Origin of the sequence: Paenibacillus sediminis (assembly GCF_017873765.1) — a bacterium.
GTDB classification, from domain to species: domain Bacteria; phylum Bacillota; class Bacilli; order Paenibacillales; family Paenibacillaceae; genus Paenibacillus_AG; species Paenibacillus_AG sediminis.
In genome coordinates, this window is record NZ_JAGGKP010000005.1 from 115,344 (window position 1) to 216,432 (window position 101,089).

Genomic DNA, 101,089 nt, shown 5'->3' on the forward strand with positions numbered 1-101,089 from the left:
ACACGGTTCCATGCTTTTGTATAGCTTGCTTCACCTTTCCGGCTACGCTTTGCCATTAGAAGAATTGAAACGATTCCGTCAATGGGGCAGCTTAACACCGGGTCACCCTGAATTTGGTCACACAGCTGGTGTTGATGCAACAACAGGTCCACTTGGTCAAGGTATTGCTATGGCTGTAGGTATGGCAATGGCTGAAGCTCATTTGGGCGCTACTTACAACAAAGACAATTTCAAAATTGTTGACCACTACACATACGCAATTTGCGGCGACGGCGACTTGATGGAAGGCGTTTCCCACGAAGCAGCTTCCCTTGCAGCACATTTGAAACTAGGTAAATTGGTTGTTCTTTACGATTCCAATGATATTTCTTTGGATGGTAAACTAAACCTTAGCTTCTCTGAAAGTGTTCAAAAACGCTTTGAAGGTTATGGCTGGCAAGTTCTTCGCGTTGAAGACGGTAACGACCTTGCTGCAATTGAAAAAGCAATTGAAGAAGGTAAAAAAGATACAACTCGTCCAACTCTGATTGAAGTGAAAACAGTCATCGGATACGGCAGTCCTAACAAACAAGGTAAAGGCGGTCATGGCGGTACACACGGATCACCACTTGGTAAAGAAGAAGCGAAATTGACTAAAGAATTCTACGGTTGGAAGTACGAAGAAGACTTCTATGTTCCAGCTGAAGTTCGTGAACATTTCGCTGCTGTTAAAGCTCGCGGTATTGCTGCAAACAAAGCATGGGATGAACAATTTGCGAAATACAAAGCTGCTTATCCTGAGCTTGCTAAACAATTTGAACTTGCGCTTGCTGGCGATCTTCCTGAAGGTTGGGACAAAGAATTGCCTAAATACAGCGTAGAAGACAAAGCTGTTTCTACTCGCGTTGCTTCTGGTAAAGCACTTAACGGACTTGTAAACGGAGTTCCTCAATTGATCGGTGGTTCTGCTGACCTTGAAAGCTCAACAATGACTCACCTTAACGGTCAAGAAAGCTTCACGCCAGCTGACTACAGCGGCCGCAACGTATACTTCGGTGTTCGTGAATTCGGTATGGCAGCAGCAGTTAACGGTATGATGCTTCATGGCGGCGTAAAAGCATTTGGCGGTACGTTCTTCGTATTTACAGATTACTTGCGTCCAGCTGTACGTCTTGCAGCTATCATGAAAGTACCTTCTGTGTTCGTACTTACACACGACAGTATTGCAGTTGGTGAAGACGGTCCTACACATGAACCAATTGAACAACTGGCTTCCCTGCGCATTATTCCAGATCTTACTGTTATTCGTCCAGCTGACGCAAACGAAACTTCTGCAGCATGGGCATATGCAGTTGAGAACAAACAAAACCCAGTTGCACTTGTACTTACTCGTCAAAACTTGCCAATTCTCGAAGGTACTGCTGAGAAAGCTCGCGAGGGTATCAAACGCGGTGCATACGTTGTATCTGATGCGAAAAATGGCAAACCAGTTGCTCAAATCTTGGCAACAGGTTCTGAAGTACAACTTGCTGTTAGAGCACAAGCTGCGCTTGCTGAAGAAGGTATCGAAGTACGTGTCATCAGCATGCCAAGCTGGGATCTGTTCGACAAACAAGATCAAGCATACAAAGATTCTGTTATCTTGCCAGACGTTAAAGCTCGTCTAGCTGTGGAAATGGCTCATCCATTCGGTTGGGAACGTTTTGTAGGCGAAAAAGGCGATATTCTTGGCATTAACAAATTTGGTGCATCCGCTCCTGGGGATAAAGTTATGGCTGAGTATGGATTCACTGTTGAAAATGTAGTAAGCCGCGTTAAAGCTTTGCTGTAATTTAAAGTCATTTACTTGTAGATGGGAGCAGTGAGAGGCAATGGCACAGTTTCAAAATGCTACGGTTGTTAAAGAAGCAAATGTTTATTTTAACGGTAATGTGACCAGTCGAACTGTGCTGCTTGAAGATGGCAGTAAAGTGACGCTCGGTATCATGCTTCCAGGAACCTATGAATTCGGGACAGACACAAAAGAAGTCATGGAGATTCTATCCGGTGATTTGAAAGTGTTGTTGCCTGATGCGAAAGATTGGACCCACATTCAGGGCCAAGGTACTTTCAGCGTACCCGCGCAGCGTACCTTCAAGCTTGAGGTGCGGTCTGTAACGGATTACTGCTGCTCATATCAGTAAAATAAATAAAAGAGGGTAAGAGCCGAAACTTATGTTTCGGACTTACCCTCTTTTTAACCGATTACTGTAAAGTTATTGAAGCGGTTTACCATTAATCGTGTGACCGATCCATTCCTCATAGCATTTCACAACAGCGGATAGATCTTCTTCACCGTAGCCTTTCGTTTGCCCGGCTTGAAACAAGCTTTTGGCGAGATTCAGCATCGGTGTAGGAACTCCGATTCCGTCGGTCAATGATGATGCTAATTTCAAATCTTTCAGCATGAGCTGAAGTGAGAATTGATTGCTGAAATCGTGCTCAATAATTTTGCGGCCTTTTAGGTCGGCGGCTTTACTGCCTGCTGATCCAAGCTGTACGAGTTCGAGGAAAGCATCTGCTGGAATACCGGATTTGGACGCTATGGCGAAGCCTTCGGCAAGTGCAAGATTGTTGATCCCAACCATCGTGTTATGAGCAAGTTTAGCAACAGCTCCGCTGCCGTTTGGACCCATGTGAATCACTTTTTTACCAAGTGTATCGAATACGTCTTGCTGTTTGGCAATTGTTTCAGCATGACCGCCAACCATGAAGACAAGCGTACCATCGATGGCCGCAGGTTTACTGCCGGTTACTGGCGCATCAAGGAACTGACAACCTTTTGCTTCGATTTGGCCCGCTAGTTTCTTGACGAGTTCAGGCGAAATCGTACTGCAATCGATAACCGTCATTCCGGATGCAAGAGCCTTCAAAATTCCTTGCTCGCCTTCATATACTTGAGCGATCGAATCATCGTCGCTGACCATTGTAATAATGACTTCAGCACCTTCAGTCGCATCACGTGGTGCCATAGCTACGGAAGCGCCTAGTTCCGCTAACGGCGCAGTTTTGGAAACAGTGCGGTTATAGACAGTGACATCGTAACCTTGTTTGAGCAGATTGGATGCCATAGGAGCTCCCATAGTTCCTAATCCGATAAATCCGATTTTTTTCACAAAAAATCACCTTCTATGTCGTAATGGAAAACAAGAAACATTTTATCATGTAAACAGTAAGGTGTATATTAGGAAACTTGTCAGGGCAACTAAATTAAAGTATTCTATTTCTAGTTGTTTGAGACAATATAAAGATAATTAAATCAACAGGGAGGCAACCATACCATGTCTAAAAAAGTAACATTTGACTACAGCAAAGCGCTGTCGTTCGTTAGTCAACATGAAATTGATTATTTCGCAGAACCAATTAAGCTAGCTCATGAACAACTCCATAACAAAACAGGTGTAGGTTCTGACTATACTGGCTGGATTGATCTGCCAACAAATTATGACAAAGAAGAATTTGCGCGCATTAAAAAAGCGGCTGCGAAAATTCAAAGCGACTCCGATGTTCTGATCGTAATCGGTATCGGTGGTTCGTATTTAGGTGCACGCGCAGCGATTGAAATGCTATCACATTCTTTCTATAACCTGCTTCCAAAAGACAAACGCAAAACTCCGCAAGTGTTCTTTGCAGGTAACAACATCAGCTCTACATATGTGACCCATTTGCTTGAGCTTATCGATGGCAAAGATTTCTCCGTCAATGTTATCTCTAAATCAGGTACAACGACTGAGCCTGCTGTTGCTTTCCGTATTTTCAAAGCGGAACTCGAAAAGAAATATGGTAAAGAAGAAGCTCGCAAACGCATCTATGCAACAACTGACAAAGCAAGAGGCGCGCTGAAAACAATGGCTAACGCAGAAGGCTATGAGACCTTCGTCATCCCTGATGATGTAGGCGGACGTTACTCTGTGCTCACTGCTGTAGGTCTATTGCCGATCGCAGTAGCTGGCATTAACATTGATGAAATGATGCAAGGCGCAGCGGATGCAGCGAAAGAATACAGCAATCCGAACGTAGCTGAGAACCAAAGCTATCAATATGCAGCAGTTCGCAATGCCCTTTATCGCAAAGGTAAAGCAACTGAAATTCTCGTGAACTACGAGCCTTCACTGCATTTCGTATCTGAATGGTGGAAACAACTTTACGGCGAAAGCGAAGGTAAAGACCATAAAGGGATCTACCCAGCTTCTGTTGACTTCTCAACAGATCTTCACTCCATGGGTCAATTCATCCAAGAAGGTACACGTAATTTGTTTGAAACGGTTATCCAAGTTGAAGAGGTACCTGAACACATTACAATTGAAAAAGATCCTGAAGATCTAGACGGCCTAAACTTCTTGGCTGGCAAAACGATGGATTTTGTTAACAAAAAAGCATTCCAAGGAACCATGCTTGCACATACAGATGGTCAAGTTCCGAACTTGATCGTAACAATCCCTGATATGTCAGCTTATTCTTTCGGATATCTTGTTTATTTCTTTGAAAAAGCGTGCGGAATCAGCGGCTACTTGCTTGGCGTTAACCCATTTGACCAACCTGGCGTGGAAGCATATAAGAAAAATATGTTTGCACTCCTTGGCAAACCAGGTTATGAAAAAGAAAAAGCAGAGCTTGAAAAAAGACTTTCCGAATAATATAATCTTAGTTTAAATAGATATAAACCAAGAAAGCAGTTCACCCTTCGTATATTCGGGAGAGCTGCTTTCTTGGTACATAAGTAAGGACGGTAACAGTTATGTTGGAACGCTATAAAACAGTTAGACAGCCTGGAATTAAAGAAATTGTCATTCGAAAATCGAGGTTTATCGGTCATATTATGCCTGTCGAAACGGAAGAAGAAGCGATCGCATTCGTTGAAGAGATTAAGAAAAAGCATCGAACGGCTACCCATAATTGCTCCGCTTACATGGTCGGTTGGCGCGATGAGATTCAGCGGGCGTCAGATGACGGGGAGCCAAGCGGAACCGCGGGCAAGCCGATTTTGGAAGTTATTAAAAATAACGGGCTGAAAAATGTCGCTATCGTTGTGACAAGGTATTTTGGCGGTATTTTGCTTGGTGCAGGTGGACTGCTCCGCGCATATACGGATGGCGCGGTCGCTGCTATCGAAGCTGGGGAGCCGATTACGCGTGTACTTCATCAACAAATTTTTATAGAAGTGGACTACACTTGGTTAGGCAAACTTGAGAATGAGCTCCGCAATCGTGAAATGCGAATGGGCGAAACGATATTTACGGATAAAGTGATGCTGACTTGTCTGCCGCTCGTATCTGAGGCAGAAGCATTTAAAGCATGGATCACTGATTTGACACAAGGACAGGCGGCCATATCGGAAGGGGAACAGCTTTATTATATTGAAGGAGAATAATGAGTATGGCGAGAAGAGCAGTAGAGCAGGAGCTTTCACGTGAACGTATTCTGGAAGCAGCCAGGCATTTGTTCATCACAAAAGGTTATCGTGCAATATCGATGCGCAGCATCGGTCAGCATCTCGGGTATAGTCATGGATCTTTATATTATCATTTCAAAGAAAAAGCGGAACTTTTCTATGCTATCGTGGCCCAAGATTTCAAGCATGTTGCCTGCTTAATGCAGCAGGTGATGATAACTCCGCCCAGTGAAGGATTTACGAAGGTAGAACAACTTATGTTGGAGTTTATCGCATTTGGGCTCGATCATCCTCATCAATATGAAATGATGTTCATGATTCGGGATGAAGAATTGTTATCATACTGCAGAGCTGAGCAAGAACGATGTATTAAGCTTTTCTCTACTATGGTCAGGCAATTTATGAATACAGATCGTCTAACGGATTTAGAAATGCAAGCGATACCACTTACTTTGTTTTTAGGTATGAACGGCTTTATCTCTTACTATATTCACGATCGTGTAAGCTTTGAAGATGTGAGGGATGCTGCGATCACACATGTTAAAATTTTGTGCCAAAATGTATAAAAGGCCTTTTATTATCTCTCCGTACTTCATTGCTGTGCATTATTGCGACATTAAATCTTCACATCGTTATAGTGAATGTCTAATTGACGATTATAGTCAACTTTTGGTAAAGTATTGATAAGCGTTAAATTCCAAGTATTACCGTAGGATTAATAGTTGAAGCCTATATGGCTAAGCGCGCTGAGGGGATATCGGAGAGAGGAGTGTGCTCATTAATGCATGTGGAGGTACGTAATCTAAATAAGCATTTTGGTCCATTTCATGCGGTGAAAGACGTTAGTTTTAATATTGCAAAGGGACACCTTATTGGTCTGCTTGGGCCAAGCGGTGGAGGCAAGACTTCTGTTCTGCGGATGTTGGCAGGTCTTGAAGCGCCGGACTCAGGTGAAATTCGCTTTCACGGGCAATTGGTCAATCAGCTCCCTCCTCAGGAACGAGGAATCGGTTTTGTATTTCAAAATTATGCGTTATTTAAACATATGACTGTATATGATAACATTGCTTTTGGACTCAAGGTTAAGAAATCATCCAAAGCTCACATTAGAAAACGTGTTATGGATTTAATTGAATTGACTGGACTCAGTGGCTTTGAGAACCGCTATCCTCACCAGCTCTCCGGAGGACAACGCCAACGGGTCGCTTTTGCTCGCGCCTTAGCCCCTGAACCGCAGCTGTTGCTGCTTGATGAGCCTTTTGCTGCGATTGATGCGAAGATTCGTCAGGAACTTCGTTCGTGGCTCAAGGAACTGATTGAGAATGTAGGCGTCACGTCCATTTTTGTAACACATGATCAGGATGAAGCGATTGAGGTAGCAGATGAAATTATGATTATGAATCAGGGACAATTGGAGCAGAAAGGGACGCCTTGGGATATTTACAAACATCCGCAGACACCATTCGTTGCGACGTTTATCGGTGAGTCCACTTTAATTCATCAGATTGCTGACCTCCGAGGGTTCGAGGAAGCACGACGCTCGCCGAACATACAAGCGCTCATTCGCCCAGAATATATTGAAATTGGGGATGAACATGAATTTAATGTCATTTCCGCTACAGAACAGGGGATTGTCAAGCAATTGCATTTCCGCGGCAGCGAATGGCTTGTTGAGGTGGAAGTAGGTCCATATACGCTTAAAACGTACCGCTCGCTGGAGAAGGAGACACTCCGAGTCGGACAGCACGTGCGTGTACTTATACATCGTGCGTATTTATTTAATGAAGATAATAGCTGGATGATTGAAAATGGGCTGAAGACCGACCCAATGCCGATTATTATTTAGGAGACAAGACCATGCATAGAATAACGTTTCTTGGAACAGGGGACGCCATGGGTGTTCCCCGTGTTTATTGTGACTGCTCTGTCTGTAAAGAGTCCAGAGGATCTGGACTGAACAGACGCCTTCGATCATCCGTTTGGGTAGAAGGAGAAGGGCAGTCTTTTATTGTGGACTGTGGGCCAGATTGGCGAAGCCAGATGGAGATGATAGGGCTTCGCACGATTGAACATTTGCTGATCACGCATGCCCATTTCGATCATATCGGCGGTTTGCCTGAATGGGCAGACGCATGCCGCTGGCTAGGAAAGAAAGGGCAACTCTATGCACCCCAGGAAGTCATTCAGACGATCAGTGATCAATTTCCTTGGCTCCCGAGAAATATCGATATGCATCCGATTGACAGTGGTGTTCAGCTTGCAGGCTGGAACATTTCCGCTTGGAAAGTGAACCACGGGAAAAATGGTTACGCTTATGCTTACCGGTTTGCAAAGGAAGGTTATACTTGGGCGTACTGCTCAGATTCTATTGCACTCACAGAGGAGCAGAAGAATCCGCTGCATGGCTTAGATCTGCTTGTACTTGGCACAAGCTTTTATCATGAGGAAGCAGAATTCAGCACAAGATCTGTATATGATATGATCGAGGCGTTTGAACTGCTTGGAGAAGTGAAGCCAACGCAAGCAATATTTACGCATATGTCACACGATGTTGATTTGAATCGTACATATCCTTTACCTGCGCATGTTCAGCTCGCGAAGACGGGCATGAAGATTTCTTTATAAAAACTAAAGCATGCTGTATGTTGATCATACGGCATGCTTTTTGTTATTGAATACGCACTTCACCTATGTGCTCCATATGACTTTTACGGTTACCTTTATTCAGCCTTTTGCAAAATAAACTTATCAATAACGTGCTTTACACCTTCCTCGTTGTTGGTAAGTGTAACGTAATCCGCAATTTCCTTCAATGAATCGACTGCGTTGCCCATCGCTACGCCGAGTCCGGCGGCTTCAATCATTTCGTGATCGTTCCAAGAATCGCCGATTGCAATGACCTCAGACAAATGGCAATTGTAATGTTTGGCCAAGAAGGTGAGCGCATCGCCCTTCGTTCCTTCGCGGTGCATGATTTCTAAATATTGAGGCTTCGATTTGGTAATATGAACTTCGCTGCCGAGCAAATCACGCAGAATCGGAGCGATCTCATCTAGACGTTCAGGCTCGTCAATAATGAGCATTTTGTAAGTCGGCTCTTCAATTAATGCATCGAAGTCCTGATCTATAATGTATGGAATTTTTGAAGCATTAGCGTAAGCGATAAGCTTCTCATTCTCTTCAAGAGCATGCAGACGATCATTGACATAGAGTTGTACATGGAGGTTATGTTCTTTACAGTATTCAAGCAGCTTACGAGCTGCATTAATCGGCACGAAGCGTTCATACAGCACTTTCTCGTCAAGCAGATTTTTAATGAGCGCTCCTTGGTACGTAATAATAGGAACATTAAGTCCAGTCTGACGAGCTATCGCTTGAGCTGAAGCGTACATACGTCCAGTAGCGAGCGTGACTACGACTCCTTTGTCCGTTGCTTCCTGTAAAGCACGTGAAGTAGCTTCGGTCACTTCCATATGATCGTTGATGAGCGTATCATCAATGTCTATCGCAATGAGTTTATACATTAGGCTCTCTCCTCGAATTTATCTCTATTTTGTTCTCTTGTACAGCGGTATTGTTCGCAGATTTCAATTCGGCAGTGATCATTCCGATCAGAATAAGCAGACATCCGAACAAGGCTAAAGTTCCAATCTTCTCACCCGCGAAGAATACGCCGGTAAATGCAGCGAAGACAGGCTCCATCGTGAAAATAACGGCAACGCGGGATGGTGTGGTGTACTGTTGACAGGCCGTTTGAATCCAAAATGCAAAAGCGCTCGTCGGTCCAATCGAGATTAGAAGTGCGATCAAAACGTCAGGTTGAACGAGCAAATCGAGCGTTTGTGAAAGCGGGCCAACATCTTCTATGAAAAAAGAAAATATTGTACTGAGCACGCCGACTACGGCTAATTGGATGACGGATAGCGCAAGCGCAGGATAGTGCGGCGCATAAATACCCGTGAATGCAATTTGCAGCGCAAAGGCGACAGCACATAGAAGAATGAGCATATCCCCATAGTTCCATTTCATTATTCCACCTGAGAAGGTTAGCATATACAGTCCAGCGGCTGCAAGAAGAACACTGAACCAAGTATATCGGGATAATTTATGTCTCAGTAATGTTGCGGCAATCATCGGCACAAGGACGACAGATAAGCCTGTAATAAACCCAGCATTCGATGTTGTCGTGTACAATAAACCCATCGTTTGCAGCCCGTAGCCTAGAAATAAAAATATGCCAAGCAATGCGCCATGAAGCCACATTTTACGCGACATTTGTCTCCACTGATCTCTATAAAATATACTGATAATAAGTGCTAGCAGAAGCGATGCTCCAATAAATCGGAATCCGTTAAACGCGAGCGGCGGCAATACTTTCACCGCATTTTGCACGATCAGAAATGTACAGCCCCACATCATGGCGACAAACAGCAGGCTGAGATCTGCGAGGCGGGATGATTTCATATCCGTTATCCTTCTAGGAAAATCAAACCGATAAAGTCATCGAATTCGATATTGCCAAAGTAATGATTCAGATCAAAGCCTTTTAGAGCCGCGCGTACTTCCGATTCATCATAACGTTTATTCCGAAGTGCATTTTCAATATCCGAAACGTCGCCAACGCCGAAGAAATCGCCGTAAATTTTCATATTTTGAATACGGCCGTCTTTAATATTCATCCGAAGATCAACAAAGCCAGTAGAGAATTTTTTCGCATGTTTTACATTGCTCTCTGGCGATTCTCCGTAATTCCATTCCCAATTCTGATAGCGTTCTTTAGAGATTTCATGGATTCTAGCCCAGTCCTCTTCCGTAAGTACATACTGCGGAACCTGATCAGGTTCCAACCCGAAAATGTGGCGAAGAAGATTCGCCCGAAACTCTTCGATTGTAATTTTGTGATCCAAAAATTCTGAAATGTTAGCAACACGACTGCGTACCGATTTGGTGCTCTTAGATTCAAACTTCTCAGGTCTAACATGCAGTGCGGATTGAACGTTCTCCAGCTGTGAATCCAGCATGAGTGTCCCGTGGCTGAACATCCGGCCGCGAGTCGCAAACTGGGCGTTACCGGATATTTTGCGCTCGCCGACTTGAATATCATTTCGTCCTGTCAGCTCTGCATTTACACCCATTTGTTTCAGAGCTTCAATGACAGGCTGGGTGAATTTAAGAAAGTTGTTAAAAGATTGTCCATCATCTTTGGTTAAAAAGCTGAAATTGAGGTTGCCTAAATCGTGATATACAGCCCCCCCGCCTGACAAGCGGCGAACTACTTTTACATTATGTTCTTTTACATACTCGTGATTGATTTCTTCAATCGTATTTTGGTGCTTGCCGATTATGATTGAAGGCCCGTTGATGTAGAAGAGCAAATAGCTGTCATCCATCGGCAGATGCTTAAGTGCGAATTCTTCAATCGCCAAATTGATAGCTGGATCTGTGATCCCTTGATTATCAATGAACAACATGCGGTTATCCTCCATTTTTATATAAATTGGCCTAGGATTGATCCAAAGTTCCATTTTTATTGTAAACCAATTATTTGGCAGTGACAAAGGAAAAGAACATTGACGGACGATGAAATGTGCGTACATAATGAGACATTATATTTTTGGAACATAAGAAGATCGTCGGAATCATAGAAGGAGAGCTCGAACGATGAACGGGAAGGTGCGGCTTGTACTTATTCGGCATGGGAAGACACAGTGGAACGCGGAGCGGCGTTATCTGGGGTATACCGATCTGGCTCTCATACCAGGTGCATATAATGAGCTTTCTGTACTGAGGCAGCGGCTCGAAAAGGTCGATTTTCAAACTGTATATTGCAGTGATTTGACACGGTGCCGGGAGACACTAGCGTATATTCGCCCAGATTTAAAGTTAGTGGCGAACTATGACGCACGTTTACGTGAGATGAATTTCGGACAATGGGAGGGTCAGACCTATGAGATGCTGAAGAATAATCCACTATACCGCGAGTGGCTGGACCATCCTAAAGATGTAACACCGCCCGGCGGGGAATCGTGGCAGGTGTTTGAAAATCGGGTGTCTGATTTCATGAACGAGCTGCTAGAAACAGTGCGAATACGGGGAGATAAAGCGATTTATCAAGAGGAACAGAGCAATCACGTGTCTAGAGCAGATGCCCCCAACATTCTGATCATCACGCATGGCGGTGTCATCCGAATGCTATACACATTGCTAAGAGAAGATGCAGATTTCTGGGATCTCCAGCTTGAACCAGGAAGTGCAGTGACGATTGATGTTACTCTTTATACTTCATTCCAATTCCAGTTATAGCCTTGTGTCCATGATCCATCTCATCTAGTGATTCGAGTTTGTGAGAAGCGGCATCGACACGAATGGCAGTTGCCAAAGAAGACAGAAAGAAGATCCCAATAAACACTGGCAGTAAAGTATAAAAAGGCAGGTCAACTATTCGATTTACAAAATACAAAATACCAGGGTAAATGATAACAAAGAAGATGATGAGTGAAATTTTCACTTTAAGATTGAGACGGTGTTTAGGTTTAGACATAAAAAGCCCTCCTTTTTGTATTCTATTTTATATCCATCTTATCGAAATTTTTCCACTAATTATACTTCTTATTGTCAGATTTCCACTTTTCACCTATAATCTATCCTTGAGAAAGGCTTGAACAAACGAATATTTCAATGTCCATGAGGTCCCAACGTATCGATGTATACTTAGGGTTAATAGGGAAGCCGGTGCAAATCCGGCACGGTCCCGCCACTGTAAAACAGGGATAAGCTCATCGTGCCACTGTCATGTTGATGGGAAGGCGAGCTTATTATACAACCTGTAAGTCAGGAGACCTGCCCATGGATGAGACTGACGGTCCTTCGAGGAGAGGATAACGTTCTGCGCGGAAGATAATGCGGCAATACCACGATTGGCGCTCAAATTTGAGATGCTTCAAGGTATTTGCAGCAACTGATATCTAAGTAGACGTGATCCCTTATCGATTCAAGGATAAGGGGTTTTCTTGTTTTTTTGCAAAAGTCAGCAATTGAAATGTTTGTCATCTTCAAGGCGCTCAGATCATGAACGAAGAGGAGAGAGAAACATGCATAAAGTAAGTAAGTTATGGGCGCTACTGTGCCTCACACTCGTTATGTCTTTGGTTATTGCAGCGTGCGGGAGTTCAGCAGAAGAGAAGCAAGCTCCAAGCAGTCAGCAAAGTACGGGTCAATCGAGTTCCCAGAAAGAGGACATCAGCTTATTAAAAACGGTATATCCATTAAAAGTAACGGATGCTACGGGCGAGACATTTACGTTCGACAAAGCGCCAAAACGGATTGTATCCGTATCTCCGGCTGAGACAGAAGCGTTATTTGCCATTGGGCTGAAGGATGAAATCGTCGGGGTGTCTGATTACGATGATTATCCTGAAGCGGTGAAAGAAAAACCTAAAATGGGCGGTATTGAGAAACCGAACGTAGAAGCCATTATTGCTGCGGAGCCGGATATCGTATTTACAGGGATTTCAATGTCTGAGGAATCTGTTAAGAAGCTTCGCGATCTAGGTATCGTTATTTTCAAAACCAATCCGAAAACGATCGAAGACGTCATGAACAATATTCAGCTGTTCGGCCAAATTACAGATCATCAGCAGGAGGCAAAGGCTGTAGTAGACAAAATGAAACAGCAGCTAACACAAGTCACTGAAGCTGTGAAGTCTGTGCCTAACGATGAGAAGAAAAAAGTATATATCGAATTTGCTCCAGGATGGACCGTTGGTAAAGGCGAATTTATGGATGAAATTATTAAATTAGCCGGCGGTGTGAATATAGCCTCTGATCTTCAAGGCTGGAGTGAAATAAACGAGGAAAATATTATTAAAGCAAATCCTGATGTTATCCTCTATGCAAATGGTGTTATAGACACTGAAAGTAAAAAAGCGCTCGATCAAATTATTAAAGGCAGAAGCGGCTGGGATCAAATTAACGCGATTCAAAATAATCAAGTGATTGGCCTTGACCAAAATTTACTGAGTCGTCCAGGTCCCCGCGTTACGGAAGGGTTGATTGAAGTGGCAAAAGCGATCTATCCGGATTTGATGAATAAATGAGCAGAAAACTTGCCGTGTATGGCGGGGCCGGAATCATACTGCTCATCTTAACATTAACAATATGTGTCGGTATTGGATCCGTTGATTTGCCTATCGGGGATATTGCGAGTATTCTTCTTCACCATGTTCCATTCATCGGAGATGCGATATCACCGTCATGGAGTGCATCTGCAGAGCAGATCATCATGAAGGTCCGTTTGCCTCGGGTTGTACTAGGTATGCTCGTTGGTGCATCACTGGCTGCGTCTGGTGCAGCCTTCCAAGGAGTACTTCGTAATCCGTTAGCAGATCCGTTTACATTAGGTGTGTCCTCAGGGGCGTCTGTCGGTGCGGCATTGCTCATATTTTTCGGACTTCAATATTCTGTCTTCGGTTCATGGACGTTGCCAGCTGTAGCCTTTGTTACGGGAATACTGACATTGCTCGGTGTCCTTCGGCTTGCTAGGCAAGGCGGTAAAATTCCAACGCATAGTTTGATTTTAGCGGGAATTGTGATGCAGTCTTTTTTCGGCGCTGTTGTGTCTTTTCTAGCAGCGATGTCCAAACAGACAATTAATGAAATATTATTTTGGACAATGGGAAGTCTGAGCATGCGCGGGTGGTCGTATACGGCCATCCTTTTCCCGTATTTTATTGCAGGTTTCTTATTCTTATGGAGCCGTGCACGAACACTCAATATTCTCGCACTTGGGGAGCGGCAAGCGGCCCATTTAGGACTGAACGTAGAGCGGACGAAGCTGTCTGTACTTATTGTTGCAACGGTATTAACGGCTGGAGCGGTATCTGTTTCAGGTGTGATCGGGTTCGTGGGGTTAGTCGTGCCGCATATGATACGGTTAATTGCAGGACCTGATTATCGGCTTATCGTTCCACTTTCCGCGCTAGGCGGGGGCATTTTTATGATCTGGGCAGATACTGCTGCTAGATTTGTTCTTGCTCCAACGGATATTCCGTTAGGTATTGTTACTGCATTTGTAGGTGCACCGTTCTTTGCTTATTTGCTCGTTCGTCATAAACAACAGCAGAGAGGGAGGGGCGCATGATTACGGTAAAAAACGCCGCTAAAGCATATGATGGTCAGTTTGTTCTTGAAGGTGTGAACTGGCATATCAATCAAGGTGAATGGTGGGGGATTATCGGGCCAAACGGCAGCGGCAAATCGACTTTGCTGCATCTTATTTCTGGAACTGAGAAGCTGACCAACGGTGACATTTCGATTCAGGGTAAGCCTATTTCAAATTATTCACGTAAAGAGTTGTCGCGTATCGTTGCTGTACTGCAGCAGGATGGTGTGCCGCAGATTCATTTTCCAGTTCGGGATGTTATTGAGATGGGCCGGTTTCCTTATCAGGATTGGTTAGGACGCGAACAGCAAGGCTATGAAGAGAAGGATCAACTGCTGAACGAAATTATGAGCAAGCTTGAGCTGGATTCTATTGCGGATCGATCTGTCGATGAGCTAAGCGGAGGTCAGAGACAAAGGGTGGCTCTAGGCAAAGTAATGGCGCAAGAACCGCAGGTTTTGCTGCTCGATGAACCGACGACGTATTTGGATATTCGGTATCAACTGCAATTTATGGAACTCGTTCAGAAGTGGAGAATGGACAACGGACTCACGATAATTGCCGTGCTTCACGATCTCAATTTGGCGGCTCAGTTTTGTGACAAACTGCTTGTCTTGAAAGACGGCAAGGCTGTTAGCTCAGGAACGCCCGCTGAGATATTGACTCGTGACAACATTCACTCGGTATTTAAGGTAAATCCAGCGATTGTTGCTCATCCGGACAGCGGCGTACCCCAGTTATTGTTAAAGAGAAAATTGTAGCTTTAAAGAGAAAGAAGGAGATTTTTCAAAATGAATGGGAATCTATTAAATGAAACGATCGAACGAATAAAACCACTTGATGAGAAGGCTATGCAAGAAGCAGCAAATCATTTAGATCGACTGACGAAGCCTAAAGGCAGCCTTGGCAAGCTTGAGAATTTGGCGGTGCAGCTGGCAGGAATAACGGGCAAAGTGAAGCCTTCCTTTCCGAAGAGAGCCGTTATTGTTATGGCCGGTGATCATGGTGTTGTGGAGGAGGGGGTTACCGCATACCCACCGGAAGTGACTCCGCAAATGGTGCTTAACTTCTTGGCAGGCGGTGCAACCGTAAACGTGCTGTCACGTCAAGCAGGAGCGGACGTATTGTGTGTTGATATCGGAGTTAATGCAGATTTGTCCCATCCGCAGCTGATCTCTCGTAAAGTGCGTAAAGGTACTGCGAATATGGCGAAAGGACCTGCGATGACTCGTACGGAAGTGGAGCAAGCGATTCTCGTTGGAATCGAGACGGTTAAAGATTGTGCCTCTAAGGGCTATACGTTATTCGTAACAGGCGAAATGGGTATTGGGAATACAACGCCAAGCGCAGCAATCGTGAGTGCATTTACAGGACTTTCGCCTATCGAGACGGTTGGACGCGGTACAGGAATAGATGATGCGATACTGAAGCACAAAGTGGAAGTGGTTCAGCAAGCATTAGATGTGAATAAGCCCGACTTCAATGATCCGATCGATGTTCTTGCGAAGGTAGGCGGATTAGAAATTGCCGGTCTCGTTGGTGTCATCCTTGGAGCGGCTTCACGGCGCTGCCCAGTGGTCATTGACGGTTTTATATCGAGTGCTGCAGCGCTGGTTGCAAAGCATATGAGCAAAGAAGCCGTTCATTATATGATTGGTTCGCACTTCTCTCAGGAGCAAGGACATAAGCTGGTCATTGGAGAACTCGGTATATCACCGATGCTGCATATGGATATGCGAGTTGGGGAAGGAACAGGCGGCGTCCTAAGTTTGCATTTAGTCGATGCAATTTGCCGCATCATGTCAGAGATGGCCACGTTCGAGAGTGCGGGCGTATCGGATCGGGAGTAGAACGATGAGCATATTAGTGACGGGAGGAGCTCGCAGCGGTAAAAGCAGTTTCGCAGAGAAGTTATGTATGTCTAGGGCATCTTCTGCTGTGTACATTGCCACTGCTCAAGCCTTTGATGATGAGATGGGTGAGCGGATAGCGCAGCATCGTCTTCAGCGTGAACAAGCGCAGTACAACTGGCAGACGATAGAGGAGCCATTAGAGATTGCGTCACAATTAAATCGACTTGGTGAGAATGAAGATGAGGCTCCTGCCGTATTGGTGGATTGTCTTACTCTTTGGTTGTCGAATGTTATTCTTCTCTATGAGCAATTGCCAAATTTAGATAGCAAGGTGAAGACAAGAATAGAGCAGTTAACTTGCAGCATTGCTTCATATCCTGGTCAGCTAATCCTTGTGACGAACGAAGTCGGTGACGGAATTGTGCCTGAATATCCGCTTGGGCGCATATATCGGGACTTTGCAGGATGGATGAACCAAGAAGCGGCAAGGGTGTCATCTGAGGTGTATCTCGTGACTGCAGGTATACCGATTGAATTAAAGAGCAGGGAGTACAAGCTATGACGAAGTGGATACAGGCGGCCACGGCCGCTTTTCAATTTCTTTCTCGGTTCCCAGTCAAGGCTGAACTCGAATTTACACCAGAGTTGTTAAAGAGAAGTGTGAAGTTCTATCCGCTTGTCGGAGCATCGATCGGACTTGTCGTATGGCTCGTAGGATTCGGTTTTTCATTAATTATGCCGTCTCTTTCCGCTGCGGTGTTGACACTCATCTTGTGGGTGTGGCTCACAGGCGGACTTCATTTAGACGGCTTGATGGACACGGCGGATGCGCTGCTTAGCTATCGTTCCCGTGACAAAATGCTGGAAATTATGAAGGACAGCCGTGTCGGCGCTATGGGTGTTATTGCGTGTGTGTTGCTTCTGCTCATGAAAGTGTCACTTCTAGACAGCATTATAGAACAGAAATGGGGATCAGGTGCGTTCTTGCTGCCGATGATTTGGAGCCGCTCGTTTATGGGATATGCAATGAATCGCTGGCCGATGGCAAGACAGGGAGAGGGACTTGCGGGTCAATTTCGTAATTTAGGAACGAAGCAGGTGCTGCTATCGATAGGCATCGCCGTTTTTCTTTCCGTCCTATTTATTTGGATTGGGATTAGGTTAGGGTTTGGAAGCGAGAAATGGAGCGCAGAGATTGCAATTTTATGTATTATGCCTGTTATATGCTTGGGTGTTGGAACGCTATTTGCAAGTCGGATGAGTGCTAGACTGGGCGGTCTGACAGGCGATACATATGGAGCGCTTAATGAACTGTTAGAAGCTGTGCTGCTGCTGTTTTGTGTTATTACTATGCACATCATTCAAATTTATGGATAGTGGGGTTATGTTCACGGAAAGCCATACGCGAATATGAGTGATGTATTAGATAATGTGATAGAAATAAATAAATCCCTATGAACCAGAGATGATATATTAGCTCTGGTTCATAGGGATTTTTATTCGTTAATTGAAACTTAAATCTTTTTAATCAATTAAATTTTAAATTTGCCTACGGCTTCTTGCAAGGAGATCGCTTGTTTATGGAGATGCTCTACAGTTGCTTTATGTCCTTCCATTTCTTGAAGCTGAGCTTCGGAAGTGGACGCGATCTCTTGAATGCTCTCTAGAGACTTAGCCGTAATTTGAGCCGTTTCTTCTACAGAGGCACTGACTTCCTGTGCGCCAGCAGATACTTGCTGAGTTGCAGAAGATACGGACATAATTTTTTGATTTACATCTTGGATCAGCTGTACAAGCTCATTGAAGGCTTGACCTGCTTCTTGAACGATGTTCGCACCAGCATGCACCTCAGTATTTACTTGATTCATACTATTTACGTTCGCGATCGCTTCTTCTTGGATGAGTTGCAGGTATTCAGCGATTTGTTGAGTTGCTGTTCTGGATTGATCGGACAGTTTTCTAACTTCGGCGGCGACTACAGCAAATCCTTTACCGTGTTCACCAGCTCGTGTTGCTTCGATAGAAGCGTTCAGGGCAAGCATTTGGATTTGTTTCGTAATCTCGGCAATTATTTTCACAACTTCACCAATCGATTGAGCACGTTCATTCATCGCTTCAACATATTGCATCGATTGTTTAGCTGCATTCTCAACAAGGAGCATTTGATCTACTGCATTTTGAGCAAGCTTATTACCGGTAGTTGCCTCTTCAGAAGCTTTACTGATTTGTGAGGATACATCTGTTGAAGCGGAAGCAATATGTTGGATACCTTGAGTAATTTCTTCCATCGCCCGAGCATTTTCGGTTGAGGAGGATGCGATGGATGCACTTCCTTTTTCAATTTCTAATGTAGCAGCCGTTGATCCTTCGATGATTTGACCCATTGTATTCACACGGCTCATTAAGTCATCAGAGCCTTGAACAACTTCATTTGATGTCGAAAGAACTTGAGCAATCATTTGTTTGAGATTATCCGTCATTGTCTGGAAGCTGGTAGCTAGCTGAGCGACTTCATCTCTGCCTTTAATTTTTATATTTTCCGTTAAATCGCCATGCGCCATTTTCTTCGTATGTTGAGCTAGAGAGATGATTGGGCGTATAATGCGTCTGCTGTTTAAATAAGCGACTACGAGACCAAGGATGATAACTGCTAATGTAATAGCAATGCTGATGATCAGCATTTGACTTTTCTGATCAGCGATAAAGCCGGCATCTAGATCAGCAGCTATAACAAGTGAAGTGCCCGAAACACCAAAAAATGCTGTCTTATGCACTCCAAAGTCATCTGAATAAACATCCGTAATATGTATTTCTCCTTTAGCTGCTTCTTTCATCGCATTTAAAGCTTCCGGGTCTTTGACTTCATCTTTTACCTTCAGTGAAGAACCGGTATTTGTAACGACAACGACAGCTTTGTCTTGTTGTAAATCGGCGATATAGATATTAGATAAATTATGTTGCTTTAGTTTATCTGACAGAAAGTACTCTACTTTTGAAGTAGATCCATCATTTCCCTTCTGAGCTTGGACCGTGTCTGATGTGTTCAGAGTGTCATGAATGTCTTTTACACTATTTTGCAGTGTCATGTCCATCTGCGGAAGAACATATTCGCTAATAATGTTCGTAGATGTGACATAGTTGTACACGCTGAAAAGTGCTGAGGATAGAACGATGAAAATAACAAAAGTAGACATGAATTTAATGCTAATGGACCGACTGTTACGAAACATTTGTAGTTACCCTCCTCATTTAGTAGAAACAAATAATAGATATTCTTACCACAGAAACGAACACCAATATTGGTATATTTTACATGAATCGACACCTTTTTGAACAGTGGTAATTTTCATGTTATGGAAAAAAATTCAATATTCATGAAAAATTCATAAATTCACACCTGAATAATAGGGTTAAAAAGCCGTGACATAGATCTTGAATTTATGTTACATTAGTACATGTTTTGCTCTGGAACGTCGGACTTTTCGCAGCAGAACCGCGGTTCGAAAGCCATCCCGCGTTATCAAAACTAGGAGGGGATTTTTATGTTTAATTTTACTTGGGGCGTTTTATTCGTACTTGTGAACTTTACGTTCTTTCTCATTTGTTATCGTCTTTTCGGTAAAAATGGCTTATACGCTTGGATTGGCGTCGCTACGGTTATTGCCAATATTCAAGTCGCGAAAACGATTGAGATGTTCGGAATCGTTATGACGCTTGGCAATACAATGTACGTCAGCTTGTATTCAACAAGTGACCTGCTGAATGAAAAGTATGGCCGGCAGGAAGCAAGAAAGGCTGTATGGTTTGGTTTCTTCACGCTCATTATGACAACCGTTATTATGCAGATGGTTATTAAATTTCAGCCACAGCAGACAGACATCGCTCAATCGTCATTAGAGAATATTTTCGGACTCATTCCACGGCTTGCATTAGGCAGTCTGACAGCTTACTTCGTGAGTCAGTTTCTTGATGTTCGTCTCTACAGCTTAATTCGCACATATTATCCGAAGCGCCATCAATTTTTGGATACGGACAAATGGAAGTACCATGATCAGTTCGTTTGTAGATACGCTTAACACGACCAGAAAGCAATGGAACTTAAAAAAGATGACTCCGGCAGCTTACCGAAGTCATCTCATCGCTGCGTAGATAGCAGCATCTCTTTTTATTAAACTGTCTACTTTATTGAGTGCAGTTCAATTATCAGACCCTCTATCTTTTTTTAATTGTCTATACCCACAAATTGTAATGCTCTTTCATGTTTTCTTTCGTAATCTTTCTCTTTTGCAAAATACTGCTCGGAACCATATTGTTGTACTTGATTATTTTTTGATTAATATTATTTAGCTCCGTTTCAATGACGTTCTGATCATTGGTCTCTATCGATAAAAGTTTGGCTATCTGATCTCTTATTTCATGTTGTAAAGCTAACCAATTCGGTAATACATTTGCATTTTTGAGTGTGCTGTTTAGAACATCCCCGGAGCTGATGTCTATAGGTTTTCCTTTTCCAGGTAAATTGTCAAAGGCTCCTTTTTTCATTTGATCATTTAACATTTCGCCTACAATACTATCTATTGAAAAACCTTGCCAATACTGTTTTGGTTGCTCTATAGAATCATTGTTTTCGGGTTCAAGAGCAAGTTCTGTCTGAGATAAAGAGGAATTCAATGGGGTTGGAGTAATTTCGCCTTGGTTTGTAGCCGAAATCTTCTTATTTTTTCGCTTTGACCAAAAAAACATTTCATCACCCCCAATACATCCCTTTGTATTTTGTTAACCGATAACAGTTAGTTCTTTAGGATAAGAAGTTAAGACTTCAATGCCTGATTCGGTAACAAGTACATCATCCTCAATGCGTACACCGCCTCGTCCCTGTACATAAATTCCCGGTTCAATCGTGAATACCATTCCAGGTTTTAAAAGGTCACTATTTTTGCTATGGACAGAGGGATACTCATGTACGTCCATACCAAGTCCATGGCCAAGCCGGTGCATGAAATAAGGTCCGTACCCAGCATTTTCAATGAGATTTCGGGCAGCAAGGTCAATGGATGCAAAGCTTACATTTGGTTTCACAGCATGAATGGCCTGTTCATTCGCAGCTAGAACAGTATTGTAAATCGCAACTAGCTCATCATTAATGTCGCCAACTGCAAAGGTGCGTGTAATGTCGGAAGCATAGCCGTTTGCATATACCCCAATATCAAACATAATGAACTCTCCCGGCTGTACTTTACGTGTACCAGGCACACCATGCGGCAGCGCCGTTTTCTCGCCAGTCAGTACCATGGTGTCAAAGGAAGGACCGTCTGCTCCAAGTTTTTTCATTAAATACTCAATTTCAGCAACCAATTCAACTTCCGCAACACCAGTCTTCACGCGGGATACGCTTTGTCTGAGCACTTCTTCAATCAAATTCACGGCATGCTTCATCCGATTTACTTCTTCAGGAGATTTAAGAACGCGCATATCGCGAAGCCAAGGACCGATGTCTATGTAGCTGTTAACGTTCAACACTTCTTGCAGCGCTTCATAACGAACTACGGATAAATGGTCTTTTTCAATACCAAGGTTCTCAAGCACGCTCGGAAGTTGTTGCTTCAATAATTCATAAGGGTGGTCCGTATCGGTATGAGTCACAATTTTAGTCACGCTAGATGATGCATGAGCTGCTTCAGCATCCAATGCGGGAACAATGAGAACAGGTTCTTTGTCTAACTGTAACACAAGACCTAAGAAACGTTCGTGCGGGTCACTGGCAAAACCAGTTAAATAATAGACATGTTTAGGATCGGTAATTAACAGCGCTTGAACGTTGTTGTCATTCATGTATTGTGTGAGTGTTTGCAAGCGATTCATGATCAAGATCATCCTTTCTAAGGAAAGACAATTATTTAATCGATAATTTATAAAAAAGGTTCATGTTTATCGTACTAGAGATTAAATGGTGATGCAAACCGAGTGGTATATGTATGGAAGCTGGAATAATTGGGACAATAATTCAAGGAAATACGCTTAAGGCGGTGTAATAGATGGGGTTACTCGATAAACTCTTTGGCAATTCCAATGAAAAGGGGAACAAATCGATGTCTAATGTGAACTTAGCCATTATTTACTACAGCTCAACAGGAACAAACTATCAGCTTGCTGAATGGGCTGCTGAAGGTGGAAGAGAAGCTGGTGCACAAGTGAAGGTACTTAAAGTTCCAGAACTTGCTCCGCAAGCTGCTATTGATTCGAATCCGGCTTGGAAAGCGCATGTGGAGAAGACGAGAAATGTACCTGGAGCTACAAATGAAGATTTAGAGTGGGCGGATGCGATCATTTTCAGTGTCCCAACCAGGTTCGGCAACATCCCTTCTCAAATGAAGCAGTTTTTAGATACAAAAGGCGGGATGTGGGCACAAGGCAAACTTGCGAACAAGGTCGTCAGTGCCATGTCCAGCACAAGCAACCTGCACGGTGGACATGAAGCGACGATTTTGTCTTTATATACCTCAATGTATCATTGGGGCGCGATTGTTGCCGCTCCTGGTTATACGGATGCGGTTGCATTCGCAGCTGGAGGCAATCCTTACGGTACTAGTGTAACAGTAGGTGAAGATGGTAAAATGAAAGAAGATGCGCGCGGTGGAGTTATCCACCAAGCCAAACGAACCGTAACCGTTGCAAAATGGGTGAAGGCAGGACTAGGACAGCAGTAAAATGAACAAAAGGATCACTTTCCTGATCAGGGAGGTGATCCTTTCTTATTTCCTGGGAAAACTCAATTAATTATAAATAAACGTAAGCAAGGTGGAATATAAGATGAATAGAGATATCATTATATCGTTCAGAGGAGCTGAATAGGATGAGTTTATCACAAAGGCTTGGGTACAGTTCTGCCGATCGACTGCTTATTATTAATGGTGATGATTATGGGATGTGTCACGCTAATAACAGAGCTATTCAGGGACTATTATCGGAAGGAATTATCTCATCGGCTACTGTAATGATGCCCTGTACTTGGGCTAAAGAAGCTGTAACGTGGGCTGCTTCCCATCCTCAGTATGATGTAGGGGTTCATCTCACGTTCACGAGCGAATGGGAGTCCTATAAATGGGGACCTGTAACGAGAAATGGTGAAGTCTCTTCGCTCATTACTGAAGAAGGATATTTTCCACAAGATAGCAAGACATTCGAGCTCTCCGCAGATGAAGAAGAAGTGAGGGCCGAGATTATTCATCAAATTGAACTCGCGATACAAATGGGGCTGAATCCTACTCATTTGGATAACCATATGGGAAGTTTATATGGCCTCGCTACGGGCCGAGATTTTTTAGAAATCGTGTTTGATATATGCGCAAGCTATGGTCTTCCGTTTCGAATGCCTCGAAATATCGATATTGGAATCGATGTTCCTTCGGAAATGGCGGAGATTGCGAAACTGCGCGCACAGCAGGCGGATGAGAAAGGAGTAATCATTCTCGATTATTTGTTAGGTCTCCCTTTTCAAGAGGTTGAAGGCGAGACGTATGAAACGTTTAGATATAGCATGGCCTCGCTGCTGCATTCCTTAAAACCTGGTGTATCGGAAATTATTCTTCATCCTTCAGTCGTGACTGACGAACTGCAAGCAATTAACCCCCACTTTAAAAAGAGAGGAATGGAATTTGAGCTCTTCCGCGATCCATTTATTAAGCAAGTGATAAAAGAAGAAGGCATTCACATGATTCGCTGGAGAGACTTGCGAGATCTGCAGAGAGAAGGCTAGAAACCGGCTAGTTCAGAGGCAGAGTTACAACGAACTCGGTTCCGCGCCCGAGCATACTATCTACTCGAATATCTCCACCATGCATTCTGACAATTTCAGATGCAATTGACAAGCCTAAACCTGTACCACTATGTTTCGAGTCTTCCGAAGATAAAGCTGAAGCTCTATTTCGTGTTCGTGGACTTTCTACTCGATAAAATCGCTCAAATATTTTTTGATGATGAATCTCATCAATTCCAGGTCCATTGTCTACGCAGCGAAGTATCGCTTCATTACTTGTCTGTTCTGCGATGAGTTTAATTTTCCCATGAGGCTGCGTGTATGCGATAGCATTATCTAATAATATTGTCAGCAGTTGAGTTATTTTAGCTGAATCAACGTTGGCCACGATGGCTTTATTAGGAACGATTGCCTCTAAATGAAGCTGATGATTTCGCGCTAGTAAGCTGAATTTTTGTACGATTTCTTTCACCAACTCAGATAGATCAGTCTCATTTTTTTGTAGTATGTCTCCTTGGTCAGCGCGTGCTAATTGCAGCATTTGATTCACAATATAAGTCATTCTCTGAACCTCGTCTTGTAAATTATACAGCACCTGCTTCTCATAAGGCTGCATTCGCTCAGAACCTTCGGCCTGCAGAACATCTATTGCTGTTTGCATGACAGCAAGCGGACTTCTAAGCTCGTGAGATGCATCTGCGGTAAACCGTTTCTGTTTGTTCATCGCCTCTTTGATAGGTTGCATCGCCGTATCAGCCATTTTATAAGCAAGCACAGAACAGACAGCTACGAATAAAATCGACATTCCAAACGACACAAACGCCCATAAATGGAGCAGTTGCTGCGCTTCTGTAATATTCAGCGCACCAACAAGCTGCTTCCCTTCAAGATTAGACGGTGACGATAGGAACAGCCAGTAGCTTTCACGGCCTTGGATATGAAGCTCTTTAAAAACAATTTGACTAGGCTTTAGAGCTCCTATCTGATGGATGGTATTTGTATTGAAATACATGGCTGCATATTTGCTTAATTGAATCATTTTACCATTCTTATCATTGATCCACCAAATTTGATTGTCGTCATCGTCTGGTGCAGTGAGATGTTCTCTTAAATCGTGATACTTATTCATAAGATTAGTTTTAAGCACGTTTTCTTGATCGTGACGGAGCACGATGTTTAGAACACTGTATGAAAGCAAGTTAAAAGCAAATAACGCGCCGATCATGACGAAAGTAAAACGTATTGTCAATCGTTTACGAGTGCTCCGAAACATCGCGAACCTCCAATCTGTAACCGACACCCCGCACATTTGATATTTTCCAGTGAGTTGGGACGGTTTCTAATTTTCTTCTTAGTAATTTGACGATTGCCTCTACGGCATTGGGACTCACTTCAACTTCGGTACCCCAGATTCTCTCGTACAGCATGTCCCTAGTGACCACATGTCCAAATCGTTTGAGTAAAATATCCAGTAATTGAAACTCACGAATCGTAAAGGAAACCGAGTTGTCATGTACTCTTAACGTACGTGTAGCAGCATCGATTCGTACATTTCCTAAAGGGACAGAACTATAATTTGATATTCTGCGATCAAGCGAACGCAGTCTTGCAGATAATTCGGCGTAGGTTACAGGCTTAACGACATAATCGTCAGCGCCTGTATCTAGGCCATTTAATTTATCGGAAAGCTCGTCCTTCGCCGTAAGCATAAGGATTCCTCCGTCGAACCCATTGTCCCGCAGTTTACGACAAACAGTTATCCCATCAAGTCCTGGCATCATCCAATCCAGCAAAATTACATCGTAATCTCCTTGTAGTCCATAATCCAATGCATCGTCACCGCTCGCGACCCAATCGACGAGATGACCGTCTTTTTGAAGAAGATGGATTAACATATTAGCAAGACGACTGTCATCTTCAGCAAGCAGCAGCTTCATGATAAAACCTCCAAAAGAGATTAGTCTTTGTCATCCCCTACGTTTTGTTGAGGAGTATATGTCTGACCTGACATATTGTTGTGGTACACAATTTGACCTCCGAAGTGGCCTGTTAAAAAGACAAAAGTTCCTCCTGCCAGTGACAGAACGAGTGCAAGAGGGATAAACCATTTTCGGCTGTTCGCTCTTCGTTTTTCCATTGAAGGAAGCATTAGCAATAATTTGATGGCGAACAAAACTCCAAACGAAACCATTGTCAGAAAAGCCATATTTTCATGCCGATGAACCATATCTCGTGTAGCACCAAATGTATTGATAGCAAATCGGACTCCGTCGTCTCCAGTTAAATAGGCAGCAGCCCCACTCAGCAAGCCAAGACCAAGTAAACCTGTTGCTAATTTATCAAAATGAGCTGGCTTCCACAGCGCTATGATCTGACATATTGCAGCAAGAAATAACAATGCAATCGGAAAATGGACAATAATCGGATGTAATGGTGTGCTCATATAGGTTATCCTCCTATAACTATTATTTTCTACAAAACATAGTAAATCATAAAGATGAAAGAAAGCTGAAAATTGTACTGTTGTAATTATTTTAATTTAAAGATATACTAAATAAAAAGAATTGATCGCATAGGAGGTAACTGGATATGCAATTCAAAGGTATACATCACGTGTCCGCTATTACAGCTAAGGCTCCGGAAAATTTTCAGTTTTATACAAAAGTTTTGGGTTTGCGTTTGATTAAGAAAACGGTCAACCAAGATGATATCTCGGTGTATCATTTATTTTATGGAGACGAGAAGGGGAACCCAGGTACAGAGCTTACTTTCTTCGAGATTCCGATGGCTGCGCGCAATCAAGAAGGCAACAACAGCATATCTGGGCTTTCTCTGCGTGTTCCAAGTGATGAAGCATTGAATTACTGGAAAAAACGGTTTGAGGAATTCAGTGTAGAGCATGAGGAAATTATGAACAGAGCTGGACGGGCTACATTAGCTTTTAAAGATTTCGAAGGACAACGCTTGATTCTGGTGTCGGATGAACATAACAAGGGGGTTCAAGGGGGAATTCCTTGGTCTAAGAGCCCAACTCCAGCAGAGTATGCTATTCGCGGGCTGGGACCAGTAAAGCTGACTGTACCCAATGCAGAACTGACCATCAATATACTGAGAGATCTTATGGGATTTAAGCAGACAGGACAATATCCTTCTCCAGTAAATGGTCAACCCGACATCATCGTGTTTGAAACAGGTGAAGGAGGAACGGGTGCTGAAGTTCACATCGAGGAGAGAGCGGATCTTGCGCGTGAAGGACTTGGCTATGGAGGCGTGCATCATGTGGCATTTCGTGTGGAGGATGAAGAAGAATTGCACAAATGGATTAAACGTATTCGTGAAGTGAGACTCCCTAACTCTGGCTTTGTAGATCGTTTCTACTTCCGCTCCCTTTATTTCAGAGAGCCTAACGGCATTCTATTTGAAATTGCAACGGACGGACCGGGATTTGATACGGATGAAGATTTTGAGCATTTAGGAGAATCACTTGCATTGCCGCCATTCCTTGAGCCTAAACGGGCTCAAATTGAAGCGCTGTTGAAGCCGTTAAATACAAAAGCATAAATCATTGAAGTGATTGAAGAGAGGGTAAACTCCCTCTCTTTTGCTTTTACAAGAGTAAATTGTACCTGGAAATCAAATAATAAACTTTGCGGAGCAAGTGAACAGCAGGAAACAGAAACGGTGACGAATGTGACCGCTGTAGATGGCAAAAACATTGACCAAGTTGCTGAAGTCGTAGCATCTGATGATTTGGTGACAACTGCAGTAGGTGTAGGCGTACTGAAGCATATTGCCGCTGGCATCGCACAAGGGATAGCCACACGTCTCTCTACTGGTGCAAAGCCGCTGCATGTCATTGCATGCGAAAATGCGATTGGCGGGAGTGCCCAATTGAAAGAGCACGTATATGCCCTCTTGGATGAAGATGTGAAGCAACAAGCAGCTTCTTCAATTTACTTCCCGAATGCGGCAGTGGACAGAATCGTACCCATCCAGCACCATGAAGATCCGCTGCATGTGCAGGTGGAACCTTTTTACGAATGGGTTGTCGATCGTTCTCAAATGCATCCAGAGTTCAAACCGGTGGACGGCGTGCTCTATGTGGATAATCTTGAGCCATATATTGAACGCAAGCTGTTCACTGTTAACACTGGACACTGCAGTGCTGCCTATTTGGGATACACCGCGGGCTTTAAGACGATCCAAGAGGCTATGGCCGATGAACGAATCGCCGCTGACGTGCGCGGAACGTTGCAAGAAACCGGCGCTGTGCTCGTTAACAGATTTGGCTTCAACGAAGACGAACATGAGCGTTATATTACGAAAATGTTGGATCGCTTCCGAAATCCTTTCTTAACGGATGAAGTGACACGTGTAGGGCGTTCACCCCTTCGCAAATTGTCACCGAACGATCGGCTAGTGAGACCAGCATTACAGGCGTATGAATTGGGGATTGATACCGACCATCTTACGATGATTATGGCAGCTGCGCTCAAGTTTAACTACACGGAAGACCCTGAAGCTACCGAACTTCAGAAGGCAATTATGGAGCTTGGAATAAGCAAGGCGATCACGAAGTACAAGTCCATTCCTGAAGACCATCCTGTGCACCATAAAATTGTAACGCATTACAACGCAATGAAATAATCCCACGACACAACATCTTCCTAAACGTATTGCGTTTTAGCGGAGGTGTTTTTATTTTAACTCAAAAATGCACAATAACCTGGTCACACATGTCTTAACCATTATTAAAAGCCACACATATCATGTTATCATCTCTCAAATGGAAGGTGATAAAGTGGTGAATCGTAATGTTAGACTTTCTTTATTCTCAGGACGAAACTTTACGGGCCGTCGGCTTGACTTTAGACGCGCTGTTGCGGTTCGAAACCTTGGGGTGTTTGGTTTCAACAATGTACTGTCTAGTTTTAGGCTAAGTAATGTGGTGAATCCCAATCAGGTCACGTTGATATTGTTCTCCCGTACTAACTTCCGTGGAGCATTCCGTGTATTCCGAGGCAGTCAAAATGTAGCTAATTTGGGACTCTTTAAGTTCGATAATGTAACGTCATCGTTTATTTTAGTAGGCCGAAGACTTACCAATGCTCAAATCGCTCAAATTCAGAGTCGTGGTGTAGCATCACTAAATGCTCTAGAAATAAGTGAGTAATTTAAAATCATGAATATGTCCATATTAAATCCCTGACAAGTGTGCTGGTCAGGGATTTAATTTTTTATAGTGACTTTTCGCTTGAAAGTATATACACCATTGCCTAACTAATACATAAATTAGCAATAAGAAGTAATGGAGAGGTGGAGATTCAATTGTATGTTCCTGCGTATTTTCGTCCTTCGGCTGACGCAGCTCTAATTGGCAACATTGCAAAAGCAATCAATGGAGAATATAGTGCAATCGCATGCTATGAGCAATTGGCCAGAATGGCTCCAAATGAGGAAGAGAGAAATCAAATTGTTGAAATTCGAAAAGACGAGATTCGCCACTTTCAAACTTTTTCACAAATTTATACTTTACTGACAGGGAGACATCCTGCACCTCAAATTGTTGAACGATGTCCTTCGGAGTACAAGGCAGGAATCCATTTTGCATTTAGAGACGAACAAGAGACGGTTGATTTTTACTTGGATATTGCCGATCAGGCGAACGATCCGACGATTAAGCAGCATTTCAAGCGTGCATCAGCGGATGAACAGAATCATGCAGTGTGGTTTCTATATTTCATAACTAAGGCGAGGTAATCACCTCTCCAGGTCGTTTTTCTAGGCAATGATAACATGAACTCTTACTGCTCTGCTCGATTTTGTCGAAGGAGTTCAGCAACGTTATGATGACCTTGGCTGATCGCAACCGATAACGCCGTTTCGCCGCCTTCAGCCTTTGAGTTTACATCAGCTCCATGTTCGATTAATAAGCGGATAATTTCTAGATTATCGTCGTGAAAGGAGGCGGTGTGCAAGCATGTGTGGCCGTTGCTGTCGAAAATATTAGTTTGTGCCTTGTTTACAAGCAGCAGCCGAATAACATCCACATTTCGCTCTCCAGCAATGGCTGCGTGAAGTGCAGTGTTGGAAGGGATGAAGGTAATCTTGGAATGAGACACGGCATCAATATCTGCGCCATAATCAAGTAATACTTGCACAGCGTCCTTTTTACCAAAATGGGCTGCATATCCTAGAGGCGTAAGTCCGTCGCTGTTTTCTCTGTTTGCCAGCTCGGGGTGAGCTTCGAAGATGTCTCTTAGCTGTCTATATTTGTTCTGGATGAATGTATTTTTTTCCTGCGAGCAACATAAAGAAGAGAGGCATTCCTGTGCCTCTCTTCTTTTAATCGATAGAACCATGCTTCATATTTTTCCCGTAGTATATTTCGTCCATTTCCGTCTTTAATCGTTCTGTGATCTCATCTTGCTCCGCTGTATTTAATTTGTCTTTTGTATACCCAAATAAATAGTTATTCAAATCAAATTGTCTGAGCTTGCACTTCGTGTGGAATATATTGTCTTGATACACATTTACATCAATCATGTGATATAAATCTTTCACTTCTTCCGGGATGTAATTTTGAATTGAGCTTATATCGTGATCAATGAATAATTTGAGTCCGCTAATGTCTCTGGTGAACCCCCGTACTCGGTAATCGATCGTCATAATATCCGCATTAAACGAGTGAATCAAATAATTGAGTGCCTTAAGCGGTGATATTTCCCCGCAGGTAGATACATCAATATCTGCTCGAAAGGTGCTGATTCCTTCGTCGGGATGGTATTCTGGATAAGTATGAACAGAGATATGACTCTTATCGAGCTGCATGACTACCGAATCGGGCAGAGGACCAGGTGATTCCTCGAATGATTCAGTAGGCACTTCTACGACAGGGCCCTCTGATACAAGCAAGATGACGCTTGCTCCTTGAGGCACATAATCTTGTTTAGCAATGTTAAGTATATGAGCGCCTATAATATCAGACACTGTTTTCAAAATCGTTGTTAAGCGGTCTGCGTTATATTGTTCGTCTATATATTCTAGATAGGCTTCACGTTCTTGTTTGGTCTTGGTATAACAAATGTCATACATATTAAAGCTTAGTGACTTTGTCAGATTGTTAAACCCGTGAAGTGTGATACGCTGTTCCGGTGTTAGTTCCATGAATAGTATCCCCTTTGTTGCTTTAGTAAAAGGATATTATTCCCTTGTAAGATGTTCCTATTCTAGGGGAAGACATTATGCAGCCTTGAATACATCTTATTTATCTTTCTTCACAAATAAGGTGCAACACTCCACATGTGCTGTCTGCGGGAACATATCTACCGGCTGAACCCACTCGATAGAGTAACCGGCATCCAGCAACACCTTGCTATCCTTAGCGAGAGTAGACGGATTACAAGAGACGTAGACGAACCGCTTTGGCTTCGTGCGGACAACGGCATCTAGAAAACGATTGTCTAGCCCTGTGCGAGGCGGGTCGGCGATGATGACGTCAGGAGTGTAGCCCTGTTTCACCCAGCGCGGCAGCAGTTCCTCGGCTTGTCCAGTATAGAAGGTAACGTTATTACGGTTATTGCGGACCGCATTTTCTTTGGCGTCCTCTACGGCTTCGGGAATCGACTCGATGCCTCGTACTTCTTTGGCGTAAGGAGCAAGCCACAAGCCGATCGTTCCTGTTCCGCAGTAAGCATCAACAACAGTTTCCTTCCCTGTCAGTCCCGCTGCTACGCGTACCGATTCATAGAGTTTAACGGTCTGCTCGGGATTCAGCTGGAAGAAGGCGCGAGGGGAGAGATTGAACTCAAGATCGCTAAGCGACTCTTCCATAGCTTCTTCGCCCCAGAGCAGAATGGTTCGGTCCCCGAAAATAAGCGATGTGTTCTTTGGATTAATGTTCATCGAAATGCCAGTCACCTCAGGAATGCCTAGCCGAATTGCTTTGATCAACTGATCCTGCTTAGGCAATTTATCGGATACGGTGACTAGCGTTACTTGGATATGACCGGACTGGAATCCGTAACGAACGATAATCGTGCGCACGAGTCCTGTGTTTGTACGCTCTTTGTAGATCGGAATATGAAGCAGTTCAAGCGCTTCTTTTACTTTTTGAACGGCCTCATTCACCTTCGGATGCTGAATTGGACAACCCGTAATATCAACAATTTCATGTGAATTTGCCGAGTAGAGGCCTGCGATGAGCTGGCCATTTTTTTCACCTAATTGCAGCTGCGCCTTATTTCGATAGCCCCAAGGATGATCCATGCCGATCATCGGCTTCATCTTCAGATCTTCAATCCCAGCATAGCGGCTGAATGCTTCAAGAATAATATTTTCTTTACCGCGAAGTTGCCCTTCATAATTGATATGTTGAATTTGACAGCCGCCGCAAATACCGAATACAGGGCAAGGAGGTTCGATACGATGTGCAGATTTTTTTTCAATAAATTGCGGATCTGCTTTTATGAACTTAGGCTCGATATGAGTGACCTTTGCCTTCACGACTTCATCAGGAAGAACACCATCGATAAACACAGCTTTGCGCCGATAGTAACCGACACCTTCTCCGTTAATGCCAAGCCGTTTTATGGTGACTACGATTTTATCTCCGACTCGAAGCTCTTCTGCATGCTCGGGTCCTTTCATCGCAGCAGGAGCTTTTTTTCTATTCACCAGATTGTTATTTTTAGCCTCAATATTTACTTGTTTTTTATATGAGTTAGTTCCCTTAGCGGGATTATGTTTTTGTGTCATTAGGTACTTCTCCATCCTGCGTTATTTTCCAGTTAACTATACCATTTGTTGCAGTGAAATGCTATGCGGACAGCTTTGATTAGACGCATGATGGAGGCGCATCTTTAGCGCACTTTTTCATACGGTCTTTGGTTGCTGTTTTCGTAAATCCTCGTTAAACTTAAACAAGAGTAAATCTTAGTTTATCGGATCAAAGTTAGGAGATTGAGGACATGAGCTTAGATATTGTGCCTCGGCAAATGGAAGAAGCGAGAGAACTGCTTCAGAAGGTGTATGGATATCAAGACTTTCGAGAAGGGCAGAAGAAAATAGTAGCAAGTGTTCTAGAGGGACGCGACACGCTTGGCATTATGCCTACTGGTGGTGGGAAATCAATATGCTACCAAATTCCTGCACTCATGATGCAAGGACTGACCTTGGTCATATCACCGCTTATTTCCCTGATGAAGGACCAAGTGGATGCTTTGACGACGATGGGGGTAGCTGCTGCATATATCAATAGTACACTTTCGGGCAAAGAAGTAAATGAACGGATTCGCGCAGCCAAGAGGGGAGAACTTAAGCTTCTGTATGTCGCGCCAGAACGGCTGGAGCTGGATTGGTTCCGCGCAGAAATGAGCGAGCTCGGCATTTCCTGTGTAGCTGTTGATGAGGCGCACTGTGTATCGCAGTGGGGGCATGATTTTCGGACTAGTTATTTGGCGATTGCGCCTTTTGTAAGAGAGTTGCCGAATCGTCCGATTGTAGCTGCTTTTACGGCAACGGCCACACCGGAAGTGACCGAGGACATACTCAAGCTGCTTCGTCTTCAAGAGCCAGAGGTGTTCGTTACAGGGCTTGGGCGTAACAACCTGGCCATGTCCGTGCTGCGCGGCGAGAACAAGCGTGAGTTCATTATGCAGTATGCAGCCAATCATACGCACCAGTCAGGCATTATTTATGCTGCAACACGTAAAGAAGTAGATGATTTGTATGAGCGCCTCGTTCGTCAAGGATTGTCCGCGGGGCGGTATCATGCAGGGATGTCAGATCAGGAGCGGGCAGCGATGCAAGAGGCTTTCCTATACGACGATGTGCGCATTATGGTAGCTACAAATGCATTCGGCATGGGAATTGACAAGTCGAACGTGCGTTATGTCATCCATTACAATATGCCGAAAAATATGGAGGCATATGTTCAAGAAGCAGGTCGTGCAGGACGAGACGGGGAGCCGAGCGAGTGCATTTTGCTGTTCAGTCCTCAAGATATTATGACGCAGAAATTTCTTATCGAGCAGAACCCGCAGGATTCAGAGCGAAAGCATAATGAATATCGCAAGCTGCAACAGATGACGGAATATTGCTACACGAATCGCTGCTTGCGTAACGCAATGCTCGATTATTTCGGCGAGCAACATGAGGATCAGCCCTGCGGTATATGCAGCTCTTGTACAGATGAGCGAGAGCTCGTAGACATGACCGTCGATGCGCAGAAAATTTTCTCTTGTATCCATAGGCTCCGCGAACGGTTCGGTGTCGGGGTGGTGGCCTCAGTACTCAAAGGCTCAAGGAACAAAAAGGTGCTGCAGTACGGCTTCGACCGTCTGCCTACCTACGGGATGATGAGCGAGCGTACTGAGAAGGACATTTCGGAGCAGATTAATATGCTGGTGGCAGAAGGGTATTTGGCTTTGTCGGAAGGACAATATCCAGTCGTTCGCCTGCAGCAGATGGCCGCTGAAGTGTTAAAGGGCAAGCGCCAAGTAATGCAGCGTGTCGTACGCACCGTATCTCAGGCGGCTTCTGCTCGTACGAGAGATGGACACCGCAGGCAAGCTCTAGACAGCGGGCCGTCTGCTATGAATGAAACAGTCTTCGAGCAGCTGCGGCTTATACGACGTGAACTGGCAGCCAAAGAGAAGGTGCCTTCATATATTATTTTTAACGATGCGACATTAAGAGAGATGAGTGTGGTATGCCCTGTGACGGAACGAGATATGCTGAACATTAAAGGGGTTGGAGAGGTCAAATTCCGCAAGTACGGGGCACCGTTTTTGCAGTTTTTTCAGAATCAGAATATAGACAGCTTTGCCGCTGATTATGAATGAAGGATCGTGAGTTATGAAAGTCATTTTAACGACACTTAACTCGAAGTATATTCATACTTCTCTTGCACTTCGCTATTTGAAAGCATTTAGCCAACAAGATTTCGATATCGATATTGTGGAATATACGATTAAAGATCCTGTGATGAACATCGTGTCTGATCTTTATCAGCGCGGAGGCGACGTGATCGGATTCTCCTGTTATATATGGAATATCGAAGAGACGATAGAAGTCATTAACGTGCTGAAAAAAGTACGTCCCGAAGTGCAAATTGTGCTTGGCGGACCCGAAGTATCGTACGACACGGAATACTGGATGAATCGTCTCCCTAATGTTGATTTCATCGTTATGGGCGAAGGCGAAGAGACGTTTCATCATCTGCTCCAAGAGATAAGCACGACTAGAAAGTTCCATTTTGTATATGGGCTTGCCTATCGTAAAGGGGACGAAGTGATTATTACTCCTCCTCGGCCGAAAATAGATCTTAACGATATCCCAACGCCTCACCGTTTTGCCGAAGATATTCCCGATTTGGGCAAGCGAGTCGTCTATTTCGAGACAAGCCGGGGTTGTCCGTTCAATTGCCAATTTTGCCTATCCAGCATTGAAGTCGGAGTGCGCTATTTCGATATCGAACGAACGAAGCAGGATCTGCTCTATTTGATTGATCATGGAGCGAAGCTCATTAAATTCGTGGACCGAACATTTAATATTAAACGGGATTATGCGCTCGAAATGTTCAAATTTCTAATTGAGAATCACAGAGGCTGCGTGTTTCAATTTGAAATTACAGCAGATATTATGCGGCCTGAGGTGCTGGACTATCTCGCTGAGAATGCGCCGCCTGGCATATTCCGTTTTGAAATTGGTGTCCAATCGACTAACGATGAGACGAACGATCTGGTGAAGCGGCGTCAAAACTTTACGAAGCTCTCCCGCACAGTAACGAAGATTAAGCAGAGCGGTAAAATTGATCAGCACTTAGACTTAATTGCTGGACTCCCGCAAGAAGATTACAATACATTCCGGAAAACGTTCAACGATGTGTTTGCTTTGGGACCTGAAGAACTGCAGTTAGGTTTCCTTAAAATGCTTCGGGGAACAGGGATGCGAATCGATGCCCATAAATATAACTACATATACATGGATCATGCGCCTTATGAAATACTCGGCAACGACATTCTTCCATTTTCAGATATCGTTCGGTTGAAACGACTAGAGGACGTGCTGGAGAAGTATTGGAATGCGCACCGAATGGACAATACTATTCATTATTTATTGAAACACGAGTTCACATCACCGTTTGACTTTTTCCAAGAGTTCGGGGATTACTGGGAAGCTCAAGGTTGGCAAAAAATCGGTCATCAGCTAGAAGATTTGTTCACACGTCTATATTCATTTCTAGTATGGCGTAAAACAGATCGGATGGATGTCATTCTGGGACTGATGAAGCTGGACTATTTCCTCAATCACAAATATAAGCCGCGTAAAATATGGTGGGATTCTATGATGAGTAAGGACGAATGGAGCCGGCATATTAAAACGGTTGTGAAGTATCCAGAACGGGTTTCCGAGCAGTTTGCTGCTTTTGGATTAACGGAACGAGATCTGCAAAAGTATGCCGTGTTTGAAGTGCTTCCGTTTTCGCCTACCGCTCCAGAAGCTCCAGAAGAGACTTTACTGATCGTGCTGTATCAGCACAATGAACAGGCAAAACCGTTATATTATACAATGCCCCTCTCTAGGGCGGGAGCTATACACTAAAATCATAGAAACAGCTAAACCTTGATGGTTTAGCTGTTTCTTTGTATATTCAGGATGCATAATTAGGCAAATGCCGATTCAGCCAGGCAATCACATCATGCGTGACTTCATCTCGGTTAATTTCATTGAGCATTTCGTGTCGTCCGCCAGGATAGAGCTTACACTCGATATCTTGCAAACCAAGCTCACGATAAACAGTAACTAATCGTTTCACGCCTTTTCCGTTCATCCCGACAGGGTCTTGATCTCCGCTAAACACGTATATAGGTATATCCTTTTGAATTTTAGCCATATTTGCAGGTCTATGAATTTCCTCCAGCAAGCGGAAGAAATTAAGAAAGAAATCGCTGCTGCTAATTGCTCCGCAGTATGGATCATCGATGTACTTATCGACTTCATCTGGATCGCGCGACAGCCAATCGAACGCTGTTCGGGCTGGTGAGAATGCACGGTTGTATCCGCCAAAAATGAGCGTGTTGAGAAGTACACTTGGATGGCGAACACCCTGCAATTTTGACTGCAATAGAGCGATCGCTTTAGCAGCCTTCAACATACTTTGTTTGCCGTTCGTACCCGACAGAATAAATCCGGAGAATCCTTCCGGACTGTCGTACATTACTTTTTGTGTTAAAAATGAACCCATACTGTGTCCTAGCAAAAAGAGCGGAAGTCCCGGATGTTTCTGGGTGATTAATGTTTTCAACTGGATGATGTTGCGCACCATCCAATTGAACCCATCCTCACCTAGGTATCCCAAGTTGTGTATATGTCCTGCGGTCTGTCCATGTCCGCGCTGATCATGAGCGTACACGATATATCCGTGACGAACGAGCTCAGATGCAAAACGGGTATAGCGTTCCGCTGTCTCAGCCATCCCATGTGAAATGAGAACGATTCCTTTTACAGTCATATTATTGTCTTCGGGCAACCAATGATGGACAAAAATATCGACGCCTTGCGGGTCTCTCATTATAAAAGAATGATCCTTCAAGAATATCACAATCCTCTACTAGGTAATGGTAATGCATCAATCTAGTACTATGTCAACTTCTATAAAGGGAGATAAGAACGAAGGATGGCAGATTGCCCTTCTAATATGTACTCTCCTAAGTTTGCAGGGAGCAGAAAGCACTGTCCTGCTTCAAAAGGCTCTGAACCATCGCTGTACCCAATAAGTCCTTCACCCTCGCAAATGACGAGTATAGTGAAGCTGTGAGATGGTGTCGATAAACTCCAAGATCCATTAACAATTCCTTTTTCAACGATGAAGTAAGGTGAGTGAGTGAGGGGTAACCAGTAATTTGGTGCAGCATCCGTTGGCTTTATTAAAGCAGCTCCTGCTCCGTCATATGCAATAACATTTAGTGAATGTTCAATGTGGAGTTCCCTAGGCTTACCGTCAAGTCCAGGTCGGTCATAATCATAGAGGCGATAGGTAGTATCGGAGTTTTGCTGAATCTCAGCTGCAACGATGCCTGCACATAGTGCATGTACGGTTCCTGCAGGAATATAGAAGGCATCACCTGTTTGGACAGAAATGGCTTGAAGCTCATTAATGATTTTGCCATCGTCAATAGCTCTCTGAAGTGACTCTCGTGTAACGCCGTCTTTCAGACCATAAATGATTTTAGCGTCTGGTTTTGCTGCTAGAATGTACCACAATTCTGATTTGCCAAGTTCACCCTTCGGCAATCCTTCATAATAATCCGCAGGATGAACTTGAACAGACAAATCATCGTTGCAATCGAGAAGCTTGATGAGAAGCGGGAAACGGCCATTTACATCCGAAAATCCTTTGGTCCCAAACCACTCCGTACCGAATTTCTCGCGTATTTTGTTCAGACCGAGCCCAGTTAGTTCGCCGTTTACAACATGAGTAGTACCGTTCGGATGATCCGCAATCATCCATCCTTCACCTATTTGGCCTTCAGGCGGAGTTAAACGGAACATTTCTAGGGCTCTGCCGCCCCAAACACGTTCTTTGAATTCAGGTTGAAATCGTAATGGATAAGGCTTCGTCTTCATTTCACATCTCCTCTAATGTTCGAATGAATGCGTATGCCATCAAGCCATTGCTGTATATTTTATTATTTTTTCTCTAAAGCGATTAAATAAGGAGCATTAGGCCTTTGCAGCTGGCGATAGATGATCGACTGTGCGATCGTCTGAGGCAAATTTGCGGCCCATGACTCAACCGCAGAAGCTTCTTGATCACCACCCTTATGACCTGGGTACAGTACAGCAGTAATAACCCCTCTCGGGCGAAGCACATCTAGTGAGGATTCTAGTGCAGTAATTGTGCTGTCAGTAAGCGTAATTAATTTCTGGTTGGCACCGCTGACAGGCAGATAGCCGAGGTTGAACATAACAGCCCCGATCTTGCCATGCAGCTCCAGCGGCAATGCTTCTTTCATTAAGGCGTGGGATTTGAGTAGAAGCGTTACGTCAGCAATACTAGCTGGATCTTCTTTGGAGAGTCGATCCTTCGTCAACTGCAGCGCCTCTTCCTGAATATCGAATCCGAATACTTTACCTTTACGGCCAACTGTTTTTGCTAAAAATAAAGTGTCTGCGCCTGTCCCGAGTGTGGCGTCAATTGCAGCTTCTCCAGGCTGCAGACGTTCCTTGATAAGTTTCTGAGTATAGCTTAGGACAGAAAGGAACCCCATTTAGGACTCCCTCCACAATTTGCCCTGCCATGTGTCGCGCGCTTTAAGTTCGGCGTCAATTGCATTGAGCACTTCCCATTTTTTAAGACTCCACATAGGTCCGATAAGCAGATCGCGTGGCGCGTCACCGGTTAAGCGATGGACAATCATTTCTGGCGGTAAAAATTCCAACGTGTCCACAATAAGCTTCACGTATTCGTCTTTCTCTAAAAATTGCAGCAATCCTGCTTCATACTGTTTAACCATTGGTGTTTTACGCATCAGGTGAAGCAGATGGATTTTGATTCCTTGCACATCCATTTTAGAGACCGCACGGCCTGTTTCCAACATCATTTCATGCGTTTCTTGCGGCAATCCATAAATAATGTGCGCGCAGACTCGAATATTGTGCTTCCGAAGCTTCTCAACAGCATCTAGATAGCACTGTGTATCATGAGCACGGTTAATCAGGTTAGAAGTAGATTCGTGGATCGTTTGCAGTCCCATCTCAACCCACAGGTAAGTACGCTTGTTAAGCTCGGCGAGATATTCCACTACGTCATCTGGCAGACAGTCTGGACGAGTCGCAATAGACAGACCGACTACGCCTGGCTGCTCGAGAATAACTTCGAAATACTCGCGAAGAGTTTCAACAGGTGCATAGGTGTTCGTATAGGCTTGAAAATAACCGATATATTTCGCGTTCGGCCATTTCAAATGCTGACGATCACGAATCGTATTAAATTGAGTGACAAGATCGTCACGGCGACTTCCGGCGAAATCGCCTGAGCCGCGCGCACTGCAAAATGTGCAACCGCCTTTGGCGATCGATCCGTCCCGGTTAGGACATGTGAATCCGGCATCGAGCATAACTTTGAACACTTTCTCGCCGAATTGATTTTGCATTTCGTAATTCCATGTATGGAATCGTTTATCTCCCCATAGCATTGGAGGATTCAACAGTTCTTGTATCATAAGAAACTCCTTTGAAGACGTTAATATGAAATTGGTTTTGTATTTACTATTGTATCAAAAATCGTGAAAAAAAAGGAATCGTACTGCTTTGTAATACCAACATTTTGTTCGATAACAGGCGTTTTCAACTTGCAATACCTTACATGATATGTTATATTTAACTTAGCGTCAAAACTAAACCATTTAATTCAACCACATTAGAATTCATCATTTCGTGACGCTCGGAAATTATAAAACCGTGAGGTGATAAACATGAATTCTTATGTTCGGGCCGAGAATGAAGTCATTTCGGTCGATTTAACACCTGATGAAGCGTTAGCGCTTACAGGAGTGAAGTATCATGGTAACTCAGAAATAGAGGCATCTGCCCGCAGAAAAATTCGCAATGCATTTGAAAAGACATTTGATTTTTTACCTAAAAATCATGTAGACTAATAGATAATTAAAGTTGTTGGACCCCAATTCCAAATATAAAAAAGGAACTTTACCAGCCTCCTGCTCGGTAAGGTTCCTTTTTTGTTCGTTCTTTACTTTTGGGAAAAACTTAGGCACAATAGTGCAGTAGAAAACAGACAGTGGAAAGATGAAAACGGAGGAATAACATGCGTTTACGCGGTAAAAAAGGGATTCGAGAAAATTTGGAGGCACAGAAGGACTTAGTTGTTCTGGATCCTAAACAATACAAGGGACGTTGGGCAGAGCTTTTTGGCAACGATCGTCCTATTTATGTTGAACTGGGAATGGGTAAAGGACAGTTCATTAGCGGGATGAGTATTAAATATCCTAATATTAATTTTATTGGAATTGATATGTATGACGAGCTCATACGTCGTGCCAGTGAGAAGGCGAGAGCTGTATGGAATGAGCAAGAAGAAGGGGTAACTCCTCCTAATGTAAAGCTTGCGCTGACCAACATTGAACAGATTGAAGAGGTTTTTGCCCCTAATGAAATCGAGCGAATTTTCCTCAATTTCAGTGATCCATGGCCAAAGGCAAGACATGCTAGACGCAGATTAACACACCCTAGATTTTTAGCACGATACAAAGAAATATTAAATGAACGCGGCGAAATTCATTTCAAAACGGATTCACAGACGTTGTTTGAATTCTCACTGAATTCATTCGCTGATTTCGGACTGCAGATGACGAATATTAGTTTGAATTTGCACCGTGACGGTATCAATGAAGAGCATGTGATGACCGAGTATGAGAGTAAATTTGTTGGACAAGGCATGAACATCCATCGTTGTGAAGTCATTGTTGGCGAAGAGGCTCTCCGTAACTACGAAATGAGTCGTCTGAACAAATACAAATAACAAACAAAGGTGCCCTTCGTTAGAAGGGCACCTTTGTATCTTCAAGCAACTCAATAATGCTTTGGGCACTTTGCATCGGAAAATATTTGGCGATTTGCTCAAGATTCTGCTTACGCTTAAGCGTGATGTCTGGATAATGATGAATGAGCTGATCCATCCATTTCTCCACCACTTCAAGTGAACTGATCGGTTCTCCCCAGCCTTGCGCGGTAAAGTACTGACAATTCTCTTCCTCTTGTCCAGGCAACGGGTGATAGAAGAGCATCGGAATTCCTTTTGCCAGTCCTTCCGTACAAGTCATTCCGCCTGGTTTCGTAATCAGAAGATCAGACACTTCCATTAATTTATCAACTTGACGCGTGAAACCAATCTTATGAATATTAGGGTGATTGAACATCGGGTTGTCTTCCATTTTGCGCAGAGCTTTTTCGTTGTTGCCTAGACAAAAAATAATCTGCACACTTTCCCGATACCGAGTCAAGAAATCATTAACGACACTATCATCCATCAATCCCCAGCCGCCTCCCATAACGAGTACAGTAGGCATCTCTTTCAATTGAAATGTAGCGCGAATTTGCTCCTTGCTTGGATGTTCATAGAAATTAGGATGAATTGGAATACCCGTAACTTGAATCTTATGCGGATTCACCCCGCGCATCAGCAGCTTCGATTTGACCTCGCCTGTAGATACCAGATATAAATCTACTTCAGGACTAATCCAAGTTCCGTGGGCATCATAATCCGTAATAACCGTACTAAGCGGAATATTAAGCGAGCCTAGACGTTTCAGACGAGAAATGACCGCGCTTGGAATGGGGTGCGTACATACGATGACATCGGGACGAAGCTGCTTAATAATATTTTGAGTGTGTGTATAAAAGAGCCGATGCAATGCAAGCGTCGTCAACCGATTTAGCGATTTTTTATATTGATGGCGATAGACCAATCGAACAAGTCTAGGTTGTTTCGTCACCGTTTTTTTGTAAGCCGTAATAATTAAAGGAGCAACTTTGGGATTCAGAAAACTTCCAAGCTCCAGCACTCTAGTTTGCACATTTGTGGAGAGCTTACGTAGGCTGCTGGAAAGAGCGTATGCCGCTTGAGTATGTCCTGCCCCAAATCCTTCAGATAAGATTAACACTCGTTTTTTTCGCACTGCATTTCACCTATTCCTGCAATGTTCTCCATAAGTATAACCATATCGGCTTTATGTCCATAATGCAACTGTTCCAAAAGCGACTAAGGAACCAATGGTTGCTCCAGCCAATACGTCAGACGGGTAATGTAAACCCAAATATATCCGAGAAATGGCTACATTGAACGCTATAAAAATTAATATTGCAGTCAATATCGGATCTAGCCCCATAAACGGGACGGTTACAGAAAAAATCGCAGTTGTGTGTCCTGATGGAAAAGAGTGATCTTTTAATGGATTACGAAATGTGTTCGTGCCGGGAAAAGCTAAATAAGGTCTTAATCTTGGATACAATTTTTTGGCAATCACTACAGGGATATGACTTACAGACAGAGCGACCAATGCCTGAAGTCCAATTTGTTTCCAAGGCGCGGGAGCAAATAGCCAGATCAATAAACTGGCTGCAATAGTAAACGTTGCTCCTCCTAGATATGTTACGTAGTATAGCCAAAAATTTAAAAAACGATTGTGTAATCGCCCGTTGATCCATACAAAAATTTGATGTTCTAGACGTAACAGTTTCGAGAATAAACCCGGCATGTCATTCCTCCCTAAATGGGCTAGCTTAATCATATGTTGAATTTATAACCTTTTCAAGAACAATGAATCGAAATGGTATACCGTGTCTCACATCATAACAAATAAACATTAAAATTTAATAAAATTTTTTGTAAAAACTTTTTGCAAAACTTTTTCCATGTTTTCGTCGTTTAATGAATATAGATCACAAATTATAAGTTGTTTATTCACAAAAACAGAAGTTTCATGAAATAAAAATTAAGAAAATGGATGAAAATAAGAACTAACCGCCTTCAGGTTAGCGAATGAGGAAGGATAGACCTGATAAGTCGACATAACTGCCAAATACTCCATTAGAAGAACTTTTTAGAGTTTTGACAAAAGGATGAAAACTATAGAAAATCGATATGTTGTATTTGCAGTTTAGACATTGGTGACAGTAAGTAGTATACTGTAAAAATGATTTTTAATGGGGCACATTAGAAAAAGATTAGAGAAAAGACAGAAAAGAAAAAAATGTGGGGTCAAAAAAGGGGGTAACAGAGGAACATGTTAGACGCCATCGTTATATCACTACAAGTGTTCTTGGCAGTGATTGGTGTATATCAATTTGTGTTCTCTTTGTTTGGTTTGCGCAGGAATAAGAAAAAACAACATTTCCCGCCAACGAAAACGTTCGCTGTGTTAGTTGCAGCGCATAACGAAGAAAAAGTAATCGGAGCGCTGATGGAAAACCTGAAGCAGCTTAATTATCCGAAAGAAATGTATGAAGTGTTCGTTATTTGTGATAATTGCACAGATGGTACGGCAGATGTAGTAAGAAGCCACGGCATGAATGCGTGCATTCGTGTCAATTCCAATCAGCGCGGTAAAGGTTATGCGATTGAATGGATGCTTAAGGAACTTTGGAAAATGCCTCGTCAATTCGATGCGATCGTGATGTTTGACGCGGATAACTTAGCTCATCCTGATTTCTTGAAAGAAGTTAATAACGATCTTTGCTCGGGCGCGCGTGTTATTCAAGGGTACATTGATACCAAAAATCCAGAGGACTCTTGGATTACGGCAGCATACGGTATTTCTTACTGGTACTGTAACCGCCTATGGCAGCTGCCCCGCCAAAACTTGAAGATGGCGAACTTCCTTGGTGGTACAGGCATGGTGTTCGAGACTGAGCTTCTTAAAGAAATGGGCTGGGGTGCAACAAGCTTGGTCGAAGACTTGGAATTTACAATGCGCTGTGTAGAACGCGGTGTTCATCCGGTGTTCAACTATGATGCGAAGCTCTTTGATGAAAAGCCGCTTACATTTAAAGCGTCTGCTCGCCAGCGTTTACGCTGGATGCAAGGCCATTTTACAGTGGCACGCAAATATTTCTTCCCGCTGTTCTGGAAGAGCATTAAAGAGAGAAGTATTGTAAAACTGGATATGGCTTTGTATGGCTTGAACGTATACATCGTGTTTATTACGTTTTTGTTGACGGCTTTTATCTGGATTGATACTGCCTTCTTTAAGGGACCTAATGTAGCGAATTTATACAGTTATTTGCCTGCGTGGGCTGGCTTTGTAGCTATCGCTGCGAATGTCTTTACTTTTGCAGCTTCACTTATATTAGAGAAAGTTACATTTAAGAAGGTATACGCTTATTTAATCTTGTTCCCTCTGTACCTGCTTTCATGGTGGCCGATTACGTTCTATGCATTCTTCACTCAAAACAATAAAACGTGGAGTCATACGAAGCATACGCGTGTCGTCAGATTGGAAGAAGTACAAAAAGGTTAATTTAATGACTTGACTTGAATATAATCAGATGATATATTAATTAAGTATGTAATACGAATAAGGATTGTTAAGCAGAAGCCCGCTTCTCACCTGACCAATACAAATGTTGGCTGGTCCTAAATCCGATCATTAATGAATGTTACTTTCATGTAGAATGATGATCTTAGGGATGTGGGTTGATGAGACCTGCATCCCTTTTAATTTTTAAGATTACGAATGTAATCATATGCTCCTCTAACGAGAGGGGAAATTGTTTAACCATTTGGAGGTGGAGAGTTATCAGTAAGGAACATTTGATCAATGAGGAAATACGAGCTAAGGAAGTTCGTTTAGTCGGGCCGGAAGGTGAACAAATCGGCATTAAACCGATTCGTGAAGCGCTGCAAATGGCTGCTGATTTGAATTTGGATCTAGTGAATGTGGCTCCAACCGCTAAACCGCCCGTGTGCCGGATTATGGATTACGGCAAGTTCCGCTATGAACAACAGAAGAAAGAAAAAGAAGCTCGTAAAAATCAAAAAATCGTTGATATCAAAGAAGTATGGTTCCGCGCTAACATCGAAGAGCACGATTTCCAAACGAAGCTTCGCAATGTAATCAAATTTCTAAAAGACGGTGACAAAGTGAAATGCTCCGTGCGTTTCCGTGGTCGTGAGATCACTCATGCGAATATCGGCCAGAAAATTTTGGAACGCGTCAAAGATGAAGTTGCTGAGATTTCAACGGTTGAACGTGTACCTAAACTGGAAGGTCGCAGCATGATCATGATTTTGGCACCTAAAAATTAAGAGGAGGAAATACAATGCCTAAAATGAAAACACACAGCAGCCTGAAAGGCCGCTTTAAAATTACCGGAACTGGTAAGGTGACTCGCTTCAAAGCTTACAAAAACCATTTGTTGTCCCACAAATCCAAACGTGCAAAACGTGTCCTTGGATCTAACCCTGTTATGGCTCCTGGAGATGTAAGACGTTTGAAACAAGGTCTAGCTAATATCAAATAATTGAACAACTAACATACTAGGAGGTATTTTATAATGGCAAGAGTTAAAGGCGGATTCGTTGTTCGTCGTCGTCATAAAAAAGTATTGAAACTTGCTAAAGGTTACTTTGGCTCTAAACATCGCATTTTTAAAACTGCAAAAGAACAGGTCATGAAGTCCCTTGTGTACGCATACCGTGACCGTCGTCAAACAAAACGCAACTTCCGCAAATTGTGGATCGTTCGTATCAATGCAGCAGCTCGTATGAATGGACTTTCTTACAGCAAATTGATGCATGGTTTGAAACTTGCAGGTATCAACATCAACCGTAAAATGCTTGCTGATCTTGCGGTAAATGATATCAATGCATTTAACTCTATCGCTAATGCAGCGAAAGAAAAAATTAACGCTTAATAAGCTTATACTTTATACAAATAAGGTTGCCCAGTGATGGGCAGCCTTATTTTTTTGTCTTTATAGAGTAATAGGGGATTTAGTATATGATTAATAATATTATTCGCAATTATTCGGAAAGATCATTCACAATATTACTAAAATATGTTATGAATGCGGTGGATCGAAATGGCGAATTATGGTGAATTCTAATTAATTTTTTCCATTCTGTTATTTTTGAAGGATTTTCTGCGGTAGATATTGAATGATTTAAGAGGGTTACAAGTATATTTAAACAAATAAGGGGGATTAAGATGAACAAGGTATTCAAGCTTTCTTTGGTCATGGTTCTTGCTATGTCCGTAATCCTAGCAGGGTGCGGAAGCAAGAGCAGTTCTAGCAACAAATCAGGTATCAAAATTGGTATGGTAACTGACGTAGGCGGGGTAAATGACAAATCGTTTAACCAATCTGCTTGGGAAGCCTTAGAAGCACTTAATAAAGATAAAGGTATAAACATTAAATATTTGCAAAGTAAATCAGATTCAGACTACAATCCTAATCTCAATAAATTTGTTAAAGACAACTATGACTTGACATGGGGGATCGGCTTCTCACTTGGCGATGCTGTTAAACAAGTTGCTACAGAGAATCCAAATTCGAAGCTTGCAATTATCGATAGTGTAGTTGATGCTCCAAATGTTCAGTCGGTAACATTCGCTGAGAATGAAGGTTCTTTCTTAGTTGGTGTTGTTGCAGGTATGATGACGAAGACCAACAAAGTTGGTTTTATCGGCGGAGCGGAAAGCCCAGTTATTAAACGCTTCGAAGTAGGCTTTAAAGCAGGTGTTGCAGCAGTAAACCCTAATGCCGAAGTGAAAATCACTTATGCAGGTGCATTTGACAAACCCGATATCGGTAAGTCACTGGCAGCTACTCTATATAATGATGGCGCTGACATTGTGTTCCCTGCTGCAGGTTCAACAGGTAACGGTGTGTTCAACGAAGCAACATCCCGCAACAAACAAGGCGGAAGCAAAGTATGGGTTATCGGTGTAGATAAAGACCAATCCCTTGAATTTGGTGATGATGTAACACTGACATCTATGGTTAAACGCGTAGACGAGGCTGTTAAGAAAGTAACTCAAGAAGTGATCGACGGAACATTCCAAGGCGGTAAGACGGAAGTGCTTGGTTTGAAACAAAACGGTGTAGGACTTCCTGACACATCGAAGAAAAACGTTCCAGCAGATGTTCTTGCTAAAGTGGAAGAGTACAAACAAAAAATTATTAGTGGAGAAATCAAAGTACCTGCTGAATAATGCTTAAGGCAGTTTACGGTTTTTAAACACATAAATGCAGTATAGATAAGTACGAAATCAAAAACGACAAGGCTAGTTAATTAACTGGCCTTGTTCTTACGTCTAATACTTAATTACTAATAAACTAGGTGAGGGTGATCTCATGAATGCTGCGACCCCTGTCGTTGAGCTGAAGCAAATTACGAAGCGCTTTCCCGGCATCGTCGCGAACGACTCCATTAGCTTGCAATTGCACAAAGGCGAGATTCACGCTCTGCTCGGAGAAAACGGTGCAGGCAAATCGACTCTAATGAATATTGTGTTCGGACTCTATCAACCCGATGAAGGAAGCATTGAAGTGAACGGTAAACCGGTAGTCATTGATAGCCCGAATAAAGCTATAGAGCTAGGAATTGGAATGGTTCATCAACATTTCAAACTTGTAGAGCCTTTTACCGTAACAGAAAATATTATCCTTGGTATGGAGCCGAAAAAAGGATTCAATATCGACTATAAGTCGGCAGCGGAACAAGTGACAAAACTGTCAGAGCAGTACGGTTTGCAAGTGAATCCGCATGCGAAAATTCAAGATATATCCGTAGGTATGCAGCAGCGTGTTGAAATTATTAAAACGCTCTATCGCGGCGCCGACATTTTGATTTTTGACGAACCAACAGCTGTTCTAACACCGCAAGAGATTGCTGAGCTTATGGATATTATGAAACGGCTCGTTTCCGAAGGGAAGTCGATTATTCTAATTACTCATAAGCTTAAGGAAATTATGCAAATTTCAGATACAGTAACGATTATCCGCAGAGGTAAAGTGATCGATACGGTAAAAACAAGTGAGACAACGCCTAGTGATCTGGCTGAGAAAATGGTGGGCCGTAACGTAACCTTTAAAGTGGATAAGAAGGCTCCAACCATTGGTGAGACAGTCCTTAAAGTAAGCGATGTTGTGTCTAAGAACAAAGACGGTATTTCTGTGCTGAGCGGACTTAGTTTCGAAGTGAGAGCAGGAGAAATTCTAGGGATTGCCGGTGTTGATGGGAACGGACAAAGTGAATTAATTGAAGCCATTACAGGGCTTCGTAAGATTGATAAGGGCTCAATAATGATGTTGGGCAAAGAAATCAGCAATCTACCTCCACGTAAAATTACGGAACAAGGAGTTTCTCATATACCAGAAGACCGCCATAAACATGGTTTGATACTTGATTTTACTGTGAGCGAAAATTTAGTGCTCGAAACCTATTATAAGCCTCCTTACAACAAAGGCGGTTTCTTAAATGCGGAAGCGATTAATAATAATGCTCAAAAACTAATAGAGCAATTTGATGTTCGGACACCTAGTATTGAGACAAAAGCACGTTCGCTTTCAGGCGGTAATCAGCAAAAGGCGATTATTGCTCGTGAAATTGATAAGAACCCGGAACTCCTTATCGCGGCTCAGCCGACTCGCGGTCTAGATGTTGGGGCGATTGAGTTTGTGCAGAAGCAGCTAATTGCTCAGCGCGATCAAGGTAAAGCAGTCCTTCTCATTTCTTTTGAACTTGATGAAATTATGAATGTGTCTGATCGGATCGCCGTCATTTACGAAGGGAAAATCGTTGGTGAGGTATTGCCTGAAGAGACTAACGATCAAGAGCTCGGTCTAATGATGGCAGGCAGCAAGAAACGGGTAGGTGATGATCGTGGATAAATTTCGGAAAATATTTACGCTAGATAATTATATCGTTCCTGTGGCTGCGGTCATTATGGGGCTTTTCGTTGGTGCGATCGTTATGCTTGTCGGAGGTTATGACCCGATTCTTGCATATTCCTCGCTATTTACTCAAGTATTTGGGGACATGTATGACTTTGGTGAAGCAATCCGTGAAATGACGCCGTTTATTCTGACTGGTCTTGCTGTCGCTTTTGCATTCCGTGCAGGCCTATTTAATATCGGTGCTGATGGGCAGCTCCTTATTGGGATGACTGCGGCTACATTTGTAGGCATTAAGTTTACAGGGTTGCCATTTTATATTCATGCACCGCTTGCTGTGATTGCAGGTGGATTATTTGGCGGATTATGGGCTGCGATCGTCGGTTTTCTAAAAGCGAAGCGCGGCATCAACGAAGTTATTACGTCGATCATGATGAACTGGGTCGGTTTCTATGGGGCGAACTACGTCGTGAATCATTTTCTGCTAGTACCAGGAACGCAGCAGTCTGAGAATATAGCGCCTACTGCTTCGATCTCTATTCATTTCTTAACAGGAATATTCGGAAATGCTAGACTCCACTGGGGTACATTAATCGCTTTAGTAGCGGTAGTGTTCTTCTATGTTTATCTTTGGAAAACGAAGCAAGGTTATGAAGTGCGTGCAGTAGGACTCAATCCGAATGCGGCGGGGTATGCCGGTATTAATGTAGGCCGCAACATTATTAAAACGATGTTTATAAGCGGTGTTTTTGCTGGTTTAGCTGGGGCGTTTCAAGTGCTTGGCGTATTCCAATATCAAAGTGTGTTTGCATCTTCCCCAGGATACGGGTTCGACGGAATCGCTGTTGCTTTGCTTGGTATGAACAATCCGTTTGGTGTTTTATTAGCCGCTATACTGTATGGAACATTAACCTATGGTTCTGCTGGAATGAGTTTTGGTGCCGACGTTCCGCCTGAACTGGTTAAAATCGTTATTGGCGCAATCATATTCTTCATTGCAGCTCAGGGAATCGTGCGCTGGGTGCTGGGACCTTTTTATGGCAAGCGCAAGAAAGAGAAGGTGTTGTAAATGGATCTGATCACACTCGGGCAATTGCTCAATACGACGCTTGTATTTTCAACTGCGCTTATCTTTACCGCGCTGGGCGGTATTTTCTCAGAACGTTCAGGGGTTATTAATATCGGGCTTGAAGGACTGATGGTTTTCGGAGCTTTCGGTTCTGCAGTCGCAACCTATTTCGCTCAAGAGGCTGGGCTAGGCGGATTATCACCTTGGATTGGGGTCATCGCCGCAATTATTATTGGCGTATTGGGTTCGCTCATTCATGCCGTCGCTTCGATCACATTTAAAGCGGATCAGACGATCAGCGGTACCGTTATTAACTTTTTAGCAACTGGCAGTACACTCTATTTAGTTAAATTGATTTTTGACGGTTCAGGGGAGAGCCCGCTTATTACAGAAGGTTTCAATAAGTTTGCCATTCCGTTCTTGTCTAAAATTCCAGTGATCGGGGAAGGAATATTCAATTCCTATCCGACAACGTATTTAGCTTTTGTACTGGTGGCAGTTACGTATTATGTATTATACAAAACTCCGTTTGGACTTCGTCTTCGAGCAGTAGGTGAACATCCGAGTGCCGCAGATACTTTAGGCGTTAAAGTGCTGCGTATGCGTTATATCGGGGTTATGCTGAGCGGCGCGCTTGCAGGTATTGGCGGGGCGACGATTACGCTTACGACAACAAGCACATTTGCTCACAATACAATTTCCGGACAAGGCTATATTGCGATTGCTGCTATGATTTTTGGTAAATGGAATCCGCTTGGTGCGTTTGGAGCTGCTGTGTTCTTTGGATTCTCGCAGGCAATCCGGAACTATGTTCAATTGTTTGACTGGTCCCAGAATATACCGCAAGAATTTATTTTCATGATTCCTTACGTGCTTACGATCATCGTGTTGGCAGGAGCTGTTGGACGTTCTAAGGCTCCATCTTCACTCGGTGAACCATACGATCCTAGTAAACGCTAGCAAATATGATATAGAAGAACGCAAAATGCTGCAGTGTTGGTTGAATGATTTTTCGACCCATACTGCAGTTTTTTTATTGAAATCCCACATATGTGCCTTAACTTCCTTGAGTTGTGCCTTAACTTCCTTGAGTAGGACTAATATACAGACCTCCTGTTAGACTTTTGAATAGTATGAAATGAACAATTTTGGAGGAGGGATTATATGAAGAGGTTAGTTGACAAGAAACAAGCCGAAAAGCTTGTGGGCAAAACAATTTATGCGTTGAAAAAAGACGGAAGCGTTGTGACTGGCAAGCTGCTTCGCATCTCTGGTAATCGTCTTATTTTGAAAAAGAATAGTAAAAAGGCCCATACGAAAGCGATAGTACCTCTTGTTTTGTTTGATTTGCTCGCCATCGGCACTTCACCTTTTGCATACGGTTATCCAGGCTATGGCTATGGCGGTTATGGTTATGGCGGCTACGGTTATGGTTATCCAGGCTATGGTTACGGTTACGGTGGATTCTATTAATAAACAGCCTTGCGATGGAAAAGCATTTTTTCAAGCTCAAAGCATTGGGTTTGAGGGATGAAACGCACGGTGTAATATCCCATTTTTTTATAAAATGAGTGGCCCTGCTCATTACCTGCATCGACCATTACTTTGGCACGTATACACCCGCGGGAACAAGCAAAATTTTCTGCATGTGCCATCAGCATTTTGCCATGTCGCTTACCTTGTTCGGCGGGTGTGACAGCCATCAAATCAATGTATAAAAGATCACCATGCAGCATAAAATGCACAAAACCGATGGCGCCCGACTCATATTGTTTCGATGCAACGAGTGTTACACCGCCGCTTAGACGTTTAGGTAAATCTTTCTTAATCTTCATAAGCTCATCTTTCGGCAAATGAGATAACGGGACAAGTTCGGTTTCGATCAACCGAATAATAACAGGATCGTCTTGTTTCGGTCTTCGATAACGGATCATATCGCAAATTCCTCCCTTCCTGCAGGGCGTATCGACCCGCATTAATTCATCATATGAAGGAAACGGAAGAATGCTCTTATGAAGTAAAAAATTATGAAAAAAGTAATTGACTTATGATTTGGATGAGTCATATAATGTTCATAACATTTTAACGAAATATTCATCGGCAATGATGAGGACGAAGTTTTAAGGGCTCTTTTGTTCAGAGAGTGGAAGGAACTGCTGCGACTTCCATCAAAATCCCTTATATACGAGCTCACCTCGGAGCTGTTTTCCTGAAAAGACCATTTGTCCTATTAGGGAAAATCGTACGGTCTACGTTACAGACTTTGAGTAGAAGGTACATTTCTTTTACTCGCTAAGGCTTGTCACTGCAAAGTGTCTGAGCAAAATTGGGTGGTACCACGGAAGATCAAACCTTTCGTCCCTCGAAATAGGATAATCCTGTTTCTTGGGATGAAAGGTTTTTTTGTTACTTCCAGGTGTAAGCAAAATGTAATTTTTGGGAGGAGGATGAACTTATGAACGCGCAAACTCCAGAAGTGCGATCGACAGAACAATTACGTGAGAAATGGATGAAACCAGAAGTCATTACAGGCTCTGAAATATTGCTTAGAAGCCTGCTTTTGGAAGGTGTGGAATGTGTCTTTGGATATCCAGGCGGCGCCGTATTATACATTTACGATGCAATGTATGGATTTGAAGATTTTCAGCATGTGCTGACTCGTCATGAGCAAGGCGCCATTCATGCAGCTGACGGTTACGCACGAGCAAGCGGTAAAGTAGGCGTGTGTATCGCTACTTCGGGTCCTGGGGCGACCAATCTAGTGACTGGTATTGCAACAGCATATATGGACTCCGTTCCACTTGTTGTCATTACCGGTAATGTAGCGACGAGTCTTATCGGAACAGATGCGTTCCAAGAGGCGGACATTACGGGCATAACGATGCCAATTACGAAACATAGCTACTTAGTTCGGGATGTTAAAGATTTGCCGCGTATCATACACGAAGCCTTCCATATTGCTTCAACAGGACGCAAAGGGCCTGTGCTCATTGATATTCCGAAGGATGTATCTGCAGAGAAGTCGCTCTTTGAACCTGTGAAGTCTGTGAATATACGAGGATATAATCCGACGGTTGTACCTAACAAACTCCAGCTTGATAAGGTAGTTCAAGCGATTGCCGAAGCGGAGAGACCTGTTATTTTGGCAGGCGGCGGTGTCGTATATTCAGGGGCTCATGAAGCATTATATGAATTTGTTAAACGAACGGAAATTCCGATTACAACCACCCTTCTAGGATTAGGCGGTTTTCCAAGCGGTCATGACCTTTGGATGGGCATGCCAGGCATGCACGGCACTTATACAGCGAACCATGCTATTCAGCAAGCGGATCTGCTCATTAATCTAGGCGCTCGCTTTGATGACCGGGTTACAGGGAAAATTGATGGATTCGCTCCAAGAGCTAAAGTCGTTCATATCGATATTGATCCAGCAGAAATCGGTAAAAACGTCAACACGGATATTCCGATTGTCGGCGATGTGAAAGTCGTTCTTGAACTGCTGAATCAGGAAGTGAAACGATCTGATAAAGCAGATGCTTGGAGAAGTCAAATTATGAAATGGAAAGCGGAGAAGCCATACAAATATATGGACTCCGATGATAAGCTCAAACCGCAATGGGTTATCGAACTGCTTAATAAGACGACAAACGGCGAAGCGATCGTGACTACCGACGTTGGTCAGCATCAGATGTGGGTGGCGCAGTATTACAAATTTAATCAACCGCGTTCACTGATTACATCTGGAGGACTAGGTACGATGGGCTTCGGATTCCCATCTGCGATCGGTGCGCAGAAAGCTTTTCCGGATCGTCTAGTCATCTCAGTAAACGGTGATGGCGGAATGCAGATGTGCGCGCAAGAGCTGGCCATATGTGCGATCAATAACATACCGGTGAAAATTGTCATTATTAACAACCAAGTACTTGGTATGGTACGCCAGTGGCAAGAGCTTATCTATGATAATCGCTACAGCCATATCGATCTTGCTGGAAGTCCAGATTTCGTAAAACTGGCTGAAGCATATGGTGTAAAAGGATTACGAGCAACGACGAAAGAAGAAGCGAGAGACGCGTGGCAAGAAGCGCTTAATACACCAGGGCCAGTCGTGGTAGAGTTTGTGGTTGATAAAGATGCGAACGTCTATCCGATGGTAACTCAAGGTTCTACCATTGATCAAATGGTAATGGGGGATTGTGAATGATGACGACGAGACATACGATTTCCGTTCTAGTGAATGATCAGCCGGGTGTTTTGCAGCGAGTTTCGGGTCTCTTCGGCCGCCGCGGATTTAACATTGAGAGCATTACTGTTGGACAGTCGGAGGAACAAGGATTATCTCGCATGATCATCGTTACGCTGGGTGACGACAATACGCTTGAGCAAATCGAAAAACAACTGTATAAATTGATCGATGTCATTAAGGTAGTTAACCTTAGTTCCAAGCCGATGGTTGCCCGCGAACTTGCGCTCATTAAGGTGAATGCAGGGGCGTCAGAAAGACCTGAAATCATGGGCGTCGTGGAAACATTCCGCGCTTCTGTTGTTGATATCGGCAGCAATAGCTTGATGGTTCAAGTGATCGGAGATACAGAAAAAATCGACGCAATGATTGAGCTTATGAAACCTTACGGCATTCGGGAGCTTTCTCGTACTGGAGCGACTGCAATGATTCGGGGTTAACACATAACTTCAGCTAAAACGAAATGATTCAAATGCCCGCATATGAGCGGGTGTTTGAAGGGATTTTCGCTGAACTCTGATTGGAGACCGGCTGGTCCTTTGAAACACCCGCTCATTATGAAGGGTTTAACTAAAAGGAGGACTTTAAACATGGCAGTTACATTGTACTATGAACAAGATGCAGAACTAAGCGTATTAAGAGGGAAAACAATCGCAATTATCGGTTATGGAAGCCAAGGACATGCGCATGCACAAAACTTACGTGATAGTGGTCTTAATGTAGTCATCGGTCTCCGTGAGGGTAAGTCGTTCCAAAAAGCTAAAGAAGACGGGTTCGAAGTATTGTCTGTTGCAGAAGCAACACGCCGCGCAGACGTTGTACAGCTTCTTATGCCAGATGAAACACAAGCGTCAGTATACAAAAATGAAATTGAACCAAACTTGAAAAAAGGTGCTGCACTTCTGTTCGCGCACGGTTTCAACGTACACTTTGGGCAAATCGTTCCTTCCAAAGATAACGACGTATTACTCGTAGCTCCTAAATCTCCAGGTCACATGGTACGCCGCACATATGTTGAAGGCTTTGGCGTTCCTGGACTCATTGCAGTAGAACAAGATGCAACAGGCCAAGCAAAAGAAATTGGTCTAGCATATGCTAAAGGAATTGGCTGCACACGTGCAGGGGTTATCGAAACGACATTCCGTGAAGAAACAGAGACCGATCTATTCGGTGAGCAAGCGGTGCTTTGCGGCGGGGTGAGCGCTCTGATTAAAGCAGGTTTTGAAACTTTAACAGAAGCTGGCTATGCTCCAGAAATGGCGTACTTCGAATGTCTGCATGAACTGAAACTTATCGTAGATTTGATCTATGAAGGCGGTCTGGCAACCATGCGTGACTCCATTAGCAACACTGCTGAGTACGGCGATTATGTAACTGGACCTCGCATTGTGACTGAAGAAACGAAGAAAGCAATGAAAGACGTATTGTCTGATATCCAGCAAGGTAAATTTGCTCGCGACTTTATTTTGGAAAATCAATCAAACCGTGCATTCTTGACAGCTACTCGTCGTAACGAAGCGAATCATCCGATCGAAGTGGTTGGGGCTCAGCTTCGTGAATTAATGCATTGGATTAAGAAATAATAACATTCCTTTTATGAGAATAGAATGAAAGAAGTGGATTTATCTCATCCGCCCACTAACATCCTTTAAAGCGGTGTTGGGATAAAGACAATCTTAGGGAGGTGCAGCCATGCGAAAGATTTATGTCTTTGATACGACGCTTCGGGATGGAGAGCAATCACCGGGTGTCAATTTGAACACAAGGGAAAAGGTGGAGATTGCTCATCAATTGGAGAAGCTCGGTGTGGACCGTATTGAAGCAGGATTTCCTGCTGCGTCGCCGGGTGACTTGGCGGCAGTGAATGCTGTAGCGCGTGCTGTTAAGAATGCGACGATCATTGGACTTTCTCGTTCAAGACAGCAAGATATTGATGCAGTTCGTGAAGCGTTGCAAGGAGCACAAGATCCTTGCCTGCACCTATTTCTTGCAACTTCACCCATTCACAGGCAATACAAATTGCGGATGGATAAGCAGCAAGTGCTTGAAAATGCGGAAGCGGCTATCCGTTATGCGAAGAAATATTTCTCTAAGATTGAATTTTCAGCAGAAGACGCAGGACGTACTGAGCTTGATTTCCTATGTGAAGTGACAGCTATGGCGATCCGCGCAGGAGCGACAGTGATCAATATTCCGGACACGGTAGGCTATTTATCGCCTTATGAATACGGGAACATTTTCAAAACGTTGAAAGAACAAGTTCCAGGTATTGAAAATGTTCAGCTCAGCGCACATTGTCATGATGATTTAGGAATGGCTACGGTGAATGCACTTGCTGCCATTATGAACGGTGCAGATCAGATTGAGGGCACGATTAACGGGATTGGTGAGCGGGCAGGGAATACCGCGATTGAAGAAGTGGCGATGGCGCTTGAGACGCGTCAAGACTTTTTCGGAGCGAAGACTTCCTTGGTTCTCTCTGAAATTGCACGAACGAGCCGTCTTGTAAGCAAGCTGACAGGTATGGTTGTTCCAGGCAATAAAGCAATCGTTGGCGCGAATGCATTTGCGCATGAATCCGGCATTCATCAAGACGGCATGCTTAAGGAGAAAACAACCTATGAAATTATGTCGCCAGAGACGATTGGTCTTAAAGAAAGCAAGCTTGTGCTTGGCAAACATTCAGGACGTCATGCTTTCCGTGAAAAATTGATTGATCTTGGATTTGACCTTGAGGATGAGCTGCTCAATCAAACATTCGCTAAATTTAAAGTGTTGGCAGATAAGAAAAAAGATGTAACGGATGAAGACTTGCTGGCACTGCTTGAAGAGAAGCTGGTAGATACACCTGAAGTGTTCAAGCTAGAAGCGATCTATGTGTCTTATAGCAACGAATCTATTCCGTCTGCGAAAGTTCGCATCCTCACTGCTGCGGGCGATATCATCGAAGAAGAAGCGGAAGGCAACGGCTCAGTTGATGCCATCTACAATGCGATTGATAGAGCAAGCACAGAAGAAGTAACGCTTTCCGACTATTCGATTAAATCTGTCTCTCACGGTAAGGATGCGCTCGGTGAAGTACACGTCGTCCTTTCCCAAAATGACGTTGCCGTTCAAGGCCGCGGACTTAGCACCGATATTTTAGAGGCTAGTGCGAGAGCATATGTGGATGCGCTCAACCAGCTTATTGAGAAGCGGAAAACATTTAGCAAACGTGATCGCGTAAGTCTGTAATTCATACATCTATACATTATTAAAGCAAGCTGTCAGGATCATCCTGATGGCTTGTTTTTTACTGTCTTATAGACAGAACCTATTAAGGTCATAGATTCTATATCTTGGTCAAATGGTTTCTCTGTATGTTACAACTGATTTATAGAATTAGCGCGAGAAAATATTAAATTTAAGGAGTGGGGAAGCATGACGGAAGTTAAGAAAATTGCAGTTATTGCAGGCGATGGTATTGGACCAGAAGTTGTGGCGGAGGCCGAAAAAGTATTGAGACGTACGGAGGAGGTTTTCGGCTACCGGTTTAAGACAGAACACACTTTGTTCGGGGGGATCGCAATTGATCAGAAAGGAACTCCGCTGCCGGAAGAAACATTAGCCGTGTGTAAATCAGCGGATGCTGTGTTGTTAGGTGCTGTCGGCGGTCCAAAATGGGACAACAATCCAAAGGAGCTTCGTCCAGAGACAGGTCTTCTAGGTATTCGCAAGGCGCTTGGACTATTCTCCAATTTACGTCCTGCCGTTGTGTTCGATTGTTTGAAGGATGCATCCACCTTAAAACCTGAAGTGCTTGAAGGAACTGACCTAATCGTCGTCCGCGAGTTGACGGGCGGTATCTATTTCGGCGATAAATTTAGAAGAGATGGTATACAAGGACAAGAAGCGGTAGATACTTGTGTGTATAATGTAGCGGAAGTAGAGCGAATTGTGCGCCAAGCGTTCGAGATTGCACAAAAACGCCGTAAAAAATTAGCATCTGTCGATAAAGCGAACGTTCTTGAAACATCCCGTTTATGGCGTGAAGTGGTGAACCGCGTTGCTCCTGAATATCCAGACGTTGAACTTGAGCATGTGCTCGTCGACAACTGTGCGATGCAGCTTCTGCGCAGACCTTCGAGTTTCGATGTCATTGTCACTGAAAATATGTTCGGAGATATCTTAAGCGATGAAGCAGCGATGCTTACAGGTTCGATTGGGATGCTTGCTTCTGCTTCCTTAGGGGAAGGCAGCTTTGGATTATATGAGCCCGTGCACGGTTCTGCACCGGATATTGCAGGACAAGGACTTGCAAATCCAATTGCGACGATTCTGTCTACAGCTCTAATGCTGCGTATGACTTTCGGATATGCAGACGCAGCGGATGCCATTGAAGCGGCTGTAGCTGAAGTGCTTGATGCAGGCCATAGAACAAGCGATATTGCAGTCGATAAGAGTAAGGCGATCAGCACAACAGAGATGGGCAATCTCATCGTTGCAGCTATTAAAAAGCAGTAACGAAAAAAGGGATTATGTTCACTGAATTTTCTTATTTATAATTATTATAAAAAAATAACTGATATAATCTTGACTTATTATAGTCTCGATGATAACATTTCAATTGTACATTTTTTGTACAATTTTAGACACAATATTATTTTATTAGACAAGAAAAACTACAAACTTCATGTTTTTCTTACATAATAAAGGAGGATTTACGATCATGGCACAACGCTTAGTAGGAAAACCCGCTCCAGACTTCACAATGGAAGCTGTAACTGGTGACGGTAAAGAATTCAAAACTGTTAAATTGTCCGACTATCGCGGTAAATGGCTTGTATTCTTCTTCTGGCCACTTGACTGGACATTTGTATGCCCAACTGAAATCACAGCTTTGAGCGAAGCATATGAAGAGTTTAAAAAATTGGATACAGAAATTTTGGGCGCAAGCACTGATTCTGTTCACAGTCACCGTGCATGGGTTCGCACTTCACCAGCTGATAACGGTCTTGGACCTGTTAACTTCCCGCTTGCTTCCGATATCACTAGAAAAGTAGCAAGTGACTACGGCGTATTGATCGAAGAAGAAGGCGTGGCTCTTCGCGGTCTATTCATCATCGATCCAGAAGGCGAATTGAAATATCAAGTTGTCAACCATAATGATGTAGGTCGCAGCGTTGAAGAAACACTTCGTGTGCTTCAAGCACTTCAATCCGGCGGTCTTTGCGCAATGAACTGGAAACCAGGCGACAAAAATTTGGTTGCTAAATAATAGTTGCTGATTTAATGAGGTCCCCTTTTCCGCTCTCGTGCGGGTGAGGGGATTTTTTGCTAAAATTAAACTAACAAACAGGAATTTGATCACGCAAACTCGAATAGGTTATAGGAAATCATAAAGAGAACTGCTAAGGATAGTCATCATCACGCGAAATTATTTATAAAGGAGGGCGAACTGGTATGAGTTTTTGCTGCGGGGCTAGTATGATTGGAACGAAGGGAACCTTGAAGCATTATCGTACTCAAGTCCACAATGTTCCCCTGCTTTTTTGTCCGGTATGCCACCGGGTGGAGGTTCATTATAAAGTCGAAAACGAATATGAAATATTGGCGGAATACGCACATGGTGACGGAGCCTCCGAAATTGATTTTCAGGATTATGTGCTTGAGGATGAAGATACGATCTTCGAGAACTGTGTAAATCATGAGAATGAAGATCCATTCGAGATGGTTCAAAGCCAAATTGATATGGGACTTGATTTACTAAGTATCGCCAAGCAAATCCAGGATGAGAAATGGGAAGGCGAGCTTAAAAAGCGACTAGCTATGCTGAGCCAACGAAAACTAAAATTAAAACAAAAAAGCAGCAAAATAAGATAGTCTCCGATAGGGGACTATTTTTTTGTTTCTTTTTTTAACAATACTTATTAAAATTAACAAAATTCGACAGTATCTCTGATTGACTTGGATACTACCAAATGACTATCATAACAATAGACTTATATAGTAAAGAGTAGACAGCACGATTTCCCTTTCTAGGCGAAAGAAGATCCCGAAGTATCCAGAGGATTTTTGCATTCCCTACATAATGATTTGATGTTATAAACGTCGATGCATCATTAATGAATAAAGGGGGAGAAGAGCGTGCTTAATGAGTTCGAAGTATCCCTACAACCCGTAGATTCTTTTACTTCTACTCAACTCGTCAAAAATAAGTATGAAAATATTTTACAGCAGCTAGACAGCGCTATTATGTTGTTTGACAGCGAAGGCGTGCTTACGTTTATCAATATGCAAATGGCTAAACTGCTAGAGATGCCGAGAGTAGCTCTGAACGGATGCAATCTGTTGCAAATATTACAAAATCCAGATTTAAATCGGTTTAAGAAAAAGAAAATTATTAAAATTTATCGAGAAACGATTTTTCAGCGCAAAAGATACCATGAACTCATTGATGAGAGCGGTCAGCATTGGCTCATTACTGTAACGTATGGTGACCAGATGGATGGCGATTTTTTAATTAGTATGAAGGATGTTACCGATTACAAACAGATCGAGCAAACGGCATACCGCAATGATAAGCTGGCTACGTTAGGTAAAATTTCAGCCAGCATTGCTCATGAAATTCGTAATCCGCTAACTGCAATTCGTGGGTTCATTCAACTGCTTCGTCCGCATTTACTGCAGCTGGGGAAAGATGAATATGCCCGAATTATATTAACTGAAATAGACCGGGCCAATGATATCATATATGAGTTTCTTAACTCATCGAAGCCTTCGGCACCGCAGAAGAAAATCGTGTCTGTTCATTCCTTATTGAAGGAAGTTATTCTTCTCACTGAGAGCGAAGCGTTGATGACAGGCTGCCAAATCGTTCTAGTAGAGGAAAGCAGCCCTCTATATGTCTCGATTGATGTGAAACAAATAAAACAGGTTATTTTGAATATTGTTAAAAATGCGATGGACGCCATTGATGAACTAGACGGAGAGAGAAATGGCTTCATCGAAATAAAATTGAAAGCGGATAAAAAATACGTTCAAATATCAATACGTGATAACGGTCGCGGAATGGATCCGAATACACTTGCACATCTGTTCGATCCGTTCTTCACAACAAAAGAAGGGGGGACTGGACTCGGGCTTTCTGTCAGCTATCGAATCATTCGAAATCACGGCGGAGTCATTTCCGTCGACAGCACAAAAGGCATCGGTACGGAATTTATTATTTCACTTCCGCTTTGTACGGGGTGTTAATCATATCGTTATAGAAGAACCGGCCCAATATCGACCGGTTCTTTTCGTATTTATGAATATAAATGTGCTACAATGAATACAAGCAAATGTGCTTTACTTTTTCAGGTTTGTTCAAGTATGATTTAAAGATACATTTACCGGAAGGGAGACCAACTCAAAATGAAATCGAATCAATGCAAAATTGTTGACTGCACGATACGTGATGGAGGACTCGTCAACAATTGGGACTTCAGTATCGAATTTGTACAACAACTATACGCTGGTTTAAACGAAGCTGGCGTCGATTATATGGAAATCGGGTATAAAAACTCCCCTAAACTTCTAAAAGGTGCAGATAGTGCAGGACCATGGCGTTTTCTGAACGACGATTTTTTAAGAAAAGTGATTCCGCAAAAAGGAAATACGAAGCTATCGGCGCTAGTTGATGTTGGACGAGTTGATGAAAACGACATTTTACCGCGGAGTGAAAGCATGCTCGATCTCATTCGCGTGGCTTGTTACATAAAAGATGTAGACAAAGCGCTGCAGCTTGTTCAAGTGTTCCATGATCGCGGTTATGAAACAACACTTAACATTATGGCGCTCTCCAATGTCATGGATCATGAGCTCTTAGAAGCTTTTGAACTCATTAAAGACAGTGTGGTAGATGTGGTGTACATTGTTGACTCTTACGGCAGCCTTGACAACAATGACTTCCGTCATTTAATCGATAAGTTCAAGACGCATCTTCCTAACAAACGTCTCGGTGTTCATACACACAACAACATGCAGCTGGCATTCGCTAATACACTAGTAGCAGCAGAAAATGGTGTTGAACTGCTGGATGCTTCAGTTTACGGAATGGGACGAGCAGCAGGCAACTGTCCAACAGAGCTATTGGTCACTCATTTGAAAAATTCGAAATATCATCTTCGTCCAATTCTCGAAATTTTGGAGAATCTAATGATTCCGCTTCGTGAGAAAGAAGAGTGGGGATACTTAATTCCTTATATGATTACTGGAACGCTTGATGAGCATCCCCGTTCTGCAATGGCACTTCGGGCTTCAGAAGAAGACAAAGACAAGGTCGTCGATTTCTACGATAAATTGACGACACCTGAAGTTAATTTTAATAAGAAGAAGTAATTAGAAGAGCACCGTTCATTAGAACGGTGCTTTCTTTATCATTTACCAACGCGAATATATTTACGTTCACCTGTTGCAGGGTTGTAATACACTTGATATTTAATGCCGTCTTTTGAATCAATACAAATTTCGCTCGTACGGATAAAATCGCTCCCAGGAAGCTGATTGGGATCTTCCTTACTGCGATAACGACGGTCAAAGAAACGCCAGCTAATCCATAACAGGATTAAGAAACCAACGATTTGCAGACCAAAATATCCGATCACGAAGTTCATATTATCCGCGCGGCCTTGCTTTAACGACTGTTCCATAAGCAACGATTTCACTCATGTTATTGCCGATATCACCGCTGTCAAAGCGCATCATCACAATTGCGTTACCACCCATTGCATGTGCATTTTGCGTCATTCTATCGATGGCTTGTTTGCGGGCATCCTCAATCATCTGCGTATATTGCTTGACTTCCCCTCCGACTAATCCTTTCAAGGATGCCATAATGTCCCCGCCGATTCCTCTTGCTCTTACAACGACTCCAAAAGTAGTTCCTAGCACCTCGGTAATTTCATAATTTGGAAGATTTTCTGTCGTTGAAATGATCATACATTCATTCACTCTCCTAATGTTCATTTATCATTTATAAGAAAATTATACCATGAACTCCAGATTTACAGTTGAAATTGCATACCACTCCTTGTAGAATAACGTTGTAACAAACTTCCAGTTGCAAACACAAATTGTACGTGGTATATTTATTTTTGTCCTCATGAGAGGATAAAGACATTTTTAGAAATCGGGACGTAGCTCAGCTTGGTAGAGCACCTGGTTTGGGACCAGGGGGTCGCATGTTCAAATCGTGTCGTCCCGACCATTCAATTTAATGCGGGTGTAGTTCAATGGTAGAACTCCAGCCTTCCAAGCTGGTAGCGTGGGTTCGATTCCCATCACCCGCTCCATACATAAGCGTAATGAGCCTTGAGAATATTCAAGGCTCTTTTTTGTTTTGCAGTGACTTTTATCATATTTAATAAATAAGATATCTCATACAATGAATTCAGCACCAATTATTTCTTTAATATCTTCTTAATACAACTTAGGAGGGAGAAATTATGAAAGCTGTTCGTTGGCACAATGTGAGAGATTTACGAGTGGAGCAAATTGAGGAACCTGTCATTGGTAAGGGGAAAGTGAAAATTAAGGTGGAGTGGGCTGGAATATGCGGGAGCGATTTGCATGAGTATGTGGCTGGACCTATTTTCATTCCTAAAAATGAACCGCATCCACTAAGCAGAGATAAAGCGCCGATTGTGATGGGACATGAGTTTTCTGGACAAGTTGTTGAAGTTGGAGAAGGAGTTACCCGTGTAAAACCTGGGACCCGAGTTGTTGTTGAACCGATTCTCACTTGTGGTGAATGCTCTGCATGTCATAAAGGGAAGTACAATCTTTGTGAAAAAATGGGCTTCCATGGATTATCAGGCGGTGGCGGCGGATTTGCCGAATATACAGTGGTTGATGAACATATGGTGCATATTTTACCGGACGATCTGTCTTATGAACAAGGAGCTCTCGTTGAACCTGCGGCAGTGGCTCTTCATGCGGTGCGTTTAAGTAAACTGAAAGCTGGGGATAAAGCTGTAGTATTCGGCGCTGGTCCAATTGGACTTCTGCTGATCGAAGCGCTCAAAGCTGCGGGTGCCGCGGAAATTTATGCGGTAGAACTTTCGCCTGAGCGCCGAGAGAAAGCGGAAGAACTCGGAGCTGTTGTTCTGGATCCTTCCAAGGTGGACGTAGTCGCAGAGATTCATCGTCTTACGGACGGAGGAGCAGATGTCTCCTTTGAAGTGACAGGTGTTCCTGCCGTACTTCAGCAAAGTATTGATGCGACTAAATTTGAGGGCGAGACGGTCATCGTCAGCATTTGGGAGAACGAAGCTTCCGTTAAACCCAATCAAATCGTCATGAAGGAACGGTCGGTCATTGGTATTATTGGGTACCGTGACGTCTTTCCAGCTGTGCTTCAGCTTATGAAGCAAGGGTATTTTCCAGCCGATAAACTCGTAACGAAACGGATTAAACTGGATAATATTGTCCAAGAAGGATTTGAAGCGCTCCTGAAAGAGAAGAACCAAGTTAAAATCCTTGTGAAAGCTGAATAACATAAGATAATAATTGTATAATACTTCCTTTCTGGAATCGTTTCTGTTATAATGTGATTCGTTACATTCATTCCAATGATCGAGAGGTATATATCGTCCAATGAAGTAAACCATCTATTCTCTAAATAACTGCATGTAAGTGAAGCAGGCAGTCTCTGCGGCGCGTAGAGAAAGAGGATAGGTGTGTCTAAATTCGTAAATTGGGATATATGGCTGGATCGTGGGTTTTACCCAAAATCTGCTTATCTTGTTTTGCCATATCAATTTTCGTAGACATCTCATATTCTGTTTGAACAATACCCGCCGCAGGCTCCTATGCCTGCGGTTTTTTTGTTTCACAAAAGAAAGGGTGATTTCATGACGACTATTGTACGGGTTAACGATTTGGCGAAAGAATGGAATGGCAAACGAGTATTTGAAGATGTTTATTTTGAAATTAATGCAGGGGAGCGGCTTGCCGTTTTTGGAGCAAACGGTGCTGGAAAAACAACCTTGTTCGAAATATTAGTTGGTGAAACGGAGCCTTCAGACGGTTTGGTGGAACGACGTTTGCCGCTTGCAGATTGGGGATATATGCAGCAAACTTCTGATATCGAGCTAAGAGATTTTACTGTGCTTGAAGCGGCAGGACATAACAGCGGAGAACTGTGGGAGATCAAACGCAAACTTCGAGTATTAGAAGCGGAGCTAGGAAGCTCATCGTCTGAGCAAGGCGAAGAGATGCTTGAAGAATACGGAACATGGATGGATCGATACGAAGGTCTGGGAGGGTTTCAGTGGGAGTTCGAACTTGAGAAGCATTTAACAATGCTGAATATCGGACCGGACTTATGGTCTCTTCCTTTTGCGCAGCTAAGCGGCGGTCAGAAGACGCGCGTTCGTCTCGCCTCTATTCTCGTAAGGCGTCCTAAGTTTCTGCTGTTAGATGAGCCGACCAATCATTTGGACGAAGCGAGTATTCTATGGTTGGAAAAGTGGCTTACAAGCTATGACGGAACGGTGCTCTTCGTATCTCATGACCGTACTTTTCTAGACCAGGTTGCAACAGGCATCGTTGAACTGAAGGCAGATGGAGCGAAGAAATATAAAGGCGGCTATACAGACTACCGCAGGGAGAAGGAGCGGGAACTTCGCGAGCAGGAGACGCTTTACAAGAAACAGCAGCTTGCGCGAGAAGCGTTGGAGGAGTCTATAAGACGATATCAGCAGTGGTTTAATAAAGCGGATCGTAATGCATCCCAAAATAATGAAGTAAAGATTACAACCAGTTTCTATAAAGCGAAGGCGAAGAAAAATATTTCGAGGTATCACGCAAAGCAAAAAGAACTAGAGCGGCTTGAAGCGGTCAGTGTTCAAAAGCCGAGAGACGATCTTAAGCTGAAGATGCAGCTGGATGAAGGAAACTTTGCCGCTCGTACTCTGATACGGATGGAAAAGGTGACATTCGGATTTAAAGAAGCGAAGCCGCTGTTTCATCGAATGGACCTATGGCTCTCACGAGGAGATAGACTCGCTGTTAGAGGACCGAACGGAGCAGGGAAAACGACTTTCGTAAAGCTGTTTATGAAGAAATTAATACCTCAAGAAGGTAAGATATGGCACCACCCTGAATTGAAAATCGGGTACTTCTCACAAGAGCTCGAAGAGCTGGATGAAGAGACGACATTGCTGGACAGTTTGCTGAGGCTGCCTGACATGACGCAGACGCACGCAAGAACGATTCTTGGCTGTTTTTTATTTTCACGGGAAGATGTTTATAAGACCATCGGAGATTTAAGTATGGGTGAGAAGTGCAGAGCGGCGTTCCTCCAATTGTTATTCAGCGGAGCGAATCTGCTTGTGCTTGATGAGCCGACCAACTATTTGGACGTGAACACTTGTGAAGTGATTGAGGATGCGCTTGAAGCATACCCTGGAGCACTTGTCGTCATCTCTCATGACCGCACATTAGTGCGCAAACTTTCCACTCGATTGCTGACATTGGAACAGGGACAGGCGCCGCGAATATTTGAAGGTACTGTGCAGGAAGAGGAAGAGCATCTGGCTCGTCGAGGCGGCAGAGCAATACACGATGCAGATCAAGATAATAGGCGTGTTCACTTAGAATGGGAGTTATCATGTCTGCTTAGTAGGGATGACGGAACAGAAGAAGAGAATGCAGAACGTCTATTACAAATACGGAAGCTGCGCAAAGAGCTTGAGACTCTCTAACCTTAAGCGACCTAAATTCTCTTATATGCACGACTTGCCATTACGACGAACTTTGCATATAATAGCACATATCGAATATTGAACTCCAAATGCATTGACGGAGAAGAGTAAGCAGTGCTTCTTTACAGGGAGGAGATGCCATAGATTGAGAGTGTCTCTACAGAACCAGGCTGCCGAAGTTCGCTCCTGAGCAGTTCCTTGAACAATGTCGTGTTCGGCTTTAAGTAGAGGATACCGGTTACGATCCGTTACATCGAAATAAGTGAGAGTAGAGTGCTAATGCATTTGACTCTAACAAGGGTGGTACCACGGTCTTTTCGTCCCTTTCGGGAGAAAAGGCCTTTTTTGTTTGATTATAGGTTACTAAAGGGAGGCTTATATTCCATGAAAGAACGTTTGGAATCATTGAAAAGCGAGGCGCTTGCTCAGCTCAAGGATGTATCCGATCCGCAAACGCTGAACGACCTGCGTGTCAAATATTTAGGTAAAAAGGGTGCCCTCACTGAAATTTTGAGAGGGATGGGAGCTTTAAGCGCTGAAGAACGCCCGATTATCGGCCAGGTTGCCAATGAAGTGCGAAGCGCGATTGAACAAATTATTGATGAGAAGCAGCAATTCTTCCTTCAACAGGAGACGGAGAAACGTCTGCAAGCGGAAAAGGTTGACGTTACACTGCCAGGTCGTCCTCTCCGTCAAGGCGGAGTACACCCGCTGAACAAAGTCATTGGTGAAATTGAGGAGATTTTCCTCGGCATGGGATATCGTGTTGCAGAAGGCCCTGAAGTAGAAATGGACTACTACAACTTTGAGGCGCTCAATCTGCCGAAGAACCACCCAGCTCGAGATATGCAGGATTCTTTCTACATTACTGAAGAACTCCTTATGCGCACACATACTTCGCCAGTTCAAGTTCGTACAATGGAAGCAATGAAAGGCGAAGTTCCTGTCAAGGTGATTTGCCCTGGTAAAGTGTACCGCCGCGATGATGATGATGCGACGCACTCCTTCCAGTTCAATCAAATCGAAGGTCTGGTCATTGGCAAAAACATTCGGATGAGCGACCTTAAAGGGACACTGCAGCAATTTGTGCAAGAGATGTTCGGACCGAAGACACAAATTCGCCTTCGTCCAAGCTTCTTCCCGTTCACAGAGCCAAGCGCTGAAGTCGACGTTACTTGTGTACAATGCGGCGGAGATGGCTGCCGGATGTGTAAACATACGGGCTGGCTTGAAATTTTGGGCTGCGGTATGGTTCAACCGAAGGTGCTCGAAATGGGCGGTTATGATCCACAAGAATACAGCGGCTTCGCGTTCGGTATGGGCGTAGAGCGGATCGCTATTTTGAAATACGGCATTGACGATATTCGTCATTTCTATAGCAACGATATGCGTTTCCTGAAGCAATTTGCACGTCTATAATTTGGTGAAAGAAAAGGAAGTGACACTCTCATGAAAGTATCAACCCAGTGGTTGGCTGATTATATTTCTTTAGACAATGTAAAGGCAGAAGAATTGGCAGAACAAATTACTCGTGCGGGTATTGAAATCGACGTCATTGAGAACAGAAATAAAGGAGTTTCTAATGTCGTTGTTGGTTACGTGAAAAGTAAAGAAAAACACCCGGATGCGGATAAGCTGAACGTCTGCATCGTCGATGCGGGCCAAGGCGAGGACCTGCAAATTGTGTGCGGTGCAAAAAATGTGGATGCAGGACAAAAGGTTCCTGTTGCGCTCGTAGGGGCAGTGATGCCTGGCGGTCTTGAAATTAAAAAAGCTAAACTGCGCGGCGTAGCTTCCCATGGGATGATCTGCTCTGCTAAGGAGCTTGGATTAAACGAGAAGCTTCTTCCGAAAGAACAGCAAGAAGGCATTCTTGTGCTGCCAGAGGACACGCAAATTGGTACACCGATCGAGGAAGTGCTTGGACTTGATGATCAAGTGCTTGAGTTCGACTTAACACCGAACCGTTCAGATTGCTTAAGCATGATTGGTGCAGCTTATGAAGTAAGCGCAATTCTAAGACGTGACGTCAATTTGCCAAATCCAGAGAAAGATTTGGTTGAAATTACCAACTTTGCGAAAAATCACATATCGGTTAATATTGTCGATACAGACTATTGCAGCCATTATGCTGCTCGTTATATTACAGGAGTGAAGATTGCGCCTTCTCCGCTATGGATGCAAAATCGGTTAATGGCTGCAGGCGTTCGCCCGATTAATAACATTGTCGATATTACAAACTATGTCATGCTTGAATATGGGCAGCCGCTTCATGCCTTTGACGCTGATAGGCTAGCGAACGGTCATATTGAAGTAAGACTTGCTAAAGAAGGTGAAACGCTCGTCACTTTGGATGGACAAGAGCGTAAGCTTACCCCTCAAATGCTGGTTATTACAGATGGCGTGAAGCCTGTAGCACTCGCTGGTGTGATGGGCGGAGCTAACTCGGAAGTCTCTGAGAATACAGTAAACATATTGCTCGAATCAGCTAAATTCGATGGCGGCACAGTGCGTAGAACGTCACGTCAGCTTGGTCTTCGCTCTGAAGCAAGCCTTCGCTTTGAGAAAGAGGTCGATCCGCAGTCTGTTATACCTGCACTTAACCGCGCAGCAGCGCTCATTGCTAAGCTTGCTGGCGGTGCAGTTCATCAAGGTATCGTAGAATCTGTCAACGAACAAGCGAAGGATCGAGTTATAGAGCTGTCTATGGACAAATTGAACGCATACCTTGGAACTAACCTAACAACGCTTGAAGTGAAGAGTATTTTTGCTCGTCTTCATTTCAAATGCGCTGAAACTACTGATCGTGTGATAGAAGTTCGTGTACCGACACGCCGCGGTGATATTACGCAGGATGTGGATTTGATTGAAGAAATAGCTCGTTTGTACGGCTACGATAATATTCCGACGACAGCCATCGAAGGTCCTACGACACCAGGTGCTTATACGAAATCACAGTTTTTGCGCCGTGAAATTCGCACGCTGCTAACCCATGGTGGATGGCAAGAAGTGATTAGCTACTCGTTCACGCATCCGAAACAGACGGAAACGTTCACTTCATTAGCTGACGGCAGCCGTCCTGTGAAGCTCGCGATGCCGATGAGTGAAGACCGCAGTGTACTTCGTACGAGTATCATCCCGCAGCTGATTGAAATTGCATTGTACAATATCAATCGTAAGCAAGAAGACTTGGCATTGTTCGAAATTGGCAGTGTGTTCGCCACAGATGAAGAGGTACTAACCAAACAGCCTCAAGAAGTTCCTGTTCTTAGCCTTTTGCTGACAGGCAATCGTACTGAGAAGCAGTGGAATGTAACAGCTGAGAAAGTAGACTTTTTCGATCTAAAAGGTGCACTCGAAAGTGTATTCCAGTATTTAGGGCTTTCTAATCAAATTACGTATGAAGCGAATGCTCCGGCTGGATATCACCCTGGACGGTCTGCATCAATTTATTTGCACACAGCAGCAGGTAAACAGTTCATTGGTACTATTGGTCAATTGCACCCGCAATTACAGCAGGAATACAGTATTAATGACACTTATGTTGCAGAATTGAAGCTAGCTCCAATTTATGATCATACAGACAAACATATCGTATATCGTGAATTGCCTCGCTTCCCGGCAGTTGAACGTGATATTGCTGTAGTTGTCGCTCGAGATGTAGAGGCTGGTGCGCTGATGGATACGATTCGTGAAGCGGCTGGCGAATGGCTCGAGTCAGTGAAGGTGTTTGACGTTTATACTGGAAGCAAGCTGGGTGAAGATAAGAAGAGTATAGCGATTGCTCTTGTCTATCGTCATAAAGAACGTACGTTCACGGATGAGGAAATTACAGCTCTTCACGATAAGGTTGTTGCATCCCTTGAGCAAACTTTTAATGCAGAATTGAGAAAATAGCAGGAAATCCACACGGTCACATCGAATCTAGTAGTTGGATTTAGATTCGATGTGGCTTTTTTACAAATATGACACCATAGAATGAACACATCAATGAAGGAGGGCACGCATAGTGACTACGCCTGATCGTACTCGTGTCTCAGTAGAAATCTACGGCACTTCCTATAAACTTGTAGGCAGCAGTTCCGAATATATGAAACAAGTGGCTCGCTTTGTAGATGAGCGAATGCATGCCATTGCAAAAAGCCATTCGCATCTTGATATGTCTCGTATCGCTGTTCTAGCGGCTGTTCATATGGCGGAAGAAGCTATTAAAGTGAGCGATCTGCAAAATGAAATCAAGCAATTGGATCGTGAGAGAGCTGAACTTAGATCCGAACTCGGCGTGATGCAATCCCTTCAATCCAAGCAGCACGAAATGTATCAGAAATTGCAGGAAGATCAAAAGCAGCTTCAGAATGAAAACAAGGAACTGCAAACGAAGCTGTTAGCTGCTCAGAATCAGATTGGGGAGCAGTCTCTGCAAGATCAGAACAATAATCGCCGTATTGGGGAGCTGGAGAAACAACTGTCCGAGCTGCGGGCAAGCAACAATCAGTTGCAGACGAAGCTGCGGTCTACGGAACAAGAGCTTGCAAATGCGAAGCGGCAGAACAGTCAGCTCACTGAACAGCAGAAGGAGCAATTAAAACGGGAAGAAGCAGCCAAAGCTGCAGAGCGTCAGTTGAAAGAACAAGTGGCTGCACTAAATGCGGAGATCAGCAAGCTTCGTGAAGAGAATCAAGCTGCTGAGCACAAACATCGTAAGCTAGAGCAGGTGCTGCAAGAAGTTCATGACAGAGAGGACAAGCTGAAGGCTGAAATAGAGCAGCTAACGAACAACGATATCACATGGCGGGAGCTAGTCGATAAGCAGAAACAGGAGATCGGTGAGCTTGAACTGCAAATTATAGAAGCAGCAGAACAAAATGAAACGCTTGAGAACGGACTGAAAATCGCCCATGACGAGCTTAGCTTTGTGAAGGAGCAAATGGAGAATGCAAGGCAGTCATTGCTTCAAACAAGACAAGAAATCGAGTCGGCACAGCAGCAATATGATAAGCTCGAGAAACGTTATCAAGAAGCGCTTGAACGCGAAGCTGAAACATTAGAACGATTGAAGAAGATGGAGTCTGAACAGCAAGAATGGATGGAGCAGCTTGCAGAGCAGGAATCCGCTTGGCAAGCCGCAGAGCGGAAGCTTCAGGAGGAAATTGCAAGTTGGCGTCAGGAATGTGCCGTAACTGCTGAGGCGAAGGATAGTCTATTGCTTGAACAGGAACGTCTTCAGACTGAAACGGACAGGCTCAGATCAGAGCAAGAGCAAATTGCGAAGAAGTATGATGAAATTGCTGAGCAATTCGAAGTTCTCTCTCATCAGTATCGAATGCAGCAGGTGGAGCGGGAAATGGAGCTGGAGAAAGCGAAGGAAACGGAGAAAGAGCTCGTCCGACTTCAAGAGGAATATACCAAATTGCAAACGGAATATAATGAGTGGATCGAGCTTATAGAGCAGGATCAAGGTTAAGTAATAAATAAGCCTCCGGCAACGATTGCCGGAGGCTGTTATTGTTTATTCGTCTACTACAATTTTAGCAATCATGCCGGTGTGGCCGCTGCCGCAAAATACAGAGCAAGCCATCTCATATTCGCCTGCTTGTTTTGGTACGATGACTTTAGAGCTGTGCTTGGAATCCAGCTGAAGCTTTAATCCTGGAACGAGAATGCCGTGGTTTCCGCTCACATTTTCAAGTACGATTTGTACGGGAACGTCTTTCTTTATATGATATTCTTTTTTGTCAAATTCGTAGTTAGTGGCTTTGATGACCAGTTTATCCTTAGCTGTAATATTCTCTGCTTCCTGGTCTGCTGAATTTGTTCCACCTCCGCAGGCGGCAAGTATCGACATCAATAAAATAGAGATAAGGAGTGCAATACTTTTTTTCATCGTTAATCCCCCCTAGTATAAAATAAAATATGATAAAACAAGGTCACCTTTAATCATAACTCAAAAAAAAGCCCTATGGATGTTAGCGATTTGAATGATTCGTGAAATTATATGTATATAAAATAAATACCTCCCGCCTGACTTAAGGCGACGGGAGGTATAAAGTGCAAATATTGTTTTTGGTCTGTCTGTACGTCTATCTCTTGTCGGTGTCTTTTGCTGCATTGAATGGTGTAGCCACAGGGATGAACAGGTCAATAATACCGATCACCAGAGCTGCAAGCAGTGCCCCAATGAACGATGCTCTTACACCACCCACCACAAATTGGGCTAACCATATGACTAATGCGCTCGTTATAAACCCGACGATACCTCGTCCAAATGGGGTTACTCTCTTACCGAAGATGCCTTCGATAACCCATCCGAAGAGCGCAATGACAAGTGCCAGAATGAACGCGTTCCAAAATCCGCCTATGCTGAATTGAGGAACGAGCCAACCGACAACTAACAAGACTAGAGCTGAAACAATAAATCGCACGATGTGGCCAAGAAACCGCATGTTGTTACCTCCTAATCAATGGATGCAAGTGTTAGCAATGATTATTTTGTACATATCCTGTAGATCTTATGTGCGAAAATGTTCTGAAATGGCGAAATCTTTACGCTTTCGTTATAATAAAGTCATATCTGAGAGGAGTTGTGAAAGTCCTTGGACGACAAAATACTGCATACCCTTGAATATTATAAAATTTTAAATACATTATCGAACTATGCTCAGACATCACTTGGCAAACGGGCTGTAGAAAAGCTCCGTCCTGCCGCCGATTTGGAACATGTGAAATTGATGCTGCAGGCGACTGATGAAGCGTTTGCGGTAGATCGGTTAAAAGGTGCGCCGCCGTTCAGTGGAATTGTTGACATTACCGCTTCTCTGCAAAGAGCGCGAATTGGCGGACTACTAAATCCTCATGAGCTTCTCGGGATCGCAACGACCATTTCTGGAGGACGACGTCTAAAACGATTCATTGAGAATGTCCATGAAGAGCATCCTGTGAAGCAGCTGGCAGACCGCACGGAGCAGCTTAGCGACCAGAAAGCGCTTGAAGATGCGATTAAAGCTTGTATCGATGAAAATGCTGAAGTGATGGACTCTGCAAGTCCAGAGCTGGCACAAATTCGCCGTGAACTACGTACTGGAGAAGTGCGTATTCGTGAAAAACTGGAGTCGATGATTCGTTCTACCTCTGTCTCCAAAATGTTGCAAGATCAGCTGATCACCATAAGGGGCGATCGGTTTGTAATCCCAGTAAAAGCGGAGTACCGTTCCTATTTTGGCGGTATTGTGCATGATCAATCGGGTTCAGGAGCGACGCTCTTTATCGAACCTGAATCGATTGTTACGATGAACAATAAGCTGCGTGAACTTCGGATTAGAGAAGAACGTGAAATTGAAATCATTTTGCAGAAGTTAACGGCGTTAACTGGTGAACAGACTGAATTGCTGCAGTTTGATGTGGATGTGCTTGCAGATCTCGATTTTATTTTTGCAAAAGCCCGGCTTGCGCGAGAGATGAAGGCGACACTGCCTGTAATGAACGACCGAGGATTTTTGAGACTGAAAAAAGGCCGGCATCCGCTCATTCCAATGGATAAAGTCGTGCCCATTGACGTGGAGCTTGGTGATTCCTATACTTCGATTATTGTGACAGGTCCGAATACAGGCGGTAAAACCGTTACGCTGAAAACGATCGGTTTGCTCGCATTAATGGCGATGTCAGGGCTGTTTATTCCAGCAGAAGACGAAAGCCAAATGTGTGTGTTCGATTCGATATTTGCGGATATCGGAGATGAGCAAAGTATTGAACAGAACCTCAGTACGTTCTCAAGTCATATGACCAATATTATTCGCATCTTACGTGAAATGACGCCGAAGAGCTTGATCCTTCTAGACGAAGTTGGAGCCGGTACGGATCCATCAGAAGGTTCTGCGCTAGCGATTGCGATATTGGAGCATATTCATAGCCTCGGCTGCCGTATGGTAGCGACGACACATTATAGTGAGCTTAAGGCTTATGCATATGAACGAGAAGGCATCATAAATGCCAGCATGGAGTTTGATATTAATACGCTTAGTCCAACCTACCGATTGCTTGTGGGCGTTCCTGGACGAAGCAACGCATTTGCAATCGCACAGCGTCTAGGCTTGCCGGAGCGAATTTTGGAATTTGCTCGCGGTGAATTGAAGGAAGAGGATCAACGTGTTGAGCATATGATTGCTTCACTTGAAGAGAATCGTTTAAGCGCAGAAGTAGAGCGCAGCGAAGCTGAGAAGCTTCGCAGAGAGATGGAAATGCTTCGCAGTCAGCATGAACGTGAGCTGGCGAAGCTGGAGCAGCAGCGAGAAAAATGGCTTGAACGCGCTGAAGCGGAGGCAAGAGAAATTGTTGCTAAAGCGCGCAGCGAAGCGGAGACGATTATTAGCGAACTTCGTAAACTGGCAGCGGAGGAAGGGGCCTCTGTGAAGGAACATAAGCTGATTGCTGCTCGCAAGAAGCTTGAAGATGCAGAGCCGAAGGGGCGCAAGAAATCTCAGTCTCGTAAATCTCAAAATCAACCGCGTAACATTGAACCTGGTGATGAGGTTATGGTGTACAGCCTAAATCAAAAAGGTCATGTCGTTGAAATGGCTGGTTCGAGTGAAGCGGTTGTTCAGTTAGGCATTATGAAAATGAAAGTAAGCCTCGATGATTTAGAGCTCGTTAACAAACCTAAAGCTGAACAGACGATTCAGCGTCATGTAACAAGTGTAAAACGTACGAGAGATGACAATGTTCGTACAGAGCTTGATTTGCGCGGAGATAATTTAGAAGAAGCGCTTATTAAAGTGGATCGTTTCATTGACGAAGCATTCCTTTCTAATTTGGGACAAATCTACATCATTCACGGTAAAGGAACGGGGATATTGCGATCGGGTATTCAAGATTATCTCCGTAAGCATAAACATATAAAAAGTTATCGATCTGGCAACTACGGTGAGGGCGGTACCGGCGTTACCGTTGCTGAACTCAAATGATGGAAGGGGAATGACACGTGAAAGGTTCCATAGATCCGCTGCTCGCGACTCCTTTAGGGATGATCATCGGTTACTTTTCGGTGGCTATATTAGAGCTTATTATTTTTCTATATTTATTCGAGCTCGTGACAAAGTACAATTGCTGGAAAGAAATTAAGAAAGGCAATATGGCTGTTGCCATGGCTACCGGGGGTAAAATGTTCGGCATTTGTAATGTGATCCGATTTTGCATCGAAGCAAAGGAGTCGGTCTATGATACAATGATATGGTCTTCCCTTGGCTTCTTGTTATTACTTGTCGCATACTTCCTTTTTGAATTTGTAACACCGGTATTTCGCATCGATGATGAAATCGCCAAAGATAATCGAGCCGTCGGTTTTATTGCCATGATTATTTCGGTTTCATTATCTTTTGTGATCGGTGCCAGCATCGTATAAGAGGAGGAACCTTGTTTGAAGAACTTAGCCCGCATTTTGTTTGTAGCAGCTATTCTTTTTATTGCTGCAGGGGTTATTTACTTAAATAAAATGTAAGTTTGTATAGATGAAAGGAATAGATGAATATGGAAACAACCGTTTGCCCATGGTGTCAAACTGAAATTGTGTGGGATGAAGAAATCGGCCCTGAAGAGGTATGTCCACACTGTGGCAATGAGCTGAAAGGTTACCGTACAATTAATGTACAGATCGATCGTCCGGACGATGAAAATACCGATGAAATGACAGAAGATGATTACAATGAACATGACCATGATCTACATGAACATGCTCATGACCATGACCATAATAATCGAGATCTGCTCAAAAATCCTTTCTGGGAACGAGACAACGCTGACGATCTCTCCGTTATCCGTAAATTAGATTCATACATTGAGAACGGAGAAGAACTTCTAGAGTACGAAGAGTCTATCGAGCAAATATTAGATTCACAAGAAGAAATTCCAGAGTGTCCGCATTGCAGAGAATATATGCTGCTTGCCGGCCATCAAACCGTGACCGGAGATCATTATAACAGTGTAGTACCTGCATCGTTAAACGTACCGCTTTTAAAACCTCCTTATACCTTAGACGTATATGTCTGTTCTGGATGCTTTCACGTGAGCCATAAGCTCTCTGAAGACGATCGTCTTCGCTTCATTCAGACGTTAAACAAATCTGCAAACTAAAAAATAGACATGCTTCCACCTCCTTTGGGGCATCTTATACAAAGATGTGATGAGACTATACCAAAGGGGGCGGAGGATGAAAAGTTCGCTTAATGGACAGTCCATACTTTTGCTGGGTGTAGATGGGTTATTCGTACTCGCAGGCGCTTTATCGGGTACATTTCTTAACGTCTATTTGTGGAAGACCAAGCCAGACTTCGCGATGATCGGTTGGTTCACGTTTAGTCAGCAATTATTTCTTGGCCTTACGTTCTGGATTGCTGGTAAGTGGGTTAAGGAACATAATAAAATGAATGCGCTGCGTGTTGGCACCGCGCTAACCGGACTATTCTATCTGATCGTCCTCTGGGCCGGGAAAGACACGGTACATTTTATTTGGCCGCTGGGCTTACTCCTTGGGGCAGCTTTAGGACTGTTCTGGCTAGCTTTTAATGTCGTATATTTTGAAGTTACGGATTCGAGCAACCGAGATTTATTTAATGGCTGGACCGGACTCATTGGGTCGGCTACGGGAATTGTCGGACCTTGGTTGTCGGGATGGATTATATCTACCATGCATGGTGAACGGGGTTATCGATTTATATTTACCGTATCGCTCGTCATCTATGGCATTGGTGTGGTACTTAGTTTTTTTCTGAAAAAGAGAGAAGTGAGCGGTGTATACTCGTGGAGTGAACCGCTGAAACAGATAAGGAATAAAGGGAATCCGTGGCGTCAAGCGGTACCTGGACTTGCTTTTCAAGGCATTCGTGAAGGAGTTTTCGCTTTTCTTATTAATTTGTTAGTGTACATTGCTACGACAAATGAAATGAAGCTGGGTCAATTCTCGCTCATTACATCGCTTGTAGCGTTAATTAGCTATTGGGCTGCAGGAAAGTGGTTTAAGAAGAGAAATCGTTCTCTTGGAATGATTGCGGGCAGCATTTGTCTTCTGCTCGTTATATTGCCGCTCCTATGGAAAGTGAACTATGGGACACTGCTCTTTTTGGGGATTGGCACTTCTATTTTTGTCCCTTTATATACGATTCCTATGGTTTCCTCTGTTTTTGATTTGATGGGTACGAGCGAGCATAGCGTTGATTTGCGTGTAGAACTTGTCGTGCTTAGGGAACTTAGTTTAATGGTTGGCCGAATCGTAGGCATTCTTATTTTTATCGGGGTGCTGTCTATTCATGAAAGCCAGACAACGATCACTTGGCTGATGATTGTTTTAGGAGCGACGCCAATTTTCAATTGGATTGTCATGCGAAGACTTTTAGGACATGAAACTAAAGCGGCATGATGTTCATAAAAATGCGGTAAGCGCGTCTGTGAGAAGCAGCGCATTACCGCTTTTTTTGTGCGTAATTAATGCAATTGGTTAGCCAAAGTTGGAGATGGGCTTGGATGTACGAGTGAAAGAGAAAAGTTCTAATTCTGGTCGATGTATGCCTTTTATTGTGTCTGTGATTAAATCAGCGCCGATCATCGAGTAGACGGTTCTGTTTCCACCATACCCTTCAATAAAATAACAATGCGGATAGTCTGGATGTTCGCCAATAAGCGGCAAGCCGTCTTCCGTGGAAGCGAACAGCGCTCCCCAGCGATATGCGGCTTTCACTTGTGAGAACGAAGGGAAAAGATTTTTAATTTCTTCAAGCAATTTCTCGGTCCTGCTATATATTCTTGCTTCACGATGCAGCGAATCAGTCGCGTCCTCATCCAACCCTCCGATAACAATGCGCTGATCTGGTGATCTGTATGGACGAAGACCCCATCGTCTTCAAACTGGCATCTGACTGCTTTTGTATCTAGAGAGCATGTATGAAGTGAGCGCGTCGCTCATCCCTCCGCCAATGACTAGACAATCACAATGGATGTCCTTATCTAGCTGTGGATAGCTAGGTATCGTTTCTTAAGAGAGCCTTCATTTATGATATTTGCATAATAACCACATTCAGGCGTTATACTACACTCGAATGTTACATATTTAAGGGAGGGCAACATTATATGCCAGCTTTGCAGCCTTTAACGGGAAAAGAATTAATGTATATTGTGGACTCTATCTCAAATGAAGATTTGTTAATGAAGCAAAATGCAGCGACAGCGGCAATGACGCAAAATCCAACGATTCAACAAGCTTGTCTTCGTTACATTCGTTCGCACGAGCAACATATGCAGTCGCTGATTCAATGTCTACAGCAGCATCAACAAATGGCGCCTACGATGCCTCAGTAAATAGACAAAACAGACCGTAATGAAGGAGGAATATGTGTGTATCAACAATCATTCTTGCCGGATCAAGATTTGCTGTACACGATTTTAGCCGATTTAAAAAGAACTGTTCGTGAATATACAACCGCGGCAACTGAAGCAAACTGCCAATCGGTCCGCCAAACGTTCAACAATTTGATTCAAGATACGATGCGTATACAAGGGGATTTATACCAGCTAATGACGAATGCAAACATGTATACTGCAGCATCACCAGCGCTACGCCAAGAGATTGACAAACAATTAAGAGATGCGCAAAATACGCAGATGCAATGCCATCAACTAGTGATGCAAAAAACGGGCAATCTTTACTTGGGTCAACCTTATCCATCTGTATCCGTGCATCATCCAAATGTTCCACCTCAGGCGCCGTACTACATTTAAAACTGGAATGCAGCAGTTAAATTTATACAACCGCCACCTGGACGAAAAAAACGTTCAAAGGTGGCGGTTTTTTTGTTTGCAGAACCGTCAAATTATTGTAATATAATGATTAAACTCGTTTCCACTCGCGCGTACATAATTAACGTGTAGTCACATGGCCTTGTGGGAATAGCGCTGGAGGATGACGTATGAAACAATTAAGTGAACTCAAACTGAAAGTGCTTGACCTTTTAAAAGAGGACGCCAGACGCAGCCCTGAGCTGCTTGCAACATTGCTTGGCGTAACGACAGAGGAAGTGACCGAAGCGATCACCGAACTTGAAGAGGATCATATCATCGTCAAGTATGCCACGGTGGTCAACTGGAGTAAGGTTGATGATGAGAAAGTAACAGCGCTAATTGAAGTACAAATTACACCTGAACGAGGGCGTGGATTTGAAGGGATTGCAGAAAGAATTTATTTGTATCCTCAAGTCAAATCAGTATACCTCATGTCGGGTGCGTACGATTTGCTAGTTGAAGTTGATGGCCATACGTTGAAGGAAGTCGCCAGCTTTGTCTCGGAGAAGCTTTCGACCATTGATTCAGTGCTGTCTACTAAAACACATTTTATTCTCAAAAAATACAAACAAGACGGGATTATATTCGAGGATAACGAGAATGATCAACGCCTCTTGATCTCGCCGTAAAGGATGAAGGTCTATGATCATGAATGAAGAGCAAATCGAGAGTAAAAACAAGTCCATGCAATCTTATTTGGCACCGCTTGTAAGGCAAATTCCGCCATCTGGCATTCGGAAATTTTTTGATTTGGTGAGCGGCAATAAAGACATCATTACGCTTGGCGTCGGTGAACCCGACTTTGTAACGCCTTGGCATGTAAGGGAAGCGTGCGTATATTCTTTGGAGCGTGGTTTTACAACCTATACGTCCAACGCCGGAATACCGGAGCTTAGAGAAGCAATATCGAATTATTTAGACAGCAGCTTTCATGTCTCGTATGATCCAAGGGATCAAATTATTGTTACCGTCGGCGGAAGTGAAGCTATTGATCTAAGTCTGCGTGCGCTCATTACACCAGGCGATGAAATTCTCATTCCGGAACCTTCGTATATTTCCTATTCCCCAATTACGATGATTGGAGGAGGTATACCGGTTGGGATCGAGACTTTTGCGAAAGATCAGTTTAAATTAACCGCAGAAGCGCTTGAGTCAAAGATTACGCCAAAATCTAAAGTTCTCATTCTTTGTTATCCAAGTAACCCAACGGGCGCAACGATGACATACGAGGACTGGCTTCCGATTGCTAAAGTGGTAGAAAAACACGATTTAATCGTCATTTCGGATGAAATATACGCCGAATTAACTTATAACGATAAACATGTCAGTTTTGCGTCCATCCCTGGAATGAAAGATCGGACAATTCTCGTAAGCGGATTTTCCAAAGCTTTTGCGATGACAGGATGGCGAATTGGTTATATGTGTGCACATCCGGAGTTAATCTCAGCCATTCTTAAAATTCATCAGTACACCGTAATGTGTGCTCCGATTATGGGACAGATTGCTGCCCTCGAAGCACTGACGAACGGTATGGAAGAGAAGGACCGAATGATAGAGTCATATAATCAACGCCGAAGACTTATTGTGCACGGTTTCCGTGAAATTGGCCTGGATTGTCATGAGCCTCAAGGCGCCTTCTATGCCTTTCCTAGTATCCAGTCAACGGGACTTACTTCCGAAGAGTTCGCTCAGAGACTGCTTACCGAAGGGAAAGTAGCTGCTGTCCCAGGAAATGTATTCGGTCTTGGCGGAGAAGGATTTCTGAGATGCTCATACGCTACTTCAGTGTCTCAACTTCATGCTGCGCTCGACCGTATCGGCAATTTTGTTCAAAAGGTAAAAATAGAGGGATAAAATATTTTTTGTAAAAGTTTACAAAATGTTCACAATTGGCTAATATATAATAAACCGGGTATGATATAATTTCGATTTGGGAGTCAAGAGATAAAAATTTCCAGGGAGGGAATACATTTGTATTCTGTTGACTATGATTTACCAACATACTCTGGTGAGTATATTGCCGAACGCACGAATAAATGGTTAACCAAAGCGAAAGATAGAGCGCGGGTGGTTTCCTTGGAAGATGAGATTCAGCTATTGCGGCAGAAGATGGAAATTACTTTTCTTCAAGAAAAGTCGTTCACTTCTGATATTGTCATCGAGATAAGCAGTCTTCTTGATCTTAAGATCAATGAGTATATGAAATATTCGGGCAAGAAAAGAATATAATAAAGATTTGTAGAAGGAAGGTCCTTGTCAGGACCTTCTATTTTTTTGTGTTTTATTACGCTGAAGTAGAGCGTGTCCACCGCCCTTTGCGAAGCAAAGCAGGTGGACGAAAGCGACTCATAGCAGAATAGTAACAGTAGAAGCACGAAGTAGAGCACTTCAGCCAACCTTTCGGGAGTCCAGAGGGCGTAGCCCTGTGGGGTCCTCCTGAAAGTTTCCCAGAGGGAAACTAACATCGGAAGCATAAGCTTAGGGAGGATTTAGGTGGGTAAACTATGTTATATTAAGAGTTACGAGGTGATAGTCTGTGCTGATTATGGTAACGGGAGGAATAGGCAGCGGGAAGAGTGAATTTACACTTCGTTACGCAGCAGGACTCGCGAGGGAAGGTATTTACATCGTTACTCATCATGAAGTAAATCCTGTACAATCGGTTCCTAATTTTCCTTGCCAAACAATTCATACATCGGGGGAACAAGGGCTTACGAGCGTGATTGATCAAATTAATCGTGAATCTAATCTTTTCCAAAGTGAATCGGAGAGTAAATAAAAGGAGGAGATCACCCATGAAAGTTTACACACGAACTGGCGATGAGGGTCAAACCTCAGTCATTGGAGGACGAGTGAGTAAAGACGATGTCCGCGTTGAGGCATATGGCACGATTGATGAGCTGAACAGCTTTGTCGGTCAAGTCATCAGCTATATGCAAGATGAACGTTTTGCGGATATGAAGGACAATTTGCTTGAAATTCAGCATGAGCTTTTTGACTGCGGGGCGGATTTAGCGTTTACGAAATTAAGTGAAAATAAATTTAAAGTGAAAGCGGAAATGGTAGAGCGGCTTGAGCAGTGGATTGATCAATATGAAGAAGAAAATCCGGAAATCGAGCGATTTATTCTTCCTGGTGGAAGCATCATTTCTTCAACGCTTCATGTATGCCGTACAGTATGTCGCCGTGCAGAGCGCCGTACTGTTACTTTAAGCAAAATAACTGAAATTAACCCTGATGTACGCCGCTATTTGAATAGGCTCTCGGATTATTTCTTCGTCATCGCTCGGACAGCAAATGTCAGAGAAGGCATTCCAGATATTGAATATATACGGAGCAAAAAGGTGTTTCGCAAAAGTGATGAATAACTATTACGATCCTATTGAATATGTAGTAAAACCAGAGGAGGATGGCTTCCTGCTTAAGACCATTCTCCAAAAACGACTCCAAGTATCTCGCAAATTAATGTCACGTTTGAAATTGACAGAACAAGGGATTACTTTGAATGGAGAGAGAGTGTATATCAGTGTTAAGGTGAAAGCTGGAGATGTCGTAGCCATACGGATGGAAAAAGAAACGTCCGACGATATTTTGCCTCAGCCAATACCGTTTGATATATTGTACGAAGACGATGCTCTGCTCATCATTAACAAACAAGCGGGCATCATCGTTCATCCGACACATGGCCACTATACGGACACACTTGCGAACGGAGTCGTATATTATTGGCAGCAGCGCGGTGAGCAGTATCGTTTCCGTCCAGTACATAGGCTGGATCAAGAAACATCTGGCGTACTAGCTGTAGCTAAAAACCCATACGTACACCAGCACATTTCAGAGCAGCTTATTGCAGGGCTTGTGAACAAAAAGTATTTGGCTCTCGTTCATGGCAGTCCTGTACCTCCCAAAGGAAGTGTTGATGGACCTATTGACAGAGATCCTTTGGAGCCGCATCGCAGAATCGTGACGCCTACTGGATATTCGGCTCTAACTCATTATGAAGTATTAGAGCATTATAAGTACGGGTCACTGGTTCAGCTTATTTTGGAAAGCGGTCGTACTCACCAAATACGCGTTCATATGACACATATCGGATGTCCACTGATCGGTGATAAAATGTATCAACTGACCAATAAGGCAGAGCTCCCTGAAGAGTTAGCGAAGAAAATGGATGAGCTAGACCAAAGTATAGAGCGGCAAGCGCTACATGCGGCCGAGCTAGCCTTTACACATCCAATTAGCGGTGAGTATATGACATTTCAGGCACCGCTCCCATCAGATATGATACAGCTTAAGGAGCGTCTGCAGAAGGAGGACAACAAGAGTGAGTAAGCTCAAAATATATCAATACCCCAAATGCGGTACTTGCCGTAATGCTGTAAAATGGCTTGAGTCTAAAGGGCATGATCTGGATTTGCAGCACATTTTCGATAATCCGCCAAGCGAGAAAGAATTAACAGAGCTTATTGAGAAGAGCGGACTTGATTTGAAAAAGTTCTTCAACACTAGCGGGGAAGTATATAAGGAGCTTCAGCTAAAGGACAAGCTTCCAAAGATGTCCCGAGAGGAACAAATCAAATTGCTCGCTTCCAACGGCAGATTAATGAAACGTCCAATTGTAACCGACGGTACGCATGTCACGGTAGGTTTCAAAGAGGACCAATATGAAGAAGTCTGGGGTAAATAAACATATGAGGGGTGTTCGTTAAAGACGAACGCCCCCTATTTTATGGTAAAACTATTGAATAAACATGAAAAATGATATAAAATTGAGAAAATTTTACATAATAGAACAAACAATTACATTGTTGCTCACACAATCATAGAATCTAAGACAAAGCATGTCTTGATGCCGCATCTATAGGGAAGAGTGCCTCACGAACAACGAAGCAACTTTCCCGTGGATTGGTTCAAGGCTTTTTTTTGTTTTTCATATCACGTGAAAGGTGGTGATGCTATGAATATATTTAGCGTCAGGAGGGATTTTGTAAGGGCTATTAAGTATCTGTAAATCACATAGTAGAAGAGCTTACTCAAATACTAGAGGAGTGAATTGATGTGAAAAAGGTAGTTTTTAATTTTTTAATTAGCGTTATGATGTTAGGTCTGATGTTCAATATTAAGGGATCAGCCTCTGCAACTGGTATTAGTAATTTCAAAGATGTTCCTAGTACATATTGGGCAAAGGAAGCTATTGATTCTGCTGTAACAAAGGGATATTTCAAAGGGTATGCTGACGGAACATTTAAACCAAATGCCACTGTTACAAGAGCAGAATTTGCAGCATTACTTGCAAGGGCATCTACAAATTCTGAAGTATCAAACAACGGATCTACATTTTCGGACTTAAAAGGACACTGGAGCGAACAAGAAGTGAATAGAGCAATTAGTATGGGCTTTATCTCTACTAAAGACTATCCTACTGGGTTTAGTCCAAGTACTCCATTAACAAGAAGAGAAATGTCTAAATGGTTGGCGTCTGGTCTAGCTGCTAAGGATGCCGACTTTAAACAAGCATTGGATGATACTAAAGACACACTTATTCCCGTAGTGGAGTATTACAAAGGCGGTTTATCTAAGTCTGATTATTCCTATGTTTCCACTGTTTTAGGAACAGGTCTGTTAGGTGGTTATCCTGACGGAACATTTGGACCCAATAACGTGACGACAAGAGCAGAAGCGGCGGTAATCTTGCAACGTTTTGAGTCTGTACAGAACAAGCAAGCACAAGATTTTAGAGGTCTAAAAGAACTTAGAGAAGTAGGAACAACTGGAACCAATCTTACAACCGTAACTCCTTATAAATATGTTGATCCTAAATATGAATTAAAAGACATTTTAGGGAAGAATATTTTGCTTCGTTATGGCGCCGGTAAAGTTCAGCTTCACCATCTTATTGTTATGAATGTGAAAGCATGGAATGACATTAACAGTATTTATGGCCCGATGTTTATTGATAAAACTTCAAAATTACCATATGTTAATGACCAATATCATGTTTTTATAGACGTATCTGTTATTCCGGTTACACAAAATTTTGTGCAAGAACATTTCAGTAACGGTGGTTTTAGTAGATTATATGCAGGGAATAGAATTGGTGGAAATGTCACTACGACTTACGGTTACAAATCTCTTCCTTTCAATGGAGATCCGTCATTTTTTTCTAAAGGTAAAGAAACACGCTTTTGGGCGCAAACATCAATTGATAATAAGTTACGTGCGGGAGCAATTTCATCCGTCTACCAAGTCAATGCAGAAGATGGTACAAGTGCTGAAATTATCTTGGGAGGAGATTTTTAATAGAAATGAAATCGATGAAGAAAAAAATTCTATTTTCTAATTTAATGATTTATTACATTATGTCTTCATTGATACTTTCTACGGGTAACGCTGCTGGAAATATATATCCAAGTGATGCAAAGGTAAGTCCATCTGGACCAGTTCAAAAACAAACTGTAACTAAGCCTGTAACCTTAGTAGCGCCAGCAAAACCAGGGGTTTATTGGTATCAATTGAATGATGGAAGCTGGCAAGCAGACCGAAATGATGGTACTCAGCATTATAATACTCCAAATGCAGGTGATGATTGTGATAATCCAGTTCCTAAAGATCATGATGTAATTGATAAAATTAACATGACAGATTACGGGCTTGGGAAAAATGGGAACACTAATAGTTTTATAGACAGTAACGGTAATAAGTTGCCAAGTACATCTATTCAAGATATGACTATTGTTCCAGAAAAATCCGAGTTTGTAAATGAAGGGATAGCCTACAAATCCAACGGTTCTATTCAAGTCGTTAACAATGTATTCATTGTAATCAATGTTAAAACAGGTAGTTCTTTCACAGCAAACCGTATCTGGCCTCTTGGTATTAAAAAATCTAATGGATGTCAGAAGTATGGGGCAATGTATCCTGTTGATATGAATTTATACTGGACGGGTACTGCGATAGAAACAAAAGAAATACGTGTCAAGGAAGACTCTGTTATGAATGTTGGAGATTCAAAATATTTTAAAGCAGAGGTTTTAACAAAACAATTTGATCAGACACAAGCTGATCCTAATAGTTGGGTTGATATTTCCATAAGAGCTGAAACGAAATGGAGTTCCGATAAAAAATCAGTAGCCACAGTAGATTCTAGTGGTAATGTTACAGCGGTCGGCAAAGGCACAGCAAAGATTACTGCCGAGTGGAAAAGCGGATTATATTGGCTTGTTGGATCGGCAACAGTCACGGTAGGAGACACACCACAATGTCTTCCTGGAGACCCTAACTGTAATGGTGGAGGTAATGGTGGGGGCAATGGTGGAGGTAATGGTCCCGGAGTATCATGTACCGATCCTTCCCCTTCGGGTACAGAAGTGTTAGGCAGTTACACTGACCCAGTCGCAACTGCGGTTATCAAAGCAGATAATCGTGGGAGTGAAAAATTTGACGTAGGTTTAGGTATTCCGACTTCTGAAAGTTTGTACGGCAACGTTCTTGCAAGGAACTATCTATATAAAGATAAATTCGTCCAGATGCAAGGTGCCTGTACATTTACTGTACCAGTCACCAAAACATATACGTTGAAGTGGGATCCGAAAAAAACAATAACAGGACCAGATGGTAAGCCTCAAACGGTTCCAGATCCTCAAACTGATACTCAAGAAGTCACAAAGGAAGTAACTATTGAACGGCCTTATTCTTTCTGGAAAATTAACGAATTACAAGTAAATAAGATTGACGAGGCTTCTTTAGTAAACTATGCACTACCGAACGGCGGAATTGTACTTACACCGTCAGGATACAGTCCTCCATATTACTCTGCTTCAACTAACGGTGGTTTAGTAACACCAGATAACGTGGAAGTAACGGCGCCACCTGAGACAAAAACAGGAGGGACATCACGTCCAGACATAACAGATGAGGATTTTACACCGTATGCTGAACCTAAGGTCCCAAAGGTGAAAGTTAACAATGATACTCTTACTTTTAATGGTGCCACTATCATGAATGGAAGTACAGCAGATCAAGATGGTCCAACACCAAGTCAAATACCAGCACCGACTCCAATAGGAAGTAATGTTCTTTATAGTCCCGGAAATATAATCAGCAGCTCCAAAGTGAACAAAAAAGACACCCCTAGCTTAGGCACAATTTCTTACGGATTGATGAATGGGAATATCAATGGTGGATCCGATCAGAGCTTTCCGATCTATAATATCAACACTGTCACCGTACATACTCCAGTAGTCACCTATGCTTCCGTATCAGACGATCAACCTCATAACCAGAAGACAAAACCAAACATGAACCGCTCAGCGTTGATTTTGGATAGACCGTTTACTGTACGAATTCCGACAAGCGGTCAGCATGCAAATTATCCAGGCTACGGTAATAGAGATTATGCTAAGTATGTACGTACAAAACAGGTTTATTTCCCATTCGATGTTTACAATCTGAGTAAAACGCAATTCATCCCGAAAAATACTTGGATTGACATACCAGTGAATCAACTAGATACAACTTTCTATCTACCTGTTTGGGTAGACGAAGGAGATTATCAGGTCTACTTCCGAACGATAGCCGAAAATGCCCCAGCAGGCTTCACAACACAACCGGATGCTAACCTGAATTTAGCGAATCACGTGTCCACGGATGAAGTTTCCGTTGAAGTGATTGGCAGAGTTTATGATTTTCACATTACGGATATTGCCGATTATAACTGGGAGACGGTGTTCCGAACATCCAAGGGGAGCAGTACGCCAATAGGTAATTCATATTGGACAGGACTAAACGGGATTGACGGAGTGCCAAGAGGGAACACTATACCGTTTGTGCTTCCCATTCGTCCTGGGAGTCATCCGCAGCAAGGATTTAAGAATGTGGCAATCAAAACAGGCTATCACTTTAAATTTGATTTGAAAACAAAAGGTAATATGTTCGGAAAGAACGATTCTATCCGCATCACGCCATCCTTTTATTTTGTGAGCAAAGATGGCAAGACTCGTAAGGCAGTAGATTTGTATTATCATTCAAGTACTCAAAATTTCGTTAAAATCGGCTCGAAAGAGGATAAGGTTCAGCGGTACGTCATTTTAAATGAGCGGCTGCGCAATGTGCCAGAGGTCGAGTTAACGGATGCGGCACAGTTCAAGTATGATCACTACCCAGTCGTTGGCTATTTGAACCGTTCACAGTTTGTGAATGAGTTCAAGAACAAAATTTCAAAAGAGAAGACCATCGTCGGCAGCTACAGTGCCTTAATGCTTCCAGAGCAAATTCGTACTTTCATTGGTCCAAAAACGAATATACCTGCCGGCGTTGATCCCGACCGTGCATTAGCTTCGATTCAAAAATGGTATGGAGAATATAGTTTGCCAGCAGATGTGTACGCAGTGGCAGCAGGTACCAACTTGGCAGAGTACGGAAGAACGAATGGGGGATTAGACGACAAATCACCAATTTTTTTGAAAAATGGCTATATCATCGTGAACTTCAACATTGAAACGGTTCAAAATGGGGATGCTACTAACCCGCATTTGCAGTATATTCACGCACCGCTTATGAATCAGTGGCAAATGGAGGGCTTTAAACGAACTATTCAAGATTCGTTCGGCAACACTTTTAACTTGCTAGATGGAGACGTTGCGTTCTACCATGCTGACAAATCGAGCCGAGATGATTTTAGTTCACAAGTTCCGCATTGATTCGTCTGTTTATATTTGAACTTTACGTTATGTAGATGGATTATGGTGAGATTTTGTTGGATATTTATTTAGTTCATTAACACCGTACTAATATGCGAGAATTTATCTTTACGTAGTGGGATATAAAATTCCAATATTGATAACCTCCAGAATCATTTTTACCGGCAACTATAGATTCGTTCGCTTTCTTTTTGAAGTAGTTCTTGGTGTATAGTCCAGTTCGAAGGAGATCTGTGAACACCTTCTTTACGCAGCCGATCTTTCGTTGGGGTTACTCTTCATCATTGGCTGATACCTTTACTACAAGATCCAAACACATTTGAACAAGTTCGTCGAAGTACGATTGTTAATGTGATTCAGAGTAACCTGGAATATTATATTAACCTCCACAATGAATACGCGCGCCGATACGGAATAACATATACCTTTACACTTCCAACGATAGATCAGGAAGAATGGAACAATACCCTAAATGATATTGGCGTTATGGCTTTTATACAGGGAGTTCCCATCGGGGATAAGATATACAAAAACTACGCTCTAGGATTCAAGTGAAAAAGAAGCAGCTGAGAACGGTTATTTTCCTAGAAGCTGCACGAATTAAAATATCTAACGACATTTAAAAAGCATGGATACCTTCCGGCGATTGCCGGAAGCTTGCGGCCTATTATGGCGCTTGCCGCGTGTGCTCAGCTTATTAGGGCACTTGTGGTTATCAAAAGTTTTCCGCGGCATATCCTCGGACTCCGTCCTCACGGTATTCCAGTTTCCTTTTGACAACCAAGTTCAACTACTCCGGTAGCGCTTAACAGCGCTTTGCGGAGCCTCCAGTTAACTACGTGCGAAGTATCTCAAATGGTGTTAATTCGGTCTGATAATCTTGTGCCAAGCGGCAAGCACACCGGCCGCCTAGTTAAATAAGTATGATTCTGTATTTGCTTATAGTAGGGATACAGAAGGGACACTATCCCTTCACTTCTTTCGAGAAGGGAGGTGGCGAGAATGGATAAACTACAATCCGTTTTAGCGGTGTTGGGAATAATCGGGGCTATTCTGACTGCTGTTAAAGCAGCACTTAAAGAATGGACCGAGATCCAAAAACTTTTGAAGGACCTAATAAAGCCTAACAAAAGAAAAAAGGATGATTCCCCAACGCGTCCAAACGATAGGTAACATCCTTCTCGGGCAGGGGCGAATTAGCCTCGTCCCTTCCCTTCTTTATCTTTATTATAACCAAATTCAATTATGCATACAACTTGGAAAGGGGTGATGCCATGAAAATATTTTTTAGTATTGGTGGAGGGATCTTAGTCGTTTTAATGTTGGTTTGGCTATCCCTAGTTACTTACCGCAAAATGTTAGCTAATCGAATGAAAAGACACTAAGGAGAGTGGAATTTAGATGAAAAAATTACTTATGTTCGTAATGACAGGGGTATTGGCAGTTAGCACGATTGCGGGTTCTTCCGGAACGGCTACTGCTGCAGCAAGTAAAGGTAATCAAAAACAAATAGAAGTTCTTCTTAATGCTAGAAAAATTGCTTTCCCTGATGCCAAACCTTACCAAGATTCTAGTGAGAGAGTTAAGGTACCTATTCGATTTGTATCCGAAGCATTGGGTGCTAAAGTATCGTGGAATAAATCCAAGGTTACGATTCAAAAAGGGGAAAGCTCGGTAGAATTAACTATCGGACAAGCTACAGCGGTTATTAACGGTCAAACCAAAACATACGACACTAAAATTGAACTTAAACAAAACCGTACCTTTGTCCCACTTCGATTAGTAAGCGAAGCACTTGGTGAGAACGTAGATTGGGATGCTGTTGGACGCTGGGTATGGATCGGTAAAAAGGATGCTCCAAAATTGGAGGATATTGGTTTTAAAGGGGTTGATGTTGAGCCATATAAGAAATGGTTTACTCTTAATCCTGAGCTTTTAAAGAATACATTTGATAAGCCTTACGAAAAAATAATGTTCTTTAAAAAATCAGATCTTCCAGTTTCTTTTGTTAGGGATATTTATGACATAGACACTTATATAGATCAAAAAACAACAGCATCTTATTTAACACTTCGTGCAAAAGCGACTACTCGTTCGCCTGGTAATCTTTTTTATGTTACTAAATATGGTGATACTCGGTTTCGTTATGCTAAAGCTGATATGAGTGTTAGGAACGGTGATGGAACAACCACATATTTCTATCTTATTTCTTCTACAGCTGATGAAGTTTATTACGGTGATAAAGTTAAAATGGATATATCTTTAAAAGATATTACTTATATAGGATTTGCTTATGGTTCAGTGGATTATATTCCTTTAATGGAAAATCCTTGGAGATGATAAAAATGAAGCGTAATCGAATAAATTTTTTAGGTAGATTAAGCATCTTATTTCTAGCAATTATCATTATAATTCAATCATTCCCTGCATTTGTACCAGTAGCAAAAGCAGGGGCTATTACACCATTGAAATACTATCAAGAAGCAAATTATAGATATTTCGTGGGTTTGATGTATTTTGATATGTGGAAAAATACAGCGGGTGTTTGGGTAACAGATGGAGGTAAACAACCTAATAAGGGGATGCATGGCGATGCAACATTTACTTACAATTTTCGATTTCCTGGGCGGAAAATTAAAAGTATAGATGCTTCGATATATGTCCACAGTCAAGCTAATGATATTTATTTTAGTGAATCACGTTCAGAGTCATATTCTGATTATCAAGGTGCTATAAGTACAGGAACTAATGACAGTAATATTACTAATTTAAGTAAACAAGGAATCGGAACAGATACATCTACTATAGACATTACTGTTAATGCACTATTAGATGCTGCTACTCCAGAAGATATTAAAGATACATGTAGCAATTGTGCTGCAGGAGTTGAAGCATATCGTATTTACTGGCCAGTTCTCTTTAAGATCGAACTAGCAACTCGGCTAAACGTCAAATACTTTACAACAGATGGACAACCTTTAACGATCTTCCCTGCAATTACTGATCAAGAAATGACAGTAGGTAAACTGTATGACTTTGTCCCTCCGGCTGACGCTAATTATGATTATGTTGGTTTTAAAAAATCTACGACAGGGAGTCCCCCCAGTGGAAGTATCATTTCGGGAGATGAAAAAATTGTCGAAAATCTGAATGCCTTGTGCGGGAAAGGATTTCAGCATTTTGTTAATTACTGCTTATTTCAGCATTGCCGCCTCAATGCAAAATGGGTTCAAAATCAGAACAAAAAAAGTGACGATTTCCTTGTTGTATCAATAATTTTTTGATAACCTAATTTTAGGATTTTATATGAACGTAGTGGGATATAAAGGTAAAATTGAAAACTTGTAATTGACTCATATCATTTGTTTTATATGAACGTAGTGGGATATAAAGTTCTTAAGCCCCTTTAAGTTAATGACCCGATAGCCAAGTTTTATATGAACGTAGTGGGATATAAAGCTTATAGGAACTATTTGCGCAGGTGACGGATTGCTTGCGTTTTATATGAACGTAGTGGGATATAAAGAACAAAAAGAACCGCGAACGGTCCTTGAGTTAGAAGTTTTATATGAACGTAGTGGGATATAAAGTGTTCAAAACGATCAAGATTCATGCTGACATCTCCTTGTTTTATATGAACGTAGTGGGATATAAAGAAGATATGCACATACCCCCGCTTCCCTATCGTGCTAAAGTTTTATATGAACGTAGTGGGATATAAAGTATGATTACTCATGGTATATGGAAGATGGCAGCGTGCGTTTTATATGAACGTAGTGGGATATAAAATTATGATTTTTATTATCTTGGACTGAAAATCTGAACATTGTGGGACTAATTAGAAAGATGACACAATCAATGTCATCTTTTTTAATAGATGCGGACAGAACATTCGTTCCCTGACAAACTATTGTCCAATACGTTTGTTTATAATAAGAAAAAACAACCATTTCAATATATTGTAAATTGTCATATGATGTGATATTTTGGAATTAATAGATTCTAATAATAAAAATCATAATGGAGGTGAATGAATGAGATTATCTGTATCTTACAGAGTAAACAGACTCCCATTGGGCTACAGAATGGTCGTATTGAGCTTAATAAAGGAAGCTTTGCGCCGCTCTAACGAACAATATTATAAGCAACTTTATGAGGTTAACCGCCACTCAATGAAACCATTCAGCACAGCTACCTATCTACGAGACTTTACATACCTCGAAGACGAAATTCATTTAAAAGAACTAACCATTACCATCGGATCGCATGATATGGAGTTTATGCTTAACCTTTTTAATGGCCTTCAGCAGCTTCATACCTACACAACAGCTGGTGAAACGTGGAAGCGTGTAAGCATGAAAATGTTAAAGGAAGCGACTATTACTAGTAATACCGTCTACTTTTCTACCTTGTCTCCTATTTTAATCGAATCCCAAGAGGGTAAGCCTGTTCACCCCGAGGACGCATCTTATGAAAAAGAATTCAACTACTATGCATCATTACGAATTCGTGAATTAACCGGTCGTGATCCGTTTCAAACTATACAAGTTAAGCCCATTTCATACCAGAAAACTGTAGTGAAAGAGCAGAACTCAGTGTTCCTTCAGCAAACGGCTTCACAAAAGAACTCTTATTTATACTTCACGGCCTACCGAGGTACATTTAAACTAATAGGTCATCCAGAAGATTTACAGATCCTATACTACTCAGGGATTGGTAAGAGAGTGTCTCAGGGATATGGACTTCTGGAATACGAACGGGAGGAGGGAACATTGACATGACAGCAGCCGTTCATATTGCTGCGGAAGATTGGATGATATCTGCAGGGCTTATTGGACTGACTCGACTCTTTGAAGATGACCGCGAACTTATGGATAAGTCAGGCGTTAAGCTCACGTCTAGTCATCTAGACACTCTCTCTGAAAAGTACATCTACTATTTAATAAAAACATACAGCATCGTCAACCGTGATGTAGGGCGTATGCAGTGGTTTGTTAAACAGCTAAACTCTCATCCAGATCGAATAAAATCGCATGCGGCGGAAGTTCGTAAAATCATGAATGAGCAGTTGAAAAAGGTGGAAAAGTACTTCGCTGATTCCAAAGAACAGCACCAGCTAGCCGAAGTAGTTGAATCATTAAAAAATATTAACAGCGAAGCAGAAATAAATCTAGTGTCAGAATCAATTGAACGATACAAGAAGATTATGTCCACACCATTCATCGAAGAGAAGTTAACTATTAACTATGTTAAAGCGATGATCCTTTCCCCTTTCTTTGGACAAGCATCAATCCTTCAACCAGTATTTAATTCGAAAACGATTCAAGAGCACATTGAACAGATAAACAAGGATTTTGTGCTACCTGCGAAATTGGAGTTAGAATTTTATGAACAACTTCAATCTACAACAGATGTCCAACAACTTATTTCTTATCTAGATGAGCATAATGACTATCCACCATTTAAGGATTGGTTCAAAGTTATAAAGAAAATGAGCAGTATGGAAGAAGTACATCAATACTTTTCCAATGAAATATTTCCATGTGCTTTTATTGATGGGTTAATGGCTACACAGTCCTATGAAGAAAAGGTTTTCTCGCCACTTGCCCTATCACGTGAAAAAGCAGTGAATTTCAGCTGGGATTTTGACAATAGTTACCCTGTCCCAATAAGCTCTATAGCAAGGTTGATCTTACTACTAAGTCCATTAGGTATGACTTCTTATAACAGGAGGTTAGGAACAGAGCAGGCAAACGAAAATTTCAGATTCTTTGGACTTGTTCTATCTCAGAACTCCTTCATCGAAATTGTTAGAGATAACAACAGCTACCATACGAAGCGTATGGGAGGAAGTACTTTCGAAGAAGCCATTGTAGGTCTACTTAGTGAATCGATAGATAAGGGACAAAAACAACAAAGCGGTTATTTCTATATTGAATTCCACTCGGACTATCAATCTAAAAAGACGCTGCTAGATTATTATCACATGCCCCTTTATTTGGCAACATTTCTAAGTAAATATGGAAAAACATTAACGCTGTTGTTTCATTCCAATTTACGTGACAAGTTTTTGCGAACTGTACTTAAAGGACTAGACCCGAAGCAAATTGTGTTTGAATACTTACGCGAAGCTATCGATAACTCATTCCATGCAGAAGGGGCTTATCATGCGACTGTAGCGCGTAAACGAATTATAGAAGCGGGAAAAGGAGTGGATTCAATGGGTAACTATGACAAAACCATCTCTCATGTCTACTACCAAGGTGTAACTTTACGTCAATACATGGGAGGGAATCGACGGACCGAAGATGGAGAGACCTACCGGGCGAGTAATCGTAAGAAAATTGAAAGTATTGCCTATCGATTGCTGAACGCAACCAAAGCCGGCAATAAAGCCGAATTTATGGATACGTTGTTCCGAGTGTACATGTCTGCTAATACATCCAAGAAGGAAGATGGGAAGGACTTGACTATTTCATCTGTATTTCTTGATTCTTTCAAAGAAAACGGGCTTGATTTTGAAACCATTGCCAGTGCATTTATTGCAGGTCTATTAGGTCAAGATGAATCGAAAAAAGAGGAGGCTGTTATCCATGAGTAAAGCGTTATCTTTTACTGTTATATTTCGTGCAAATTCATTAAACTACGGCGAGGGTATTGCTAATATATCGGAACTGAAGAAAATTCACCGTGGGAATGGAGATGTATTCACCTTTGCTTCCCGGCAAAGCTTGCGCTATGACATCGTGAGACTCGGCAACGAATGGTTCGGCTGGAACCTCGATACTGTCGATAAGACAAAAGGAACTTTGCAGTTTAGAGAAGACGTGTCGATTCAAGACTCAGTAGAAATGGACTTATTCGGTTATTTGAAAACAGGAAAGAAATCGCAAAAACGTCCAGCTGTCGCTCGATTATCTCATGCCGTATCTCTAGAACCATACCGTAGTGATATGGAGTTTCTTAACAATATGGGGTTCGCCGAACGGATCAATGAGACACCTAATCTAGCTAACATAGAGCAGCATGAGAGTTTTTATACATATACGATAACTGTAGATTTGGACAAAGTGGGTCGTGACGGGGAAGTTAATCTTTCAAATGAGGAACGCACGGAGCGAATGCACCAATTTCTAGACATCATCAAACTGCTCAATCGCAATATTCGCGGCCGTCAAGAGAGTCTGTCTCCGTTATTTGTCGTTGGCGGTGTTTATCCGGTTGCTAATCCATTCTTCCTCGGCCGTATTCAGCTTGAGACACAGACGAAGGCTTGGAACATCAACGTTCGATCGATTGAAGATGCGATGACAACGACGTTTGCTGGACAGACCATTGCTGATGCTACACGAATTGGATATGTATCAGGTACATTTGGAAATGAAAGTGCCTTAAGAGACTTGCTCGGTGAACGAGCAGGTTCAGTTGAAAATTTCTTCGCGGCTGTTAAAGATGAGATTACTGCATATTACGGAGATCGTGTGTAATGAAAGCGCTACGTCTTAAACTGTACCAGCAATCCGCTTGCTATAAGAAGCCGTTCGCATTTAAAGTTGCTGAGACATATCCGCTTCCGCCTCACTCAACAGTGAAGGGGATGCTGCATGCACTCCTAGGAGCTACTTCGTTAATCCCAATGAGGATCAGCGTACAAGGAAGATATGATACGATCCTGACTGACTATCAGACACATTATTTCTTTAAAACCGATAAAACGGAAGAATTTGCACTGACTGCAGACGGATTAGGTATCGAACGTGAGATGGAACATATTACGACAATGCCTATCTATAGTCATATGTTGTACGATGTGAAGCTGATCATTCATGTACATGCGGATGACGCTGTCATGGAGGAAATATCTCAACGATTACAAAACCATTCTACACATCTTAGTCTTGGACGATGGGAAGATCTTGTAAGGGTAGATGAAAGTGAGATTGTCGATTTGGAACTGTGTGAAGAAGACATTATTTTGAAAAATAATGCGTATGTTCCAGTCAGGCTACTAGGCGATGTCGCACATTTTCCTTATAAACTCAACTGGACATACCGAATCGTTAAGGGGGTTCGAGTGTGGGACAAGCTTCATGTTGGTTATGTACAAACAGGTGCCCCGCTGGCAGTTGAAGATGACATGTGGTTAGACTCACATGGAGATGCTGTGTTGTTTGCGAATTAATAAATGAAGAGAAGAGGTCGAATCGGACTTCTTCTCTTTTTTCGAAAAGGGGGAGTTATGATGATATTTTATGCCAAATCATTTCCGGTAGAAACGATTGAGGAGCATACTAACGAACTGCTAACGCGTTATGACATGCTAAAAAAATATTATCAATCAGCGCTCAGGTCAATGAATGAAAGAGATTGGGAGCTTTTACGAATAGCTGTTCAATATCACGATGTGGGCAAATACGATACGGTATTTCAAAACAAAATACGTTCAGTTCTCGAAGAAGAGTTATTAGAGGCAGCTTCCTCCTATAACGTCCAGCACAATTATTTATCGGTTATGGCCATTCCAGATAAGGAGCTCGGACTGGATAAGGATGAGAAAAGAATATTGTTCCAAGCCGTGGCGTACCACCATGAAAGAAATGTTCCGCCGGAAGTTGATCAAGTTTTAGCGAACTATAAAGCAAATTTACTTCCTCATTGGGAGCATATCGAACGTGAACTAGGGATTTCAATTGACTCCAAATCTAGTATAAGCAAACTGAATACGATCGGGTTAAATAACCGAATTCGTGAAAGTGAGGGAGAACTTTTCAAGAGATATGTGATGATTAAAGGCTTATTGCACAGGCTGGATCATGCGGCAAGTGCCCATGTGCCTATCGAACTTGCTTCCGACATGAATGTCTCTGAGTACGTGACTCAGTTTATAGACAAGAACTATAGAGGACATAAAAATAAGCTGCAACAGTTTACCGAGTCCCATCAAGATAGTCACCTTGTAGTCGTAGCTCAAACCGGAATGGGAAAGACAGAAGCGGGGTTGTTATGGCTCGGTGAGAAAAAAGGATTTTTCACGTTACCTCTACGGGTAAGCATTAATGCGATGTACGATCGAATTACAAGTGCGGATAACATTGGATTCTCAAGACAAACCAATCAAGGAGAGGAAGCGACAGGACTGTTGCATTCTACTAGTCTGGATTATCTCTACGATCAGCATGAAGGCAACGATGAAGCTCTGGAAAAAATGCATGCCCAATCACGAGAATATGCTAATAAGCTGGTTATTTCCACGATTGATCAAATATTAAAATTCCCATTTTTTTATCTAGGTTTTGAAAAGGAATATGCTACGGTCGCGGGGGCGAAGATTATTATTGATGAATTGCAAGCCTATGATCCTCGAATCGCAGCTTTGCTCGTGCGTGCAATGACGCTCATCGATGATATGGGCAGCTCCTTTATGATTATGACGGCAACATTGCCTGATTTTTATTATAAGGCTCTTCAGAGAGAACTTGCATCATCAGCTCTACCGCTTCATTATAGTGAATTTATTGATGACAGCGTACAGCGACATCATGTTTCTATTGAGGCTCGTTCGATATTAGATGAAGCTGAAATCGATAAAATAAGTGAGGTCGGTCTTAACCAAAAAGTGTTAGTCATTTGCAATACAGTAAATCGTGCCAAAGAAGTATTTTTAAAACTTCGTGAGCGCAAGGATAACGTCAAATTGTTGCATTCTCGATTCACAAGAGGGGATCGTTCCAATCTAGAACAGGAACTCCTTTCTTTTAATCAGGGTGAAAAAGCAGGTATATGGGTTACAACTCAGCTTGTGGAAGCGAGTCTGGACATTGACTTTGACGTGTTATATACCGAAATGTCCACACTGGATAGTCAGTTCCAGCGATATGGAAGATGCAACCGGAAAGGAAAGAAACCCGTCGATCAGGTGAATATTCATGTATATACAGATGACGTATCGGGAGTCGGCTCCGTTTATCACAAGGAGATCTATGATCGAAGTCTTGCACTTATAAAAGGGCATGATCAAGGGATTTTGCTGGAATCGATTAAACACTCCATGATTCAAGAGCTTTATGATGAGGAACAGTTGAAGGATTCATCATTTAAAGAGGTATTCGATAAAACGTTATCCCAATTAAAAAATAGACCTATGTATGAAATCAAAAAGCAAGATGCTCAAGATTTGCTTAGAGATATTCAAGAAGTGCAGGCTGTTCCAATACAATATGCTGGTCATTCAGAGATTGAAGAAGCTCTTGAAAGATGGAAGCAAGCTACAACCAAGTCTGAGAAACGTAAAGCGAGACAAGCAATCGAGAAATATACTGTGGGAGTTAATGAATGGAAAGGGAAAAAAGAGGGATTACTTTCGGAGTTTCCACTCATTAAGGGACATTACTTTGTGAATTGTGAATACAGCGAGGAGACAGGCCTGGAAATGAAAAAGTCTGTGTTATCTATTATTTAAGAGGTACGACTACTACTAAACGGTGTCGGAGGGGACGAGATTATGTCTATCCGGGGAATTGAAATGAACTATTATGCAATATGCAGGCGTAAACTGTGGCTGTTCAATCGAGGATTAGGCTTAGAACAGGGGAACGATCGAGTTACAGAAGGTGCTGTCTTACACGAGCAGGCCTATGGACGCTTAGATAAGGAATGGAATATTACAGAAGATGCGGTTGTCGATGCAGTGGAAGATGAATGGATTCGTGAAGTGAAAATAAGCAGTCGTATGGAATATGCCGACCGACTGCAAATGATGTACTATCTATACTTACTCAAAGAACGCGGAATTGAAAAGAAAGGTTTGCTTAGCTATCCGAAGGAAAAAAAGACGACTGATGGATCGTCTACACTTAGTTGGACATAAAAAATAGGGGCTAGTAGAATGAAATCAATACAATTAGGAGCGGATCTACTATGCCAAAACAAAGACG

95 protein-coding genes, 2 tRNA genes, 4 pseudogenes, 1 CRISPR repeat array, 1 riboswitch and 1 other annotated feature (1 of these 104 running past the window's edge) are annotated in these 101,089 nt (G+C 42.9%); of the genes and pseudogenes, 75 read left to right on the forward strand and 26 right to left on the reverse strand.

Annotation, left to right across the window (positions count from 1 at the left end; translation table 11 throughout):
* Window positions 1–1,810, forward strand: partial view of a transketolase gene (tkt, locus tag J2Z20_RS11575; protein WP_209849960.1) — the 3' portion only. Its footprint begins 209 nt before the window's first position; only the last 1,810 of its 2,019 coding nucleotides appear in the window; its start codon lies off the left edge, out of view; the stop codon is at window positions 1,808–1,810.
* 40 nt (window positions 1,811–1,850) lie between these two features.
* Entirely contained in the window at window positions 1,851–2,162 is a 312-nt protein-coding gene (ppnP, locus tag J2Z20_RS11580) for a pyrimidine/purine nucleoside phosphorylase (RefSeq protein WP_209849963.1), read from the forward strand.
* A 72-nt stretch (window positions 2,163–2,234) separates the two neighbouring features.
* Here ppnP and J2Z20_RS11585 read toward each other — a convergent pair whose 3' ends face one another.
* Window positions 2,235–3,134: an NAD(P)-dependent oxidoreductase gene (locus J2Z20_RS11585; RefSeq protein ID WP_209849966.1), complete on the reverse strand. Its 900-nt coding sequence runs from the start codon at window positions 3,132–3,134 to the stop codon at window positions 2,235–2,237.
* 165 nt (window positions 3,135–3,299) lie between these two features.
* Here J2Z20_RS11585 and J2Z20_RS11590 point away from each other — a divergent pair, with 165 nt between their 5' ends.
* The 5 genes from J2Z20_RS11590 (at window position 3,300) to J2Z20_RS11610 (ending at window position 8,035) form a co-directional block, all read left to right on the forward strand.
* Window positions 3,300–4,655: a glucose-6-phosphate isomerase gene (locus J2Z20_RS11590; protein ID WP_209849969.1), complete on the forward strand. Its 1,356-nt coding sequence runs from the start codon at window positions 3,300–3,302 to the stop codon at window positions 4,653–4,655.
* Between the two features lie 101 nt (window positions 4,656–4,756).
* Window positions 4,757–5,389, forward strand: a complete 633-nt coding sequence (locus J2Z20_RS11595; protein WP_209849972.1) for a YigZ family protein — start codon at window positions 4,757–4,759, stop codon at window positions 5,387–5,389.
* 5 nt (window positions 5,390–5,394) lie between these two features.
* Complete coding sequence (locus J2Z20_RS11600) at window positions 5,395–5,976, forward strand: TetR/AcrR family transcriptional regulator (protein ID WP_209849976.1); 582 nt, start codon at window positions 5,395–5,397, stop codon at window positions 5,974–5,976.
* A 215-nt stretch (window positions 5,977–6,191) separates the two neighbouring features.
* Window positions 6,192–7,256, forward strand: coding sequence for a sulfate/molybdate ABC transporter ATP-binding protein (locus J2Z20_RS11605; protein WP_209849979.1), 1,065 nt, complete (start codon window positions 6,192–6,194; stop codon window positions 7,254–7,256).
* An 11-nt stretch (window positions 7,257–7,267) separates the two neighbouring features.
* Complete coding sequence (locus J2Z20_RS11610) at window positions 7,268–8,035, forward strand: MBL fold metallo-hydrolase (protein WP_209849982.1); 768 nt, start codon at window positions 7,268–7,270, stop codon at window positions 8,033–8,035.
* Window positions 8,036–8,130: 95 nt separating this feature from the next.
* Here J2Z20_RS11610 and J2Z20_RS11615 read toward each other — a convergent pair whose 3' ends face one another.
* The 3 genes from J2Z20_RS11615 to lplA are packed head-to-tail and all read right to left on the reverse strand — an operon-like array spanning window position 8,131 to window position 10,881.
* Entirely contained in the window at window positions 8,131–8,934 is an 804-nt protein-coding gene (locus J2Z20_RS11615) for a Cof-type HAD-IIB family hydrolase (RefSeq protein WP_209849985.1), read from the reverse strand.
* The gene (locus J2Z20_RS11620) at window positions 8,927–9,874 is read right to left on the reverse strand and encodes a DMT family transporter (RefSeq protein ID WP_209849988.1); all 948 of its coding nucleotides are present in this window, start codon (window positions 9,872–9,874) and stop codon (window positions 8,927–8,929) included. Before J2Z20_RS11620 ends, J2Z20_RS11615 begins: the two co-directional genes overlap by 8 nt.
* A gap of 5 nt (window positions 9,875–9,879) precedes the next feature.
* Complete coding sequence (gene lplA / locus J2Z20_RS11625) at window positions 9,880–10,881, reverse strand: lipoate--protein ligase (protein WP_209849990.1); 1,002 nt, start codon at window positions 10,879–10,881, stop codon at window positions 9,880–9,882.
* A 190-nt stretch (window positions 10,882–11,071) separates the two neighbouring features.
* On the opposite strand from lplA, the gene cobC reads away from it, so the two are divergent.
* Window positions 11,072–11,713, forward strand: a complete 642-nt coding sequence (gene cobC / locus J2Z20_RS11630; protein WP_209849993.1) for an alpha-ribazole phosphatase family protein — start codon at window positions 11,072–11,074, stop codon at window positions 11,711–11,713.
* Here the strand turns inward: cobC and J2Z20_RS11635 are convergent.
* On the reverse strand, window positions 11,679–11,951 hold the full coding sequence (locus J2Z20_RS11635; protein ID WP_209849997.1) for a hypothetical protein: 273 nt from the start codon (window positions 11,949–11,951) through the stop codon (window positions 11,679–11,681). The two genes, cobC and J2Z20_RS11635, sit on opposite strands and share 35 nt — an antisense overlap.
* Before the next feature lie 129 nt (window positions 11,952–12,080).
* Window positions 12,081–12,271: riboswitch (cobalamin riboswitch) on the forward strand.
* Window positions 12,272–12,501: 230 nt separating this feature from the next.
* Here J2Z20_RS11635 and J2Z20_RS11640 point away from each other — a divergent pair.
* From J2Z20_RS11640 to cobS, 6 genes are read left to right on the forward strand one after another with little or no spacing between them, the layout of a single operon-like run.
* Window positions 12,502–13,506 (forward strand): ABC transporter substrate-binding protein, encoded by a 1,005-nt coding sequence (locus J2Z20_RS11640; protein ID WP_209849999.1) that lies wholly within the window; start codon window positions 12,502–12,504, stop codon window positions 13,504–13,506.
* Complete coding sequence (locus J2Z20_RS11645; RefSeq protein ID WP_209850001.1) at window positions 13,503–14,549, forward strand: FecCD family ABC transporter permease; 1,047 nt, start codon at window positions 13,503–13,505, stop codon at window positions 14,547–14,549. Before J2Z20_RS11640 ends, J2Z20_RS11645 begins: the two co-directional genes overlap by 4 nt.
* Window positions 14,546–15,331 carry an ABC transporter ATP-binding protein gene (locus J2Z20_RS11650; protein WP_209850004.1) on the forward strand — a complete coding sequence of 262 codons (786 nt, stop codon included), beginning with the start codon at window positions 14,546–14,548 and terminating at the stop codon, window positions 15,329–15,331. Before J2Z20_RS11645 ends, J2Z20_RS11650 begins: the two co-directional genes overlap by 4 nt.
* 30 nt (window positions 15,332–15,361) lie before the next feature.
* A complete protein-coding gene (gene cobT / locus J2Z20_RS11655; protein WP_209850008.1) occupies window positions 15,362–16,420 on the forward strand; it encodes a nicotinate-nucleotide--dimethylbenzimidazole phosphoribosyltransferase in 1,059 nt (352 codons plus the stop codon).
* 4 nt (window positions 16,421–16,424) lie between these two features.
* A complete protein-coding gene (cobU, locus tag J2Z20_RS11660; RefSeq protein WP_209850011.1) occupies window positions 16,425–16,985 on the forward strand; it encodes a bifunctional adenosylcobinamide kinase/adenosylcobinamide-phosphate guanylyltransferase in 561 nt (186 codons plus the stop codon).
* Window positions 16,982–17,800 carry an adenosylcobinamide-GDP ribazoletransferase gene (gene cobS / locus J2Z20_RS11665; RefSeq protein WP_209850014.1) on the forward strand — a complete coding sequence of 273 codons (819 nt, stop codon included), beginning with the start codon at window positions 16,982–16,984 and terminating at the stop codon, window positions 17,798–17,800. Before cobU ends, cobS begins: the two co-directional genes overlap by 4 nt.
* Before the next feature lie 155 nt (window positions 17,801–17,955).
* Here cobS and J2Z20_RS11670 read toward each other — a convergent pair whose 3' ends face one another.
* The gene (locus J2Z20_RS11670; RefSeq protein ID WP_209850017.1) at window positions 17,956–19,653 is read right to left on the reverse strand and encodes a methyl-accepting chemotaxis protein; all 1,698 of its coding nucleotides are present in this window, start codon (window positions 19,651–19,653) and stop codon (window positions 17,956–17,958) included.
* A gap of 312 nt (window positions 19,654–19,965) precedes the next feature.
* On the opposite strand from J2Z20_RS11670, the pseudogene J2Z20_RS11675 reads away from it, so the two are divergent.
* Window positions 19,966–20,497 (forward strand): annotated as a pseudogene (locus tag J2Z20_RS11675) (queuosine precursor transporter); the annotation flags it as partial.
* Window positions 20,498–20,653: 156 nt separating this feature from the next.
* Here the strand turns inward: J2Z20_RS11675 and J2Z20_RS11680 are convergent.
* Both J2Z20_RS11680 and J2Z20_RS11685 read right to left on the reverse strand, forming a co-directional pair.
* Window positions 20,654–21,166 carry a DnaJ family domain-containing protein gene (locus tag J2Z20_RS11680; protein ID WP_209850020.1) on the reverse strand — a complete coding sequence of 171 codons (513 nt, stop codon included), beginning with the start codon at window positions 21,164–21,166 and terminating at the stop codon, window positions 20,654–20,656.
* A gap of 33 nt (window positions 21,167–21,199) precedes the next feature.
* Window positions 21,200–22,285 carry a M24 family metallopeptidase gene (locus J2Z20_RS11685; RefSeq protein ID WP_209850021.1) on the reverse strand — a complete coding sequence of 362 codons (1,086 nt, stop codon included), beginning with the start codon at window positions 22,283–22,285 and terminating at the stop codon, window positions 21,200–21,202.
* A 227-nt stretch (window positions 22,286–22,512) separates the two neighbouring features.
* Between J2Z20_RS11685 and wrbA the strand changes: the two genes are divergently transcribed.
* Window positions 22,513–23,130 (forward strand): NAD(P)H:quinone oxidoreductase, encoded by a 618-nt coding sequence (gene wrbA, locus J2Z20_RS11690; RefSeq protein ID WP_209850335.1) that lies wholly within the window; start codon window positions 22,513–22,515, stop codon window positions 23,128–23,130.
* Window positions 23,131–23,276: 146 nt separating this feature from the next.
* The gene (locus tag J2Z20_RS11695) at window positions 23,277–24,179 is read left to right on the forward strand and encodes a polysaccharide deacetylase family protein (protein WP_209850024.1); all 903 of its coding nucleotides are present in this window, start codon (window positions 23,277–23,279) and stop codon (window positions 24,177–24,179) included.
* Window positions 24,180–24,186: 7 nt separating this feature from the next.
* Here the strand turns inward: J2Z20_RS11695 and J2Z20_RS11700 are convergent, their stop codons facing one another.
* Genes J2Z20_RS11700 through J2Z20_RS11710 form a run of 3 tightly spaced genes read right to left on the reverse strand, consistent with a single transcriptional unit; the run spans window position 24,187 to window position 26,622 of the window.
* A complete protein-coding gene (locus tag J2Z20_RS11700) occupies window positions 24,187–25,452 on the reverse strand; it encodes a sensor histidine kinase (protein ID WP_209850026.1) in 1,266 nt (421 codons plus the stop codon).
* On the reverse strand, window positions 25,433–26,116 hold the full coding sequence (locus J2Z20_RS11705) for a response regulator transcription factor (RefSeq protein WP_209850029.1): 684 nt from the start codon (window positions 26,114–26,116) through the stop codon (window positions 25,433–25,435). The genes J2Z20_RS11700 and J2Z20_RS11705 overlap by 20 nt, the downstream gene beginning before the upstream one ends.
* 20 nt (window positions 26,117–26,136) lie before the next feature.
* Window positions 26,137–26,622, reverse strand: coding sequence for a DUF2231 domain-containing protein (locus J2Z20_RS11710; RefSeq protein WP_209850031.1), 486 nt, complete (start codon window positions 26,620–26,622; stop codon window positions 26,137–26,139).
* 146 nt (window positions 26,623–26,768) lie between these two features.
* Here J2Z20_RS11710 and J2Z20_RS11715 point away from each other — a divergent pair, with 146 nt between their 5' ends.
* From J2Z20_RS11715 to J2Z20_RS11730, 4 genes and pseudogenes are all read left to right on the forward strand, one after another.
* On the forward strand, window positions 26,769–27,740 hold the full coding sequence (locus J2Z20_RS11715) for a ring-cleaving dioxygenase (RefSeq protein ID WP_209850034.1): 972 nt from the start codon (window positions 26,769–26,771) through the stop codon (window positions 27,738–27,740).
* Between the two features lie 93 nt (window positions 27,741–27,833).
* Window positions 27,834–28,826: pseudogene (locus J2Z20_RS11720) on the forward strand (mannitol-1-phosphate 5-dehydrogenase); the annotation flags it as partial.
* A gap of 154 nt (window positions 28,827–28,980) precedes the next feature.
* Window positions 28,981–29,352, forward strand: a complete 372-nt coding sequence (locus J2Z20_RS11725) for a beta/gamma crystallin family protein (RefSeq protein ID WP_209850037.1) — start codon at window positions 28,981–28,983, stop codon at window positions 29,350–29,352.
* Between the two features lie 149 nt (window positions 29,353–29,501).
* A complete protein-coding gene (locus J2Z20_RS11730; protein ID WP_342454305.1) occupies window positions 29,502–29,939 on the forward strand; it encodes a ferritin-like domain-containing protein in 438 nt (145 codons plus the stop codon).
* Window positions 29,940–29,983: 44 nt separating this feature from the next.
* On the opposite strand, the gene J2Z20_RS11735 is transcribed toward J2Z20_RS11730, so the two are convergent.
* The 3 genes from J2Z20_RS11735 to rlmD form a co-directional block, all read right to left on the reverse strand.
* On the reverse strand, window positions 29,984–30,541 hold the full coding sequence (locus J2Z20_RS11735; RefSeq protein ID WP_209850040.1) for an ankyrin repeat domain-containing protein: 558 nt from the start codon (window positions 30,539–30,541) through the stop codon (window positions 29,984–29,986).
* The gene (gene speD / locus J2Z20_RS11740) at window positions 30,525–31,346 is read right to left on the reverse strand and encodes an adenosylmethionine decarboxylase (protein WP_209850043.1); all 822 of its coding nucleotides are present in this window, start codon (window positions 31,344–31,346) and stop codon (window positions 30,525–30,527) included. Before speD ends, J2Z20_RS11735 begins: the two co-directional genes overlap by 17 nt.
* A gap of 96 nt (window positions 31,347–31,442) precedes the next feature.
* Complete coding sequence (gene rlmD, locus J2Z20_RS11745) at window positions 31,443–32,828, reverse strand: 23S rRNA (uracil(1939)-C(5))-methyltransferase RlmD (protein WP_415640018.1); 1,386 nt, start codon at window positions 32,826–32,828, stop codon at window positions 31,443–31,445.
* A 320-nt stretch (window positions 32,829–33,148) separates the two neighbouring features.
* Between rlmD and recQ the strand changes: the two genes are divergently transcribed.
* Both recQ and J2Z20_RS11755 read left to right on the forward strand, forming a co-directional pair.
* Window positions 33,149–35,023: a DNA helicase RecQ gene (recQ, locus tag J2Z20_RS11750; protein WP_209850049.1), complete on the forward strand. Its 1,875-nt coding sequence runs from the start codon at window positions 33,149–33,151 to the stop codon at window positions 35,021–35,023.
* Window positions 35,024–35,036: 13 nt separating this feature from the next.
* On the forward strand, window positions 35,037–36,785 hold the full coding sequence (locus J2Z20_RS11755; protein ID WP_209850052.1) for a B12-binding domain-containing radical SAM protein: 1,749 nt from the start codon (window positions 35,037–35,039) through the stop codon (window positions 36,783–36,785).
* Between the two features lie 49 nt (window positions 36,786–36,834).
* Here J2Z20_RS11755 and J2Z20_RS11760 read toward each other — a convergent pair whose 3' ends face one another.
* The 4 genes from J2Z20_RS11760 to mnmL all read right to left on the reverse strand — a co-directional run bounded on the left by J2Z20_RS11760 (window position 36,835) and on the right by mnmL (window position 40,408).
* The gene (locus tag J2Z20_RS11760; RefSeq protein ID WP_245252277.1) at window positions 36,835–37,755 is read right to left on the reverse strand and encodes an alpha/beta hydrolase; all 921 of its coding nucleotides are present in this window, start codon (window positions 37,753–37,755) and stop codon (window positions 36,835–36,837) included.
* An 80-nt stretch (window positions 37,756–37,835) separates the two neighbouring features.
* The gene (locus tag J2Z20_RS11765) at window positions 37,836–38,810 is read right to left on the reverse strand and encodes a type I phosphomannose isomerase catalytic subunit (RefSeq protein WP_209850088.1); all 975 of its coding nucleotides are present in this window, start codon (window positions 38,808–38,810) and stop codon (window positions 37,836–37,838) included.
* Between the two features lie 62 nt (window positions 38,811–38,872).
* Complete coding sequence (mnmM, locus tag J2Z20_RS11770) at window positions 38,873–39,454, reverse strand: tRNA 5-(aminomethyl)-2-thiouridylate-methyltransferase MnmM (RefSeq protein WP_209850091.1); 582 nt, start codon at window positions 39,452–39,454, stop codon at window positions 38,873–38,875.
* Complete coding sequence (gene mnmL / locus J2Z20_RS11775; RefSeq protein WP_209850094.1) at window positions 39,455–40,408, reverse strand: tRNA modification radical SAM protein MnmL/YtqA; 954 nt, start codon at window positions 40,406–40,408, stop codon at window positions 39,455–39,457.
* Window positions 40,409–40,660: 252 nt separating this feature from the next.
* On the opposite strand from mnmL, the gene J2Z20_RS11780 reads away from it, so the two are divergent.
* Both J2Z20_RS11780 and trmB read left to right on the forward strand, forming a co-directional pair.
* Entirely contained in the window at window positions 40,661–40,843 is a 183-nt protein-coding gene (locus J2Z20_RS11780; protein WP_209850097.1) for a hypothetical protein, read from the forward strand.
* Between the two features lie 167 nt (window positions 40,844–41,010).
* A complete protein-coding gene (gene trmB / locus J2Z20_RS11785; RefSeq protein ID WP_209850101.1) occupies window positions 41,011–41,724 on the forward strand; it encodes a tRNA (guanosine(46)-N7)-methyltransferase TrmB in 714 nt (237 codons plus the stop codon).
* Between the two features lie 19 nt (window positions 41,725–41,743).
* Here the strand turns inward: trmB and J2Z20_RS11790 are convergent, their stop codons facing one another.
* Both J2Z20_RS11790 and J2Z20_RS11795 read right to left on the reverse strand, forming a co-directional pair.
* A complete protein-coding gene (locus J2Z20_RS11790; RefSeq protein ID WP_209850105.1) occupies window positions 41,744–42,880 on the reverse strand; it encodes an MGDG synthase family glycosyltransferase in 1,137 nt (378 codons plus the stop codon).
* Window positions 42,881–42,931: 51 nt separating this feature from the next.
* A complete protein-coding gene (locus tag J2Z20_RS11795) occupies window positions 42,932–43,459 on the reverse strand; it encodes a phosphatase PAP2 family protein (RefSeq protein ID WP_209850123.1) in 528 nt (175 codons plus the stop codon).
* A gap of 528 nt (window positions 43,460–43,987) precedes the next feature.
* Between J2Z20_RS11795 and J2Z20_RS11800 the strand changes: the two genes are divergently transcribed.
* From J2Z20_RS11800 to J2Z20_RS11840, 9 genes are all read left to right on the forward strand, one after another.
* Complete coding sequence (locus J2Z20_RS11800; protein ID WP_209850125.1) at window positions 43,988–45,220, forward strand: glycosyltransferase family 2 protein; 1,233 nt, start codon at window positions 43,988–43,990, stop codon at window positions 45,218–45,220.
* 293 nt (window positions 45,221–45,513) lie between these two features.
* Window positions 45,514–46,008: a translation initiation factor IF-3 gene (gene infC, locus J2Z20_RS11805; protein WP_209850343.1), complete on the forward strand. Its 495-nt coding sequence runs from the start codon at window positions 45,514–45,516 to the stop codon at window positions 46,006–46,008.
* A 14-nt stretch (window positions 46,009–46,022) separates the two neighbouring features.
* The gene (rpmI, locus tag J2Z20_RS11810) at window positions 46,023–46,223 is read left to right on the forward strand and encodes a 50S ribosomal protein L35 (protein WP_209850128.1); all 201 of its coding nucleotides are present in this window, start codon (window positions 46,023–46,025) and stop codon (window positions 46,221–46,223) included.
* Between the two features lie 33 nt (window positions 46,224–46,256).
* Window positions 46,257–46,616: a 50S ribosomal protein L20 gene (gene rplT, locus J2Z20_RS11815; RefSeq protein ID WP_209850131.1), complete on the forward strand. Its 360-nt coding sequence runs from the start codon at window positions 46,257–46,259 to the stop codon at window positions 46,614–46,616.
* 293 nt (window positions 46,617–46,909) lie between these two features.
* Entirely contained in the window at window positions 46,910–47,917 is a 1,008-nt protein-coding gene (locus tag J2Z20_RS11820) for a BMP family lipoprotein (RefSeq protein ID WP_209850134.1), read from the forward strand.
* A gap of 142 nt (window positions 47,918–48,059) precedes the next feature.
* A complete protein-coding gene (locus J2Z20_RS11825; protein ID WP_209850137.1) occupies window positions 48,060–49,598 on the forward strand; it encodes an ABC transporter ATP-binding protein in 1,539 nt (512 codons plus the stop codon).
* Window positions 49,585–50,670, forward strand: a complete 1,086-nt coding sequence (locus J2Z20_RS11830; protein WP_209850141.1) for an ABC transporter permease — start codon at window positions 49,585–49,587, stop codon at window positions 50,668–50,670. The genes J2Z20_RS11825 and J2Z20_RS11830 overlap by 14 nt, the downstream gene beginning before the upstream one ends.
* Complete coding sequence (locus J2Z20_RS11835) at window positions 50,671–51,630, forward strand: ABC transporter permease (RefSeq protein ID WP_209850145.1); 960 nt, start codon at window positions 50,671–50,673, stop codon at window positions 51,628–51,630.
* A gap of 204 nt (window positions 51,631–51,834) precedes the next feature.
* Window positions 51,835–52,143 carry a hypothetical protein gene (locus J2Z20_RS11840; RefSeq protein ID WP_209850148.1) on the forward strand — a complete coding sequence of 103 codons (309 nt, stop codon included), beginning with the start codon at window positions 51,835–51,837 and terminating at the stop codon, window positions 52,141–52,143.
* Here the strand turns inward: J2Z20_RS11840 and J2Z20_RS11845 are convergent.
* The gene (locus tag J2Z20_RS11845; protein WP_209850151.1) at window positions 52,140–52,604 is read right to left on the reverse strand and encodes a GNAT family N-acetyltransferase; all 465 of its coding nucleotides are present in this window, start codon (window positions 52,602–52,604) and stop codon (window positions 52,140–52,142) included. The two genes, J2Z20_RS11840 and J2Z20_RS11845, sit on opposite strands and share 4 nt — an antisense overlap.
* 521 nt (window positions 52,605–53,125) lie before the next feature.
* On the opposite strand from J2Z20_RS11845, the gene ilvB reads away from it, so the two are divergent.
* The 9 genes from ilvB (at window position 53,126) to J2Z20_RS11890 (ending at window position 63,271) form a co-directional block, all read left to right on the forward strand.
* Complete coding sequence (gene ilvB / locus J2Z20_RS11850; RefSeq protein WP_209850154.1) at window positions 53,126–54,871, forward strand: biosynthetic-type acetolactate synthase large subunit; 1,746 nt, start codon at window positions 53,126–53,128, stop codon at window positions 54,869–54,871.
* Window positions 54,871–55,350, forward strand: coding sequence for an acetolactate synthase small subunit (gene ilvN / locus J2Z20_RS11855; RefSeq protein ID WP_209850357.1), 480 nt, complete (start codon window positions 54,871–54,873; stop codon window positions 55,348–55,350). The genes ilvB and ilvN overlap by 1 nt, the downstream gene beginning before the upstream one ends.
* A 150-nt stretch (window positions 55,351–55,500) precedes the next feature.
* Window positions 55,501–56,493, forward strand: coding sequence for a ketol-acid reductoisomerase (gene ilvC / locus J2Z20_RS11860; RefSeq protein WP_209850157.1), 993 nt, complete (start codon window positions 55,501–55,503; stop codon window positions 56,491–56,493).
* Window positions 56,494–56,602: 109 nt separating this feature from the next.
* A complete protein-coding gene (locus tag J2Z20_RS11865) occupies window positions 56,603–58,144 on the forward strand; it encodes a 2-isopropylmalate synthase (protein WP_209850160.1) in 1,542 nt (513 codons plus the stop codon).
* Window positions 58,145–58,330: 186 nt separating this feature from the next.
* On the forward strand, window positions 58,331–59,413 hold the full coding sequence (leuB, locus tag J2Z20_RS11870; protein WP_209850163.1) for a 3-isopropylmalate dehydrogenase: 1,083 nt from the start codon (window positions 58,331–58,333) through the stop codon (window positions 59,411–59,413).
* Between the two features lie 205 nt (window positions 59,414–59,618).
* Window positions 59,619–60,167 carry a peroxiredoxin gene (locus tag J2Z20_RS11875; RefSeq protein WP_209850166.1) on the forward strand — a complete coding sequence of 183 codons (549 nt, stop codon included), beginning with the start codon at window positions 59,619–59,621 and terminating at the stop codon, window positions 60,165–60,167.
* Window positions 60,168–60,352: 185 nt separating this feature from the next.
* A complete protein-coding gene (locus J2Z20_RS11880) occupies window positions 60,353–60,772 on the forward strand; it encodes a hypothetical protein (RefSeq protein WP_209850169.1) in 420 nt (139 codons plus the stop codon).
* A 264-nt stretch (window positions 60,773–61,036) separates the two neighbouring features.
* Window positions 61,037–62,146: an ATP-binding protein gene (locus J2Z20_RS11885; protein ID WP_209850188.1), complete on the forward strand. Its 1,110-nt coding sequence runs from the start codon at window positions 61,037–61,039 to the stop codon at window positions 62,144–62,146.
* Window positions 62,147–62,305: 159 nt separating this feature from the next.
* Window positions 62,306–63,271 (forward strand): aldolase catalytic domain-containing protein, encoded by a 966-nt coding sequence (locus J2Z20_RS11890; RefSeq protein ID WP_209850191.1) that lies wholly within the window; start codon window positions 62,306–62,308, stop codon window positions 63,269–63,271.
* A 38-nt stretch (window positions 63,272–63,309) separates the two neighbouring features.
* Here J2Z20_RS11890 and J2Z20_RS11895 read toward each other — a convergent pair whose 3' ends face one another.
* Window positions 63,310–63,582, reverse strand: a complete 273-nt coding sequence (locus J2Z20_RS11895) for an HD family phosphohydrolase (protein ID WP_245252279.1) — start codon at window positions 63,580–63,582, stop codon at window positions 63,310–63,312.
* Window positions 63,548–63,871: a YbjQ family protein gene (locus J2Z20_RS11900; protein WP_209850194.1), complete on the reverse strand. Its 324-nt coding sequence runs from the start codon at window positions 63,869–63,871 to the stop codon at window positions 63,548–63,550. The genes J2Z20_RS11895 and J2Z20_RS11900 overlap by 35 nt, the downstream gene beginning before the upstream one ends.
* A 191-nt stretch (window positions 63,872–64,062) precedes the next feature.
* Between J2Z20_RS11900 and J2Z20_RS11905 the strand changes: the two genes are divergently transcribed.
* From J2Z20_RS11905 to J2Z20_RS11935, 7 genes are all read left to right on the forward strand, one after another.
* A tRNA-Pro gene (locus tag J2Z20_RS11905) sits at window positions 64,063–64,139 on the forward strand.
* A gap of 11 nt (window positions 64,140–64,150) precedes the next feature.
* Window positions 64,151–64,224 (forward strand) — tRNA-Gly (locus J2Z20_RS11910).
* 153 nt (window positions 64,225–64,377) lie between these two features.
* Entirely contained in the window at window positions 64,378–65,427 is a 1,050-nt protein-coding gene (locus J2Z20_RS11915) for a 2,3-butanediol dehydrogenase (protein ID WP_209850197.1), read from the forward strand.
* A 357-nt stretch (window positions 65,428–65,784) separates the two neighbouring features.
* On the forward strand, window positions 65,785–67,638 hold the full coding sequence (abc-f, locus tag J2Z20_RS11920) for a ribosomal protection-like ABC-F family protein (protein WP_209850200.1): 1,854 nt from the start codon (window positions 65,785–65,787) through the stop codon (window positions 67,636–67,638).
* 85 nt (window positions 67,639–67,723) lie between these two features.
* Window positions 67,724–67,966: a binding site (T-box leader), on the forward strand.
* Window positions 67,967–68,022: 56 nt separating this feature from the next.
* Window positions 68,023–69,057, forward strand: a complete 1,035-nt coding sequence (gene pheS, locus J2Z20_RS11925; protein WP_209850203.1) for a phenylalanine--tRNA ligase subunit alpha — start codon at window positions 68,023–68,025, stop codon at window positions 69,055–69,057.
* A 30-nt stretch (window positions 69,058–69,087) separates the two neighbouring features.
* Window positions 69,088–71,535: a phenylalanine--tRNA ligase subunit beta gene (gene pheT, locus J2Z20_RS11930; RefSeq protein WP_209850206.1), complete on the forward strand. Its 2,448-nt coding sequence runs from the start codon at window positions 69,088–69,090 to the stop codon at window positions 71,533–71,535.
* Window positions 71,536–71,647: 112 nt separating this feature from the next.
* Complete coding sequence (locus J2Z20_RS11935) at window positions 71,648–73,102, forward strand: hypothetical protein (protein WP_209850209.1); 1,455 nt, start codon at window positions 71,648–71,650, stop codon at window positions 73,100–73,102.
* Window positions 73,103–73,147: 45 nt separating this feature from the next.
* Here the strand turns inward: J2Z20_RS11935 and J2Z20_RS11940 are convergent, their stop codons facing one another.
* Window positions 73,148–73,522, reverse strand: a complete 375-nt coding sequence (locus J2Z20_RS11940) for a cupredoxin domain-containing protein (protein WP_209850212.1) — start codon at window positions 73,520–73,522, stop codon at window positions 73,148–73,150.
* 196 nt (window positions 73,523–73,718) lie between these two features.
* The gene (locus tag J2Z20_RS11945; protein WP_209850215.1) at window positions 73,719–74,081 is read right to left on the reverse strand and encodes a phage holin family protein; all 363 of its coding nucleotides are present in this window, start codon (window positions 74,079–74,081) and stop codon (window positions 73,719–73,721) included.
* A gap of 150 nt (window positions 74,082–74,231) precedes the next feature.
* On the opposite strand from J2Z20_RS11945, the gene J2Z20_RS11950 reads away from it, so the two are divergent.
* The 4 genes from J2Z20_RS11950 (at window position 74,232) to J2Z20_RS11965 (ending at window position 79,042) form a co-directional block, all read left to right on the forward strand.
* Window positions 74,232–76,595: an endonuclease MutS2 gene (locus tag J2Z20_RS11950; protein WP_209850218.1), complete on the forward strand. Its 2,364-nt coding sequence runs from the start codon at window positions 74,232–74,234 to the stop codon at window positions 76,593–76,595.
* Window positions 76,596–76,612: 17 nt separating this feature from the next.
* Window positions 76,613–77,032, forward strand: a complete 420-nt coding sequence (locus J2Z20_RS11955) for a DUF350 domain-containing protein (RefSeq protein ID WP_342454303.1) — start codon at window positions 76,613–76,615, stop codon at window positions 77,030–77,032.
* A gap of 125 nt (window positions 77,033–77,157) precedes the next feature.
* Window positions 77,158–77,760, forward strand: coding sequence for a hypothetical protein (locus tag J2Z20_RS11960; protein WP_209850221.1), 603 nt, complete (start codon window positions 77,158–77,160; stop codon window positions 77,758–77,760).
* A gap of 76 nt (window positions 77,761–77,836) precedes the next feature.
* Window positions 77,837–79,042, forward strand: coding sequence for an MFS transporter (locus tag J2Z20_RS11965; protein WP_209850224.1), 1,206 nt, complete (start codon window positions 77,837–77,839; stop codon window positions 79,040–79,042).
* Window positions 79,043–79,120: 78 nt separating this feature from the next.
* Here the strand turns inward: J2Z20_RS11965 and J2Z20_RS11970 are convergent.
* A pseudogene (locus J2Z20_RS11970) lies at window positions 79,121–79,483 on the reverse strand (NAD(P)/FAD-dependent oxidoreductase); the annotation flags it as partial.
* Between the two features lie 266 nt (window positions 79,484–79,749).
* On the opposite strand from J2Z20_RS11970, the gene J2Z20_RS11975 reads away from it, so the two are divergent.
* The 21 genes and pseudogenes from J2Z20_RS11975 (at window position 79,750) to J2Z20_RS12070 (ending at window position 101,022) form a co-directional block, all read left to right on the forward strand.
* Window positions 79,750–79,977: a hypothetical protein gene (locus J2Z20_RS11975; protein ID WP_209850230.1), complete on the forward strand. Its 228-nt coding sequence runs from the start codon at window positions 79,750–79,752 to the stop codon at window positions 79,975–79,977.
* A 36-nt stretch (window positions 79,978–80,013) separates the two neighbouring features.
* Window positions 80,014–80,397 carry a spore coat protein gene (locus J2Z20_RS11980; protein WP_342454304.1) on the forward strand — a complete coding sequence of 128 codons (384 nt, stop codon included), beginning with the start codon at window positions 80,014–80,016 and terminating at the stop codon, window positions 80,395–80,397.
* A 188-nt stretch (window positions 80,398–80,585) separates the two neighbouring features.
* Complete coding sequence (locus J2Z20_RS11985) at window positions 80,586–81,086, forward strand: Lrp/AsnC family transcriptional regulator (protein WP_209850233.1); 501 nt, start codon at window positions 80,586–80,588, stop codon at window positions 81,084–81,086.
* A gap of 13 nt (window positions 81,087–81,099) precedes the next feature.
* Complete coding sequence (locus J2Z20_RS11990; protein ID WP_209850236.1) at window positions 81,100–82,311, forward strand: aminotransferase class I/II-fold pyridoxal phosphate-dependent enzyme; 1,212 nt, start codon at window positions 81,100–81,102, stop codon at window positions 82,309–82,311.
* Window positions 82,312–82,473: 162 nt separating this feature from the next.
* On the forward strand, window positions 82,474–82,686 hold the full coding sequence (locus tag J2Z20_RS11995) for an aspartyl-phosphate phosphatase Spo0E family protein (RefSeq protein WP_342454306.1): 213 nt from the start codon (window positions 82,474–82,476) through the stop codon (window positions 82,684–82,686).
* A gap of 307 nt (window positions 82,687–82,993) precedes the next feature.
* Window positions 82,994–83,236 carry a hypothetical protein gene (locus J2Z20_RS12000; RefSeq protein WP_209850242.1) on the forward strand — a complete coding sequence of 81 codons (243 nt, stop codon included), beginning with the start codon at window positions 82,994–82,996 and terminating at the stop codon, window positions 83,234–83,236.
* A gap of 16 nt (window positions 83,237–83,252) precedes the next feature.
* Window positions 83,253–83,825, forward strand: coding sequence for a cob(I)yrinic acid a,c-diamide adenosyltransferase (locus J2Z20_RS12005; protein ID WP_209850246.1), 573 nt, complete (start codon window positions 83,253–83,255; stop codon window positions 83,823–83,825).
* Entirely contained in the window at window positions 83,818–84,789 is a 972-nt protein-coding gene (locus J2Z20_RS12010) for an RluA family pseudouridine synthase (protein ID WP_209850250.1), read from the forward strand. The genes J2Z20_RS12005 and J2Z20_RS12010 overlap by 8 nt, the downstream gene beginning before the upstream one ends.
* The gene (locus tag J2Z20_RS12015; protein WP_209850253.1) at window positions 84,782–85,144 is read left to right on the forward strand and encodes an arsenate reductase family protein; all 363 of its coding nucleotides are present in this window, start codon (window positions 84,782–84,784) and stop codon (window positions 85,142–85,144) included. Before J2Z20_RS12010 ends, J2Z20_RS12015 begins: the two co-directional genes overlap by 8 nt.
* A gap of 371 nt (window positions 85,145–85,515) precedes the next feature.
* Window positions 85,516–86,757: an S-layer homology domain-containing protein gene (locus tag J2Z20_RS12020; protein WP_209850256.1), complete on the forward strand. Its 1,242-nt coding sequence runs from the start codon at window positions 85,516–85,518 to the stop codon at window positions 86,755–86,757.
* Window positions 86,758–86,762: 5 nt separating this feature from the next.
* On the forward strand, window positions 86,763–90,155 hold the full coding sequence (locus J2Z20_RS12025; protein WP_245252281.1) for a DUF5704 domain-containing protein: 3,393 nt from the start codon (window positions 86,763–86,765) through the stop codon (window positions 90,153–90,155).
* A gap of 291 nt (window positions 90,156–90,446) precedes the next feature.
* Window positions 90,447–90,759 (forward strand): annotated as a pseudogene (locus J2Z20_RS18365) (hypothetical protein); the annotation flags it as partial.
* 398 nt (window positions 90,760–91,157) lie between these two features.
* Window positions 91,158–91,328, forward strand: a complete 171-nt coding sequence (locus J2Z20_RS12030) for a hypothetical protein (RefSeq protein ID WP_209850258.1) — start codon at window positions 91,158–91,160, stop codon at window positions 91,326–91,328.
* A 228-nt stretch (window positions 91,329–91,556) separates the two neighbouring features.
* Window positions 91,557–92,495: a stalk domain-containing protein gene (locus J2Z20_RS12035; protein WP_209850261.1), complete on the forward strand. Its 939-nt coding sequence runs from the start codon at window positions 91,557–91,559 to the stop codon at window positions 92,493–92,495.
* A gap of 5 nt (window positions 92,496–92,500) precedes the next feature.
* The gene (locus J2Z20_RS12040) at window positions 92,501–93,439 is read left to right on the forward strand and encodes an Ig domain protein group 2 domain protein (protein ID WP_209850265.1); all 939 of its coding nucleotides are present in this window, start codon (window positions 92,501–92,503) and stop codon (window positions 93,437–93,439) included.
* Window positions 93,440–93,454: 15 nt separating this feature from the next.
* Window positions 93,455–93,944: a CRISPR direct-repeat array (repeat unit 29 nt; unit sequence GTTTTATATGAACGTAGTGGGATATAAAG).
* 245 nt (window positions 93,945–94,189) lie between these two features.
* Window positions 94,190–94,936 (forward strand): CRISPR-associated endoribonuclease Cas6, encoded by a 747-nt coding sequence (gene cas6, locus J2Z20_RS12045; protein WP_209850268.1) that lies wholly within the window; start codon window positions 94,190–94,192, stop codon window positions 94,934–94,936.
* Window positions 94,933–96,756, forward strand: coding sequence for a hypothetical protein (locus J2Z20_RS12050; protein ID WP_209850272.1), 1,824 nt, complete (start codon window positions 94,933–94,935; stop codon window positions 96,754–96,756). Before cas6 ends, J2Z20_RS12050 begins: the two co-directional genes overlap by 4 nt.
* Window positions 96,749–97,642 carry a type I-B CRISPR-associated protein Cas7/Cst2/DevR gene (gene cas7i, locus J2Z20_RS12055; RefSeq protein ID WP_209850274.1) on the forward strand — a complete coding sequence of 298 codons (894 nt, stop codon included), beginning with the start codon at window positions 96,749–96,751 and terminating at the stop codon, window positions 97,640–97,642. Before J2Z20_RS12050 ends, cas7i begins: the two co-directional genes overlap by 8 nt.
* Complete coding sequence (gene cas5b, locus J2Z20_RS12060) at window positions 97,642–98,337, forward strand: type I-B CRISPR-associated protein Cas5b (RefSeq protein ID WP_209850278.1); 696 nt, start codon at window positions 97,642–97,644, stop codon at window positions 98,335–98,337. The genes cas7i and cas5b overlap by 1 nt, the downstream gene beginning before the upstream one ends.
* A gap of 60 nt (window positions 98,338–98,397) precedes the next feature.
* Window positions 98,398–100,614 carry a CRISPR-associated helicase Cas3' gene (cas3, locus tag J2Z20_RS12065; protein WP_209850280.1) on the forward strand — a complete coding sequence of 739 codons (2,217 nt, stop codon included), beginning with the start codon at window positions 98,398–98,400 and terminating at the stop codon, window positions 100,612–100,614.
* Between the two features lie 42 nt (window positions 100,615–100,656).
* Window positions 100,657–101,022: a Dna2/Cas4 domain-containing protein gene (locus tag J2Z20_RS12070; protein ID WP_209850283.1), complete on the forward strand. Its 366-nt coding sequence runs from the start codon at window positions 100,657–100,659 to the stop codon at window positions 101,020–101,022.
* Window positions 101,023–101,089: the final 67 nt, after the last annotated feature.

What these genes read in the sequence shown, in the direction of transcription:
- ppnP (WP_209849963.1), top strand. Translation starts at nt 1,851, where the DNA reads ATGGCACAGTTTCAAAATGCTACGGTTGTTAAAGAAGCAAATGTTTAT.
- J2Z20_RS11590 (WP_209849969.1), top strand. Translation starts at nt 3,300, where the DNA reads ATGTCTAAAAAAGTAACATTTGACTACAGCAAAGCGCTGTCGTTCGTT.
- J2Z20_RS11595 (WP_209849972.1), top strand. Translation starts at nt 4,757, where the DNA reads ATGTTGGAACGCTATAAAACAGTTAGACAGCCTGGAATTAAAGAAATT.
- J2Z20_RS11600 (WP_209849976.1), top strand. Translation starts at nt 5,395, where the DNA reads ATGGCGAGAAGAGCAGTAGAGCAGGAGCTTTCACGTGAACGTATTCTG.
- J2Z20_RS11605 (WP_209849979.1), top strand. Translation starts at nt 6,192, where the DNA reads ATGCATGTGGAGGTACGTAATCTAAATAAGCATTTTGGTCCATTTCAT.
- J2Z20_RS11610 (WP_209849982.1), top strand. Translation starts at nt 7,268, where the DNA reads ATGCATAGAATAACGTTTCTTGGAACAGGGGACGCCATGGGTGTTCCC.
- J2Z20_RS11615 (WP_209849985.1), bottom strand. Translation starts at nt 8,934, where the DNA reads ATGTATAAACTCATTGCGATAGACATTGATGATACGCTCATCAACGAT.
- J2Z20_RS11620 (WP_209849988.1), bottom strand. Translation starts at nt 9,874, where the DNA reads ATGAAATCATCCCGCCTCGCAGATCTCAGCCTGCTGTTTGTCGCCATG.
- lplA (WP_209849990.1), bottom strand. Translation starts at nt 10,881, where the DNA reads ATGTTGTTCATTGATAATCAAGGGATCACAGATCCAGCTATCAATTTG.
- cobC (WP_209849993.1), top strand. Translation starts at nt 11,072, where the DNA reads ATGAACGGGAAGGTGCGGCTTGTACTTATTCGGCATGGGAAGACACAG.
- J2Z20_RS11635 (WP_209849997.1), bottom strand. Translation starts at nt 11,951, where the DNA reads ATGTCTAAACCTAAACACCGTCTCAATCTTAAAGTGAAAATTTCACTC.
- J2Z20_RS11640 (WP_209849999.1), top strand. Translation starts at nt 12,502, where the DNA reads ATGCATAAAGTAAGTAAGTTATGGGCGCTACTGTGCCTCACACTCGTT.
- J2Z20_RS11645 (WP_209850001.1), top strand. Translation starts at nt 13,503, where the DNA reads ATGAGCAGAAAACTTGCCGTGTATGGCGGGGCCGGAATCATACTGCTC.
- J2Z20_RS11650 (WP_209850004.1), top strand. Translation starts at nt 14,546, where the DNA reads ATGATTACGGTAAAAAACGCCGCTAAAGCATATGATGGTCAGTTTGTT.
- cobT (WP_209850008.1), top strand. Translation starts at nt 15,362, where the DNA reads ATGAATGGGAATCTATTAAATGAAACGATCGAACGAATAAAACCACTT.
- cobU (WP_209850011.1), top strand. Translation starts at nt 16,425, where the DNA reads ATGAGCATATTAGTGACGGGAGGAGCTCGCAGCGGTAAAAGCAGTTTC.
- cobS (WP_209850014.1), top strand. Translation starts at nt 16,982, where the DNA reads ATGACGAAGTGGATACAGGCGGCCACGGCCGCTTTTCAATTTCTTTCT.
- J2Z20_RS11670 (WP_209850017.1), bottom strand. Translation starts at nt 19,653, where the DNA reads ATGTTTCGTAACAGTCGGTCCATTAGCATTAAATTCATGTCTACTTTT.
- J2Z20_RS11680 (WP_209850020.1), bottom strand. Translation starts at nt 21,166, where the DNA reads ATGTTTTTTTGGTCAAAGCGAAAAAATAAGAAGATTTCGGCTACAAAC.
- J2Z20_RS11685 (WP_209850021.1), bottom strand. Translation starts at nt 22,285, where the DNA reads ATGAATCGCTTGCAAACACTCACACAATACATGAATGACAACAACGTT.
- wrbA (WP_209850335.1), top strand. Translation starts at nt 22,513, where the DNA reads ATGTCTAATGTGAACTTAGCCATTATTTACTACAGCTCAACAGGAACA.
- J2Z20_RS11695 (WP_209850024.1), top strand. Translation starts at nt 23,277, where the DNA reads ATGAGTTTATCACAAAGGCTTGGGTACAGTTCTGCCGATCGACTGCTT.
- J2Z20_RS11700 (WP_209850026.1), bottom strand. Translation starts at nt 25,452, where the DNA reads ATGTTTCGGAGCACTCGTAAACGATTGACAATACGTTTTACTTTCGTC.
- J2Z20_RS11705 (WP_209850029.1), bottom strand. Translation starts at nt 26,116, where the DNA reads ATGAAGCTGCTGCTTGCTGAAGATGACAGTCGTCTTGCTAATATGTTA.
- J2Z20_RS11710 (WP_209850031.1), bottom strand. Translation starts at nt 26,622, where the DNA reads ATGAGCACACCATTACATCCGATTATTGTCCATTTTCCGATTGCATTG.
- J2Z20_RS11715 (WP_209850034.1), top strand. Translation starts at nt 26,769, where the DNA reads ATGCAATTCAAAGGTATACATCACGTGTCCGCTATTACAGCTAAGGCT.
- J2Z20_RS11735 (WP_209850040.1), bottom strand. Translation starts at nt 30,541, where the DNA reads ATGGTTCTATCGATTAAAAGAAGAGAGGCACAGGAATGCCTCTCTTCT.
- speD (WP_209850043.1), bottom strand. Translation starts at nt 31,346, where the DNA reads ATGGAACTAACACCGGAACAGCGTATCACACTTCACGGGTTTAACAAT.
- rlmD (WP_415640018.1), bottom strand. Translation starts at nt 32,828, where the DNA reads ATGAAAGGACCCGAGCATGCAGAAGAGCTTCGAGTCGGAGATAAAATC.
- recQ (WP_209850049.1), top strand. Translation starts at nt 33,149, where the DNA reads ATGAGCTTAGATATTGTGCCTCGGCAAATGGAAGAAGCGAGAGAACTG.
- J2Z20_RS11755 (WP_209850052.1), top strand. Translation starts at nt 35,037, where the DNA reads ATGAAAGTCATTTTAACGACACTTAACTCGAAGTATATTCATACTTCT.
- J2Z20_RS11760 (WP_245252277.1), bottom strand. Translation starts at nt 37,755, where the DNA reads ATGAGAGACCCGCAAGGCGTCGATATTTTTGTCCATCATTGGTTGCCC.
- J2Z20_RS11765 (WP_209850088.1), bottom strand. Translation starts at nt 38,810, where the DNA reads ATGAAGACGAAGCCTTATCCATTACGATTTCAACCTGAATTCAAAGAA.
- mnmM (WP_209850091.1), bottom strand. Translation starts at nt 39,454, where the DNA reads ATGGGGTTCCTTTCTGTCCTAAGCTATACTCAGAAACTTATCAAGGAA.
- mnmL (WP_209850094.1), bottom strand. Translation starts at nt 40,408, where the DNA reads ATGATACAAGAACTGTTGAATCCTCCAATGCTATGGGGAGATAAACGA.
- J2Z20_RS11780 (WP_209850097.1), top strand. Translation starts at nt 40,661, where the DNA reads ATGAATTCTTATGTTCGGGCCGAGAATGAAGTCATTTCGGTCGATTTA.
- trmB (WP_209850101.1), top strand. Translation starts at nt 41,011, where the DNA reads ATGCGTTTACGCGGTAAAAAAGGGATTCGAGAAAATTTGGAGGCACAG.
- J2Z20_RS11795 (WP_209850123.1), bottom strand. Translation starts at nt 43,459, where the DNA reads ATGCCGGGTTTATTCTCGAAACTGTTACGTCTAGAACATCAAATTTTT.
- J2Z20_RS11800 (WP_209850125.1), top strand. Translation starts at nt 43,988, where the DNA reads ATGTTAGACGCCATCGTTATATCACTACAAGTGTTCTTGGCAGTGATT.
- rpmI (WP_209850128.1), top strand. Translation starts at nt 46,023, where the DNA reads ATGCCTAAAATGAAAACACACAGCAGCCTGAAAGGCCGCTTTAAAATT.
- rplT (WP_209850131.1), top strand. Translation starts at nt 46,257, where the DNA reads ATGGCAAGAGTTAAAGGCGGATTCGTTGTTCGTCGTCGTCATAAAAAA.
- J2Z20_RS11820 (WP_209850134.1), top strand. Translation starts at nt 46,910, where the DNA reads ATGAACAAGGTATTCAAGCTTTCTTTGGTCATGGTTCTTGCTATGTCC.
- J2Z20_RS11825 (WP_209850137.1), top strand. Translation starts at nt 48,060, where the DNA reads ATGAATGCTGCGACCCCTGTCGTTGAGCTGAAGCAAATTACGAAGCGC.
- J2Z20_RS11830 (WP_209850141.1), top strand. Translation starts at nt 49,585, where the DNA reads ATGATCGTGGATAAATTTCGGAAAATATTTACGCTAGATAATTATATC.
- J2Z20_RS11835 (WP_209850145.1), top strand. Translation starts at nt 50,671, where the DNA reads ATGGATCTGATCACACTCGGGCAATTGCTCAATACGACGCTTGTATTT.
- J2Z20_RS11840 (WP_209850148.1), top strand. Translation starts at nt 51,835, where the DNA reads ATGAAGAGGTTAGTTGACAAGAAACAAGCCGAAAAGCTTGTGGGCAAA.
- J2Z20_RS11845 (WP_209850151.1), bottom strand. Translation starts at nt 52,604, where the DNA reads ATGATCCGTTATCGAAGACCGAAACAAGACGATCCTGTTATTATTCGG.
- ilvB (WP_209850154.1), top strand. Translation starts at nt 53,126, where the DNA reads ATGAACGCGCAAACTCCAGAAGTGCGATCGACAGAACAATTACGTGAG.
- ilvN (WP_209850357.1), top strand. Translation starts at nt 54,871, where the DNA reads ATGACGACGAGACATACGATTTCCGTTCTAGTGAATGATCAGCCGGGT.
- ilvC (WP_209850157.1), top strand. Translation starts at nt 55,501, where the DNA reads ATGGCAGTTACATTGTACTATGAACAAGATGCAGAACTAAGCGTATTA.
- J2Z20_RS11865 (WP_209850160.1), top strand. Translation starts at nt 56,603, where the DNA reads ATGCGAAAGATTTATGTCTTTGATACGACGCTTCGGGATGGAGAGCAA.
- leuB (WP_209850163.1), top strand. Translation starts at nt 58,331, where the DNA reads ATGACGGAAGTTAAGAAAATTGCAGTTATTGCAGGCGATGGTATTGGA.
- J2Z20_RS11875 (WP_209850166.1), top strand. Translation starts at nt 59,619, where the DNA reads ATGGCACAACGCTTAGTAGGAAAACCCGCTCCAGACTTCACAATGGAA.
- J2Z20_RS11880 (WP_209850169.1), top strand. Translation starts at nt 60,353, where the DNA reads ATGAGTTTTTGCTGCGGGGCTAGTATGATTGGAACGAAGGGAACCTTG.
- J2Z20_RS11890 (WP_209850191.1), top strand. Translation starts at nt 62,306, where the DNA reads ATGAAATCGAATCAATGCAAAATTGTTGACTGCACGATACGTGATGGA.
- J2Z20_RS11895 (WP_245252279.1), bottom strand. Translation starts at nt 63,582, where the DNA reads ATGGAACAGTCGTTAAAGCAAGGCCGCGCGGATAATATGAACTTCGTG.
- J2Z20_RS11900 (WP_209850194.1), bottom strand. Translation starts at nt 63,871, where the DNA reads ATGATCATTTCAACGACAGAAAATCTTCCAAATTATGAAATTACCGAG.
- J2Z20_RS11915 (WP_209850197.1), top strand. Translation starts at nt 64,378, where the DNA reads ATGAAAGCTGTTCGTTGGCACAATGTGAGAGATTTACGAGTGGAGCAA.
- abc-f (WP_209850200.1), top strand. Translation starts at nt 65,785, where the DNA reads ATGACGACTATTGTACGGGTTAACGATTTGGCGAAAGAATGGAATGGC.
- pheS (WP_209850203.1), top strand. Translation starts at nt 68,023, where the DNA reads ATGAAAGAACGTTTGGAATCATTGAAAAGCGAGGCGCTTGCTCAGCTC.
- pheT (WP_209850206.1), top strand. Translation starts at nt 69,088, where the DNA reads ATGAAAGTATCAACCCAGTGGTTGGCTGATTATATTTCTTTAGACAAT.
- J2Z20_RS11940 (WP_209850212.1), bottom strand. Translation starts at nt 73,522, where the DNA reads ATGAAAAAAAGTATTGCACTCCTTATCTCTATTTTATTGATGTCGATA.
- J2Z20_RS11945 (WP_209850215.1), bottom strand. Translation starts at nt 74,081, where the DNA reads ATGCGGTTTCTTGGCCACATCGTGCGATTTATTGTTTCAGCTCTAGTC.
- J2Z20_RS11960 (WP_209850221.1), top strand. Translation starts at nt 77,158, where the DNA reads ATGGAAACAACCGTTTGCCCATGGTGTCAAACTGAAATTGTGTGGGAT.
- J2Z20_RS11965 (WP_209850224.1), top strand. Translation starts at nt 77,837, where the DNA reads ATGAAAAGTTCGCTTAATGGACAGTCCATACTTTTGCTGGGTGTAGAT.
- J2Z20_RS11975 (WP_209850230.1), top strand. Translation starts at nt 79,750, where the DNA reads ATGCCAGCTTTGCAGCCTTTAACGGGAAAAGAATTAATGTATATTGTG.
- J2Z20_RS11985 (WP_209850233.1), top strand. Translation starts at nt 80,586, where the DNA reads ATGAAACAATTAAGTGAACTCAAACTGAAAGTGCTTGACCTTTTAAAA.
- J2Z20_RS11990 (WP_209850236.1), top strand. Translation starts at nt 81,100, where the DNA reads ATGATCATGAATGAAGAGCAAATCGAGAGTAAAAACAAGTCCATGCAA.
- J2Z20_RS12005 (WP_209850246.1), top strand. Translation starts at nt 83,253, where the DNA reads ATGAAAGTTTACACACGAACTGGCGATGAGGGTCAAACCTCAGTCATT.
- J2Z20_RS12010 (WP_209850250.1), top strand. Translation starts at nt 83,818, where the DNA reads ATGAATAACTATTACGATCCTATTGAATATGTAGTAAAACCAGAGGAG.
- J2Z20_RS12025 (WP_245252281.1), top strand. Translation starts at nt 86,763, where the DNA reads ATGAAATCGATGAAGAAAAAAATTCTATTTTCTAATTTAATGATTTAT.
- J2Z20_RS12030 (WP_209850258.1), top strand. Translation starts at nt 91,158, where the DNA reads ATGGATAAACTACAATCCGTTTTAGCGGTGTTGGGAATAATCGGGGCT.
- J2Z20_RS12035 (WP_209850261.1), top strand. Translation starts at nt 91,557, where the DNA reads ATGAAAAAATTACTTATGTTCGTAATGACAGGGGTATTGGCAGTTAGC.
- J2Z20_RS12040 (WP_209850265.1), top strand. Translation starts at nt 92,501, where the DNA reads ATGAAGCGTAATCGAATAAATTTTTTAGGTAGATTAAGCATCTTATTT.
- cas6 (WP_209850268.1), top strand. Translation starts at nt 94,190, where the DNA reads ATGAGATTATCTGTATCTTACAGAGTAAACAGACTCCCATTGGGCTAC.
- J2Z20_RS12050 (WP_209850272.1), top strand. Translation starts at nt 94,933, where the DNA reads ATGACAGCAGCCGTTCATATTGCTGCGGAAGATTGGATGATATCTGCA.
- cas7i (WP_209850274.1), top strand. Translation starts at nt 96,749, where the DNA reads ATGAGTAAAGCGTTATCTTTTACTGTTATATTTCGTGCAAATTCATTA.
- cas5b (WP_209850278.1), top strand. Translation starts at nt 97,642, where the DNA reads ATGAAAGCGCTACGTCTTAAACTGTACCAGCAATCCGCTTGCTATAAG.
- cas3 (WP_209850280.1), top strand. Translation starts at nt 98,398, where the DNA reads ATGATATTTTATGCCAAATCATTTCCGGTAGAAACGATTGAGGAGCAT.
- J2Z20_RS12070 (WP_209850283.1), top strand. Translation starts at nt 100,657, where the DNA reads ATGTCTATCCGGGGAATTGAAATGAACTATTATGCAATATGCAGGCGT.